This is a genomic window from Chryseobacterium luteum, assembly GCF_000737785.1.
GTDB classification, from domain to species: domain Bacteria; phylum Bacteroidota; class Bacteroidia; order Flavobacteriales; family Weeksellaceae; genus Chryseobacterium; species Chryseobacterium luteum.
On the sequence record NZ_JPRO01000004.1, the window covers coordinates 173,015 to 288,357 of the forward strand.

A 115,343-nucleotide genomic window follows, 5' to 3' on the forward strand; every position below is an offset into this window, starting at 1 on the left:
CTTTATATTGATTCGGTACAATAAATTTTCTTACATAATGTCTCAGCGTTGTATTTTCCAGGATGGTATTCGGGATATCCTCGGTGATTTCAACTTTCGTCAAATCTACTTTTTGGAAGACTCTTTCTGTAATATCATTCCAGAATGCATATTGTCCTACGTTCAGAACATCTTTTAAAGTACCGTTTTCATACATTAAAATGATTTCGCCATCTTTTACCTCTATGATTTTCAAAAGGTTTCTCAGGATTTCGTTTTTTAATAAAGCAGCTACATTTTCATGCGTTCCAAACTGGGATCTTATTTCATAGTTGGGATCGATTACCTTAACCTCAACTGAAATATCATTGTTCCAGAAGGAGTAAATACCGCTTTCCAATACCTGAGTCAGTTTTCCGTCAATTAACAATAATCCTTTATAGTGATGTTGCACAAGAAACTTTCTTACAAAGCTTTTCACCTTTATATTTTCCAGAATTGTTTTAGAAATTTCTTCCGGGATCTCAATCTTTGTTAAGTCTATTTTCTGAAATTCTCTGTTGACCATTCCCTTCCAGAATGCATATTGTCCAACGGTCAAAACATCTTTAAAAGTTCCGTTTTCATGAACTAAAATGATTTCTCCGTCTTTCACCTCTACCGTTTCCAAAAGGTTTTTCAGGGTTTCATTTTTCAACAGAATCGGTAAATCTTCACCAGCTTCAAACCGGGATTTCATCTCATAGACTGTTACCGATTTATTTCCAAAGACATAATGATTACCTTCTTTCAGAACTTCAATTAAGTTCCGGTTTTTGAAAACCAAACCCACTTGATAAGCTTTAATATGTACATTTTTTATCATTTTATTTTATTTTTAAGTGTTATTATTTTAATTAAAAAGAGAAAACCGAGTTTCTTTCTTCCAAAAAATGGCGGAAGCAAAGGAGTTTCAAAAAGCTCCGGTCATTTCAGAAAACCGTTCTTAAACTTATTTTTCCAATCCGTAAGATCTTGGGCGTGTCCCTGGCCACCGCTGAAAGCAGCAACCCGGGTCGCTACGTTCACTGCTATCTTTTTTGCTTACAAAAAAGGATATCCGTTACCATCGCTCACGCGGAAAACCGTCCTTATCAGAAAATTCCGTTCAATTGGAGTATTCATCAACTGAATTTCACTTTCAGAAAAAATCTTTCTCACTGGCTTTTTCAAAAATGCTGATTCAACAACTGAAAAAACTCAGATTTTCTCTATCAAGATGTTTTTAAAGAAAAACATTGAAAACTTTGTAAAAAATAGATTTTCAGTCTATCTTTAACTACATGTGAAGTGTAGTGCTCTAACCAACTGAGCTATCTCAATCTAATTGAGAGAAGGAGTCGAACCTTCGCAAAAAAACTATTTACTCTAACCTGACTGAGTTATATTTCCCTTAAGGAAACAGAAGGAGTCGAACCTTCGTACAATAGTTAATGGTAGAAGTTTTTTGGTTAACTCCTCAAACCTTCGGGCCAAGCTGAACAGAACGAAAACAATGTTTTTCAACAAATTCTTCTGCAATGGTGTTATACAGAAACACACAACCTGACTTGCCTGATATTGTAACTGAAACCTGTTTTTCAAAATTTCAGTGTTGTTTCATTTTGATAATGCAAAGTAAAAACTGTATTGCGCAATCATTCTGCGTAGAAAATAAAATTTGATAAAAAATAAAAAAAAGACAGTTTCAAAATATGAAACCGCCTCTGCGTTGTCTGATAAAGTTTATAATAGAAACTTCCTTAAAAAAGAGATCCCTCTTATATGTCCTCCTGTAAAATATCCAAAATTCCGGAAACCTGAGACTCTTTATCTGTGAAATATAATTTCAATTCCTGATAAACAAATTCTTTAATTTCAGTTTGAACTTTTGGAGTTCCCAACTTCCATCTTGTTGAACCTAAGAAAGTTAATTCACCTCTTACTGAAGCATAAAGACAAAGATGTTGTTGAAGTTTTACGGTTCTAATACTTAATTTCAGGCTTCTTTTTGAAGATTCTTCACTTAAAAATTTCTTAAGACCTTGAAAAATTCCATCTAGTAATGAGCCTCCTAAGACTGTTTCTTTATAGTTCGCATATATTTTTAATTTAGGTTTTACCCAATAGCTACTTACAAATGCCAGTGCCAATGAATAGGAAAACTCCGTCTTTTTCTCAAAGTTCAGTTTAAAAACTGATGAATAGTAAGAAAAACTTTTCTCCAATTCGTAATCAATTATTTCGGACAAACCTTTTGGATAATGGAAAATATTAATTTGTTTTTCAGTTTTGGACTGATCGATGCTTTTAATTTTTAATTGATTGTTTAAAAATGAAAATCGTCTCAATAAATTATTGAGTAAATCATAATTTAAAATTACATCTTGAAAAATTTCTTTATCTGGTATCAATTCAATTTTTATTCTATTGAAGTCAGTATTCTGAACATCTTCTAAAAATTCAGGATTTCCTTTTTCAGATCTAAAAGCATGTACACCATTAATTTCAATCCTTGTATATTTAGATAAAGCAACAATTCCTGCCAGTGATAAATAAAATTTTTCGTTTTTATAATCATGAAGATGTTTCAAAGCATCTAAAAAAGGGAGAAAAGTTTTGGTACCAGAACCTTCTATTACTAATTGATTCTTCTTTTTGAGTAAAAAAGTTATCTCATAGATACCAGATTTTATAAAATCTTCAATCAAATAACTTAGCAATTCCTGATAACCGTAGTGATTTAAAGCACCGATATACATTACCGGACGTTTTCTGATATGCTCTAAAATATTAAGTTTTTCAATCATAATTTAAATTCGAAATAAACTTAAATATACGATTTTAAAGCCAAATTATTCACTTCTAATTATGCCTTTTGAAGGCACCAATGCAAGATCTTCGCAATATTCTTCGCATCATCCACGCCTCTGTGGTGCGTACCTTCCAGCTTAAGATTCAGTTCGCCTAAAGCTCTGCTCATGCCTACACTTTTTCTTACCGTAGGATGCAGCTGCCCGAACAATGTTTTTACATTGATATGGTCATCGCTCAACGGATAATCCAAATTGAATCTTCTGGCCTGGTTCTGCAACATATTCAGATCATAATTGCCGTAGCTTGCCCAGGTTAGGTCTTCAGAACCGTATTCTGCCCTCAGTATATCCAACGCATCTTCGAGCATGATGCCTTCTTCATCCAGCATGTTCTGAGTGATGGAGGTCAGCTCCGTACAGAAAGGACTCACCTTTGAGTATTGCGGTTTCACTAAAATGCCTTCATTTTTTGAGATCTTACCCGTTGCTGCATTCATAATGCACACACCGATCTCGATGATCTCGCTTTCCTGGCCTCTGGGCGGTCTGTCGTCCCAGCAGGTGGCTTCCAGGTCTATAATTAATATATTTTCTGTTGTTTTCATTTGTTTAAAATTTAATGTTTGAGAAGGTGGGAACTGGAGTATGGAAGTTAATAATGGACGTTATTTACTTCCTGTTTCCTTCTTCATATTTCGTTCTTACTCTAAAATTTTCCGTAAAATTTTGGCGGCATTATAAGCATCGTCTGCTCCGCTGTGATGGTTTCCCTCAAAATCCATTTTCAGGTACTCAAGAGCTCTTTTTAGGCCTGTCATTTTATGGAGGCTGAAATGTTCTCTGAACTCTTCCATCACGTTCAGATATTGTCCGCCAAAAGGAATTTCTATCCCGAGCCAGTCGCACTGCTCAAAAATCTGCTCGCGGTCGAAGTTTCCGAAACCAGCCCAGGTAAGCGCTGACGAATCATATTCATCTAAAATTTTTTCGCAGGCTTCTTCGAAATAGATTCCTTTTTCTTCAATAAGCTGCGGTGTGATTCCGGTTAGTTTCGTACAGAATTCATTGATTTCTGATCTTTCCGGAATAACATAAATGCTCTGTTTTTGGGAAATGGCTTTTGATTTCAAATCCAGCTTGCATATCCCTATTTCTATAATATCGACTTTCTCGCCAATTGGAATTCTGTCATTTTCCCAACAGGTAGCTTCTAAGTCGATGATTAGTATTTCGTTTGTTGTGTTCATTGTTTTTTTAATGTATAAAGTATTGGAGTACAATGTAAAATGTACATTGTAAAAAGTATGAGGTCCGGTGGTATTACAATAGCCGCCACTCATTACTCATTACTCATTACTCATTACTCATTACTCATTACTCATTACTCATTACTCATTACTCATTACTCATTCTCTATTCCTCTCTTTTACCAAACGGTGGTGTCCATTTTTTCCGTTTCATAATTTCTTTGACTTCTTCGTAAGAAATCGGGTAGAAATCGTGGCAATCTACTCCTACATCGAAGCTTAAAGCCATCTCGTCGTCGGGCAAAGTTCCGTGTGAATGGCCGTAGAGCTGCCAAACTCCCCTGTGCGAGCCGTTCCAGCTGCGCATGGCGTAATGCAGGAGAATGATCTTCTGTTTGCCATTGGCATTTTCGGGCTCATCAATTCTTAATTCGTGATACTCTTTTATCGAATCAAATCGTTTGGGATACGTGAGTGCTGCACCCTCGTGGTTTCCTCTGATCAAATGGATTTTACCGTTCAATCTGTCAAGAATTTCCTTAGTGAAATCCGGTTTTCCTAAACTGATATCGCCAAGATGGTAGACGGTATCATTGATTGTTACCTTTTCGTTCCATCTTTTGATCAGCTCTTCATTCATTTGATCCAGGGACCCGAACGGCCGCTCTGAAAATTTTATAATATTGGCGTGACCGAAATGATGGTCCGCTGTAAAAAATATATTAGGTTTCATTTTTTTAATAATTGGTTTGTTTAATTTTCACCACAATTTTTTAACCACCGATTGCACATATTTTCACAGATGATTGTCCTTATTTGTAGTTTCAATTTTTAATTAATTTTCGCGAAATGCCTGATAAAAAACAGTTTCAATTTCAATAATGTCACTTTCCGTATATCTTCTCGAAAAGTGAATGGGAACGGTTTCTTTTACCTGACAATCCTTCATGATCTTTCCTGATGCAGACGCAAAACTGTGATAATTAAGCTTAGCGAATTCCTGATCTGAATCTTTATAAAAGCTCTCGATATACACCAGGTCTGCCTCGTTGAAAACAGCTTTTACCTTTTTATAGTTTTCTTCATCCACCGCGTGATCCATGATTACACCAAGCCTGTAACCGAGATTTCTTGTCAGTAAATAAAACAGATCGGCTGCTTTGCAGGCTGTTCCTTCAATCTCAATTTCCTGATCCTCATCATTATTTTCAAAGGCCGTTTTCAGCTCACTGATCCATTTTCCTTTTCTGAAGCCGGAAGCGTTTTCATTAAAAGTGATGGTATCTTTTTCTTTAAATAAATAAGCCACAGAATCTGTTTTGTGATCGAGAATTGCGAAATCAACATTCACATATTCATCTTCAAAAAGGAAATTCTGAGTTTTTACAAATTCAAGATTCCAGTGCGGAGGATGAATTTTATATATATTAATTTCTTCTTTTGAAACTATCTCGCGAATTTCATATTCAATGGCATTTTCATCGATCAGGTTCCAGGTGTAAGATTTTAATCTTGCTTCAATCTGGTGATGGATATTTTTCGGTCCGCAGATCACGATTTTTTCTCCGCTTCCGATCTGATGTCTGAAAATTCCGTCAAAATTTGAAAAGTGATCAATATGGGTATGACTGATGAATATCGCTGAAACCGACTGTATTTCTTTTACCGTCAGTAAGCTTGCTTCACCACAATCACACAAATAATGTTTTCCGGAATTGGATATTTTTATTAATATACTGATGTCTTCTCTTAAAAGACTTTTTATTTCTGCCTGTATCATTGTATTAGTTTTTAAACATAAAAAAGTTCCGGTAAAAATATACCGAAACTAAACTTTAAGAGTCATCAACTCTTCTTTTATAAAATCAATCACTAAAGTATTCAACTTTTTGTTGATTCTTTTCTGTTCGTCTTTTTCCACTGAAGTGAAAGCATCCGGGAAATCTTTTCCAAAATCTTCCAAAATATCCTGAGCAAAAAGACCTATGATCTTACCTATCATTTTGGGTTCAAATTCTCCAACTTTGCTCACCACGTTATGCAATCTGTTGACTGTAATGTACCTCTGAATTTCTTCCCAGATATTCTGAGCATTTTCTGAAAAATCGACTGGTTTCTGAGTTTCTTTACGGTCTTTTTTCACCATTTTAGATCTTTCAACCCACTTATCATTCTTGTTTTTAAGAATAACCCTGGCGCCGTTTCCAAAATATCTGGTTTTCAAAGTTTTGACAATCGTTCCTTCGCACATATTGTTCTCCATTTCGGGTAGGCCCAACCAGCCCGGAATTTTAGAGTCAAATACATTCGGGAATCTCAAAGCGTCTTCCAAGCTGCCCTGGAATATAATTTTAGCATAGAAAAATCCGGTTTCCTCAAAAATCTGACTCACCAAATCTGTATCTAAATAAGTAGTTCCGTTCAACTTAATATCGAATCCATAAAATTCGTTATAAGGTGCGTATTCAATGCCTTTTTGTACTTTAATAGCATCTTTTACAGGTTCTACTTCTTTATGTTTGTAGCCACCTCCGAACAGTTCACCGTAGATCACTACCGTTTCTAATTCCGGATGAATGGTTTTCACTTTTTCGAACAAATCAATTACATTTTTTCTGTAACGTTCTAAAATCTGGTGTGCGTTGTAGAATTTTTCATCCTTTTCAATGAAGGCGGTTCTCTTCGCGATTTTAATTTCCTTTCCGTCGGTCAAGAAAGAGAAATTAGCACCGTGAACCTTTTCCTGCACGATGAAAACCTCATCCCCAAAACCCTGCAACCTGATCTGATCGATCACGCGGGTTTGGTAAGCATTTTCTATAGAGTTATATGTTTTGAAAATCATTTTTTTAGTTTTTAATAGTTTCTGATTCATTTTTCTTCATTTGAGTAAGGTGTCTCTGAGCGTGAAGAGAAAGAAAATAAATGTATTCATATACATTAATTTTACCCAGTCCATTCACTGTCATGGTCGTCTTACAAAGGAGACCTTCGCCGTTTTTCATCAGGTCTAAATAATCTAAACACTGATGATACTGCCTGGCAATTAAATTCCTGATTTCATTCAGTCTTAATTCTCCTTTCGGCTCCATATGTTCCGGTCTTATCCATTCAAAAGCTCCGTGCTTCCCTACTTTCTCAAATTTTTTATTATCGAAACTGTAATTTTTTATTTCGGAATTCAGATCAAGTTCAAGATAATTCCGCATTGCTTTTTTTGAACCTTTTTCAATGAGAATGAGCAAATAAAAGTTGGTAAGATAAATATGTTCCAAAATCTGCTGAACCGTCCAGCCTCCATTTGAAGGCTGAAAGTTCAACGTTTCTTTATCTTTTTCAAACCATCTGTCGACCTCATCAAAACTGAGTTTCAAATGCGTTTTTATATCTTGAATTAATCTAAAAATATCCATCACAATTTTTTATAGTTTACCAAAAGGCTTAGAATATTTACCAGCCTTTAGATCAATCATCTTCAGCTTCTTGCTTTCCATCATCTTTGATATTATGATTGTGCAAAGTAAAAAAGTAATTACGCAATCTTTTTGCGCTGATCTGAAAATATTGATTATAATTGTTTAAAATTTTCTAATAGGCTTAGAATATTCTTCTTTCCCACCGGATTCATGGAATGACAATAGAATTTTGGTACGTCCAAATAGTTATCCATACAATATTCTATCAGCCATTTGGCACAATCGTAGCCTGTTTTTTCAGTGTATTCGTCAGCATTGGGCTTCAGATAATGGACATCTGCCAGGTCATGGTCAAAAGAAATCATTTCCGGAAGTCCTTTTTCCATAATTCTGTTGACAAACTGCTCGTAATTGCGAACAATATGCCATTCTTTTCTGAGGAAAATATCCTGTTTTGTATAATGATAAGCCTCAATAGGATATCTTATATCATCCAGAAATAATAATCTTTTGGTGAGTTCCATTGTTTTATTTTTTAATTGGAAAAGTAAATATTCAATGCTTTGATAATACTTTTCACATTGGTATTTGGATAAAATCCGGAACTGTTGATACAATTTATTTCAACGATTTTCCAGCCTTCATCCGTTAAACAAATATCCATAACAAAAGCTTCTTCAAGATTAAAAAGCTTAATCATTTCATTAGTGAAAGCAAATCCGTCTTCTGAAACTTTTTCTTCGAAAGGCGCATTATCATTAAATTTATAATATCCTGCATCGATAATCTGTCCGCCAACAATCCAAAGCCTTGCTTCTTTAATAGTTCGTTTTGCTTCTGAAATCAGTCTAATAGAATCTTTTGTAATTCTATTAGACTGATTTTCCAATGATTCAAAAACGAAATCTTTCCATTCAAACTCTGTGAAAATTCTTCCTGTAAAAATTTTCGCTTCATTATAAGGCTTAATGAATTTTATTTCATTTTTCTTCCAAACTAATTCTTCTGAAATTTTGTGAACAGCAATTTTGTGATTAAGGAGATTCTCACCATAGTATTTAGAATACACTTCATATAGATGATTGCCTCCATAAAAAGAACCGGGAAACCAATCTGAATTTTGTTTTGCCAATCTTGCAATCGTCACTGAACCATACACAAAAACATCTTTTCTTTCTGTTTTGAAGTCTATTTTTTCTGCTGTTGGTGGAATATTAATTACATGATAATCAATATTTAATTCTTCCAACACATCAAAAATTTTGTAATGATCCAGATCTAAATACACGTTAGCCTGAACTAAAAAATACATGGTTATTAGTTTTTAAGGTTCTTTTATTTACTTTTTACAATACTTGACAATTCGAGTTTTGCATCTTCAGGAAACCCTGAAAGACCGGGAATATCATTATACTCTAAAATCACTTTCTCTCCGTTTTCTGTTTCCAGGACATCAATGGCAACAATATCTGCTTTGATGTTTTCCTGTAGCAGTTTTACATTTTCTATCCATTCTTTTTCTGGTTCAATGATTTGATATTCCTGGGTTAAAGAATTGGCCTTCCAATATTTGCCTTTTCTTTTCATTGCCCAAACCTTATCATTGATGGCCAGATAACGAATGTCATATTTATAATTAATAAATTTTTCTGTTGTCACATAATCCTGATGGATAAACAATAAATCTTTCAGTTCTTCCCATTGTTCATCGGTTGAAACCAGACTTTTTCCATATCCACCGTGATGATTTCCAACTTTAACCACAAAAGGAAACTGCATTTCCAGATTTTTCAGTTGGGTTAAATTGGTTGCTGCATTAAAATCAATAACAGGTAATCCCAGTTTCTTCAATCCATTTAACATTGATAATCTTTCGTAACCCATTAATAGTGTTGAAACTGAATTCACACAAGGAACTCCTGAATATTCAATTAATTCTAAAATATTCCTGTGTTTTGCTTCAGGATTTACTGCTCCTAATCTCCAAAAAATTACATTCGGTTGGCAGACTCCATCTGCATCATGTACATACAGAGAAGAATCTTTTACGATAAATTCTGCTGTCTGAATTTTCTTTTGAACGACATTAAATCCAGCAAAATAATCTTTCCAGTATTTTTCTCCGTTAATGATTAAAATTGTTTTCATAGTTTATTTTTTTGAATGGAAACGGAAAGCCTGATGCTGGAAGTTAAATATCATACTGTTAAAAAAACTTCCAGCTCCCGGCATCCTGTTTCCAGCTTTATTACACCATCATATCAGCACAATTGGTGCTTGCGAATGCGTAAGGTTTTGCTTTAAACACATAGCCCATTCCCAGAATATAGCCCATAGCATCTTTCAATGCGGTATTTGACTTAAAATCAGGGTCGGTATTAATATCTGCGTGTACCTCCATTTCTACACCATAAGCATCCAGAACGGCACAGATAGCGTAAGCAATTTCTACGGATCTGTTGACCTCATTCAGCATTCGTTCTTTGATACTGATCTTCTGTATTTCTCTTTCTTTTCTGATAAAGGTAAACGCTCCTTTCCCCTCACGTACAAATACTACTGCCGTAGCATAGCTGATCGCTTCGCCGTAAACATGGGAATCTGAGCCCACACATACTTTCAGGCGGTGACCGTTAGCCTGTTCGCGGATAATGGCTTCTTCTACCAGCTGTGTGATAGGTTTTAGGAAAAAATTTCCTTTCATATTCTGCCATACTTCTTGTTGCGTTTCCATTTTTTTACATGTTTTAAATTCTGTTTTATATTAATTTGTGAATCTTGAATTGTCAATTTTAAAAATTCACTTGCGTAGCAAAATTCATCATTGACCATTCACTTTTTTGCACTCCGAACCGGACTCGAACCGATACCATCAGTTTTGGAGACTGAGATGCTGCCATTACACTATCAGAGTAGTTTTTTGCTGATTCATCAGGACTCGAACCTGAACAACAAGAGTCAGAGTCTTGTGTGCTAAACCATTACACTATGAATCATTTTTTGTGGATCAAAACCGAATTGAACGGTTCCCTTTTGCTTTTCAGACAAATGTGCAGACCTTCTACACCACTGATCCCTGTTTATAAGTAATGAGTAATTGGTAATGAGTAATCATACAATAGCCCTATTGGTATTCATCAATCATCATTTATGCTTTGTACAGAAAAAGGGATTCGAACCCTCAATATCTTGATCCTAAATCAAGCGCGTCTGCCAGTTCCGCCATTTCTGCAGGTTTTATTATTAATTTAAAAAATTGACTTATTGTCCATTCACAATTAATTACTCATTGCGTATTACTCATTATTTATAAATTTGTGAATGATCACGGATCAATTTTTTTCTCAATCTGAACTTTCATGGTATTCATAATTCACAATTGACTTCTGACCATTCACATATGTACTCCATAAGGGAATCGAACCCTTATCATCTGCTCGAAAGGCAGGCGTCCTAACCGTTAGACGAATGGAGCGTTTTAAACCAACTAACCAGGAATCGAACCTGAACAACAAGAGTACTTTTCCTGCATGCTGCCATTACATTATCAGCGGTTTTGTGGAAGCAGTAGGATTCGAACCTACTCAGCAATAAAGCAACAGATTTACAGTCTGCCCCGGCTCTCCAGCTCCGGCGTGCTTCCCAGTATAATGAGTAATAGGTAATAAGCAATTAGTAATGAGCAATTTCTAATTTCTAATTTCTAATTTCTAATTTCTAATTTCTTTTTTGAAGAAAAACAAAGCCTGTCTGTATTTTTAGTTTGATATAAGAACTTCTGCGCTCGACAAACTTTTACTTTTTCTCCGGAACTAATCTCATTTTAGTTATTTGAGATGGTTATGGGATTCAAACCCACTCAGCTAATGCAACGGTTTTGCAGACCGCCCCGACTCTTCCACTTCGGCGAACCATCAGATGTGATTTTAAATGATAATTGATAAAAGATCAATGATGAATGATTGTTACCGTTAAATTTCTACCACTTCTAACTTTCTACTTCCATCTTTCTAAAATCTAAATTCTAATATCTAACATCTCATTAAAAAAGAAAAAGGCTGTCGGTATTTTCCATATTTGGCGTAAAGATCTTCTGCTCTTGACACACCTTTTTTCTTCTCTTTGAAACAATTAACATTTAGTTATCTGCGATTTTGGAAAGACTCGAACTTTCAACTTCCGGTTTAACAGACCGGTGCTCTACCATTGAGCTACAAAATCTTTTTTTTGTGAATAGTCAATTGTCAATTAGCCTTGCTGTCAATTTTTAAATTCACTTGCGAAGCAAAATTCACAATTGACCATTCACTTTTTTAGTCTGGAAAGCAAGATTCGAACTTGCGACCTCCCGCGTCCAAGACGGGTAAACAACCACCGTTATCTTTCCAGTTTTTCAGGTTCAGTGTCCAATTTCTTTTCCGGGAGACAGCCGGAGCTAAAATTTTCCGTGAACCTTGCGGTCTATGCGGGAATCGAACCCGCAGTACCCAAGAGACAGTCGGGCAGGTTAGCCTTTACCTCAATAGACCTTTTTTTGTGACCTCGACAGGATTCGAACCTATAACCTACGGTTTAGAAAACCGATACTCTATCCAATTGAGTTACGAGACCGTTTGTAATCCCAGAAAGATTTGAACTTTCAACCCCCGGTTTAAAAGACCGGTGCTCTGACCCATTGAGCTATGAGATTTTTTTAATGTGAATGGTCAATTTGCTTTGCCTGTCAATTTTAAACTCATAATTCACCATTGACTTTTCACATTTAACAAGATTCATCATTTATAATTCATTGGGGTATCTTCGGGGATCGAACCCTGTTCTCCGGTTCCACAGACCGGCGCTTTACCAAATAAGCTAAAGAAACCATAAAAAAAGCACCTCTTTTCGGGAGGTGCTGTATATATTTTGACGTGTCAGATCACTGAGACCTACGTATATAAGCACCTTTTATCTATAAATTCACTATCCAGCATCCATGTACATCCTTTCGGCTCCTGTCTGTGTAGTCCTGAATACTGATTAGATATGTTATGTAATTGTTTCATTATATTCCTGTTATTTAAAAAGTTTTGAAATCCTGAAAACCTGTTGCTTTCAATTTTCGGTTGCAAAGTAAGGGTGAAATTTTTAAACCTGCAAATTTATTTTTAGTTTAAATATTTGATAATCAATAAGTTAAATTATATTTTCAGCATAAGAAATAACTGTCCGCAATATCCTGCGGATCTCTTAAATACCTAAATGACTGTCTCTCATCGGGTTACTTATCACTCTTATTTATCGTATTAAATTGACATTGTTAATTAAAAAAATTTTGATTTTATGGTTATTTTTTTTCATTCTAAATAATTTATGGCCTAAAACACAAGAAACGCCCCGATATCTCGAGGCGTTTCTGTGGTATTTTGTTTAAATTCTTACGGGTTTATTGTAAATAATTTTCAAAGCAAGCACATTTCGCCTCATTCCATATCATCCATTCGTATCCGAATAATCCTTTTATTGAAGGGCTATCGCATAGATTTACATTGATATGTGCTCTTTGTAGTGTCATAATTTTCTGGCGCAAAGATAGGAAAAATTGTTTTTCAGTCATGAAAATAATACTTTTGTTCACTGATCAGGGGGATAGTTTAACTGGAAAAACACTACACTGATAACGTGAAAATGAAGGTTCGAACCCTTCTCCCCCACAAAATTGTATTATGGACCCATATCCATTCAGTACCGAAGAATGGGAAGCCTGTTTAAAGGTTCTGGAAGCTCTTCAGGCAGATCCTCTGAATAATCCGGACAACCGGCGCTTCAAAACCCTGATTTCCTCTATCCGGAAAAAGGCCAGGAAGAATATCCAAAAGAATCTGGATGATTATCTCACTTCGTCTAAAAATGGTGAAGATTCAGATCTTAAAATTCTTAAAAAGTCTGTTATTGTACAGCAGGCTTTAGAAAACCGGACTTTATACTTTCATACTGAAGAGGAAACCTCATTTTCATCCATTCAGAAGCCTCAGCTATGTTATTGCTGCCATCAGCCTTACCACAATATGCATTTTTTCTATCATAAACTTTGTCCAACTTGTGCGGATGAGAATTATAAAAACAGAAATCTTGCATATGATCTCAGCGGACAAACGGTTATCATTACCGGCGGAAGGGTGAAAATAGGCTATGCCGCAGCTTTACAGTTTTTGAGAAACGGTGCGAAAGTCATTGCCACGTCGAGGTTTCCGGCGCTTGGATTTGAGCAGTTCAGGAAAGAAGCAGATTACGAACAGTGGAAGGACCGGCTTTTCCTGTATGGCCTTGATTTAAGAAACATCAGGTCGGTGCACGAATTTACAGAATACTGTTATCAAAATTTTGAAAGCATTGAAATCCTGGTGAATAATGCGGCTCAAACCATTAAATATCCTTCTGATTATTATGAACCTCTAAGGCTCAAAGAACAGCTTCTTTTATCATCATATTCTGAAAACAGGAACTTAATAGGAAATGAAACACCGATAAGTAATGACAAAAATGAGCTTTTAACATTATCTGACGAAAGTCTTGATATGGTTCCAGCGAACAGGTTTGGGCAGCCAAAAGATTTCAGGGATAAAAACAGCTGGAATTCTGTGATGGATGAAATTGGTACTGAAGAGCTTCTGGAAGTGAATCTTATTAACCATATTTCTCCCTACCTTCTAATTTCCACGTTAAAACCTTTAATGAAGAAAAGTCAAGTTGAAAGAAAACATATCATCAATGTTACGTCTACCGAGGGACAGTTCAGCTATAAAAGTAAAAATGAATTTCATCCGCACACCAATATGACGAAAGCAGCTTTGAATATGCTTACCAAAACCTCAGCACCGGATTTTGTGAAGGACAGCATATTTATGAATGCCGTGGATGTCGGCTGGATCTCTACCGGAGCCGCAGAAAACAAGAGAGAAAAGCTGTTTGAAAAGGCCAGAATACCACCGCTGGATCCAGTGGATGGTGCGATGCGGATTTTTCACCCTATTGTGCAGATCAATAACGGTAATTTGAATCTTTATGGAAAGCTTTTAAAGAATTACAAGGAGACCGGGTGGTAAAAAGAAGGTGGCTGAGGGATTTTCTATAATTTTTTAATACTTGAATTTTTAAATCTTTTAATTTTCTCAATTCCTCAACATCTTATTCCTTCCCGTCTTAAATCTCGAAATATCTTTCAGGATTATGCTGTCATCGGGATTAAAGTATTTCAGTTCATTAATGATCTCGGAGCGTGTGCTTACTTTTTCTGCGATGATTTCATAGGCTATCCGCCGGGTCAAAGGCTGTAGTTTCGGATCTTTTTTAAACTCATGCTTCATGGCTTCAAGATAGATCACCTTTTTATAGGAAGGCGTTTTCTGGTAAAGCTTTTGGATTTCCACCTCCAGTTTTTTAACATCAAAGACATTGGCAAAATAATTATTCAGACAGTTGAAGGCATCTTTATCTTCATCCCAACCTCTCAGCAGGATTTTCTGGGCTTCCTCAGGCTGTTCCATTTTTTTGCTGTACACCAGAGAAGCTTTTACCATCTGGCTGCCGGCTGCATAGTCATCTGCAACCATTTGGTAATAGTGGTAAGCATTATTGATATCGTTGAGTTCCTTATACAGATCCCCTACTTTTTCTTTCTGCTGCATTTCTTTGTAAAGATCGATGGCTTTTTTGTACTGTTTTGCTTTTTCATAACAGGAGGCCGCTTCTGACTTATTGTTTAATTTTTTAAGATAAACCGCTGCAGCTTCATTGTATAACTCCCCGTTTTCCAATGTTTTTGCTCCGCGGAAATTGTCCTGAAGTAAATTCATATATACTTTTGCTGCTTTTTTATAATTTTTTTCAGCGATATATTTTTCGGCAAGCTCTTCATATTTACTCCGTATCCGGTCAAAAAGTGATGATTCGAGATAAAAATTCCCGCCACCGGAACCTCGTTTGCCAGAATTATTCATGTTCTGCTCTTTATCTTTTAAAGCAGTGATCACAATCATAATAATAAAAGCTACTACAAGGAAAATGGCCAGCGTCCCTACAACGCTCCAAAAGCTTTCGTGGAAAAGCTGTGCGGCAATCCCTATGATCTTAAATACGGCCAAGATCATAAATGCGATCAGGAATTTGTCTATAAATTTTTGCTTATTCATCATCGCCGGGGTTTAAAATAGTTTTGTCTTCACTGAACAGGCGGTAAAGAAGAAGGATGACACAGATCACCAGAATCCACACAAACCAGTTGTACCCGAACATATTTATTAAAGGATAAAACAGATATACGAGCATGGAAACAAGGAATACCGACAAAATGATCTTCACCCAGAGCGGTACATTATCACCGCCAAGGTTTAATGATTTTCTTTTGAAGATGAAAGAGTAAATCCCCACAGCTCCAAACATAAAAATAACAAGATACAGAATATCTGAAACTTTTGTTTTTTCATGTGAACTGTTGTCGCTGGATTCGAGCTTTCCTATTTTTGAATCTTTAACCGGGGACGGAGGCAGCTGCATCATATCAATTGTTCCATATAGTCTCCCAAGGGAATCTGCCATGAGTACCTGCTTTTTCTTTAATACAAATTTTACAACTTCTCCGTTGACGGGCTTTCCTTTTGAATATTGTTTCAGGGAATCTGAAATACGGCGTTTCATGGTTTCTTCCTGCTGAACAAGATGTTTTGTTATTTTTTTCGAATAAATAATTTTCAGGGAATCCCGGCTGTTCTGTTCTCTGGTATTGAGTTTTTCTATATCATTTCCGACCTCGCCAAGGTTTCTGCCACCTGATTTTTTATACTGTTCTCTTTCATTTTCATCTTTTGACATAGCGGCTCCGGCAGCAGAATATTCACGGGAAAGCTTTTTCCTTGTTTTTCCGTAAATAGAATCAATTTTTATATCAATATCCGTGACTCCGGACTGATAAGCGATCATATCTGCCTGCTTTTTACCGGCACCATTCATAATTTTACCGGATGAAACCAGAAAATCTTCTTTCTGGGTCCTGTCTTTATCTGAAGGCATAAAAACCCTGAAAAGTATCGCTATTACGATAACAGCCCAGAATATTCTGCGGAAATTCCGGGTTCCTGCGGTTTCTTTTTTATCCCCTGAACCTCCGAACAGGGCGCTCAGCCAGTTGTCTCCAAAACTAAATTTTCCGAAGCCGTCACCGCGTGAGGTTCCCATAATATCCAGCGGTACTCCCAGCTCTACAGCCCTGTCAGGATATTTTTCTATATATTTTAAATATTTTTCAATTTCTTTTTTATTTCCGGCCATCACTTTTTTGAGGTCAAAAGGCAGGTTTTTCATCCACTCTTCTTCATTTTTCGGCTGCCTGAGGGATTCCAGAACTTTTTCATCATCCATCTCAACGGCAAAACTTTCGATATGCTGGGGCGTTTTTACTCCATTCGACGGTTTTCTTACTTTTCCCTCTGCTATTTCCGGTTCCTGCATAACCGAAAACCAGTCTATTTCTTCCGTCAGCTTCACCAATCCAAAATCGGGATGCATGGCTACATACCGAGAACCGGCAGACTGCCAGTCTTCCGGGTTGATTTTGGGATAAAAAATGGTGTTTTCAGGGATAAAAAGTTGATCATCTACACATTGGAAATAAGCATTTTTTCCAATTTCCTGAGGAGCTTCATCAAAAAACACCAGCAGACATCCGTACAGAACGTTGGGCCGGTCTGCCGGAACAGCATACGATTTTACTTTACCGAGATCTATCCCCAAATTCTCCATTTCCTGAAGCCATACCCGTGGTGAAGGGTCTTTGATCAAAAGCCCTTTTTTAGGATAGGTATTTTTCGGAAAAGGTTTTATTCTAAACTCCATAATTCAGGATCTGATCAATAAATGCGGTTAAATATTGGGAATACATTTCTTCCAGGGTCTTTACTTTCAGCAGGGTCTGTTGTGGAAGATAATATTCCGAACCTCCGTACTCTGTGCCCGTAGCCAGTGCCAGAAAACCATTTTCCGTGGAAGGGATATAAAACGCAGGAATCCCGGTGCTGCTGCTTTTAAAGGTAAGCATTCCGCGGGAGTCCGTAATAATCTCGCTGCCATCCTGGAATGTAAATTTATTTTTGTTCTGCTCTGCAAGGATCTTAATTGTAAACCTGTTTTTATAAAAATTCAGTGAGTTGTCATACAGGCTGCCTAATTCATTTCCCGAAACGACAAGATTATTATTCTCATTGATTCCTATCTTGCTGAAGTTGCTGATGATTTTCATCCCGCTGTGATTCAGTTTGTCCACTTCTGCTTCTGCTTTCGCTATATTCTTATCGATTTCAAGGTCATTATTCAAAACCGATTCTACAGATAGATTTCCTTCTAAATTGATTTTATAAAGAGAGGAATTCTTAGGCTGATGCAGATAAAAATTCTTTCCGAAATAGATCAGATCGTAGGAGTAGGGAATATTAAACCCGGTAAGATTCTGCTCAGAATATTCTTTAGTATTCAGGTTAAGCTTTGAAATCAGTTTTTTATCCGGCTGATAATGGCATAAAATAAAATGCTGCTGCCTGTTCCGGGCCAGAGCAAATTCTCCTTTGGGTTTCACGGAAATATCTTCTGCTAAAACTTCACAGCCGTGATAAATTTTATAGTAATCATAAGAGTTCCGGTCGTAATAATTATCGGAAAGGTAAGTCTTTAACAGCTGTTTTTTTGAGCTCAAAATATAAAATTCGCCTTCATACAGAAATTGGGCAATTTTATTGGAAGGAGTCGGAAAAAGGATCGGATAATTCTGGGGAAGATCCGTTTTCTTACCGTTAACGGTATTTGCTTTCAGTTTACGCTGTGGCGGATTGGCCCATAATTCCTGAAGCGGAAGTTTTATTTTCTGGATATGTTTCCGGGCTCCTTTATGGTGCTTATAAAAATTCAGCTCGCCGTCTGATGCTGTGGTGATAAGGAATTTCAAGCGGTCCCTGTTTTCGTGGATCACTTTCCGGATCTTTTCATCAGCCAGGTTTTCCTGATGGGTGATGAAGAAGACTTCAAGATCTTTTTCCGTATGCTCTTCATTAAAAAATTTACCCAGTGCTTCTGAAACTTCCAGAACCGGGCTTACCTGGTTCAGGTTTTCAATCACATTTTCCGGCTTGTCCAGACAAATTGGTATTCCAGCCTGGCCCAATGCAAAAACTTTACATTCGGAATGTGCTTTTGGATGCCTGATTACCGCAATAGCCGATGCAAATGCCAATACTTTAGGAGTTCCCCAATTTCTCAGGGAGGTATCAATTAAAATGATGCGTTCAAAAATATTTTCTTCCGGCGGGATCTCTCTCTGAATATACAAAACTTCGTTATTGGCCACACGGTTCATGAAAACGTCATCTTCGTTGGCAAATTCAGAAAGGAGCATTCTGTGGAGATCGCCTTTATTGGCCATATCGGAAATTCCTCCGATGGGCTGCTGACCGGGAGACAGATGCCGCATCGGAATTCTCAGTCCGCTCCATATTCTTTTGATCAGGCTTCCTACCTGAAAGGTTTTCGGCTCTTCAATCAGCTGCCGGATGAAATCTTTATCGGTTTCTACGGTAGTTTCTTGCTCTACTACTTCATCGTCCAGTTCAGGCTCTTCTATGTGATCGCGTATGGCATCAACGATAGACTGGGTAGTGGGGAACTTTTCATTCAGCAGGTTAAGTGTGCTTAAATCTCTGTTAATCGCTGATGGCCCTGCATATTTTTTTTCGGCACTTGCAGCCAGCATATGAGGTCTCTTGTAGTAGGTGGTCAGGATCATTTCTGCTCTTCCGGGCGCTATTCTGTTGTGGGCATTCTGAAAAAGTGTCTGAAGGAGTACAATTCTGTTCTGTCCCTGTTTATAGGTTTTATTTAATGATTTCAATTTTTCAAGGAACTCAATGCTCTTGTCGGCTGTGAAATCAAAATTTCCAATGCTGTGAAAATTGGCGGCATGTTTCAGAGGACCGGCAAAATCCGTGTACCCATCATGCATTGCATATAAAACCATCAGTAATGCTCCAAAAGGAGGCCATCCCTGCGGCTGAAGTTCTTTCAGGATCTCCATGACGTAAGCTCTGTAGGCTATAGCCCCAACACCCGGTATTGAGATAAGGTTATGATCATGGTAGCCGGAATCCCCGGCGATATCCTCGTCGGTCTCCCACTGCCAAAAGTAGTTTTCGTATGACTGGAAATATTCAGTTAAATCCATTCTTTTGTTTTTTCAGTAAGGCGGAATGAGCTTACAGACAGCTGCCGGAAATCTTCTCTTTTAATGGGAAGATAAGTTCCGTCTTCTTTCCACAGCAGCCATTTGTCCGACTCTTTATTATATTGCTGCTGCAAAAGAGAGCTTAAATTTTTAAATTCAAAATCAAAACCTGCTGGCAGAAGGTGTCCGTTTTTCGTCCAGTATGTTTTTCCGGGCAGGCTCAACAAGGGTGTTCCTAAAAACAGAGCCTGATCACCAATGACCGTCCATTCTATCTTTTCCAGCTTAAAATTCGGCTGTGCCGGAATATAGTCTTTAATTTCTGCCATTGTACTTACCAATGCCACGGCAGGATGTTCTTCATTGCCAGGTTTTAACCTGACCTCCACTTTTTCACTGATTCCGAAATAATTATTGTTAGAAGCAGGAAAAGTAAGACGAAGTGCTTTATATATCGGCGACCAAAGCAAAGCTGTTCTCATTTTTTTGCTTGGTACCAGGGCTTCTTTTTTAAACAAAAGTCCTTTACGCAATTCGTACATCACAAAATCCGGCAGCTGCCGTATATCTGCGGATACAGCCTGTTCTTCGGTGAAGCCTTTCAGCCATATTGTATCATCATCTGCTGCAATCTGCACATTTTTCCAGTCCCGGATGGCACCCACAAAGTCTTCACCGGCGCGGGGAAGTTCTGCCCAGAATTCTTTTATACACTTTGAAGGATCTTCTGCCATAAGCTTTCAATTTCTTGCTGGATATACTGTTTCTGTTCCGGATTCCTGACCCAGTCGCAACGGGTCTGCAGATATCTCAATTTATCTTTGATTACATTCTGTTCTTCAAAGCTAAGCATTCCGCTGTTCCATTTTTCCACAAGGATTTTCACATCTTTCATGACTTCTTCCGGATTTGGAGTTTTGTTCTGCATGGCCTGCGGATGGGATTTGGGGTGATCATCTTTTTCAATGGTTCTGTTGATGATGCCTTCCAGGATTTCAATCTGCTCTTCTGTATCCCAGATATGTTTCAGTACCCAGAGATCGGAAAGCACGGCTTCATTTCTTCCGCAGATCAGGGCACTTGCTGCAATCAGGTTCTGTAGTTTTACCGCTCTACGGTCGGAAATAGCAATTCCTGTATTTCTTAAACTGATAATGGTGTTTAAATAGACTTCGTAGACGGGTCTCAGGTCTACTGCTTTACACAGGTTCTGAAGTTCTCTGATTTCATCGGCCAGAATTCCGGGAATATCTGCTGCTGTTTCATTTTCGAGCTTTCTTCCGGCCAGAAGCACCTGCTGAAGCAGCTCAGGGTTTACATAACTTACATTAATTCTAACCAGAAAACGGTCGAATAGTGCGTTTAAAGATTCATCTTCAGGAAGGACATTACTTGCTCCTACGAACATAAGGGCGGGTAAATGTTTGGTTTCTTTTCCTCTTTTAAAGATCTTTTCGTTGAGAGCGGTCAGCAGTGAATTCAGGATTGCGGAATTGGCATTGAAGATCTCGTCCAGAAAAACCAATGACGCTTCCGGCATCATGCCTTCCGTATTGGTGAGAAGTTCCCCTTCCTTTAGTTTCCTGATATCAAACGGACCGAAAATCTCGTTCGGCTCTGTAAATCTGGTTAGTAAATATTCAAAGTTTTTGCCGTCTTTGACTGTTTTTGACAATGTTCTTACGATGGCTGATTTTGCAGTACCCGGAGGTCCATACAGAAATGCGTTTTCTTTAGCCAGAAGACATATTCCCAGCAAGTCTACAACATCATTTTTTCCTACAAAAGTATCTTTTACGTAGTTGAGAACGGTATTAAGTTTTGTAATATTTTGAGTCATTAGTATTTATTTAATGAAAAATCTTAATAATAAAAAAATATATAATTCACTTATGATAATAAAACAAGGTCGATATAAAAAGTAAACGGGAGTTCCGGAAAAAAGGTATGTATTCAAGCTTCTGCTGCATTAATCTTCATGGGCAACCGTTTTTAAATCTCTCCAGTACGAATCCTTGTGGAGTCCAAAATCTGCCATCAGCAATTTGTTGATATACGGAATTTCCGCCAGTGCATAAGCTTTATTTTCAACAATCCTTTCGAGATATAATTTCCTGTAAGTTTTGTTCTGCAGCTCTTTTTCCCAGTTGATTTTCTCCAGGTTAAGATGATATCCTATCCCTGAATAATGAAACTGTGTGAGAATATCTTCCAGCATTTTAACCAACGGATCATAAGGATCTGCGGTCCGCAGTACTGAAATAATCTGTGGTAAAAATCTCAGTGATAAATCCGCAGATAACATGGAAGAAATATCAGAGGCTATTTTTATCTTCGGAATCAGCTTATCCAGATCCTTTGATGTATCTTTCCTGATAAGATAGAGCTGAGCACTGTGGTACAGAACTTTCGCGCCCCAAACTGCTGCTTCTTTATCACAATTGATATCAGTGGATAAAAATTCCAGTCTCTCTTTTTCGAATTCTGTTTCAAAATAATCCCCGGCTTCCTGTTCTTCTTTTTTTGAAATCTCCTGCAAGCTTGAAAAAACAGTAATACAGCCGCTTTTCCGAAGCAGAAAAATAGTGTCTAAAAACGGGGACCTGGTTTCCATCATCTAACAAAAATAAAACTATTTCGCAGAGAACAAAATTTTTCTTTGAATGATTGAACGTTAAATAATATTTGTGGTGAATTATTCATAAATGTGCTGATTAAATTCATGGTAAAATGGTTTTTACCTAATTAAACCTCATAGGTTTTGGAAACCTATGAGGTTTGTCCGGGGATTTTTTTCTTTTTTGACCACCCCGTCAGATCAAAGATCTGACATCCCTCCGGAAGAAGGGGAATTTATGCTTAGAAAACTTAGTTTATTGAGAGACAAATCTTTAGATGTTTCAATCTAAAAGTTGTTATCTTTGTCCTTCAAAATAACATTATGAGTATTCACATCAGTGCAAAAAAAGGAGAAATTGCTAAAGTAGTATTGCAGCCGGGAGATCCGCTCCGTGCACAATATATTGCTGAAAATTATTTGGAAAATGCTAAACTGGTAAGCAAAACAAGAGGAATCTTTTATTATACAGGTCTTTATAAAGGAAAAGAGATTACTGTAGGAGCCAGCGGAATGGGCTTTCCGAGCATCGGAATCTATTCTTTTGAATTATTTACGGAGTATGAGGTAGATACCATCATCAGGATCGGAACCTGCGGAGCCTACACGACAGATCTTAAACTTTTTGATATTTTAAATATTGAAAATGCAGCCAGTGAAAGCACCTATGCCAAATATGCATGGGAAATTGAAGATGATATCCTTCCACATCAGGGAAATATTTTTGGAACGATCAATGAAACGGCTCAGGAACTTTCTTTAGCCGCAAAATCAATCAATGTACACAGCAGCGATATTTTCTACAGAAAAGACCCGAATATTCCTGCGATTGCCACCAAATATAACTGTCCAGCTGTGGAAATGGAAGCTTTCGGATTATTTGCGAATGCCCAGCATTTAGGAAAAAATGCAGCTACGATCCTTACGGTAACCGATATTATTCCTACCCACGAAAAAATTTCTGCTGACGAAAGAGAAAAAGCCCTTAAACCCATGATGGAACTGGCTTTGGAATCAGCGATAAAAAGTCTTTAACAGAAAAGAAAGTTAGCAGTTTCGCCATAAAAAAAGAGCTTTACTTCATCAGTAGAGCTCTTTTTTATAGTTTGAAGAAATTCCTGGCAGTTTCTGTGGTCTCCTCTGCGACTTCGGAAATGCTTATTTTCTTCCAGTGAGCGATTGTCTGCGCCACGTAAGGAAGGAAAGACGGTTCGTTGCGGCGGTTCTGCATTCTCGGCATATTTTTCGGAAGCATGAAAGGGGCATCCGTTTCGATCATCATCCGGTCCAGCGGGGTATATTTTATGACATCTTCCAGCTGTTTAAATCTTTTATCATCACTTATAGCGCCCGTAAATCCCAAATAAAACCCTTTATCAAGATAAATTTTCGCTTCCTCCAAAGTTCCGGTGAAACAATGCACAACTGCTTTCGGCAATCCGGAAAGGTATTCGTCAGTAATTTCGTTAAATCTTTTAAAGGCTGATCTTTCATGAAGGAAAAGGGGTTTATTCACCTCAACGGCTAATTTCAACTGGGCTCTGTAGCATTTTTCCTGAATAGGTCTTGGGGAAAAATCCCGGTCGAAGTCCAGTCCGCATTCTCCTACTGATACTACCTGATCTGACTTCAAAAGGTTTCTAAGTTCCCTGATACTTTCCAGGTTAAAAGATTTGGCATCATGGGGATGAATTCCTGCTGTAGAAAATAAAATCTCAGGATATTCTTCTGCTATTTCAGCAGATTCTTTGCTTCCACGTATGCTTGTTCCGGTCAGGATCATTTGTTCTACCCCGTTATCCAGGGCGCGGTTGATGATTTCTTCGTGTTCGTTATAGAACTGTTTATTGGTCAGATTAATGCCAATATCAATGTATGTATTCATTTGTTTTTGTTTTGTTTTTCATTAAAAAGGGAAGCAAGCGGGATTCGAACCCGCATATCACATTTGCAGTGTGCGTTTTTCCATTAAACTATTGCCTCCGTTTATTTGAAAATTTAAGAGTTTACTATTTCTTCGTTGTTTAGTTTTAAAATAGAAACAGGCAGGGCCCGAACCTGCAACCTTCCGTATAGTCGAATGTTTTTCCAGTTAAACTACTGTTTCTTTATTTATGCTTCCACTTCCAGCAGACTGAAATATTCTGAAGCAGTGAGCGCTCTGGGAAAGCCGCGTGGTGTAATTTCCCTTTCCAGCTCACAGATCAGAAGATCGCCCTGCCTTTTCAGACATTTGATGTGTGGAATAATGTTTTCATGTACCCTGAAAGTAGATGCGATGGCAGTGAGTGCATTTCCTTTATACTCCTGCTCTATCCAAAGCCAGTGTTCCTTTTCTGTGGAAGGACACCAGCATTTTACGGCGTAGGAATACTGATCTGTTTCGCGCCACGTATTAATTCCTAATTTTTTATTTTCAATTTTATACAGCTCATAACGGTTAATTCTCCTGATCTGGGTTTTATTTCCGTTTTGATCGTATTCGTTATAATTCAGCTCCGCTTCTTCTTCATTGATCTTTTCCACTTCCAGACGCTTCATCAGGTTTCCTACTCCCACATAATTAAAACAGAAAAGACGCAGATTTCTGTCCTCAGATTCAAAGAATTCTTCAAACTTTATGGGTTCCACCACATTCCAGAGCTTTTCTATTTTTTCAAGAATTTTGGTAAAAAACAGTGTTTCAAACTGGGTCCACTGGCGTTCGTATTCTCTTGTCATAAAGTTCTGAAAACTGCTGTGACGCAGCTTCAGAATAGCAACCAGTTTCCGGATGCTGTAATTCTGCTGGTGAACCACATAGTTGAAAGGCATTCCGGAAAGAATCAGTTTATTTTTTGAAAGATACATTCTGTCATTGATCTTAAAATAAATATTTTTAGCCAGATGTTCAAAATGATCATCTTTCTGATACAGATAAAAATTAATTTCCTTCAGTGCGGGTAGTCGTGATCCGTTCTGTTTTTCATCACCGAAAAAATTAATATACTCCAGGGATTTAAAATTAACTTTAAATGCATTATTCAGCCTTCCGTTGATTCTCTTAAGATGTTCAAATTCCAAAGAAGTATGCATCTCCAGATCCCCTACTTCCTGAAGTTTGGGAGCAATCGTCTGATAGGTTTTATACGTTCCTTTTACTTTTTCCAGAGAGATAAAATGACAGGTTTCACCCTGATTATGGATATTTCCTGTTACATTTTTCAACATTGGAAATCTTGCACCAGCGCCATAATTTATAGAAATACTTCCTGAAGTTTCCAATAACGGAAAATCGACATAGCAGCCCGTTCCCAATTGAATATTTCCTGTGATTTCCTGAAGCACCGAAAAAGAAGCTTTTGTCTTTTCAAATCTGATGTGTCCGACTATTTTCTTCAGTTCCGGAAAATCGTGCGTAAAATAGTGGCCGGTTTTGTCCCTGCATTCCATATTGATCTGCCCCTGAAGAAATTCAAGATAGGGAAAAGATACATTTTTACCGTAAACATTGATCTTCCCACGGATTTCATAGTGCGGAATAATAATATCATCCCCGAAAATATCTGCATTGAAAATACCTTCTTTCGGTAGAAATTCCACTTCATACTGATGATTGATCGGGATGACATTTTTCGCCTGCACCAGCTTTTTGCCTCTTGCGATGACATTGGCTTTTTTCAGGGAAATCGCTCCTCCCACTGTTGCCAGGTTTTTAAAATCAAAATCAATGATGCATTTGAAATGCCCTTTTACCGTTTCCAGCTTCTCTATTTCTGCCGGACAGTGAAGGGTAAAATTTTCTTCTACTGTTTTAAGGTTGGGAAGGGAGCAATCTGTTGCATCTACAGACAGAGATCCATTGACCTTTGTCAGATTCGGAAAGTGACATCCGTCTCCCCGAAGAAGCAGGTTTCCGTTCAGTTCTTCAATGTCCCATGTGATGTTTTTAGCATATATTTCTACAGTCACATGATCATCAAAAGCCATCCCCGGAAGGTCTTCCGCGGAGAATATTTTATATCTTGTGATGGGATCAGTCGTATGCATTTTCTATCAGTTTTGTTATGGGATTGTATTCCTGCTGGATGTATTTCACAAAACAGTCACTTTCTATGCGGAGGATTTTGTGTTCACCATGAAAAATAAAGGCATCACCGGAAATAGTGAAGGTTTCCGTACTGCCATCCTTTTCCATGATCTTATATCCGGGTGCTTTCATCGTATGCTGATTACCTGTCTTTTCCAGACAGTATTCTTTATACGTTTGGGTATATTCTTCTAAGTTATTTATTTTTTCTCTTGCCTCAGATTCTTTTCTCTTGTATAATAGATTCTCAGATAGTTCAGGGATATCCTGATTTTCTGTAAAAGACAGTTTTCTTTCCTCTGTGGCAGGAAAAACAGTTATTTCTTCAACAGGACCGTTATTTCTAAAAAAATCAAATATCTTTTTCAGCATGGCTTTTATTTTTTGATGATAAAAAAACGAAAGAAAATCGGATTCGAACCGATAATTCGCTTCTTAGAAGCTGGTTTTTTCCGGGTTAAACTATTTCTTTCTTTATTATTCTCTGTGAAACGGCAGGATTCGAACCTGCGCCTCTGACTTGCCGAATCAGCGCTCTTCCATTGAGCTAACGTTTCTCCTTTTACCAGGTATTTATTTTATAATTTTTCAGCAATACTCCGCTGTAATAATTCCCTTTTATTCCCTCAACGATAGGATGCAGTATTCTCGCAGCTCCGTCTACGGAATCGAGCGGCGGAATATATCCCTGCTCAAACTGTTTTTTTCGAAGGCTTTCTTTGGCTCCTGTAGAAATCCATCCTACATCTACGGCACTCATATAAATCTGATCGTTTTCAAATTCTCTTGCAGAGGTAAGCGTCATCATATTCAGCGCTGCCTTTGTCATATTGGTATGCGGATGAAATACCGTTTTATTATCGTAGCTGAAAATACCCTCCGAAGACGTCACATTGATGATAAATTTCTCTTTAAATACCGAGTTTTTCATCAAAGGTTTCAGTTCTTTGATCAGAAAATAAGGAGCGATATGATTGATCAGATTCACTTCTACCAATTCATACATAGAAACTTCTTCCAATGTGGAATTCCAGCTCGTTTTTTCTCTGTTATCCACAGGCTGTCCGAAACGGGTAAGAGCAACCGGAGTTTCATCGTTCTGAGCATATTCAAGCTTTGAGATTTCGCTTGAAATTTCCGTCCGATTGGGAAAAAGATTCCGGATATTTTTAAATTCAACTAACTTTTGTCTTTCATGGTTGATGACCGGAAGATAATATTCATCGGGATATTTTATAGTTTGGGCTGCGTTGTTGATCAGGATATCCAGCGTATCAAAACGGGTTTTATAAAAATCTATAAAATCCTGTATGGCCTTGAGATTTCTCAGGTCCAAACCATATACCCAAAGTCTTTCTTTCCAGTCTTCGTAATCTGCTTCCTGCTGCATCATTTCCAGCGCCAGTGCAGGAAAACGGGTTGTCAAAACCAAATTGGCCCCGTTTCTTAACAATTTCAATGCTGTTGCCCATCCTACTTTCACTCTTCCTCCTGTCAGGATAACATTTCTTCCTTTGAAATCTGCCGTTTCAAAACGTTTTTCATAGTTTTCTGCGGCACATTCCGGACAGAGTCTTGTGTAAAAAGAATGAGCATACTGATAGCTACGGTTACAGCAGTAGCAGTTTTTTGGGATCTGAAGCGGAGTGAGTTTCGTCTCCTCTTTTTCTTCATCATAGAAAGCTGAAGCTCCTGCCAATGCCTTTTGCATCAATACAGCATCAGCACTCACCGCAAGATCATGAGATTTCATCCTGGAATAATTTTCCTGGCGGTTCTGCTTTTTAGCGTTCTTATGAATTTTCGTGATCAACCCTGAAAATATCTTATTGTCAGGATTAAGAAATGGCTCGTCTTTCAAAGCATTCAGAACCCTGAGACATGTTTCCCATTCGTTTTTCGAAAATTTTTGATCTGAAAAATCCATAGCTTCAGTTGATGTCTGCAAAATTATGTGCGCAGTACGCAATCTTTTTACGCACTGAAATTTTATTTATCAATCGTTGATAAATTTTTCAAGAAAACCGATCAGCTGTTTCCCGCCATGACTCCACCGGATTCCGTGGCCTTCTTTTTCCCTGACTTCGAAAACAAGTTCATGCTTGTAATGATAGAAAACATTCCACCAGGTTCTGTTGTCCAGAATATAGCTGATCTTTTCCATGACTTTTTCCTGTTTCTGTAAATTATTTCCTTTGATTTCGCCCCAGAATTGATCATCCATTCTTCCGATATGCTTTTCCCAGGCTCTCTGTGCAATGGTAATTTCGTTATTAAAGGGTTTTATGCAGGCTTCAATTAACATCTCTTTTAAAGGTGGAACCGCATTTTCATCGCGGATGCTGGCAGAAGTAAGGCGCTGTCCCAAAATATTCAGCCAATGTTCAAAAGGAAGCTTTTCGAGCTGCTCAGCTTTCATCTGATCATTATTGTTACTTTGAAATATATTGATAAACACATCAAAACTTTCTTTTCTGTCTGTTTTAATTTCTTCATTAAAATATGGAAGCTTCCATTCCAGGATATTGCCACGAAACTTAACCATGTTATTTTCCATGGTCTGCAAATGTTCTTCAGCAAGAACAGCCTGGTATTTTTCTTTCCAGGAATGGGAAATCAGCGGGATATAAGGTTTAAACAAATACATTTTAAAACATTTTAACCAGATTAACATCCAGTTTTTCTTCTGTGATTAAATATCCTATGAGATTGAACCAGTTTTTGCAGTTATCCAGTATCCATGCATCTGAAGACGCTGAAATGTCTGAATTTTCCGCTAAAAATTTATCCGGATTATACTCCAGTCCGGCTTCCCAGTTGAGATTATTTTCCCGGGCAAAATCAAGAATGATCTGTTTGATCCTGCCGCTATTGGAAACCGGTTGATCAAAGATCCAAAACAGCTTATGTATTTCAGATTTTTGGAAAAACAGGGCAACAAGCTCCACTGCCCTCAAAGTCTGATTCACTTTTTTATAAGTTCCGTGGACTCCGGAAAGATCGCGGAAACACCCATCCATCCCTTCAAAGATGTAAGCTCCTGAAAGCAGGCTTTCCATAAGGATCAACACATTGAACCCGTCCAGATAAAGGGTTTTATCTTTCAGTTCCGATGCCCGGAGCTGTCTCATTTTTCTGCTCCCAACCTGCTTTTCCGATGCTGAGGCACCGCGCAATGCCTGGATCTGGCGGGTCTTGAGCCTGTATCGGTTCCCAACCAGTTCGGAGGCTGCTTTTTCAGGATAATCCCGGCTCAATAAGTACAGCATATCCTGAACTGCCGTTTTCAGCTTATCAACCTGTTTTTCTGAACCGAACAGTGCATCATCTTCTGTATTTTTTCCGCGGTTTCTGTTATTCATGGTCAAAAATAGTTTTTTAAGCGGATATAATTAATATGTCTCCGGCTCTTCGCTGTCTGTTCATCAATATGATCTAAAAATGAATAAAGCCAGCCAAGAATTTGGGCCGGCTCATTGTTTGCTTTAGATATAGAAATATTAAATAAATTCTTCCCACCATTTTTTCCATGTTACCTTTTCCAGCTGATCAAGGTCTGCTTTTTCACCGATCAGAGGAAGTGTAATGGGCACCTTGTTTTCTTCGGCATATTCTGAAACAAGCTCCAGGGGCTCATACCAGGGATGCTGGGCTAATTTAAATTTAGAATTATGGACAGGGATAAAGTTTTTAGCCTTCAATTCCTGCACTTCTTTAATAATCTGCACGGGAAGGCTGTGGATATAAGGCCATTTTTCATTGTACTGACCACATTCCATAACAGCAAGATCAAACGGTCCGTACTTCTCACCAATCTCTGAAAAATGATTTCCGTAACCGCTGTCGCCACCCAGGAATAATTTTTTAGAAGGAGTCTGTAATACGAAGGATGTCCAGAGTGAGATATTGCGGTTCAGAAGTCTGCCTGAAAAGTGTCTGGCCGGGGTTAGAGTGATTCTAAAACCGTCAGTTAAATCAATACTTTCCCACCAGTTTTTCTCAATAATTTTTCCCGTTTCCCAACCCCAGTATTCAAAATGCTGTCCCGTCCCTAATCCGCAGATTATTTTGCCAACTTTATCTTTCAGAACCTGAACGGTTAAGTAATCCAGGTGGTCCCAGTGATCATGTGAAATCAGAAGGAAGTCTATGTCCGGCATATCTTCCGGCTTATAATGATCTGATCCGGGAAAAGCCTTTATGGAACCCGGCATTGGGGAAGCATTCCCACTGAAAACAGGATCTACCAGAAATTTTTTACCGTCAACCTGGATAAAGTAAGAGCTGTGCCCGAACCATACAAGAACATTTTCTTCAGGCTTAAGGTTTTTAAGATCTGTGATCATAAACGGAAGAGGTGATTTCGGACTTACATTTTCTACTTTGCATAAGGTCTGAAAAAGTAATTTGGTCATGCTTTCTCCTTCCAGCAATGCGGGTGTGGGAAGGATATTCTGAAATTTCCCGTTGCTGTAATTGGGCAGTGAACTGAAATATGCTTTCCGTTTTTCGTTGGGAAACTGTCCCATTTGTTTCTTTAAATTCATTCGTTTTTGTTTGTGCTCTTAACCCTGACAATTAAGTCTCGGTCAGAAAAAATAAATATAAGAATAGATTTGTTATTTATATAATCAACGAACAAGAAAACATTTTACTTTATACGACTGGGGATATTCTTCATGTATACTCCCATAACACGAATCAGTGATCACGCATTGACGAAGCACTGTTACAGTTTTTAATGAAAATCTATTTATTTGTGAATTTTTTATTTATTTTTCAATTTGATGTAACAAACCTCATTCAATAAATGTCTTATAGGTGAAATGTCATTTTAAATGAAAATAATTATATGCTCGGTTTCTTTATTAATGGGTTCTTTGGTTTTCGGACAGGCAAAAAATGACACCATCAAACAGAAGGAAAATCAGATTGAAGGAGTTACCTTAACTGCAAGAAAACCGACTGTAGAATCTAAAGCAGACAGAACGGTGTTTAATGTATCCAACAGCTCTATTCTTGCCGGAAATACAACATGGGATGTCCTTAGAATGACCCCTTTGGTAAGTATTGATAATAATGATGCCGTGAAAGCGGAAGGTGAATCTGTGACGGTTTACATCAATGACAGAAAATCGGTTTTTACCGGTAAAGAGCTAAAGGAATACCTGAAAACCATTCCAGCCGACAATTTAATGAAGATTGAGGTAATCACAAGTCCGTCATCCCGTTATGAAACAGCCGGATCCGTCATCAATATCGTACTCAAAAAGAGGGATGATGAAGGAATGAAAGGCAGTGTAACTTTTAATAACAGACAGAATACTAAAAATTCACAGTATACCAACCTTAATCTTAATTATCATAAGAAAAATTTCACGCAGACCCTGATCGGAAGCTACAGTGATAATACCTATTTCCAGAAAAACACGAGTGTAAACAGTTTATACAAGGATAATGACGTTACCTATATCAATAATGAAACTCTGGGCAGAGGCAAAAGCCCTTCGTTATCCTCTACATCTGAATATGAATTGAATGATAAAAACAATATAGGGTTTATCCTGGAATATTACCAGAGCAAAAACACTTCTACTTCCAATGCAGACCTCAGCAGGACAAAAAATGATGCGTTATTCGAATCTTATCACCAGGATCAGGATATGACAGGGCTTAACCGTACGCTGGGGACCAATGTCTTCTATAAATACTACGACAAGGAGAAAAACAGGATCCTTGATGTAAATTTAGGTACCAATTACAATTCTCAGGACAATACAAATGAGTTTTTAAAGACATATGATACTAAGCCAGGAGCGGATAATCTTAACATCAATTCACATGAACAGACCCGGAACTATTACATCAAAGTAGATTATACCCAATCTCTCGGAAAAGGTGGAAGTTTTGAAGTGGGTGGAAAAATGGATTTCAACAACAACATTATTCCAAACAATTTGTCCGGGAAAAATGCGGATGGTCTCCGTCCCAGCGATGTTTTCCGTTATGAAGACAACATCAATTCCCTGTACGTGAACTACAGTAAAACGTTCTTTGAAAAGCTGGAAACCAGAATCGGGGTACGCTACGAACACATTGATTATAAAATGAGGCAGGACGTAGCCGGAACTGGAAGAAAAGATTCTTACGGCAGCATACTTCCCAATTTATTGCTGAAATATTCTTTTTCAGATAAGTATGACCTGAGTTTAACCTACAACCGTAATCTCTGGCGTCCGTGGTATTCGGAATTCAATCCTTTCCTTGTTCCTACGAATGACGGAACATTTTCCCGCGGGAATATGGACCTGGAGCCGAATCCCAGCCACAGACTGTATATGAAATTAGGAATCCTGAAAAAATATTTCCTGTCTGCAAGGTATATGTATACAGATCAGGATTACTGGACTACGTTTACTGAAGAAGAAGGCAGAACCGTTACTCTGCCTGCCAATTTTAAAGGAAAGGTTGAAAAGTATTATTTGTTTGCGAATACGAATCAAAATTTCCTGAAAAATAAACTGAATGTGAATGTGGGTATCGGATGGTATTATATTGACAACCATGATTTTAACCGGGTGAATGATCTTGACGGTAAAAATTACATCAGTTATATGGGGGCTTCAGCCAATCTGTCGTATACGAATTTGTTTAATAAAAACATCAACCTGAGTGCCTGGGTAGAGCTTTCCAACCAAAATAACGGGAATTCATACGCGAATAAAACAAATGTGTTCCATAACATCTCCGCAACAAAAATATTTCCTAAGACCCAGATGGAGGTGAGTCTTCAGCTGATGAATATTTTCAGCAGGCCCAATTTTGATGCCACCACTTACAGTCAGTACGGGACCTTCAGGTCTGCTTTAAAATCAGACTGGTACGGATTTTCACTTTCTTTCGTAAAACGCTTCGGAAATCAGAAAGTAAAAGGAAATACGAAGACAGATGTGGAAAAAAACAGCGGCGGAAAATAGAAGAAGATGAACTTTTGTTGGTATTGAGGCTCGCTGCAGACAAACAAACAGATTTTTACATTTAAAGCGACACATGTTATTTTGTTTTCTCCAAGAAATTACCTCCAGACTTTTACAACTCCAACAACGATTTTTTTTGAATTTTCAGATATAAAAAAGTTTATTGAAACAAAGTTCAATAAACTTTCTATATCATCAATATTAATCGGCGTTACAAAGAATTTTACCAACTATTTTTGACTATTAAACTGCATTTAAAAATCTTCTTAATAAAGGGACATAGAATCTATCATTCATTTGTATGATGCCTACATCTTCAAAATGCTTGATTATAGAAATTGATAATTTTTTTTATATTATACCAATAAAAAACTCTGCTATATTCATCATTTGATTTTATAAAAGATAACAATGTATACGTTAAATTGCCAAAATATTCAGTTTCTTTCTTGTCGTTTATATACTGATTATCACTATTTATTAATTCTTGACCATCATAGACGTAAACTGATGTTGTATTATAATCCTCATTTTTATAGAGAGTATATAATAACGTATTTTTCTTCAGTTTGGTTTTAAAATATAAATCACTAATGTCTTTTTTTTGAAGTAAATTTAAAGGAATATAAGCTTTAAAGCTCTCTTTTTCAATATTAGTAGTATCGATAAAAGTATTCCTATCATAAAAAATCTCCTCATAAATACGTGTCAATTGGGGTTTTTAGTAATTTGTTGAAATCAATACTTTTCCAGATTTATTATTGAAAACCGGATAGAATCTCTCCAAATATTTCTCATTTAGATGTTATACATCAGGTTTTTAGTAAATTTTCCCATGCATCAAAGTGCCTCTGCTCAAGTTTATTAAAGGGTATAAAGATGCTCGTATCATCTAGAGTTAATTGTAAGAATAACCAAGTTCTTTTAAAACTACTATACAATTTATGTTTTTTAATTTAGCTCCTTTTTTCAGATAAAATAAGACATAATTCTTTTCTCCCTCATTTAATTTATTAAAAATGGAAACATCATATTTTTGAGACTTTGGTGCCTGTTTTAAACCGATCAATTGCACAAATATATCATGACAGGCATCTCCGTGATTATATTTATCAGCCATTAGAATTGAGTAAGGTAGAAGTTCATTATGAAATGTTGATTTCAGATAATATATACATAATTTATTATATGCATTAACATTACCATTTATTAGAATTTCTTTTTTGAATCTTTCTATTGTAACATTTTCAGACTTTTTTTGCTCTTTTCCCTTTGAGCAGCAGATTAGTAATGAAAATAAAAATAGCACTATGACTTTCTTTAAAGATATAGTTTTCATAATTTTAATTTTTAAGGTATAGGATGATTACTGTATTTACCTCTAACTAATTTTCCATTCAATATGATATTATATTGTCCACCTCGATTTATCCATGATTTAATTCCATCTGACATATAGTAATCACTTGGTGCAATTATAACAACATTTTTAAAAATAGGGCTACTTGATATACGTGTAGCGAATCCTTTGTTGTCATGACCAGCATTACAAGCTTTAATATCTAAAGACTTTTTTGCCAAAAATGCTGCGGCACTGTAAAAACAAATACCCCGAATATTTTCGGTGTGTGTGTGGGGGGGGGGGTTATTATTTAGTAATATCTATTTCTTCTAAAGATTTTTCTTTTATAATATTTTGTAGATCTATGTAAGATATTCGTTTTATGGTATTATCTTTTTTAAAATCTTGTATAAAATATTTCAGATTTTTTTTATTTATTTTTTCTGGATTCATTGAGTAAGTTGTATCAACGGAAACTAATAAATAATCATTTTTAAATTTACATTCTACTAATCCGCTGTCGATTATTAGTTCATTATCTTTCAACAATCTATTTTGGCTACCTCCTTCGTAAAAAACTTCATAACCCGAAGGTAATTTCTCAATTCTATCAGAATTATTACAAGAATAGATTATAGAAACACTAATTGCTATAATTATTATTTTTTTCATAATTATTATTTAAGATCTTTGGTGAAATCATATCCCTTAGGTCGTATAATTGTATTTATTCCCTTGAAATTAATTTGATATTGTTGCCCTTCTCCTGCAGCCCATTTACCAAGCACTGTTGCAGCATTTCTAAATGGACTGTCAGTAAACTTCCCGTGTTGTTCAAAATTATAAGTATCGGCTAAAATACTAACTTGATTATTTCCTAAATATTTTACTGTAATATTTCCTAGAACTCTTCCATCACTTGAGTTTACTAAAGTTTGGACATTATAAGTTTTTCCCTTAACCCAACCTTTTGTATTAACGTTATTTAAATCTATCTTACTTGCATCTAAAGTAACAGCTTTCCCATCTCCAGTTCTATACCAATTATTAGCCTCACTCAAACTCATTTTTCCATCTCCATTTGTATCCCAAGGATTTTTTTGTTGCTGATTTTTCTGCATTGGACCATCCATTCTATGCATCGTGTGATTCAATCCTGCAACAAATCCCCCAATTACAGCACCTTGCCAGAAGTTTCCTCCTGTAAGTTCTGCTTCTATACCTCCTGATACTGCTCCAAAAGCAATAGTTCCAACTGCAGAACTAAACGAAGATGCTCCTAAGCTTCCTAGAAAATCTGAAGTAAAAACACTTCTAAAATTTTTGTAAATAGTACTTACTTTAGTCTAGTAAAGTTTTGATATTTTATAAAACACTAAAGTGTTTAATTCTTAGTATTTCAAAGAATATTGTTATTCATCCGAGTAATTAGTTTTGATAAAAATTAATTTTACTTTATTACTACAAGTCTCTTGATAATAAATACCTTTTCTTTTTAAGTAATTTCTGATTTGAGAATTGATATTATCATTAATGCATATTTTTAATTCGTATGTTTTGTTTTTTTTTAAAATATAGCCTTCTTGTTCATTTAAATCGTAAAATCTCGATTCTCCTTCAAAATTGACACTTGTAGAAAATTTAACTGAATCATGCTTTTTAATTGTTATGACGTAATCCTTTAAGGTCTCATCATATAATTTATAAGGGTTTGTAATATTAACTTCTTGGTAATCTTTCCTTTTATGGCGAATAGCTTTTAAACTGTCACGTACTTTTTCAAAATAATCAACAGAATGTGTTTGTGGTAATATTGTAACATCATTATTCAAAATTGTTATTTGTGGACTAAACCATGTGTCCATAATTATGGTATCTTTTTCTCTTTTAAAAAACTCTGGATTATAAAAAAGATTAATATCATTGTTACTTTCATTTATCAGATAATAGTTTATTGTATCACTATTATAACTTACAGTTTTATTTAATATTTTGATACTTAAATTGTTGTTTGAAAGCTTCGCATTATTGCAGCCCATCAAAGATGATATCAAAAAGAAAATTATTAATATGTTTTTATAATTACCAGCCATATGTTTTATGTAAATCTTTTAAGTTAGTTCCGGTTCTGAAAGTTCCAGTACCATTCAATAAAATATTATTGATTTCTTTATATATCAAAAAGTGTTCATAATCTTTCCTCTTTTGTCCAGAATATTTCAATAAATTTCTAAAATCTGGATTCCAATAGTAGACAATATGTTTTAATTCATGAAAAAGTCTGACGCCCATAGCCATATTACTTTTAAATGTATCACTATTTTGATGGTTAGATAAATAGATATGTCCATTTGCAGGGGTTGTAGACGCATGATAATCAGGTGAATTAGTTATGCCTACTACTTTAGCTCTATTTCCGCCTAAACTTTTTTGATTTTTTAATATTGCTACTTTATCTATCATTTCTTGTGCGTATTCTTTTGAAACTACTGGTTTACCCCAAGGATCATAATCAGCTCTTTCAAGTTGATCTTGCAGTATTAGTTTACCTTCAGCGTCTAATTCTGTCTCGTTTGAAGAGTGCATCAAATGATTAAATCCAGCAACAAATCCTCCAATCAAAGCACCTTGCCAGAAATTTCCACCTGTAAGCTCAGAGCCTACACCTCCTAAAACAGCTCCTGATAATACTGTTCCTGTAGCACTGCTTGCAAACTTACCTGCTGCTGCAGTGAAAGCTGAAGCACCCATGCTTCCTAAAAATCCTGAGGCAAAAGCACTACCAAAGCCCTGTCCCTGCACTAAAGATAATACTCCTTGTGCCAAAGCATGTGCAGTTCCTTGTACAATAATAGTTCCGAACTTGCCCAGTTCCTTCGCAATTTCTGTAGCAGTACCAGCAGAGGAGAAGAATATACTTCCTATTCCATACGTAACAACAGCTGAAGCAGCAGCAAATAAGTTAGCTTTCAAAAACTGTCCTAAATCCCAATTCTGCCCGCTAATTGAGGTCATAACCGTATAGCTGAATGACACCACCATGGTTGCAATAACCACAGCAGATAAAAGAACTCCCATTCCCAAAAACTCACCAGTAGGGTCATTAAACATCAGAGGATTATTCAATACATACCCATACTTATTATAATTCTGGGTGTTTGCAGGGTCCTGAATATTTTCATCGGCATTTAAGAATCATCTTAACAAAGGGACATACAATCCATCATTCATGATGCCTAAATCTTCAAAATTCTTGATTATAGAAATTGATTATTTTTTTATATTATACCAATAAAAAACTCTATTATATTCGTCACTTGATTTTATAAAAGATAGTAATGTATGCGTTAAATTTCCAAAATATTCAGTTTCTTTCTTGTCTTTTATATATTGATTATCACTATTTATTAATTCTTGATCATCATAGATGTAAACTGATGTTGTATTATAATCCTCATTTTTATAGAGAGAATATAATAACGTATTTTTCTTCAGTTTGGTTTTAAAATATAAATCACTAATCTCTTTTTTTTGAATAAAATTTAAAGGAATATAAGCTTTAAAACTCTCTTTTTCAATATTAGTAGTATCGATAAAAGTATTCCTATCATAAAAAATTTCCTCATAAATGCCTGTTTTACTATTATATAATCGCTCCTCAACCAGCTTCGATTGATAACAAACTCTATATTCATACTTAAACTCTATGTTTTGTGAATATGTCAAATTCCAGCAAATTAAAAATAGCCATATAATTTTTTTCATAGCTTTTATGTTATTATTTAATAGTCCTATTAAAGATAGGTGAAAGTTTTTGATATGTACGGTTAAAAAAATTCATTTGCGTCTGAGTTAATTTTTTCAAAGTTTCATCCAAAGTATATTGACTAGAAAAATAAGAACGAGGTCTAAAACTAAGCCCATTAATATTTGCTATATCATGTTCTGAAAATGCTAAAGCAAGATGTTCCGTAGTATCACTATACACACCTTTTATATCAATTTTCATATCCGGTAGAAAAAAAGCGTTGCTATATGCATGTCCTGTTTCATGTAACATGATAAATTTCAATAAATATTTATCAGCTGCGGCTCTAGGTGAATACATAATATTAGATGCGCCGGTCCAAAAATCTCTTTCACCAGTATAAGCTAGGAATTGCTTTGCTCCATTCTCTCCCATATCTAAATAACCATTTGAAGCTGTTTTACCTATCGTTTGCTCACCAACTCCAAAATCTTCATTGGGTTTGAATAATTTATTTTGAGTTTCAGAAATATTACGTGTCAATTGGTCATTAGTGAGTGAAGAATCATAATTTGTATTTCCTTTTATGTCCTTACTTGTAGTTCCTTTATTTGTATAATTTTTATTGTAAATAGAATGTTGTATTATATAGCTGATACCTCCCATTGCTCCTCCTATTGTAGCTCCCATTAAAATGCCCTTAATAAAATCTGTGCCATTTACTATAGAGGTAATTGCTCCACTCACTGCGCCAGATACTGCACCATTGCCTACAGCTGCCCAAAAACCGGCTCCCGAAAATACGGGGCCTATTCCATAAGTTACTGCTGCTACAGCAGCACTCAATAGAGTTGTTTTAAGGGATTTGCCTAAATCCCAGTTCTGTCCGCTAATAGAAACTCCAACAGTATAACTGAACGATGCTACCATAGCTCCAATAATTACAGCTGATAAGAATGCAGATTCAACGATCCACTCTCCGTTAGGATCATTAAACATCAGAGGATTATTCAATACATACCCATATTTATTATAATTCTGGGTATTGGTAGGATCCTGGATGTTCTCATCAGCATTTAAGAATCTTCTCAGTAACGGATCGTACAGTCTTCCGTTCATGTGGATGATGCCTACTTCTGCAAAATGCTCATGGCTTGTGTAGCCTCTTTCCAATAATAATGAAGTAGTATCGATTATATTTTTATCTGTGATAATTGGACCGTTTCCTATTTGCAGATGGGTGAAATTACCCCAGGCATCAAAATGTCTCTGTTCCAGTTTATTTCCTGCTTCATCACTGATGGCTAAAATACTTCCTATATAATCTTTATGCAAGAATTTATAAGAACCAGCTGTTTCATCATAATTTTTAAGATAAATAATATTACTCTCGTAAGGAGTTCCTCCAATATAAAGGACGTGTTTTTCCTTTCCGGTGGTGTTGTCTTTTACGACTTCAAAGCTTCCATCTTCATTGTAAAATTTCGTGAATTTACCATCTCCATCAATACTGAAATTACCTCGATATGTTACCTTTTGCCTCATACTGGTTAAGCCATATTGGAAAGCTACATCCCCTTTCATCCCGTCTATGAATACAGGGTCGTTATTTTCGTTATAGACAATACTTTGGATCAGATCATTATTATAATTTTGAGTTCCTGCTGCATTTAAAGTCATTCCGGTCGGTTGGTAGATCTTGGCAGAATTTTCATACTTCATCGTTCCTACCTGATCATTTTCCAGGATTCTACCTTTAACGTCATAAGTATTTTGCGAAAGTTGTCCCGTTTTAGGATTTGTCCAGCTAATTAATCTATTATTATCATCATAATTAAATGATTCAATAATATTGAAATTTCCTAATGTTTTTCTAAGATTCAATTCATTTTTTACAGCATTGAAAGTATATTGTATATTTAAAATACTTTGCTGCGAAGGAGACAGGTGTTTAATTTCTTTTAGAAAACCTGTAGTATCATCATATAAATTAGTAATATTCGATGCACCAAGCTTTGCTGATAATACCTGACCTTTGACATTGGTTCCTTGCAGCTCCCACAGGCTTTTACCTGTTACTTTGTCTTTTACCTGATAAAGTTCTCCGTTCCACGTACTATATACATTTTCTATCTGAACTTTAGTAAGAACTCCTGAAGAGTATAATTGCTTTTCATAAGAAATTATTCTTGCTTTATCATCATAGGTTATGCCTTTTTGTATAAAGTATCTTCCGTTGCTGTTTTCTGAAGAAGAGAGTAGTCTTCCCTGTGGATCATAAACCACATTAGAGCTGTATGCCTTTCCTTTAGATGTTCCGGATTTAGAAATGATTCTTCCTTTATCGTCATATGAATAAGAAATTATTTTATTGGTTGCCTGTCCGCCATCAGTGGTAGAAAGTTCTTTTTGGGAAATGAGCTGCCCTAAGCTGTTATACGTAAATTCCTTTGTCCCTTTCGGACTGATGATCTTTTTAGGTTGTCCGAATCCATCATATTCGTATTTATACAATCCGTTGGAAGGGTCATTGAACTCTGATTTTCTTCCCCAGGAATCATATTTGGTAGTGACCATGTTTTCAGCATACTGTGCCTTGATCTGCTCTCCCGCTGCATTGTATGAGAATTGGATCGTTCCTCCTTTATCAGTTGTAGAAACTACGTTTCCTAAAGCATCGGTCGTTTTTGAGTTTGTTCTGCCATAATCCTCAAGATTTACTTCTTTAATAGTAGTAGTATTTCCTGAAACAGTCGTTTCCATTTTCTTGCCATTAAATGAAGTTGTGGTCACTTTAGCAGGGAAAAAATTATCATCGTAGGCAATTGTATTCCATTGATTAGTACTCTGTCCTTCAAAATAAGGCTCTGATTCTTTCAGTTTTCTTCCCAGAATATCATATTGAATTTCTTTGGATATATACTGCCCTTGACCGAATGCTTTGATAGAGGTTTTGTAATTCTGTCCTAATTTATTAGTAAATTTCTTAGAAACCTCACCATCGGAATCATATTGGGTAACAATGATATTAGATTGATTGTCTTTTTCGTATGTATATGTTGTTATTCCCGCTAAATTGGTCTTAGAAGTTTCCAGCTTACCCCAATTATCATAGGTATTGGTTAAAGTATTGCCTAAAGGATCGGTTTGTTTTTTAATCTGTCCCCAATCATTATATTCAATACTTGTTTCTAATCCTAAATTATCAGTTTTCTTTACAACAAATCTTCCTTTTGGATCATATTGTGCTGTTGTTGTTTGTGTCTGAGAATCTATACTGTTACTAATGGTTTTCTGTGTGATATTTCCCAAACCATCATAGTTATAAGTTTCATGTAAGTATCCGGTATTATCCCTGTTCCAGGTTTTCTGTGTTTTTAAAAGATTGTTTTCATAAGTATATTCTTCTTTTGCAGACTTTGTATCTCCATAAACTTGGATAGCATCTATTTTCGTCTTTGGACGACCAATATAATAATCCGGACCCGCTCCCGAAGGATTGTGAATATATTCAAAATTAGACGTAGTTATGGCATATCCATTATTGACATTGGATATACTTTGAGCCGGAAGGTAATAATCTCCATAAGTAATGCTTCCTGTTGTAAGCGTTCCTGTTAAAAAGTCTTTTGTTTTTGTACTTGTAGGAATAAATGCTGTAACGACCTTAGGCCTGTCAGCATCTGTAACAGTAGGTACGACCTGACCATTCAACAGCTTATCAGCTTGATAAATGATAGATTTGAAACTTAATAATTGGGTATTATTCTCAGAAATATCCGTTGGGAAAATTAGATTTTCGTTATTGGTTTTAATTGACCATTCCTTTAGTGGAACTCCATCATTGAGAGGGTCAATCTCTGCTCCTGACCAGATTTTGGTATTTTCAAGCCCTTCGGAATACCATGAAGAATGGGCAGACTGACGGAGACCGATCATCCCTTTCCCAGTAAGATGAATTATAAAACCTCTGTATCTGAAATCCTGAATTAATGTTCCATTAGGAATATTTTGCTTAAGCCTTGATACAGCTACTGATAATGGAATTTGTTCTAGTTCAAAATAAGGAAATAATTCCTTTTTGATAGGTTTGTAAAAATTAGTATCAGCTATAGAATTAAGGTCTTGATAAGAAACTTCTGTTGTAATACCACCTTGTTTAATAAATTTAGCTCTTGCTAAAGTAGGAACATAGGAATAATCATATTGAGTAACATAGTTGTAAGCACAACCAATTACTCCCGAACAATCATCAGGTCTGCCAATAGATATGATCTGTTGATTAGTTCGGTTTAAACTCAGAGTCCCGAAAGGAATCACTTTTTCAGCATATTCCCTTCTCCAATCTCTTACTCTGTAAAAGTGTAAATCTCCGTTTGTTTGGATAGGTGAATCTAATAAACTCACATTATAATCTCCACCTGCGCTTGATAAAAATTTCTTAGCAAAATTTGCGGAATTGTCTGTTGTTGTTTTATTAACTGAATAAACAAAAGTTCGCAAGACTGTTTTCTCCTGATCATGATGCGCACTCCATTCATGATTGTTGATAAATACATAGCTAACAACAATATCTGATTTGCCATCTGCATCCAGATCTGCAACATTGTATTGAAAATATCTACTTTCCGAATATGAGCAGCCTCCTCCTGCTTCCCATACATTATGACTGCTTTCCATCAACACTTCACCTCCGGAGCTATAATAAATAAAATTATTTATCGTGGATTGATTGAATTTTTTTCCATCAGAAATATATAAATTCCAGTTATAAGATTTATTAGTCTGGGGAACTAAAACATCTACCTTGCTGTCTCCGTTGAAGTCTCCAAATAAAGCCCCAGCGAAAATTCCCTCAAACTTTTGTCCTGAAAAGTCCCCAATATTTATTTTTACATAATTCCCGGCAGGCTGTTTATGATAATTATAAGCATCAGTGATCGTTCCGTCAGATTTTATCCGGATAATATCCTGTATACCATCCCCATTTAAATCAGCAAAACGGTTATTTTTATTGTTATCCAATGAATTATTCATATTTACTCCCTCATCATATTTATAGATACTGTTATTAATATCTATATTTTCATCAATATCTACCAAAAATGATGAATAGTATGTGAAAAGATCTATTGTACCACCAGGTGGTATTATGTTTATAATATCATCTCCATATTCTACATTAGAGGAATTAATTTGAGGTTGCAGGAGAGTTAGCTGGGAATCGGTAGGTTCTGCTATCCCATTATTCTCAATATTAGAGACTTGATCAGCATAAGGTGCACTCGTACATCTGTTTCTTCTGTTAAATCCTATCATCAGCTCTGAGATACCATCTCCATCATAGTCATAACTCTCCAAATAGCTTACATTGAGTGGCACTGATGCAGTACATTCAGACCCGCCGCTCAACTCACCACCTGGGGTATATATGCTGTAAGGAATTACTTTTGAATATTCCAGTTTAAATTTAAAATTAGAAGTATCAGCAGAATATATCAATAATTCATAGTTTGGCTTGTTAGGATCTGAAGTTGCAACTTTATGCGGTATTACTATTCCTATCTTATTTTTTACATAGCCATCTTTTTTAAAAGTTACAGCTGTAGCTTTTGCAAATTCTTCTGCAGTAAATCTTGAAAGCTCATATTGCATTGGTATAACAGGAGAGTCTTTGTAAACCGAATTTTTAAAGTGTATAGATCCTACCGGCCCAGATGGAGAACTGCCGGGATTAGGTATAAATTCAAGATAATCGGTAATACCATCCATATCAAAATCTCCATACTTTTTTGTATTATTAGTAGCGATATTGTTTTCTTTAGTAGTTTCTTCATTACCTGATTGATATGGCTCGTACCCTATTGTAATAGGATTAGCAGCTTGATCATTGGAATTATATTCTATTATTTTATTTGCAAATTGATAACTGGCTCCATTATTAATATATTCCACAGCATATCTTTTAAATTGATTGCCATTCGTTTTTACAATAATTTCTTTTAACTGTTTATTTTGTACAAATTTAATTCCACTTAAATAATTAATTTCATTTAAAATTCTCTCATTAAAGTAGTTCAGCTCAATCTTATTAAAATGGGGTTTGCCTGCACCTTCATTTCCTCCCCATTCTATGCTAGATATAACAGCCACGTTAGTAGAAGTAGTCTGTGTATAATTATACGAAATATAATTCCCCTGTGCATCTTTCCATTTGACAATATTGTATTCCAATGGTGTTCTTGCTGTACTATTTCCCGAGACTGCTGCTCCATACCAGGCCTGAGACCCGTCTTCAAAAGTCAATTCCCAATATTCAGGACCCTGCCATAGCTGTCCTGTAACTGCTCCTATAGATTTAATTTTAACATTAGAATATTTTTCAGTCACGTATTCCGCACCATCCTTGCCATATTCTCCAGATTTTAGAATTAACCTTTGGCCGTTAAAGTTGTAATAATCGGAATAGTCTAATTGGATTCCTTTAATTCCCCCATCTTTCTCAATGTTTTTACCAATCCTTGAGATTGAAGTAATTCCTGATAAATTCCAGCCATATCCTGCAATTCCATTTCCTGAACTACTGTTATAGGTGAGATTGATCTGTGGAGCAACAGACTTCACTCCCGGAGGTAGAGCAATGGGTAAAGTAAACTGTAATTGTCCTACTCCATTGACTTCAATATTTCCTTTAGTATCATGAAACTTATTATCAGTTGTTTCAATAGTTCCAGTTGGATTACCTACACCAGCTCCAGAATCAATAGGCCCTCCTCCCGGATTTTCTGTACCAGGACCTATTTTAGCAATAAACGGGTTTGATACATCTGACTTAGCATGAAATCCCTCTGTAAGAATCACAGTCTGCGGATCCTGAACAGTACGCGAAGTACTTTCAGATTGGTATAATATAGTTTGTGAATATCCTAATATTGAGATACAAGATATAATGAATGAATAGAAAATTTTCATATTCTTTGTGCTTAAATTAATGGATAACGAATGAAACGAAGCTTATCGTTTTGTAATATTTTTACTGAAAATTCTACCGTCTTTTAACGTGAAACGTACAACATACACCCCCCATTCATATCCGGACATATTGATCTTCAACTGGCGGTTCAATCCCGGAATATTCTGTTGCTGGAATTTCCAATGAACCGTACTGTGTTGATAAAGTGAAACAGATTCTATTAGTCCATCTACTTCTTCTGTCCAGTCTATGGTAAGGACATCATTTACTGGAACTGGATAGAGTCTTATCTGCTTCCAAAAAGTTGCTTCATCTATGGCTGGCGCTTGAGGATCAGGCTGAACTTGGATTATAGAAGTTGTTTTAGTTTCTGTTTTTGTAGGTTCTTGTGCTGTCTTTGCTGCTGAGTTGGTTCCTCTGTATCTTTGGTTTCCTGCTTCATCATATTTGAAATAAACCTCAGTTTGGGAAAAGCCTAGAAAGCCTATAAATAATGAGAATATCGAAAGTAATTTTGTTTTCATCTGTATGTTTATTTTTTCGTGGAAAGAATTTGTTGAACTTGCTTTTTCAACTCTTTTATATCTTCTGATTGGGTTTTCAAAGTTTTGTTTTCTTCCTGAAGGTACTTTATCTGTTTATTCTGTTCAATGGAATACAAAGTCAATTCTTCTATCTTTTCCATAAGTTTGGCATTCATTTCAGCTACATTAATACCTTTTTTGAGAATCTCTTCTTCTGATGGAATATTAGGAAGGTGTCCATTCTTTTGAATATGCTTTTCTACTTCTTCCAAAGTATTCAGTTTATAGTCTTTTTTGAATACATAATCTGCCCATACATTTGCTTTTACTTCAACTTCTTTCGCAAAAATTTTGCCATCGAATCTTGCAATGGCGTTATTGAAGAATTTTATCCAGGTCCCATTGGCATGGTCTTGAACGCCGATATAATATTTTCCGTCATTGTTATTATTGGGCATTGAAAGAATAATGTTATGTGTATTTCCTTTATTTCTAAGGACTGTATCTCCGGTTTGTCCACCGAAGCATCCGTCACAGGTGGATTTTATGATTTGAAATGATCCCAGTGAACTGGCTACTTCTAAAACCGGCCCCTCAGCTTTGTATATTCTGAAAAATGCTTCACCGCTTCCTACGGGATCACCTGTTCCTACTTTTATTTTCCCATCAGGAAGTATACGCATGACCTCTGTACTGTTGGTTTTTAAAACCAGAGGTTGGCTATCCGTTGTTCCAAGAAAGTTATTGGAAGGATTGATTCCGGAATTACCTGTAAGATTCCATGATTGGGCAAAAGTGAAAGATGATGCCAATAAGGCCAATGATAATAATTTTTGTTTCATCATAATATGTAAAAATGTTTTGTCTTAATATTTTTGCAAAAGTATTCTTTTTTTAGCTCACAGTGAAAAGATTTATTTAACAAATTCAAATGTTAAGATTCTTACCTATAGCCTTTTGTGTCCGATCTCAATAATTTATACTGCAAAAGTATTCTGTCAAAACGACAAAACTCGTCGTATTAAAACAAGTTTTGAAAGATATAATTTTAGCTTATCTTCGTATTCTTAAAAGTATAAATAAAAACTACCCATCTTGGATCAAGTTCAAAATTTGGGAACTAGATAAAGAGCTTGATATTAATCCTATGCCTTTTTGATGACTAAGGCGAGTCTTTTTATATGCCTTTTAGACATCAGCAGGAACTTTAGAAACTAGAATTATTTGAAAAGGTGTAAATATGCCTCCCCTTATAATAGTCTGAATACAGTATATAAATAAAAAAAGCACTCAAAAGAGTGCTTTTCTGTGGTCCCACCTGGGCTCGAACCAGGGACCACCTGATTATGAGTCAGGTGCTCTAACCAACTGAGCTATAGGACCTCAAAACTTGGTTAAATTTTGTGATTGCAAAAATAGCAAAATTTCTTTCACTACAAAACTTTTTATTGCTTTTCTTGACAAAGTTCTACCAGCACTCCATTCGTGGATTTCGGGTGCAGGAAGACAACTAATTTGTTATCAGCACCTTCTTTCGGTTCTTCGGAGATAAACTGGAATCCTTCTTTTTTTAATCTTTCAACCTCCTCAAGGATATTTTCTACACCAAATGCCAAATGATGGATGCCCTCCCCCTTCTTATCTATAAATTTTGTGATAGGACTTTCAGTATTACTGGCTTCCAATAACTCAATTTTACTTTCTCCTGTTCCGTAAAAAGAAGTGATAACCCCTTCCCTTTCCACACTTTCTTTTTTATAGGATTCTTTTCCTAATAATTTGGCAAAAAGCTCATCAGAAACTCCCAAAGATTTTACGGCAATACCGATATGTTCTAGCTTCATAAATTATAATTAAATCGTAAATTTGATACCGGAGCTCAATTTCAAAGGTATCAATTCAAACAAAAGTACTAAATTTGCATAACTTATGGAAAGTAACAGACAAAGAAAAGTAGCACAGATCATTCAGGAAGACTTCGCAGAGCTTTTCCGCAAACAGGCTTCAGAAAGTAAGCAAAGTATATTGGTATCCGTTTCAGATGTAAAAGTATCGGCAGATCTGGGTATTGCTAAAATTTATTTAAGTATTTTTCCCCAGGAATTCCGTTCTGCGGTGATGAAGGAAATTGAAGAAAACAAAGCTTCGTACAGAAATTTTATCGGCCAGAAAATGGCAAAACAGGTACGTATCATACCCCAGCTTAACTTTTATCTGGACACAGCTCTTGATGATGTTGAGAAGTTGGAAAGAGAACTAAGAGGCGAAGGCGACAATCCGGTTTTATAAATCTTGAAAAATATTGCATTTTACATAGCATCCAGGTACCTTTTGGCTAAAAAAGGCAGTACCGCCGTTACGTTCATTACGTGGCTTTCGGTAGGTGCCATGATGGTTGCTGTGACTGCAATGTTCGTAATCATTTCCGTATTCTCCGGCCTTGAAACCCTGAACAATGATCTTATATCGAACCTTCATGCTGATCTGACCCTGAAAAGCGTTTCAGGAAAAACAGTAAAAGATCTGGATAAGGTTACGGCAGTTTTAAAAAACAACAAAGCAATCAGCAGTTTTTCCCGTGTAATTGAGGAAAAAGTCTATGTGAACTACAAAGGTAAAGGCGACATTGCTTATTTAAGAGGAGTTGATTCCGCTTATATAAAGGTCAATCCTATTGACAAAGATGTATTCTACGGAACCTATCCAAGTTTCAAATACTCCAATGAAGTATTAATGGAAACCAACCTGCACAACAGGCTTTCCATTCCCATAGATTCAGCCGGCAATTACGCCACGATCTTCATGCCTAAGCCGGGAACCGGCATCATCAACAAAGAAGAAGACATATATAATAAAAGAGATTTTCTTGTAACAGGAGTTTTTCCGGGAAAAGAACAGTTGGACAGCTACATTATTGCCCCCATAGAACTTACAGAAGAACTGCTTAACCTCCCCAATAAATCCGCATACCAGATTGTCATTAAATTAAAAAATCCGGAAAATGCTGACGCTGTAAAGCAGAGCCTTCTTACCTCACTGGGGAAAAATATTGAGATAAAAACCAAAGAAGAGGAAAATGCAGCCTTCTGGAAGATGATCAATACAGAAAAAATGTTCATTTATCTGATCTTTGCACTTGTAATCTTCATCACAACCTTCAACCTGGCCGGAGCAATTATTATTCTTCAGCTTGACAAAAAAGAACAGTCAAGATCCCTTATTTCCATGGGCTTTCCGATTAGCCATTTAAGGATGACCTACTTCTACACCGGGCTTCTTATAGTGATTTCCGGGGTGATTTCCGGTTTGATCGTAGGAACTTTACTCTGCTATTTCCAACTTTATACGGAATTCTTCAGAGCCAATGAAATTCTTCCTTTTCCTGTAAAAATCGTCGGGAAAAATTACCTTATCGTGGCCTTTACCGCTTCCCTGTTCGGGATTATTATTTCATGGTTCTTTTCCAAAATCAGCAAAGACTATATTACCAAAAGTTAATATGCCTGGTTAAAAATAAAGCAGCTTCACTTTCAATTTTTTGTACCTTTACGGCCCAATTTTTTTTGAAATGAAACGAATTTTATCTTTTTTTTTACTGAGCTCTGCAATTATTTTTGCATCAGCACAGGCACCTGCTGGTTATTACAATACAGCTGCAGGACTTACAGGTGCTTCCCTTAAAACTGCACTTAAATCCATCATTGAACAGGGCCATCAGGACCATGGCTATAGCGGCTTATGGACAGGCTATGCAACCACCGACCGTGACTATTTTTACGAAAATGACGGCACTATTTTGGATATTTATTCTGAAAAGCCAAACGGTGCGGATCCTTACACATACACTCTAGGTACAAACCAGTGTGGCAGTAGTGGTTATAGCGGTGAAGGTGACTGCTACAACAGAGAACATATCGTACCCCAAAGCTTATTCGATGAACAAAGCCCGATGGTATCGGATATTCACTTCATCCGCCCAACCGATGGAAAAGTAAATGGTGTGAGATCCAATTATCCTTTCGGTAAAGTAGCAACTGCATCTTTTACATCAGAAAATGGATCTAAGCTTGGAAATTCAGCATCAGCAGGATATGGAGGAACAGTATTTGAGCCGATCGATGCCTTTAAAGGTGATGTAGCCAGAATGATCTTCTATTTTGTGACAAGATATGAAGCTAAACTTTCAAGCTTCGAGACAGGAAATATGCTGGGAGGATCTTCTTTTCCCGGATTACAGCAATGGGAACTTAATCAGCTTTTAGCATGGCATACCGCAGATCCTGTATCTGCTGAGGAAGTTGCAAGAAACAATGCAACTTACGCGTATCAGGGAAACAGAAACCCGTTTATAGATAACCCGGCTTATGCCAACCTAATCTGGGGAACACCGGTTATAGACACACAGGCTCCTACTGCTGCTACCAATCTGACCACTCAAAACCCTACTTCCAATACCATATCTCTGAGCTGGACAGCAGCTACGGATAATATTGGCGTTATAGGTTATGACGTATATGCTAACGGAGTATTGAAAACAACAGTTTCAGGAACTACGGCAACCGTTCAGGGACTGACACCGTCTACAACTTATACATTCTATGTAATTGCGAAGGACGCTTCAGGAAACGCTTCTCCGCAGAGTAACAATGCAGAGGGAACAACGCTGGCAGGACAGCCTGGCGGAAATACAAGCTGTGGAACTGAAGATTTTGAAACCATTACCGGTGCACCAAACACTTATGCAACAATAACATGGACCAATAATAATATTACCTGGATTGCAACAGACGCAAGAGCTGACCAAGCAATAACTTCAGGGAAAGCAATTACAATCAGAAACGGAAGCCTTACAAGCAGTACACTTTCCGGAGGCATTAAAAACCTATCTGTAAAAGCTCAGCTAAAATTTGGTGGAAACCCGGGTAATCTTAACGTTCAGGTTAATGGGGTAACAGTAGGAACAATAGCTTACACTGGAACAGCTCCAACAGCTCCAGTGACAATTAATAACATTAACGTAAGCGGAGATGTTGTAATTAAAATAATCAACCCTGTGACCTCAAATAGAGTGGCTATTGATGACCTTTCATGGACATGCTTCAATACATTGGGAACTTCTGACGTTAAAAAAGATAAGTCTGAATTCACCATCTACCCTAATCCGGTAAAAAACAACGAATTATTTGTAAAAGGCGAAAACTTAAGCAAAATTTCAAAAGCAGAGATCTATGATCTTTCCGGAAAATTAATTGAAGTGATTGCAAATCCATTCAAAAACTCCAATAAAATTAATCTTAAAGGACTTACTAAAGGAAATTATATTCTAAAAGCCGACAGTTTCTCCACAAAATTCATGGTAGACTAGACCCTAAAAAATATTTGTTAACAAAGACCGATTTATTCGGTCTTTTTTTTATTTTTGATATTATGGATTCAAACAAAAAATTAGGGCTGATAGGAAGGAATATTTCCTATTCCTTTTCCAAAAAATTCTTTGAAGATAAGTTTCACAAGCTTATGCTGAAAGATTTTACCTATGATATTTTTGATCTGAATGAAATTAATGAAATTGAAAACCTCCTTACCGACCCGGAACTTTTAGGATTCAATGTTACCATTCCTTACAAGGAAAAAATTGTTGATTACCTGGACGAACTCAGTGACGAGGCAGAAAAGATCGGTGCCGTCAACTGTGTTCTGATCAGAGACGGTAAAAAAACAGGCTACAATACCGATGCTTTCGGTTTTGAAAAAACACTTCTGCTCCACAGGAAAACACATCAGGACAAAGCTCTGATCCTTGGGAACGGCGGGGCGGCAAAAGCCGTGAAATACGTTATGGATAAACATGGAATCCCGTCGGTATCCATTTCCAGAAACTCCGGAATCAATTTTAAAAATCTGGACCCTGAGACGGTTAGGGACCATAAGCTGATTATCCAGTGTACCCCGGTAGGTACATTTCCAAATGTTGAAGACTGCCTGGAATTCCCTTTTGAAGGAATCACTGCAGAACACCTGATTATTGACCTGATCTACAACCCGAACTATACCCGGTTCATCATTAAAGCCTCCGAAAAAGGAGCCAAAACTGTAAACGGATATTACATGCTTGAACAGCAAGCAGAAAAAGCTTGGGAAATTTGGAATTTTAAAAAAAAATAACCTAAATTAGTACCTTAATTGGCTTTACAGCTATACAAAAAAGGATATTAACGCCATTCACATAAAAGATTTGCTATGATTACAGAAAACAATCTTTCTGAAAACGAAGAAAATAAAAATTCTAACGAAGTATCTCAAGAAAAAACACCCGAAACACCCGTACCTCATGGTGAAAATGCTCATGAAGACGAAGCAGAACATCCGGAAGAGGACCATGCTGATGACATTTCCCTGCCTGATGCTTTGAAAGAAATGGAAACCATTATCAACTCGGCCAATGCCGGTGAAAATTTCAAAAGATTCAATCAGTTAAAAGAAAAAGCAAGTCATTACATTCATGATGAAGTGGAGGATAAAAAGCATGAGTACGCAGAAGGCGGGAATCCTCCCGAAAATTTCAGCTATGAACATCCTTTACAGTCCAGACTTTCTGCCTTGATCAATATTTTCAGAGAAAAGCATGACAGCTACCAGAAATCACAGGATGAAGAGCAGAAGAAAAATCTTGATCACCGCCAGAATATCATAGAAAGGCTTAAAAATCTTTACACCAACTCCGAACCGGGAACCAATCTTTTCAAATCCATCCGTGAAATCAAGGAAGAATGGTCAAAAGCAGGCCAAGTGGCAAAATCTGAATTCAAGATCCTTAACAATAACTATTTCCACCATCTGAACCAGTTTTACCAGATGCTGGACCTGAATAAAGAATTTCTGGAGCAGGAATTCAGTCATAATTTAGAGAAAAGACAGCATATCATTGCCCGTGCGAAAGAACTGGAAAATGAGCCTGTGATTCAGAAAGCCCTGAACGAGCTTCAGTATCTTCATAAGCTTTGGAAAGAAGAAGCTGAGCCTGTAGCAGAAGAATTCCGTGAAAAAACATGGGAGGAGTTCAAAGAAATTTCCAACAAGATTCACGAAAGAAAATCTGAACTTTCTGCCGCTATTGAAGGTGAACAGAATGACAATCTGGAAAAGAAAAACCAGATCATCGCAGAAATCAAAAAACTGTCTGAACCGTCTGAAACACCCAACCACAGCTACTGGCAGAATTCGATCAAAAGAGTGGAAGACCTTCGTACTGAATTCTTAAAAACAGGAAGTGTTCCAAGAAAACTTTCCAACCAGAACTGGAATGATTTCAAAACCACACTCAGACACTTCAATACAACAAAGAATAACTATTATAAATCTCTGAAAGGTTCCCAGCAGGCCAATCTGGAAGAAAAATTAAAACTGATCCAGACGGCCCAGGACAATATGAATAACGAAGAATGGGACATTTCCGTTCCTTTATTCAAAAAGCTTCAGGAAGACTGGAAAAAAATAGGGCACGTTCCAAAGAGCATGACCAATAAGATCTGGGACGAATTCCGCGATGCCTGTAACACCTTCTTCAACAATTACAGGGAGAAAAACAATGCATCTAACGACAACTGGAAAGAGAATTACAAACACAAAAAGGAAATTCTCGAAGACCTGAAAACCGTTTCCAACGACGAAGGCAGCATCGAAAGAATTGAAGCTATAAAGACAGCCTGGAACAATATAGGAAAAGTACCAAGAGACAAAATCTCAATCAATACCGAATTCAACAGAGCATTAAGAGAAAAATTGAAGCTGAATAAGATCAATGAACTTGAGCTTAAGGAAGAAGGATTAACTGAAAACCAACTTACAGACAAAGCAAGAAAGATCAAGAGCCAGATTTCTGACCTTGAAGGTGAAATTGTGAAACTGGAAAACAACCTGGCATTCTTCAACAAGCCGTCAAGAGAAAATCCTCTTCTCAGAGATACTTTTAATACGATTGACGATAAGAAAGCTCATCTGGAAACCTTAAAACAGAATCTTCACAATATCATTACAGGAGATTAATTTATTTAAAAATATAAAAAAGGCGGAGCAAAGAAATTTGTCTTCGCTTTTTTTTTCACCTTATGAACAACGACGAATTATACATAAAAAGATGCATTGAACTGGCTCAAAAAGCTTTGGGCAGAACCTACCCCAACCCTCTTGTAGGAAGCGTAATTGTTCACAACGGAAAAATTATCGGGGAAGGATATCATCACAAAGCCGGAGAAAATCACGCCGAGATCAACGCGATTAATTCTGTGGAAAATAAAGATCTTATACCGGAATCTACGATCTATGTTTCACTGGAACCCTGTGCACATTATGGAAAAACACCTCCGTGTGCTTTAAAAATTAAAGAACTGGGTTTCAAAAAGGTAGTAATAGGTGCTATGGATTCCCATGACAAAGTGAATGGAAAGGGAAAAAAAATTATCCAGGACGCAGGCATTGAAGCCGTTTCCGGAATATTGGAAAAAGAATGCATTGAACTGAATAAAAGGTTTTTCACCTATCACGAAAAGAAAAGACCTTATATCATCCTGAAATGGGCAGAATCAGGGGATGGATTTTTAGATAAGGACTTTAAGCCGGCAGCCATCTCAAACTCCCTGGTCAACCAGTTCGTGCATCAGTTAAGAGCCGACGAACATGCTATCTTAGTAGGAACTCAGACTGCCTTAAATGATAATCCAAGCCTGACTGTAAGAAATACTGAAGGCATAAATCCCGTGAGAATCCTCATTGATTTTGATCTGAAAGTCCCGGAAAACTTTAAAATTTATAATGATGAAGCCCCAACTCTGGTGATAAACAGTAAAAAAGAAGAGACTGGGCTTACTACCAGATTTATTAAAATCGGAAAAGAAAATTTCCTGCAGGATTTGATGAATTCCCTTTATAAAGAACAGATACAATCTATCATCATAGAAGGCGGAAGCTACACCTTACAGCAGTTTATCAATGAAGGACTTTGGGATGAAGCTGTCGTGATCAGAAACGAAGAACTGAAACTGGAAAATGGCACCCGGGCACCTGAACTGGATTTAAAACCTTATGACATTAAAACATTCAGGGACAATACAATTTCATTTTACCAACCTGGCAATTAGATCATATCTTATATAATGATTGTAATGATCCTTCATCATCAGTTAAAATGTTATTAGAAACATAATAATAAAATTCTCCTTAAATTATGTTTTAAGTTAAAATAATTAATTAACTTCATGGTGAATTAAAATCCAAATTATAATCAAAATGAAAAATCTAAAGAAAATTTCAAGAATCGGGCTAAAGAGTATTAACGGCGGGGCATTTGTAACATGCACATTGCCTAACGGACAACCAACCAGATGCAGAGACAGATGTCCCGAGGATTTCTGCGGACCTACAAACTATTTATGCTTAATTCCTGCAGACTTGTGCGAATAACACATGAACAATTTACTATAAGATACAGGAAGCCGTTAAAAATTTTAACGGCTTCTTTTTATTGATTATTATGTAACTTATCAGGCATTTTATACTTTTGCATTTATAAAGCCGGTGTAATGACGTTTGAATACAAAACCATAGAAAAACCCATAGAAAACACTTTACTGAAAGAAAAAGGGAGCAAATTCATCGGATTTGCCTTTCCTGTCAATAATGAAAAGCAGCTGAAAGAGGCGTTGGAGAAAATCCGGGCAGAACATCCGAAGGCCACCCATCACTGCTATGCTTTCAGAATGGGATTAGAAGGAGAGAATTACAGGGCAAATGATGACGGAGAACCATCCGGAAGCGCAGGACTTCCCATCTACAATCAGCTTTTAGCCCATGAGATTACCAATGTCCTAGTTATATCAGTCCGTTATTATGGAGGCACAAAACTGGGAGTTTCAGGTCTTGTAAAAGCCTATAAAGAATGTGCAAAAATCACCCTGGAAGAAGCCAATATCATCACCAGAGAACTTGAAACGGAAATTGAAATCCGCTTCAGCTTTAATCAGCAGAATATCATCTTTACTTTACTTTCCAAATTTGATGCAAAGGTTTTGAATTTTGATGCCAATGAAAACTGCATTCTTACCGCTTCTTTAAAATTAGCCCAAAAAGAAAGCATCTCAGACAAATTATCCGAGATGCAGTATGTTTCATTTGAATTTAAAGATTAATTTCTTCTTCCGCCAAGCAGTAAAGAACCCCAGTAAATAAGCTGGACCAGCGATCCGATAGCCGCTACAACATAAGTTCTTGCTGCCCATTTCAGACTGTCCTGTACTCCTACAAACTCTTCCTGGGTAACCGTTCCCGTATCTTTGATCCACTTCATCGCTCTGTTACTTGCGTCATATTCCACCGGAAGCGTTACAAAAGCAAAAAGTGTAGTCAATGCAAACATGGCCACTCCTATCGCCAGAATTGCCGTATTCCCGTTCGGATCATCAATTGATCTCGTTGCTACCATAATCCCGATACCGGCGATAAGGACAAACTGCATCAGATTGGAACTTATATTGACAACAGGAACCAGCTTTGAACGCAGATTCAGCATAGAATATCCTACAGCATGTTGTACCGCATGTCCGCATTCATGTGCTGCCACTGCAGCTGCAGCCGCATTTCTCTGCATATAGACTCCTTCTGAAAGATTAACTGTTTTATCTGTCGGGTTATAGTGGTCCGTCAGCTGACCGGGAACAGAAATTACCTGTACATCATTAATCCCGTTATCTCTCAACATTTTTTCTGCAATTTCTTTTCCCGAAAGACCATTTCTGAGATGTACATTGGAATAGTATTCGAATTTCGATTTTAATCTGGACGAAACCCACCAGCTTACCAGCATTGAAATACCGATAATAATATAATAACCCATCATTTTATATAGATTTTTGTGTTTAAATTTTAACCATAATGATGTAAAAACTGTGCCAAAGTATTACATTTTATTATCTATATTTGTTCTCTAATTACCCTTTAAACTATGTCTAAAGTTTCAATTATTGAAGTGAAAAACCTGGATGAATTAAAAAAATTCGTAAGGTTTCCAATGGATCTTTATAAAAACAACCCGTATTATGTTCCTTCCTTTATCAAAGACGAATTTAAAATCTGGGACAAAAAAGAAAATCCGGCTTTAAACTATTCGGAAGCCAGGCAGTATCTTGCCCTGAAAGACAATAAAGTAGTTGGAAGAATTGCTGTGATCATCAATCATAAAGAAGAACAGGAGCTGGGCATCAGAAAAGTACGTTTTGGCTGGATTGATTTCATGGACGATAAAGAAGTTTCCACAGCTTTGATTCAGAAAGCAATTGATTACGCCAAAGAAAACAATATAGACAAGATCGAAGGACCAATGGGCTTCACCAACCTTGATAAAGCAGGTATGCTGACAATGGGATTCGATAAGCTGGCAACCATGATCGGGATCTATAACCACGAATACTACCCTAAACACCTGGAAGAACTGGGACTCACCAAAGAAAAGGAATGGGTGGAATACGAGATGAACTTCCCTAAGGTTTTACCCGAAAAAGTAGAAAAATTCAGTGGGCTGATTGCACAGAAATACAAGCTTAAAGTTCTTAATTTCAAATCGAAACAGGAGATCTTACCGTTTGTAGAACCTATGTTTAAGCTTCTTGACGAAACCTATAAGCACCTTTCCACCTACACTCCTATTTCGGACGAACAGATACAGACTTACAGGGAAAAGTACTTCCCTTTCATAGATAAAAATTACGTCATCTGTGTTGTGGACGAAAATAACGAGCTGGTTTCATTTGCCATCACCATGCCTTCTTATTCAAAAGCGCTGCAGAAATCAAAAGGAAAGCTGTTCCCTTTCGGATGGTGGCACTTTTTACAGGCAGGCAAGAAAAACGACCGTGCCAATTTTTACCTGATAGGAATTCATCCTGAATATCAAAGACGTGGAGTCACTGCCATTATATTTAAAGAAATCTTTGTCCGGTTTACCAGTATGGGAATCGATTTTGCCGAGACCAATCCGGAACTGGAAGAAAATAAAAGCGTTCAGGTCCTCTGGCAGGATTACAATCCGGTAAACCACAAGAGAAGAAGAACCTATTCATTAATGATAAATTAAGAATAAAAATATGAGCTGTTAGTGGAATTATTTCAAATACAACACTAATAACTCATATTTTACCACCTGAAACCCTTAACTCAGATTTCTAACCCGCAACACACATCCAATCCATGAAGCCACATCTCATTGTTTTTGCCATTCTGATCGCAGCATTTATCGTTTACAACTTCTTTTTCAAGATCGAAGACGACCGGCTGAATACGATAGTTAACATAATACTGGCCAGTATTCTTTTTGGATACATATCATTCATGGCCTATTCTCTCCTCAAAAAAATGAAGAAATAAATACTATTTTTATTGATTCTAAATTACCGCTTTTCCCTATTTTCATCCCACTTTTAAGCTTATTAATTTCATGCTTTATTCTTTATTCGCTAAATTTGCAAATTGAGATAATAATGCAAAAATGAATTTACCTGAAAGTTATATTCCAATCCTAATTCAAGCTGGTGTTGCTATGGCATTCGTAGCGGTTTCTTTGCTTGGAGCCCATTTTCTGGGACCGAAACAGAAAAAAGGAAATTCTGTGAAAAACCAAAGCTGGGAATGTGGCGTTCCTGTAGAAGGAAATGCGAGAACACCGTTTTCCATTAAATACTTCCTGACTGCGGTATTATTCGTGCTATTCGATATTGAAATCGTATTTTTCTATCCCTATGCGGTTAACTTCAGAGAATTCGGAATGGAAGGATTCCTGGCTGTTCTAACGTTCGTCGCAATTTTCTTCATGGCATTTTTCTATGTATGGAAGCGCGGCGCATTAGATTGGGATAAATAAAGAATAGAAATTTTAAATGACAATTTTAGATCAGAAAAATTAGAGTTAAGTTAACATTAACACCAATTTAGAATCTAAACTAAAATCTTAAATCAATCAAATGTCAGATAACAAACCAATAATAAGAACAGATGCACCTGCTCCCGAAGGATTTGAAGGAGAAGGTTTTTTCGCAACGAAACTGAGCAGTGTAATCGGGATGGCCAGAAAGTTCTCTCTTTGGCCGCTACCATTTGCAACCTCTTGTTGTGGTATCGAGTTTATGGCTACCCTGAACCCAACGTATGACGCTTCAAGATTTGGTATGGAAAGAAACTCTTTCTCGCCAAGACAGGCGGATATGCTGATGGTTTGCGGGACTATATCTAAAAAATTAGGACCTGTCCTGAAAGAAGTGTACACTCAGATGGCAGAGCCAAAATGGGTGGTTGCTGTTGGAGCCTGTGCTTCCAGCGGTGGTATTTTTGATACCTACTCTGTTTTACAGGGAATTGATAAAATTATTCCGGTTGACGTTTATGTTCCCGGATGCCCTCCAAGACCGGAGCAGATTATTGAAGGCGTAATGCAGGTTCAGGCTTTGGCGGAAAGCGAAAGCATCAGAAGAAGAGATATGCCGGAATATCAGAAATTACTAGATTCTTACAACATAAGCAACTAAGGGAAATGACAAACGAATTTGTATTAGAAGCCATCACAAGAGAATTTCCGGAATCTGTGGTTTCAAGTTCAGAACCTTACGGAATGCTGACAGTTGAAGTGAAGAAAGAAGACATCAAAAAAATCATTCATTACCTGAGAGATTCATCGTTGGAATTCAATTTCCTTACCGATATCTGCGGGATTCACTACCCTGAATTTCCGGACAAGGAGATCGGTGTAGTGTACCACCTTCACAATATGATGGCCAATTTCAGATTACGTCTGAAGATCTTTATGTCCAGAGAAAATATTGAAGTGGATTCTCTTGTAGACTTGTTTGCCGGAGCCAACTGGATGGAAAGAGAAACGTTTGATTTCTACGGAATTAAATTTAAAGGACATCCTGACCTGAGACCTATCCTGAACATGGAAGATCTCGGATACCACCCTATGCTGAAGGAATACCGTCTGGAAGATGGTACCAGAACAGACAAGGACGATAATATGTTCGGAAGATAAAAATAATGCAATAAGCAATAAGCAATAAGCAACAAGCTTAAAGCCTAAAGCCTAGAGCCTAAAGCATTTAAATTATGAAAGATAACTCATTATCTAATATACTTAACCAGTACGAAAGTAAGGAGCAGATTGACGGGCAGCTTTATACCCTCAATTTAGGACCTACCCACCCTGCCACCCATGGGATCTTCCAGAATATCTTAACGATGGACGGAGAAAGAATCCTTCACGCGGAGCAAACGGTAGGATATATCCACAGAGCTTTTGAGAAAATTTCTGAAAGAAGGAATTATGCTCAGATCACTACCCTTACCGACCGTATGAATTACTGTTCTGCCCCAATTAACAATTTAGGCTGGCACATGACAGTAGAAAAGCTGATCGGCGTACAAGTTCCGAAACGTGTAGATTATATGCGTGTTATTTTAATGGAATTAGCCAGAATCGGTGACCACCTGATCTGTAATGGGGTAACAGGAATGGATGCAGGAGCGATCACAGGACTTACCTATATGTTCATCGAAAGAGAGCGTATTTATGATATGTACGAGCAGATCTGCGGAGCGAGAATGACAACGAATATGGGAAGAATCGGAGGATTTGAAAGAGATTTCACCCCGAAATTCCATGAATTATTACAGGATTTCTTAAAAACCTTCCCGGCAAGATTCAAAGAATTCGGAACCTTACTGGAAAGAAACAGGATCTTTATGGACAGAACCATCGGAGCAGGAGCCATTACTGCCGAAAGAGCATTAAGCTATGGTTTTACAGGTCCGAATTTGCGTGCAGCAGGAGTTGATTATGACGTGAGAGTGGCACAGCCTTATTCTTCTTACGAAGATTTCGATTTCATTATCCCTGTAGGAACTGCGGGTGACACATACGACCGTTTCATGGTTCGTCAGCAGGAAATCTGGGAATCACTTAAAATTATCAATCAGGCATATGACAATCTTCCTGAAGGACCATTCCATGCGGATGTTCCTGATTTCTATCTTCCTGAAAAGGCAGATGTTTACAGTAAAATGGAAGCGTTAATTTACCATTTCAAAATCGTAATGGGAGAAACTGACGTACCGAAAGGGGAAGTTTACCATGCAGTAGAAGGCGGAAACGGAGAATTAGGATTCTATCTGGTGAGCGACGGGGGAAGAAGCCCGTACAGACTTCACTTCAGAAGACCATGCTTCATCTATTACCAGGCATATCCTGAAATGATCACAGGTTCTGTAATTTCAGACGCGATCGTTACAATGTGTAGTATGAATATTATTGCGGGAGAATTAGACGCATAATCAGACAAAAAGATAAAAGGAGAAAGATAAAATACTTTCTTCAACCCAATATAAATACGAATTTAGAATAACGGACTTCAGAATCTTTTTCTTTGTTCTTTACTCTTTAATCTTAGATAAAAAATGAGCGAAACAATAGCTTTTAAACCGGAAAGTTTAGAACAGGTACACAAAATTATCGCAAGATATCCTGAGGGAAGACAAAAGTCTGCTCTTCTTCCTGTACTTCACTTAGCACAGAAAGAATTCGGAGGATGGTTAGACGTTCCTGTGATGGATTATGTTGCTGAATTATTAAGTATTAAGCCAATTGAAGTATACGAAGTAGCTACTTTTTATACCATGTTCAATATGAAGCCGGTTGGTAAATATGTTTTGGAAGTATGCAGAACCGGACCCTGTATGGTGTGCGGAAGCGAAAAAATTCTTGATCATATCAGAACCAAACTCAATATTAAGGACGGAGAAACTACCGAAGATGGTATGTTTACCCTAAAGCCTGCCGAATGTCTTGGAGCTTGCGGATACGCACCAATGCTTCAGCTGGGAAAATTCTTTCATGAAAATTTAACGATAGAAAAAGTAGACGAAATCCTTGATCTTTGCAGACAGGGACAGGTTGCTTTAGATTAATTAAAATATACGATGAGTAAAAAACTTTTACTTAAAGATGCACATATAGAAGGTATTCGCTACTTTGAAACTTACCGTAAACAAGGAGGTTACACCGCAGCTGAAAAAGCCTTGAAAATGACACCCGACGAAATTCTTGAAGAAGTAAAAGCTTCAGGACTTCGCGGACGTGGTGGAGCTGGATTCCCGACAGGGATGAAATGGAGCTTTCTGGCAAAACCGGAAGGCGTGCCAAGACACCTGGTCGTGAATGCCGATGAATCCGAGCCCGGAACTTTCAAAGACAGATATTTAATGGAATTTCTTCCTCATTTACTGATCGAAGGAATGCTTATATCGTCTTACTGTTTAGGCTCCAATGTTTCTTACATCTACATCCGTGGAGAATATTCATGGATCCCTGATATTTTGGAAGAAGCTATTGAAGAAGCCAAAGCTGCAGGATTTTTGGGTAAAAACATCATGGGAACTGGTTTCGACTGTGAAATTTACGTTCAGAGAGGTGGAGGAGCATATATCTGTGGTGAAGAAACCGCATTGCTTGAATCCCTTGAAGGTAAAAGAGGAAATCCAAGATTAAAACCGCCATTCCCGGCTGTAAAAGGACTTTGGGAAAGACCAACGGTAGTAAACAATGTTGAATCTATTGCAGCAATCGTTCCAATCATTGATATTACAGGTGCTGAATACACTAAAATCGGGGTGGGAAGATCTACAGGTACGAAATTAATTTCTGCCTGCGGAAACATCAACAAACCTGGAGTTTATGAAATAGATATGACCATTACGGTTGAAGAATTTATTTATTCTGATGAATATTGTGGAGGTATTAAAGATGGGAAAAAGCTAAAAGCCTGTATTCCCGGAGGAAGTTCTGTTCCGATTGTGCCTGCCAACTTATTACTGAGAACCGTAAACGGAGAACCAAGATACATGAACTATGAATCATTGGCAGACGGTGGATTTGCTACCGGAACCATGATGGGTTCAGGAGGTTTCATTGTTTTGGATGAAGATCAGTGTATCGTAGAACATACCATGACTTTAGCGAGATTTTACAATCACGAAAGTTGCGGACAGTGTACTCCTTGCCGTGAAGGAACGGGATGGATGTACAAAATTTTGAAAAAAATTGAGAAAGGAGAAGGAAAAATGGAAGATATCGACCTTCTTTGGGACATCCAGAGAAAAATCGAAGGAAATACTATTTGTCCGTTAGGTGATGCAGCGGCCTGGCCTGTTGCAGCAGCGATTCGTCACTTCAGAGATGAATTCGAATGGCACATTAAAAATCCTGAATTGTCTCAGACACAAAATTACGGATTAGCACATTATGCAGACCCAATCCCTGCAGTTGAGAATAATGCTTAGAATGAAAAATTTATTGGTTGTCGGCTTAATGATTATGTCGGGGTTTGTTTTTGGACAAAATATAAATGATACTTTGAGGCAACTTAATCAGGAGCCTCTTATAAGTGGAAAAAAGATAAAACCTTATCCATTAAGCAAGAAAGGTCAGATATTCGTTTTTTATGGATGGAACAGAGATGCTTTCAGTAATTCTGACATCCATTTTACCGGAAATGGCTATGATTTTCAGCTGAATAATGTACAGGCAAGAGATAAACCTACCAAGTTCGGAATCGTTTATATCGATCCAAGCTGGTTTACCGTAACGCAGTATAATTTCAGAATAGGATATTTTATAAAAGATAACCTGGCACTTGTTTTAGGAATTGACCATATGAAATATGTGATGAAGCAGGAACAGACCGCTGATTTTTCAGGAACAATTTCAGATCCTAAATATGCAGCGATGGTACAGAACGGACAGGTCAATTTAGCAGATACCGAGTTCCTTACTTTCGAGCATACAGATGGACTTAATTATGAAAATTTAGGTCTTGAAAAATATAAAAATCTTATTCATAAGAGAAATATAGATTTAGTATGGTCTTATGGAGCAGGAATCGGGGTAATGTTCCCGAAAAGTAATATCAAACTTTTCGGAAATGAAAGAAGCGACCGTTTTCACGTTGCAGGTATGGGAACCGATCTTAGATCCAGTCTTAACCTGGTTTTCTGGAAAAACTGGATGATCAGGGCAGAGGCAAAAGCAGGATATATTAATATGTGGGATATTAAAACTACATTGAATAATAAGCCGGATAAAGCCCGTCAGGATTTTGTTTTCGTACAGGCCCTTGCCGGAATCGGGTATACATTTAACACGAAGAAGTATAATTAAAATAGAGCTTACCGCCTGAAAAGCATAAGCGAAAGCATAGAATATGAGCGAAGAGGTTAAAAAATTCAAAATAACTATAGACGGACAGACTACTGAAGTTTTGCCTGGAACTTCTATTTTGGAAGCTGCCAGACAAATCGGTGGAAGATCTGTACCTCCTGCGATGTGCTACTACAGCAAATTGGAAACCAGCGGAGGGAGATGTAGAACTTGCTTGGTCGAAGTTTCCAAAGGATCCGAAGCAGATCCCCGCCCTATGCCTAAATTAGTCGCTAGTTGCAGAACTAACGTCATGGACGGTATGGAAGTGAAAAATCTTTCTTCTGAAAAAGCTCAGGAAGGCAGAAAAGCCGTTACCGAATTCTTACTGGTGAACCACCCTCTGGACTGCCCTGTTTGCGACCAGGCCGGTGAATGCCACCTTCAGGATCTTGGTTACGAGCACGGAAACCTTGAGACCAGAACTGAATTTGAAAGAAATACTTACGAAGCAGACGATCTTGGTCCGAATATCAAGTTGAATATGAACCGTTGTATTTTGTGTGCAAGATGTGTTTTAACAGCAAATCAGCTTACAGATACAAGAGAACACGGAATTCTTTTCAGAGGAGATCACGCTGAAATTTCCACCTATTTAAATAAAGCTTTGGATAATGATTTCATCGGAAACATTATTGATGTTTGCCCGGTAGGAGCATTAACAGACAGGACTTCCCGTTTTGCAAGCAGAGTTTGGTTTACAAAACCAATGAACGCTACCTGTAAATGTGATAAATGTTCAGGAAAAGCCCTAGTTTGGATGAAAGGTGATGAAATCGTAAGAGTTACTGCAAGAAAAGACCAGTGGGGTGAAGTGGAAGAATTTATCTGCGATACCTGCCGTTTCGAAAGAAAAGAACTGTCCGACTGGAATATTGAAGGTCCAAGACATATCGACAGACACTCGGTAATTTCATTGAACCACTACGAAAAGCCTAAGGATGAGCTGAGAGTTCTGGACAATCCTATGGCAAAAGAAATCAGTGAAAAAGACGAAAAATAATTTTAATAAGATTGCAGATTTCAGAAACAGATTTAATCTAATTTCTAACTTCTACTATCTAACATCTATAAAAATAAAATGGATTTACTAACATTTAAACTTATACTTGTACTGGCACTTTTCCTGCTGTCTCTTACGATAGCCGCCTACTCTACCTGGGCAGAAAGAAAAGTTGCCTCTATCATGCAGGATAGAATTGGTCCCAACAGAGCCGGACCTTTCGGATTACTGCAGCCACTTGCCGACGGTGGGAAGTTTTTCTTTAAGGAAGATTTTACCCCTGCCAATGCTGAAAAGTTTCTTTTCGTATTAGGACCGGCTTTGGTCATGTTTATTTCATTAATCACAGGAGCGGTTATTCCTTGGGGTAAAACCTTGAATTTTGGTGGAGTTTCTTACGATTTACAAGTAGCAAATATCGATGTTGGTGTACTTTTCATCATTGGAATGGCTTCCATCGGTGTATACGGAATCATGATCGGAGGTTGGGCTTCTAATAACAAATATTCATTATTAGGTGCAATCCGTGCTTCTTCTCAGATGATTTCTTACGAATTGGCGATGGGATTGGCTTTGCTTTCTATCATTATGATGACGGGAAGTTTAGATTTAAAAGAAATTACGGAAAGCCAGACCACAGGAAAACTTTGGGGAGTTATTCCCTGGGTTTCCGGACTGAACTGGAATATTTTCTACCAGCCGATTGCTTTCCTTGTTTTCTTCGTGGCAGCTTTGGCAGAAACCAACAGACACCCTTTCGATTTACCTGAATGTGAATCTGAACTGGTAACTGGATATTCTACGGAATATTCTTCCATGAAGCTGGGATTATATATGTTTGGTGAATATGTGAACATGTTTATCTCCAATGCTTTCATGGTCGTTCTTTTCTTCGGTGGCTACAACTATCCGGGAATCGAATGGGTAACTCACCACTGGGGCGAAAACGTTGCAGGAATCCTGAGTATCGTAGCATTTTTAACGAAAACGGTAATCGGAATTCTGATTTTTATGTGGATCAGATGGACGCTTCCGAGATTCAGATATGACCAGTTAATGCACTTAGGATGGAAAACTCTGATCCCGATGGCATTAGTAAACCTATTGATTACAGGTGCTGTGATTTTAGCATTTGCCAACTAGAGATAAGAATATATTTTTAATGCTGAATAAAACTTCAGCCTAAAAAAATTAAATAAATGAAACTTACGAACAGATCAAAAGTTGTTTCCAACAAAGAAATGACCCTTGCTGAAAAAATCTACCTTCCTGCTATTTTTACCGGGATGGGGATTACATTTAAGCATGCTGTAAGAACCGTGATAAAAGGTGCTCCCGCAGTATATTCATATCCGGAAGTACAGAAACCCAGAACCACCATCTGGAGAGGTCAGCACGTTCTGAAAAGAGACGAAGAAGGCAGAGAAAGATGTACAGCCTGTGGACTTTGTGCCGTAGCCTGTCCTGCAGAAGCCATTACGATGACCGCTTCAGAAAGAACGAAGGAGGAAAAAGGTCTTTACAGAGAAGAAAAATATGCTTCGGTATATGAAATCAATATGCTGAGATGTATTTTCTGCGGGATGTGTGAAGAAGCCTGTCCGAAATCTGCTATTTATCTTACAGACAGATTAGTGGATGTAGAAACCAACAGAGGATCTTTCATCTACGGAAAAGATAAATTGGTTGAAAAAATAAATGAAAGGATTGACATTACGACAAGACAGTCCGAGAAACAAAAAAATGCGGTAAAATAATGGATCAGTTTTTATTTTTCTTGGTGGCGTTTTTAGCAGTGGCTAGTGCAGTGTATTTTGTATTTGCAAGAAATCCTCTCTATGCTATTTTGTCATTAATTGTTACGATGTTTTCAATTGCGGGAATGTACATTCTTCTGAATGCCCAATTCCTTGCCATCATTCAGATTATAGTGTATGCCGGAGCCATCATGGTATTATTCCTTTATATCCTGATGATGCTTAACCTTAATAAACAAGACGAAAGTAAGAAGAACAATACTTTAAAATTTGTTGGAGTTTTTACAGCCGGTCTTTTATTAATTGGAGTTTTAGGCGTATTCAGAGGCGTTCAGGACAATCACATTGTTGTTGAAAATGTAGACAAAGGTGTGGGTCTTACGAAAAACCTGGGGAGACTTTTGTTTAATCAATATGTTTTACCGTTTGAGCTTGCTTCTATCCTGATTTTGGCAGGTATTGTAGGTGCGGTATTAATCGGTAAAAAAGATTTATAAAATTATGGGAGAAGTAAATACATTTATACAAAGCGTCCCTCTTAACTATTTCATCATACTTTCTTCAGTATTGTTCTGTCTGGGAGTATTGGGAGTATTGCTGAGAAAGAACGCTATTGTTATTTTGGGCTGTGTAGAGCTTATGCTGAATTCTGTAAACCTTTTGCTGGCTGCTTTTTCAGCCTATAAAGGAAACGGAGACGGACAGCTTTTAGTTTTCTTCATTATGGTGGTAGCCGCCGCTGAAGTAGCGGTAGGTCTGGCAATTATTGCTATGCTGTATAGAAATACCCGTTCTGTGGATGTAAGTATATTTAATAAATTAAGAGGATAAGGAATGGAAAATTTAGTGTATGCAATAATACTTTTACCACTTTTAGGCTTTCTTATTAACGGTTTATTCGGGAAAAATCTTCCAAAAATATTTGTAGGCTCTCTGGCTACGGCAATGGTTTTCGGGTCATTCTGTATCGCGGTAAGTCTTTTCATGAAATTTGATTCTGAAAGTCAGCCGATTATCGTAAAGGCTTTTGAGTGGTTTACAGTAAACGGGATCCAGATCAATGTAGGATTCCAGATCGATCAGCTTTCGTTAATGATGGTTATGATCATTACCGGGATCGGTTCACTGATCCATTTATATTCCATCGGATATATGAGCCATGATAAAGGTTTCTATAAGTTTTTTACTTATCTGAATCTTTTCATCTTCTCGATGTTACTTTTAGTGATGGGAAGCAACTACCTGATCTTGTTTATCGGATGGGAAGGTGTAGGACTTTGCTCTTACCTGCTGATCGGATTCTGGTATACCAACGAAGAATATGGTAAAGCAGCAAGAAAAGCTTTCATCATGAACAGAATTGGTGACCTTGCCTTGCTGATCGGGATCTTCATGATCGCTGCTCAGACCAATGCAGTGGATTTCCTTACCGTAGCACAGAACTCTTCAAAATTTGAATTAGACGGAACAGTAATTATCTTTATTACGGCCAGTTTATTTATCGGGGCTACCGGTAAATCAGCTCAGGTTCCTTTATATACATGGCTGCCGGATGCGATGGCCGGTCCTACTCCTGTATCAGCGTTGATCCACGCGGCAACAATGGTAACGGCAGGGATCTATCTGGTAGTAAGATCCAACTTCTTATTTACTTTGGCACCTACGGTTCAGGGAGGAATTTTATTCATCGGATTCTTAACAGCTGCTTTGGCAGGATTCTATGCACTTCGTCAGAACGACATCAAAAAAGTATTGGCCTACTCTACCGTTTCACAGCTTGGATTTATGTTCATTGCTTTAGGACTGGGAGCTTATACAACAGCGATGTTCCACGTAATGACACACGCATTCTTCAAAGCACTATTATTCCTGGGAGCAGGTTCTGTGATCCACGCGATGAGCAACGAGCAGGATATGCGTTTCATGGGAGGTCTTAAAAAATACATTCCCATTACACACGCTACTTTCCTGATCGGAACATTAGCGATCTCAGGTTTCCCCCTATTATCAGGGATGATCTCGAAAGACGAAATTTTAGTAGCAGCTTTCGCTAAAAATCCAATTTACTGGGTATTCTTATTTATTTTAGCAGCTATTACAGCAACCTATATGTTCAGACTGTATTATCTGACGTTCCACGGAGAGTTCAGAGGTACGGAAGATCAGAAGCACCATTTACACGAAAGTCCGTCCAATATGACGCTTCCATTGATCGTACTGGCTGTCCTTTCAGTGCTTGGAGGTTTCATTAACCTTCCTCACTTCATCGGACACGGTCATTATGCAAAATTAATGGAATGGCTTAAACCTGTTCTTACCGAGCAGAGTTTCAATCAGATGGAAGCTACTCTTTCGGGAGTTCCGTTTGGTACCGAGATGATATTATTAGGAGCTACTGTACTGATGTTCTTCACTGTTTGGTTCGTTGTAAGAAACACCTACGTGAAAAAGAAAAAAATGGCTCTGGCGGAAGAAAGCTATACCGGATGGGAAAAGCTTTCTGCTAAGAAATTATATGTAGACGAACTTTACAACGCATTGATTGTAAAAACTGTTGAAGGATTAGGACGCGGAGGAAAGATGTTCGATAAAGGGATCTTAGACCGTTTTGTAGACTTCGTGGGCGAAGGCGCTGAAGACAGCGGAAAAGCGATGAAGCGTATCCAAAACGGAAATGTAGAGACTTATATTCTTATCATGTCTTTAGCAGTGGGAATTATACTGATTGTTAACTTTATATTACAATAATGTCTGGTTTATTATTAACACTATTACTATTACCTCTAGTAGGTTCGGGATTAGTTTTTGCATGGAAAAATAAATCCAGCAAATATTTGGCGCTGGGAATTGCATTGATCCAGATGCTTATTACATTCTATATCGCAGCGGATTTTAATTTTAATCCGACGGTAGACAGTGTATTACAGCACGAGATCAATTATCCCTGGTCACAGTTCATTAAAAGTTCCCTTCATTTCGGGATTGACGGGATGAGTCTGTTGCTTTTGCTGCTGACCAATATTTTAACGCCAATCATTATTTTGTCTTCTTTTAATGAAAATGTAAGCTACAGAAATACATTCTACGGTCTGATTCTGCTGATGCAGTTCGGTCTTGTAGGAGTTTTCACATCACTTGACGGATTATTGTTCTACATTTTCTGGGAAGTAACTTTGATCCCTATCTGGTTTATCGCCGGACTTTGGGGCCAGGAAAATAAAAGGCTTGAATTCACGACGAAATTTTTCGTTTATACATTCGTTGGGTCATTATTTATGTTAGCCGGATTGATCTATGTGTACAACCACTCTGCATCATTCGCTTTAACAGATTTATATAATGCCCAGCTTAATGAAGTACAGCAGACGGTGGTATTCTGGTTTATCTTCTTTGCATTTGCAGTGAAATTACCGGTATTCCCTTTCCATACATGGCAACCGGATACCTATACCTACTCTCCTACTCAGGGATCCATGCTTTTATCAGGGATCATGCTGAAGATGGCCGTATACGGTGTTATCCGTTATTTACTTCCGATCACTCCGCTTCCTATTGCAGGAATTTCAGGACAGATCGTCATTATCCTAGCTATTGTGGGAATTGTTCACGGTGCACTTATCGCAATCATCCAGACCGATATGAAGAGAATCATTGCCTATTCTTCTTTCTCTCACGTAGGATTAATGGTGGCAGGGATTTTCTCTTCCGCTGTGATTACTTTAAGAGGAACATTCAATATCGAAGGTGCTGAAGGTGCATTGGTACAGACTTTTGCTCACGGTATCAACGTTGTGGGATTATTCTACGGCTGTGATATTTTATACAAGAGATTTAAATCGAGAGACATCAGACAAATGGGAGGTTTAGCGAAAGTGGCCCCTAAGTTTGCCGTGTTATTCCTGATCATTATATTAGGTTCAATGGGAGTTCCATTAACCAATGGATTCATCGGAGAATTTATTCTGTTGAAATCTGTATATGATTTTAACGGACTGGCAGCAGTAATTGCCGGTCTTACGATTATTCTTGCGGCAGTTTATTTATTGAGATTCTACGGAAAAGCAATGTTTGGTCAGGGTGATGAAGCAGTTTTAAGTACGGCAAAAGATTTATCTGCAGTAGAATTCTCTGTTTTGGCAAGTTTGGCCGTTTTCGTGATCCTGCTGGGTATTTTCCCGCAGCCGGTAATCGATATGGTGAATAGTTCGCTGATGTTTATCTACACATCGATGGCTAATTAGAAGATTAAAAGATTTAAAAATTAAAAAATTAAGAGATTAGAGGAGAAAAAAGAATAAAGAGAAAAGAATAAAGATTTGAAAACCGGATATCGGATATGACACAAACTTTAAACTCTAAACCTTAAACTTTAAAACCTCACCTTAAAATCTCACCTCTCAAATCTATATTATGAGTGTTTTAATTATTGTTTTCCTAACGGCAGTTATTGCGTTATTTTCAGGAGTTTTCGAACAGGGAAAATTCGCAAGGTACATTGGGATTTTAGGATTGATCATCGCTTTATATGTAAGCTTCTTACCGGAATGTGCTTTCTTCGAAAAGTACAGACACATGTATGAATACACTGCAAATACTGCGTTATTCACCAAGATATCTATTGTAACAACCTTATTGTTATTCTTCCTGGGAGGTTTTGCATTCAGCAATCACAGAAGCCACCAGTCGGAATTATATGCACTGATGCTTTTTGCATTATGCGGAGGAATCATTCTTTTCGGATTCCAGAATTTGGTTACCCTTTTCCTGGGAGTAGAAATTCTTTCCATTCCGTTGTATGTAATGGCGGGTGCCAACAAAACTGATTTAAGATCAAACGAAGCTTCTATCAAATATTTCCTGATGGGTGCTTTCGCGACGGGTTTCTTACTTTTCGGGATTGCATTTATTTACGGAAGCACAGGAAGCTTTGACCTCTATAAAATCCACGATTTCGGATTGGCCAACTCTAAAGATGTAATGTTCATTTTAGGAGTCTTGCTGATTCTTTGTGCACTGGCATTCAAAGTGGCTTTAGCTCCTTTCCATATGTGGAGTCCTGATGTATATGCAGGATCACCTTCATTAATTACGGCATTCATGGCGAGTGTCGTAAAGATCTCAGGATTCTATGCTTTATTCAGGCTGATGACAATAGGTTTTGCCGGAGTTACCCACGAATGGATCAATGTTTTGGGCGTATTCTTAATCATCACCTTACTTTTGGCCAACGTGATGGGACTTGCACAAACCAACGCCAAAAGAATGCTTGCTTATTCTTCCGTATCCCACGCAGGATATATAGGATTGGTGTTCTTCGGAATGACAAGCCTTTCTACTTATAACCTGGCATTTTACCTGTTCGCTTACTCATTATCTACAGTAGGAGTTTTCATGTGCCTGATCTGGGTAGAGAAATTAAAGAGAGAGACTTCTTTCGGGGCTTTCAAAGGATTGGCTAAAACTGAACCTTTATTGGCTACGGTAGCAACAATCTCTATGCTTTCAATGGCGGGAGTTCCGTTAACGGCGGGTTTCATGGGTAAATTTGCTTTATTCTCCCAGGCTATGAACGGTGCAGCCTTCTTAGTATTAATAGCTGTTTTAGGTTCTGCCCTTTCTATCGCTTACTACTTAAGGCTGATCATTGCTATGTTCTTCTTTAAGGAATCTACATTCAAATCTTCTGAGAAGGTAACGCTTACTTACAATATCGTAGCAGTGTTTGTAATCGCATCTATTATTCTGTTGGGTATTTTCCCTGATCTGTTTGCAAGACAGTTCGGATTATAAAATCTCAATACAAAAATATACAGAAGCACAACTTTTTCAGTTGTGCTTTTTCTTTGTGATCAATGGAGTTTTTTTTAAATCAGTCTTAAGCAAGCCTACCAAAATTTTAATCATAAAGTTTTCACTTAAAAACTGTTGAATTTAAATGGTGCAAAGAAATAGGACTTCCGTCAATGATAAAGTTGAGTGTAAAACGTTCATACAATCAAAGATTGATTCTATTTTTATGAGCAGGATATAAATGACATAAAATATTTTATGTGTCAAGTTTTGTCGCCACAGTACTTTTTCTTTGTAGTAAAAGCAATAAGATAAAAACAGTTTAAAAACATAAAAAATGAATAACATTTATAACGGCTTCACCTTTGTGAAAGCTTTATCACTTAATAACCCAACAGGAACATTAAATAATGGTGATACAGAAGAAAACCAAACAGAAGAAAAACCTTTTTTGCATGCTGTTGCAGAATTTAGAACAGTGCATAAAACGTACGATGGAAGTTTTGGTTTTGATTGGTACCGGAAAAAAGATAATGGTCAATCTTATGGCATAACGTATAAAAATTTTATTAAAAGCGGGTACAAAGATGGAAGAACAAACTTAAAACCTGATGAAGCGATCAATCGTTTTTTAGATATGTATGAAGAGATACCAATTAATTTACCATCCAGAAAAAGCCAAAAAGAGAGGGAATTAAGAAACTATCAGGTTCCATATCTTTCAATGTTTTCTAAAGAGACGGTTGAAAGTATGAAACTTCCAAAAGATATTGAGCAGCCACAGTTTAGTATTACATTGTGTGCCATAGTAGAAATTGCAAGAAATTCTGTTTTAGAGTTTGAATATGATACTGCTCTTTTTGATATTACTCCGAAAACACTTGCTGATAAATCCGCAGAAAAAGGAATACGCCAGTCTAAAACGGAAGAAATTACCATTACCTGCAAAAAAGATTTGGACAGCAACAAAGAAATTAAAATCTATGCCTATCCACAGGATAAGAAATACAAAAGATCACTGGCAGGAAAAATTACCGTATTGCAAAACGATGAAAAAGTAAGGAAAAACGTAAATTTCGCATTGGTAAATGTGAAAACAAAAATAAGAGAAGAAGAATTTACAGGCAAAATAGAACCTGAAGAAATTGATACTTTAAGAAAAGCAATGTATCAGTGTTTGATTGTACCTAATATCTTTGAAGTTCCATTATTAGATTTAACTGATAATGAGAACTTCAAAATCATAAAAGACAATTTCGGACATGATAAATATGGAAAGTATATTTGTCATAATACTGCAGCAACTGTCAAATGGACAGACGGAGGGATATTTCACACCCATGGCTACACCGATTGTCAGGATTATGTAAAAAAACTTTATATATCAAAAAATAGGGATTTTTTAAAGAATACCCTCTACAAGAATTCCAAAGAAAAGATTGATGAGCAATATCTCAATAATAATATTTTTACGGTATTTGCCTTCCAGGAAGATTCATTTCTTACCTATCGTTCAACCACTTTTCGTGACAATAAAGCTACAGAAGGAGAAGTAAAAGATATAGGAGAAAATACGGCAATGCTCTTCAATAGCCTGCACAGTACCAAAAGACAGGATGAGACCTCTTTAGCTCATGAAGTTCTGCATGGATTGGGAGTTTACCACACCCATATAGATGAAGACCCAATTCCTACACCTAGAATTTTGTGTACTTTTGAAGAAAAATCAACGGACAATTATCTGTCTTACAGAGCAGTGGAACCGGACGGAATGGTACAGGGAGAAGAAAGGGAAACACTCTGGAGATGGCAGTGGAAAATAGCCAATATAAATATTCCGGAGATAGAAAATGATCCAAAATAACCATTTTAGGAACATGCTTTAATGAAGTCAGCATAGCAAAAAAGTATTATTTTGTCATGCTGAACTCATAAGATTCGACGTTCTTCGGAATTAAAATTTTCAGAAACTGAAGGACAATAATATGCATAGTTTTAACTACTTTTGAGAATACCAAAATATATCCAATATGAAAATAACACTCTCCTTTTCGTTAATTATTTATAGTTTCTTATTCTTCTCCTGTATTGCAAAAACAGCAGTAAACCAAAATACAATAATAACAATTGAGGAAAAATCTCAATTGGATAGTTCCCGTTTTGATATCAAAATGTTTGAAACAAATTCATACAAGCAAAAATTATTTAAACAAAATTTTAAAAAACCAGGATTTGATACTCAATATGAAGAAAAAAGGACTGATGGCACAGTCATTAGACAATGGACAGTTTTTCCCGAACAAGAAAAAGCAGACACTCAAGAATATGTAGAAGAAATCTCAAAAGAATGGAGTCCTTTTGTAATCAGAAAAAAATATGATTATATGGGAAGATTAAGAAGATGGTCTACGACTTTTCGGTTAGAATCTATAAATAAAAGTTATGAATACGATGAAAACGGAAAGGCTATTAAAATAACGAATTATGAAGAGAAATTTAAACATAGCTTTGCTGACATCAGAGAGCTTCTACTAAAAGCCAAAGGAATTGATATCTACGATACGAGACAGGCCATTGCAAGAAGAGTAAACCATAGATACGAAGATCCGATACAAGTTTATTACAACATCTATGTTATGGACAAAAAAGATGAAAAGAATGATTATAGCATTGTTATTTTTGATGATACATTGGAAATTAAGGAATATAGAAATGAAAATGATCCGAAAAATAAATAATGAAAAATAGTTTAATAGCAATAGTTTTCTGTAGTACAGGAATCATTTCCAAAACCATGGAGAATCTTAATATATAAAAAAGCATTTTTTGAGATAAAGCTAAAAAAAATTATAGCACCAACATTCTGATATCGTTTTTGGCATAGCTTTGTAAATACTTCGCAAGTTTTCTGTAATTTTATAAAAACTGCAAATGAAATATATTTTAGCATTAACATTTTTATTTCCACTTATTTTAAATGCACAGCAATTTGTGGCAAATGATGCCTTTTATATTGATAGAATAGTTGGACTGGATTCTATTAACATTTATCAGTATAGATTGATTAAATATGATCAAAAAAATAAGCAAAAAACAAATTATCTGTATTATTTAAATTTTGCCGATAATGGTAAATTCGAGTCATCTGAGTTGGGTTCAACTTGCGGTTTAGATGTAAATGAGTCTATATCTGGAAACTATCAATTAATTGACAATTCGCATATTTTATTACGACCAGAATTATATCATAACACAAAGAAGTTATATCCAGATTCAATTTCTTCAAAATCTCATCTATTTTTCATCTTAAAAGAGAGTGAATATAATATTAAACTAATCCAGAGTAATGGAAATATTGAAGATGATCATAAAAATGCAATATTATCCAAAAAGTTAGATGGAAAAATCAAGATGTACAATGATACTGAAAGAACTTTTTATGAGTTAATCAAATATACACCACAATCAAAAGATAATATTTCCAGAATAAATGAATATGTAAAAAATGTTTTGAAAAAAAATCCGAGAGATTATCATATTCTCTTTACAACTTGGTATCCAGATGATTATTTAGTAAATATGGTTTACAACAAAAAAACAAAAAAGACAATATTCATTGTAAATTATATTGCTAAACATGTAGAAAATGGAATGGGGCAAATTAGTATTAAATAAACTTTCATAATAAGGTAGAAGGAAGGGTATAAAATACCACACAGTCCATTACGAGAGGAGGAATCAATCAAAGATTGATTCCTCCTCTCGTAATGGACTGTTAGTCTATGACATAAACTTTGTATTAAAATAAAATTCTGTACCAGTATTTACAACATCTCAACAATTACATTAGGAAGAAACCGCATTTTTTATCTTAAATATCCATGAAAACAACTAAATTTGGATAACATTCATCACCATGAAAAAAATCATCGTCACCTTATTTGCAGCTTTATTTATTTCGACAATTGTTTTTTATATAAGCAAAAACAAAACAGATATAACGAATTACGGTATGCTTTTCGGAGCGTTGGCCACCATAATTGCTGTTCCTCTTATAAAATTTCTTTTTCCGGTGACCAAAGAATTAAAGATCGGGACATCAGAATTTTACCCAAATCTTTTTCACAAAACTGCGGAATTTTTAAAAAAGAAAAGAAATAACAGGTAATTTATCTATATCCGGTGTTTGTGCAGGAAAAATAAACAATGCTCTTATCAAGATGGATTTCACCAATTGCCAGTGCATGCAGAAATGGTGTTTTTTTCATAACTTTACTTTAAATTTCAGCTCTTGGCTCATCTTTATAAAAAAGACGCTCCTTTTCAGATTCTCATATCATTCAAAAAATATTTGGATGTGCTGGAGCATATCCGCTATAACGACCGTCTGGAATACCGTGCCAGCTACGCGGAATCAATTATTGACAGAACCAAAAAAATTAAGGAACTGAGAGATGGTTTCCAGGATATTTCGCTGCTGGAAAAACACGAAGACCTCATCAGGCTGCTGCTTGCAGACCTCTTCCCTACCGGGCTTACCCATAATGAGATTAAAGCGGCAAGTATTCCCCTTTCCAATATTACATTTAATTATACCGAAAGATTTAAGAATATCCTTAAAGATGCAGGAAAAGACTTTGAAATAGAGCTCAGAAACATTGATGATGATGAATTTTATGTCTTCTGCTGCTGTCTTATCCTTCAGACTTATTTCAAAAAAGGCATCAAAAGCAATATTCCGCTTTACTATGATATCCCGAACAGGCTGGGAATCATGAAACATTATAAGATCATAATCAATTCAGATTTTACAGATATTTATCCTACTGAAAATGCTAAAATCCCGTCTGATGATATAGTGGATATGCTGCTTGAAAACCTGGACGATTACCAGCTGTGGAAAAAATATTTCCCTTCAAAATCCTGGATCTTAAAAGGTTTCGCTATTATTTCGCTGGTAGACTGTACCTCAGAAGTCGCATTGTCTGACCTGAAATCCAGTATGATAGAGATCGATCCTGAAGACCTGAGCCCGGATGAAAACCTTGTAGAAATTTTCAAGTCTTATTTCGATGTACCTCAGCTTAATTTCGGTTTAATGCTGTTTGACAAAAAAGATCAGAAACTCGGCAGACTGCCGATCTACGAAAATGTTTTCACCCATCATGTTCTGGATTTCTGGATCAATGCATTTGATGAGGAAACCCGTAAGAATACATTCAACAATTTAAATCATAATCCCAAATCGATTGTCATCTCCAATGTCAGCAAGATGGATGACCAGATTAAAAATCTTCCTTCTTTTAATATTTTAAGGGATAACAATATCAACAGCTTCATGGTAATTCCCATCATGAAGGACAATGAGCTTCTGGCGATCATGGAGTTTACCTCTACGGAAGCCAACAGTTTCAACGGATTAAAGCTGAAAAAGATGGAGTTTTTCACAGACATGATTCTCTTCTCCCTGAACAGGTTCAGCTTTGAAAAAAACTACCAGATAGAAGCCATTATTCAGCGTGAATACACTTCCATCCACGACAGTGTAGTCTGGAAATTCAGAAATGAAGCCGAGAAATATTTCAATGCTTCGCTGGGGAAAAAAATGTACACGCTGAAACAGATCTCTTTCAAAAACCTGACACCGCTGTTTGGCTTCTCGGACATCCGTTCTTCTTCAGATAAACGTTTCAATCTGATGCTTGAAGATCTCAACCAGCAGCTTGAAAGCCTTCACGATATTTTTACACTGATCAATTCCGATTCGGAAAAATATCTTCTGGCCCTTGATATTTTTGAAAATGAGCTGAACAACGAGATCAAAGCTGATACGGAGCAACGTTTCCAGAGACTTTTGAGAGAGGATATCCACCCTTATCTACAGGGAAAACTGGAAATGAAAACCGACAGGGATATAAAAAACAAGATCAAAGATTATTTTGTACAGGTTTTCACCCAAACCGATCTGTTTTATGCCAACAGGAAAAATTTAGATGATTCTATAACGCTGGTCAACAGAAAACTCGCTGATATACTGGATGAAAGCCAGAGCAAAGCCCAGGAGATTTTCCCGCACTATTATGAGAGGTTTAAATCCGATGGTGTGGAACATAATCTCTACATCGGACATAATATCGCTCCGGACCTTAATTATACTTCAAAAGTGGTCCATAAGCTAAGATATTGGCAGCTGAAAACGATCTGTAACATGGAACACGAATTCCGGACTTTTAAAAACAGCCTTCCCATACATCTGGATATTGCATCACTGCTTTTTGTCTACAATGAAAAAATAGACATCCGCTTCAGAATGGACGAGAAACGTTTCGATGTAGACGGCGCCTACAATTCGTATTATGAAATTATAAAAAAACGTCTGGATAAAGCCCATATCAAAGATTCTTCAGAAAGGATAACCTGTCCCGGAAAAATTACCATCGTGTATTTCGGCATGGAAAACCAGAAAGAATACCTGGAATACATCAATAAGCTTCAGAAAAAAGGAATTCTTCAGAATGATGTGGAGTTTTTAAAAGTAGAAGATCTGCAGGGTATTACGGGATTACTGGCGTTGAGGATCTCTTTGGTTTAATAACACTATTCTGTAATTTTATAATTTTATGCCTATTACAAATAAAAAAACCGCTTTTCAGCGGTTTATATCGTTATTGTTTTGTGAAGATTTAAAGCGAAAGAAAAGCATAGGCAAAAGAAAGCACGGAAATAATAATTCCGGCCATAAAGATCTTATATGTTATGGACAAAAGCTTATACTTTCTGTCTAACACTTTTCCCAGGAAGTAAAGGTCTTTCACCATAGAATCATAGATATAATCCCTGTCCTTGATGAGATCTTTCATTGCATCGTGAAAATCATTGAACAGCATTTGGTGAAAGTTCCCGAAGAACAGAAGATTCACTTTTCTGTCCGCGATATCCTGAGCCGTAAAATGGGTTTTCGTTACATTCGGTTTTGTAGACAGGATCGCAAATATAATAGTCAGAACACTTGAAATAAGCAGCACAAAACTCGGAATGATAAGATGCGCATTCTTAGGGGTGTCCAGTTTAGGAACCAACACGGAAAGACAAACTGAAATAATAATGGCATTAACCGAAAGAAGAATATTCGCCTTACTGTCAGCAATATCACTCAGCCTTGTATGATTGTTCAGCGTTACCCTGAACAGGGTATCTACGCTGCGGTCGGATTTTGAATCTTTTGGATCTTTCGCTTCCTTCTTATGATCTGAATTTTCCTTTTTATCCTCTTCCTTTTCAAGCTTTTTTTCTATTTTTTTGATGTTTTTCTTTTTCAGCGGTTCCCAGTTTTCTTTAGCATATTCCGTATAATAATGATGCTTGTTTTTAAGCATCTCAAGATTTCCGGCATTCCACTCATCATTGGAAAAGCACCTTACATTGGTAAGTTCCCATTCCTTTCTGAGTGCATCGGAAATATCATTATAGTCGTGACTGGCAAAATGACTGCAGTCAGCATCTTTTACGATCTTTTCCAGAAGGTTCTGCGGTTCATACGTGATTTTAGTTGCCAGAATTAGTTGAGAAACGTCCCCGATATAATTTTCGGGGTAATTTTCCTGTTTCAGAAAACCGGTAAGGATCTCGACTCCTTTTTCCTCATGATTCTGTGCACATTCCACATAACCTGTGTCGTGGAACCACAGCGCAAGAAGTACCTTTTCCTGGTCCTCTTTGGCAACAGGTGTATTCCGCATGATCTCTTCGGCCTTGTTTACCGTATAGGTCGTGTGAATAAAATTATGATAAAAGTATACAGAAGATAACTTATCTTTGAATAAGTTTTCTACATAATCTTTAGCTTTGTGTAAAATATTCATCCCTGAATTTTTGTTAATGTAAATTTATGAATTTATCCTTTAAAACTCATTTAAAAAAAACTTCTATTGCCTTTCGAGCAGTATTGTCTGCCGGAGTTCTGTACTCGTGCGCAACATATAACGTGAAAAAGGGTAAAAACTTATTTGAAGTGAAAAATTCTGACGTGAAATCTGAAAACGATTTTAAAATTTTCCTGATCGGAGATGCCGGAAATGCAGATGAGCCTCAGGCAAAGAATACCTTAAATTTACTCAAAAACAAACTGGATTCGGCAGACAGCAACTCTATGCTGCTCTTCTTGGGTGATAATATTTATCCCAACGGACTGCCGAAAGAAACAGACAAAGATTATGCACTGGCGAAGCAGAAGTTGGAAAACCAGCTTGCCATTACCAAAAATTTCAAAGGAAAAACACTCGTTATCCCCGGAAATCATGACTGGAACAGCGGCCTGGACGGATTAAAAGCACAGGAAGATCTTGTAAAAACCTATTTCAACGACAAAAAAGCTTTTCTTCCAAAAAATTCCTGTGGAATTGATGATATCAGTTTATCCAAAGACATCAAGCTTATCGTCATAGATACCGAATGGGCATTGGTGAACTGGGATAAGTATCCTGGTGTCAATAAAAACTGTACGATCAAAACGCGTGAGGATTTCTTCACGGAATTTAAAGATCTTATTACCAAAAACCAGGATAAAAGGATTATCGTTGCCCTGCACCATCCCGTGATCAGCAGTGGAACACATGCAGGGTTCAATTCTGCAAAAGCCAATCTTTATCCGCTGAAAAGCAAGATTCCTGTTCCGGTTGTATCAAGTGTGATCAATATATTGAGAAGTTCTTCAGGGGCAAGTCTGGAAGACATTAATAACCAACATTATGCGGATCTGGCCAACAGGTTAAAAAGCATCGTTCAGGATAAGGAAAATATCATTTTTGTTTCCGGGCATGATCATAACCTGCAGTATCATGAAGAAAGAAATATCAGGCAAATCATCAGCGGTGCAGGTTCTAAAACAGATCCCGCCACTATTGCTGAAAAGACCGATTTCTCTTATGGAGGCAGCGGATTTGCCGTGCTGAATATCAGAAAAGACCAGAGTACAGATGTTGAGTATTTCTCTACAAAAGACAACAACCTGAAAAAGCTTACCCATATTTCTGTGATCTCAAAACCGGATGTCTTTGTGAATAATTATCCTAAAAATTTTCCGGCCACTGCCACTTCAACTATCTATCCGGTGAAGCTTATCCAAAAAGGGGGCGTTTACAGGTGGCTATGGGGCGAGCATTACAGAAAATATTACGGAATTCCAATTGAGGCTCCTACGGCAGATCTTGCTTCACTGAATGGCGGCTTTACCCCTTTCAGAGAAGGCGGAGGCAACCAGTCGAACAGTTTGAGGCTGAAAGCGGCAGACGGACAGGAGTTTGTAATGCGTGGCGTAAAAAAGAGCGCAGTCCGTTTCCTGAATAATATGGCTTTCAAAAAAAGCACTTTCGGGAATGAGCTGAATAACACGTTTCCTGAAAAATTCCTGCTCGATTTTTATACCACCAATCATCCGTTTACACCTTTTTCAGTGGGAAATATGGCTGATAAGCTTGGGATTTTCCACAGCAATCCGAAACTGTATTATATTCCCAAACAGTATGCTTTAGGGGAGTATAATAAAAATTACGGCGATGAAATGTACATGATCGAGGAACGTTTTTCTTCTGATCCTAAAACTCTGGCTTCACTTGACAATGCCAAAGACATTGTTTCTACGGATGATGTCCTGAAAAATTTCACTAAAAATTATAAATATTCGGTAGACCGCGAATCGTATATAAGAGCAAGAATTTTTGATATGCTGATCGGCGATTGGGACAGGCATTCTGACCAATGGAAATGGGCTGAGTACCAGGATGGAGACCAAGTGGTTTACAAACCGATCCCGAAAGACAGGGACCAGGCCTTCAGCCGGTATGACGGCGCCGCTTTCAAGCTTATTATGAATGTTCCGGCTATCCGCCATATGAAGACTTTTAAGGAAGATATCAAAAATGTGAAGTGGCTGAATATGGAGCCGTATCCGCTGGACCTCATCTTTTTAAAAGGTGCTTCCCAGGAGGAATGGACTGCACAGGCAAAGTATATCCAGGAACACCTTACGGATGCTGATATTGATGATGCTTTCAGCAATCTTCCTAAAGAAGTAAAAGATGGGACCATTGCTGATATTCAACGTAAGTTAAAAATCAGAAAAACAAAACTCCAGGACTATGCTGCGAAATATTATGACGTACTGCAGGAAAAGGTTCCTCTTGCCGGAACTGTGAATCCTGATAAGTTCGTGATTACAAAAACAGCAAATTCCGTTAATGTAAAACAGTATAAATTAGATAAAAACAAAGAGAATCCTGAACTGGTTTTCGAGAAAACTTATGAAGATTCCAAAACGAAAGAGCTCTGGATCTACGGCCTTGAAGATGATGATATTTATGAAGTATCAGGGGATGGAAGACCTAAGACGAACATCAGGCTGATCGGCGGTTACAATCACGATGTCTATACTATTGCTGATGGGAAAAGTGTGAAGATTTATGATTTTAAAAGTCAGAAAAATACGTACAATGGCTCCGGAACGAAAAACATTTCTGATGATTACGATATCAACACCTACAATTATAAGCATCCGAAATATAATTTCTTTGCCGGCTACCCGAATGTAGATTACAATCCTGATGATGGTGTGATCCTAGGGGTTCTGGCAAATTACACGGTTAATAATTTCATCCGCGACCCTTATACTCAGAAGCACAGCCTTAAGGTTAATTTCTATACTGCGACCGGAGGATTTAACGCTGCCTATAAAGGAATTTTCAAAAAAGCCATATCTGGATGGGATTTCAATCTTGATGCGGCTTATACGACTCCCCGATTTGCAGAAAACTTCTTCGGGCTGTCTAATGAAAGTATATATGATAAAGAAAATACGGAAAGGGAATACAACAGGGCCAGAATTTCTAAATTCAATTTCGCCCCGTCTATCTCTAAAAAAAGCTGGATGAACCTTCGGCATCAGTTCCAGCTGACCTTTGAGGATAATAAGGTGCAGAGAAACGGCGACCGTTTTGTAGACCAGTCACCCGATGTGAGACCTGAAGTCTTCAAAAGCCAGCAGTTTGCAGGTGCCAACTATACATTCAGTTTCAAAAATTTAGATAATAATGCCTTCCCTACCTTAGGCCTTGAATTATTAATGAACGCAGACTGGAAAACCAATTTATCGAATACTGACAAAAATTTCTTCACTTTAAACGGAACTCTGACCATAGACCACAGGCTTGACAAAAGAGGAAATTTTGTTTTTGCGAATTCCAGCAATGCCATGTGGATCAGCAATAATAATTTTGAATTCTACCAGGCGGCAAGCATAGGCGGCAATAATGGGATGAGGGCTTTCCGGAATGACCGATTTTCAGGAAGGTCTTATTTTACCAATAATTCTGAGATCCGGTGGGATTTCGGAAGGGTAAGAAACAATATCATTCCCGCCAATATGGGTGTCCTGATTGGGTACGACCTGGGACGGGTATGGAATGACAATGAGGATTCCAGGAAGTGGCATCAGTCTGTAGGAGCAGGATTCTGGATGAGCGTTGTAGAAATGGTTTCCGCAAGGCTGAATTATTTCTACGGTTCCGACGGAGGAAGGATTTCTGCCGGGGTGGGAATGACTTTTTAAACTTCCATACTTTAAGTTCTAACTATACAAAAAGAAGGATTTTATTAAATATAAAAGAGGGACAAAAAAATGGTCCCTCTTTATTTTTTTAGGTAATGTTGTCAAAAATAGATTTTTAAGCCTTTTGCCATTATAATTATTTAGCTTGGTGACTCAATTCAAACCTATATACATTTCCACCGGTGTCCTTATCTTTTTCGTCAGCAATCAGAAGGGTTTTATCATCCAGGAAAACAACCGCTTCTTTCTGAGAATTGTGATTTAATGATACTTTTTCAATTTTAACTGTATTAAAGTTATCTGATGAGAATCCGGAAAGTACATGAATATTTTTATGGGTAAGCAAAACAATCTTATCATTGGTGCTGTTCACGGCCGCCGAGGTAATGGCAGCATCACTGTACTTCCCATCAAGCTTAAGTTTTCCTATTAATTTGGCTTCAAAATCGCCTTCTTTGTCAGGAACCTGGAATACAAGGAAAGTTCCGTTAAAACCTTTGCTCCTGTTTTTGGTGAAAAGATAGAAATTTCCGTTCATCTCTACGAAAGCTTCGCAGTCATACAGCCAGTTTGATTTCTTTGGTGGAAATTCGGTTTGCCCTTCGTAATGAAATTTCGTGGTTTGAACAGCCTTTGTTGTTTTTTGGGAGGCATCCTTCAGATCCAGCTTTAAAATAGCCAGATTCTGTCTGTTATTGTCATTATTTCCAAAATCGCCAAGGTAAATATTTCCCTGAGCATCTTTGGTAATATCTTCCCAATCGTTGTTTTCAGCATTTTCTACCACAACATCTGCCACCAGCTTGCCCTGCTTATCCAAACCGTAAACTACATTTTTATTTCCCTGGTCTTCTATAGCCCAGATGGTGTTTTTATCCTGAGACAATGCAATCCCGGAAACTTCTTTCAGCTTTTTCGGAAGGGAAAATTCAACCTTCAGTTCGTCGGTTTTAGGAGAATCCTGGGCTTTTGGATTACAGCTCCATAATAAGAAGGCGGATAGGATAAGAATACGCAACATAGCTATTTTTTTATTTTTTAAACTGAAAATACGGGGACCGTATATTTTTCTCTAAGGTATTAATAATCTACTGATGATGACGCCTGTAATAATAAGAATCAATTCTGTTTTGCAGGATCAAACAGCAGGATGAGCCATGCAAAACCTATTCCAATAAGAATTCCCGGAATATTGGTATGCCGGACCTTTATTTTATGACATCTGTTTCGCTTTCTCCCACAACACATCCATTTCTTCCAATGACAAGTCAGCGAGCTTCACACCCGATTCTTCTGCCAGTACTTCCATTTTCCGGAATCTTGAGATAAATTTTAAATTGGTTCTTTCCAGTGCAGAATCAGGATTCAGCCCTGAGATTCTTGCATAGTTGATGAGTGAGAAAAATACATCACCTAATTCCAGCTCTTTTTTACCCGGATCAGTTTCCGCATGAAATTCCTGAATTTCCTCATCCACTTTTTTCCAGGCATCTTCCGCATCATGAAATTCAAACCCGATACCTTTTACTTTATCCTGAATTCTATAGGCTTTTACCAAACTTGGAAGGCTTTTCGGAACACCGCCCAAAATAGATTTATTTCCTTCTTTCAGTTTCAGCTTTTCCCAGTTCTGTTTTACTTCTTCTTCATCTTTCACTTCTGTATCACCGTAAATATGGGGATGGCGGAAAATGAGTTTCTCGTTTAAAGAATTGATGACATCTGCCATATCGAAGCTTTCTTTTTCAGAGCCAATTTTAGCATAAAAAACCAAATGAAGCAGAACATCGCCCAGCTCTTTTTTGATTTCCTGTAAATCTTCCTGCAGGATGGCATCTGAAAGTTCATAGGTCTCTTCCAGAGTCAAATGACGAAGTGACTGTAGGGTCTGCTTCTGATCCCACGGGCATTTTTCACGCAGATCATCCATGATGTCTAATAATCTTCCGAAGGCTTCAAGTTTTTCTTGTCTGGTATTCATAAGTTGAGGATTCAAAGTGATACAAATTTAGGGTAAATCTTTAATTAATGGATCATTTTAATATTTGTCCCGCGCTTCAAACAGCAGAACTTTCTTAACGTTCACAGAATTTATTTTTTAATACTACAATTTCCCGGTCATTTTAAATCGGTTATAAAAAATCCCTGTCAGAAGTTCCTGACAGGGATTTATATTTTACAATTCGGAATGAATTATCCTTTCTTAGTATGGGTACTTTTCGGAGCTGCTTTCGCTGCAGAAGTAGCTTTTACTTTCGGAGCTGAAGGTTTTTCTGCTTTTGGAGCTGCTTTCTTGGGAGCATCTTTCTCAATGCTTACTTCTTCCTGTACACCGTCTAATGTTTCAGGTTCTGCTTTTACAAAGCTTTCAGGAGTAATATATCCTGCTTTGTGAAGAATATTGTACCACTGAGCCAGTTTCTTGATATCTGAAGCATATACTCTTTCTGTATCGTAATCAGGAAGAGAAGCCGTCATGAAGTCTTTCAGGACATCATCAGAAGATTTGTGGGAAAGGGCTTCCTTATACTCGTAATTCTTAGCAATATTTTCAAAAACCTCGAACAAAGGAACTTCTTTATCAAATGTAAACATGGCAATATTGTCCAGCAAACTCACCTGACTTGAGTTTCCAATGCTTACTTTTTTCTTGGTTGTAACATCTTCAATGATAAAACCGTTTCTTAATTGAGAAACTAATTTGAAAAGTCCTGGCTTTCCAGAAATTGAAATTATTTTTTCTAACAGCATAATTTTATTTTTTGTAAATTCTGCAATCAGCTTGGGGCTTTTTGCTTTTATTATTTATTTTTTTAATCCTTTGTTTAAATTACTTTGGAAATCTCATTTTATAACTGATGCTTACCTCACCCTGTGAGATTTTTGTAAGCTTGCCTTTTACGAGTTTTTTCTTCAAAGTGCTCAGATGGTCGGTAAACAGCACGCCTTCAATATGATCATATTCATGCTGAATTACGCGGGCTCTAATATCGGAAAAAGTTTCTGTATGTTTCACAAAATTTTCGTCATAATATTCGATAACGATAGTGTCTTTTCTTTTCACATCTTCTCTTACATCGGGAATAGAAAGGCATCCTTCGTTGAATTTCCATTCTTCTCCGGATTCTTCAAGAATCGTGGCATTGATGAAAACTCTCTTAAATTCGGCCAGTTCGTCTTTGATATCTTCATAATCTTCGTCATCTGCAAGTGGAGTCACATCGATCACGAACAGGCGCAGGTCTAGTCCGATCTGCGGTGCTGCAAGTCCTATGCCGTTTGCACTGTACATCGTTTCGAACATGTTATCTATAAGTTCCTGTAAACCGGGATAATCTTTGTCTATATCTTTCCCTACTTTTCTTAAAACAGGATCCCCAAAAGCTCTTATCGGTAAAATCATCTTATTCTTTGTTCTAAAAAATTCTGCAATATAATCGTTGCACTTACTTTATCTATTAATCCTTTTTCCTGTCTCTTTTTTTTACTTTTTCCACTTTGGGAGATAAAAAAAGAAGCCATTTTAGAGGTAAATCTTTCGTCTAAACGGTGAACAGTGATACCGGAAAATTCTTTCTGAAATTCTTCAATGAATTTTAAAATATCCGTCTCCACTTCGGAAACATTTCCTTTCAAATCTGTAGGAAGGCCTACTACTACACCCTCCACTTTATTTTCGGTGACATATTTTTTCAGGAATCCCATCAAAAACCGTGTTTCAACGGTATCCAGGCTGCTTGCAATAATCTGCATATCATCTGTTGCAGCGATACCGCAGCGTGCCTTTCCATAGTCTATTGCAAGGATCTGTCCCATAAGTGTGCAAATTTAGTAAAATTTAATGATTTTATTCATAACGCAGCTTTTTTATAAAAATCATGTTTTATTCCGCTATTTTTTTTATAATTTTAATCTTCCAAAAAACGAAAATATGAAGAAACTCATCCTCGTAAGACATGCGAAAAGCGACTGGCCGGAAGAAACGGAGGACTTCGACAGACCTTTGGCAGACAAGGGATTAAAAGATGCGATGAACATGTCCAGGTTCATGAAAAGCAATAATATTTCTATCGACCACTTTGTTTCAAGTCCAGCAGTGCGTGCCCTGAATACGTGTAAAATTTTCAACCAGACTTATCAGCTTAATTTCACTACGGAAGACCAACTTTATAACCCTTCTGAAAGAAATTTTGAATCTGTTATTTACGATTTGAATGACAGTGTAAACTCTGTGGCTTTTTTTTCCCATAATAACGGGATTTCAAACTTTGCCAACTCCATCTCCGAAGATATTTTTCATTTCCCCACCTGCGGAGTTGCCGGTTTTGAAATAGACTGTAACTCTTGGTCTGAATTTGACGGTGCCAGGAAGAAACTCCTGTTCTTTTATGAACCCGGGAAAATATAACTTTATCTGTTTTTACCTGTTTCTTATTCTGTTCTTTTTTTCATGTCAAAAAAAGGAGAATACGTATATTGAAACTATCAATGTAAACGATGCCAGGCTTTCCAAAGCAAAACCTGGTGACTGGAGATATTCCCGGGATGAAGAATTCCAGACTTTCGGGGATTTTCAAAGGCTGAAGAAAATAAAACCGGAGCCGGGGAGAAATATAATTTATCTTCAGCCTATCGGAGAATTTGATGAACTCCAGAAAAAAGAAATAGAACTTACGCAAGAATATTTAAATAAGTATTTTCAGCTGGAAACGAAGGTTCTTCCTGTTTTACCCGATAATATTGTTCCAAAAACAGCGAGAAGAATTTTCAGAGAAGGCCAGGAACAGATTCTGGCAGGCTATGTGCTGGACAACGTCCTGATCAAACGAAAGCCTAAAGATGCCGTAGTGGTAATGGGAATTACCGAAAAAGATCTTTTCCCAAAACCTGAATGGAATTATGTTTTTGGACAGGCATCTTATGAAGAAGGTGTAGGCGTAACTTCCATATACCGGTTCTCCGGCGGTCATGTGTCTGATGCTAATTTTAACGAAAGTCTTGAAAGACTGATCAAAATAAGTTCTCATGAGATCGGGCATATGTTCGGGATCAGTCATTGTCTGAATGCAAATTGTGTAATGAACGGAACCAACAGCCTTTCCGAAACCGATTATCATTTTGCAAGAGCATGTTCACTTTGCCAGCAGAAATTAAATTCAAGCCTCCATTATGATCATAAGAAACGACTTTTGGATCTGAAAGATTTCTTTGAGAAGCAGCATTTGAATTCTGAATATTTACTTGCGGAAAAGGATTTTAATCTATTCAAGTAATCTAATTAACCTGAATCAGGACAAGCAATACAAAGCAATATTTTTGTATTTCAGTAAATGAGATTTTGCTGGATGAAATGTCTTTTGCTTCCCTTTGCGATAAATAAAATTGGTTTTAAGTTTTGGCTAAAGCCAAATGTATTATTCATAAAAAAGCGGGCTAAAGCCCGCTCCTACTGATATTTTTAATTCATAATTTTATCTTTCAGCAATTTTATCTCATCAATATTTACTTTCTTTTCAGGTCCAGATCATCAAAATCAAAGCTGAAATCTGTAACATCCGAAATAGGTTTTAGTTTTGCAGATTCGGCTTTCCCACTTTCATCGTAATTGAAGATAATGTAAGCATCGGCATCATAACTTCGGTCGTCCCATTTTATAATAAAAGAATTATTGGAATAGGGAAGCAGTTCGCCTTTCAGTCTTGGAGAGTTCTGGCAGGAGATCCTGTACGTACTTCCCTGTTGGGAAATTTCTACATCTCCAAACCATTGGTCATTATACTTTCCAACGAACTGTCCGGCTTTCGGCTGAAGATTTTTTTCTTTTTTAAAGGCTTCTGATTTGGCGAAAGCTTCTTTTTTCTGCTTCTCATACTCAGCATTTACTTTTGTCATTCTTTCACCATAAGTTTTCAGCCAGTTTCTATCTGCCACTCCCAGGTAAGAATCTTTTACCGTATTGGTAACCGTATTAAAAGCTGCTCCGGACTGCTGGTTGGTTAATACTACAATCCCCAGTTTCAGATCCGGGATCAGTGTAAATTGGGTAACCGTTCCAATTAATCCTCCTGTATGCTGAATCTGCTTGTGTCCTTTAACATCGCTTAAGAACCATCCTAATCCATATCCGTAAAAGCTGGTATCATAAGGATTTTTTAAGGCAACTCTATCCGGGATCTGTAAGCTCCACAGCTGCTGTACATTTTTATCTGAAACCAGTTTTTTGCCGTCTTTCGTTGTGAAGTTATTTAAAAGAAAGTCAGCCCATGTAGTCATATCCTTAATATTACTCATAATTCCTCCTGCTGCATTTCCCGTTTCGTTCCAGTCATGTGGAACAGCAATGGCTTTCCCGTCTACAGGAGCGTGGGCATCGATTTTATTGGATACGGCTTTAGCTCTGTTGTAGCTTCCAAAGCTGGAAGTCATTCCCACAGGCTTCATAATTCTCTGCTCTATAAATTCTGCCCAGCTAAGACCAGATATCCTGTGAATCACTTCTCCGGCAACGATGAACATGATATTGTTATAATCCAATTTAGTTCTGAAAGGATTTTCAGGCTTTAAATATCTTACATTGTGAACGATATCATTCACCGTTAAATTTCCGCCTTCAGGAAAAAACATCAAATCACCTTGTCCTAAACCTAATCCAGCTCTGTGCGTTACAAGATCTTTAATCGTTACGTTTTGGGAAACATAGGGATCATACATTTGAAATTCCGGGATGTATTTTGAAACTTTATCATCCCAGTTCAGTTTTCCTTCGTCTGCTAAAATAGCCAGTGCGGTGCAGGTAAACCCTTTTGAATTAGATGCAATTCCTACCAATGTATTATCATCCATCGGCTGCCTGGTGGTTAAGGAACGTTGTCCGAACCCTTTGGAATAGATCACTTTTCCGTCTTTTATGATTCCTACTGACATTCCCGGAACGTCGAAGGTTTTTAAAGTACTCAGGATCAGCTCATCCAACTTTTTTTCTTCAACCTGACCATTGAAAAGCCCTATCGCTACAAGAAAAAGTAAAAGAGAAAATTTCTGCTTCATTTTTTTAATTTTTTCAAATGTAATAAATAATTAGAAGATGATTTTACCCATCAACAAAGTTTAGAAGTTTAAGGCAGGAATATGTTAGGTAAGAATTATGATGGGAAATAAAAATATTTTTTACAAAAGCTTCTTTATATTTGCATTTAAATTATCAAAATGACTGCAAAAAAATTATTACCGTTCTTCTTCCTGATCACAAGTGTCAATTTTTACTTTTCTCAGGAGGTAACAATCAAAGATGATAAAGTTCTTCTTGATGGAAAACAGATCCTGAGAGCAGAAAAAATTAATATGATAGAGTATTCCTTTTTCACTCTTAAAGATGATGAGGAAATTCTGATGTATAAAATGATGGACAGTGGAACCCCAAAATATTCGAATGACGATTATTACGTTTTGAATTTTCTGACCCAAAAAACGAAAGTAGAATCCAGCGACTTCACGAAGATTTTAAATTTTATGAATTCCAAAAAAGGGATTGAAAAGCTTATCAAATGGCTTCTTAAAGAAAAAGTGATTAACAGTGATGGTGAACTAAACCCTGACCGTCTGGAGATCTTTAAAGAAAAATACGACGAAAACATTACTGACAGAACTTTGAGATAATGACAAAAATTCTTCTCCTTTCCGATTCCCATTCCTATATAGACGACAGGATTTTAGAATATGCCCGTCAGGCCGATGAAATCTGGCATTGCGGAGATTTCGGAAGCATGGAAGTTATTGAAGAACTGGAAAAAATAAAACCTTTGAAGGGCGTTTACGGAAACATCGACAATGCAAAGATCCGTGCCGAATTTCCTGAAGTTAACCGTTTTTTCTGTGAAGATCTTGAAGTTTTGATGATCCATATCGGAGGATACCCCGGAAAATACACCCCTCTAACGAACAGGGAAATTTCCGCAAAAGCTCCAAAGTTGTTTATTTCAGGGCATTCACACATTTTAAAAGCTATGTTTGACCAAAAAAATAACCTCCTTCACCTGAATCCCGGAGCCTGTGGAAAACAGGGATGGCATAAAACGCGAACGATGATGCGCTTCGTAGTGGAAGGTGATGAGATCAAAGATCTGGAGATCATTGAACTGGGACCAAAAAATTAATTTTTAACAACAATAAAAGAAGGAGCACAGTACATGAAAATCGGAGACAAAGTTTCTGTAGTAGATGAGGATTTAAGCGGGATAATTACTTCCGTGAACGGCAATATTGCTGTTTTTAAAGATGAATATGGATTTACCTACCAATATCCGAAGGAGAAACTGGTTCCGAAAAATGCAGACCTCTATGAAAATATCCGGATAGTCAGAAAACCGGAGCCGAAGAAAGTGGTTTCCAAACGGCATCAGAAAAATCATATGGTCCTGGATCTTCACTTTGACAATCTGGTTAAAAATCCCAGTGATTATGACAGTTTTGAGCGGCTCTTTATCCAAAAAGCAAAGTTGACGGAAGTTCTTGATTTCTGCAGAAAGCACCATCTGAAGAGGCTGGAGATCGTTCACGGGATCGGGGACGGAACGCTGCAGAAAATGGTAACGGATGTTTTGGAAAGCCAGGCAGATATCGATTTTTATAATAAGGAAATACTTCATCATCAATCGGGTGCCGTTATGATAGAATTTCACTAAATTTGCAGCAATTGAAATATGAACGTACTTAATTTACTTTTTACCAAAGACGGATTAATCTACCAGATTGCAAAAAATAAAAGCATTCTGGAAGAAAAGTCTTATTTCGTTACTGAAGAAACTCCGGAGAATCTTATTGAAGAAAAACTGGATGAAGTTCTCCTTAAGCAGAGGTTTGACGAGATCCATGTGATCTCTGCGCTGAATCATTTCACTCTGATGCCTGAAGGATTTTCAGAGCATGAGGCAGGATTTGAGCTCATTGCGTTCAATGCTCCGGCGAACAGGGAAAAGGAAGAACTAATGCTTTCTGTCAATAAAAAATTCGGGGTACAATTTTATTATACATTCCCCAAAAACTTTTACAGGAAAATAAAAGAGCTGGCAGTTCCGGTTCATTTCAATTTTTCAGGAGAAAAGTTTTTGAATTCAATCAACAATAAGAATAATAAGGAGATTCACATTAATCTGTATCACAACCAATGTGAGTTTTTTGCCATCGATAACAAGAAGGTTATCTTATACAATAACCTGGATGTGAATTCTGAAGTAGATTTTCTGTATTTCGTGATGTTTACACTAAGTAAAATTGGCTTTGGGATCAATGAAACCAACTTTTACGCTTACGGTGAAACTACGGAAAACGAAACCTTCATTTCCGAACTTCAGAAATTCGTTAAAAATATGAGAATTGTTTTTGACAATGTTCCGAATAAGAATTTTATACTTAATTAGGTTGCAGGCTGCAGGTAATAGGGAACAGTTCCCAAATGAGATTACCTGCCGTCTGTAATCTGCGACCTAAACCCTAAACAACTATGTTCAGAATAATCTCAGGAAAGTGGAAAGCCAAAAAAATAGCCGCTCCTAAAAATTTTGATGTAAGACCGACGACGGATTTTGCCAAGGAAGCGCTTTTCAGCATCCTGGAAAACAAATATGATATGCAGTCGATTTCAGTGCTTGATCTTTTTGCAGGCATTGGTTCTATCACTTTCGAATTTGCTTCCAGAGGATGCCAGGATATCACTTCGGTAGAGCTGAATCCAAAACATACGAGTTTTATCAATTCTACCGCTTCAGAGCTTGATATGTCACTTCAGGTCAATGTTCAGAGAGGTGATGTTTTTGACTGGCTTAAAAAGTTCAGAAATAAGAAAAGTTTCGAAATCGTATTTTCTGATGCTCCTTTTGAAATGGAAGAGAAAAAGTATTATGAGCTATTATCTTTAGTTCTCAACAATAAATTTGTTAAGCAGAATGGTGTTCTGATCGTAGAACATCAGAGCAGAATGAAACTGGAGCATCCCAACTTAACAGATACCCGGAAATACGGAAATGTAAGTTTCAGTTTTTTCGAAGCGAATAAAGAAGATAATCAGGACATTTAACTCCTGATTTTTTTTACGGAAAAATCCGGCGGCGCAGTTCTCCAGTTGGTAAATGATCCTTATGAAATACTTTTTGTAGTAGCCATCGGAAAAAGAAGATGAAAACGAAAGTAACCATCCGAAAACAACTCCCAAAAGAGGACTAAAAGAGTGAAATGGTTATTTCAGAGCTTTAATATTCAAGGAATTTTATTAAAAAAGCTGTTTCAGGGGAAACAGCTTTTTGTATTATAATACTTTCAATTCCAGATCTATTGTCTTTCCAAAGAATTTCTTAGAGATCTTCTCGAAGTTTTTCGTCAGATCCGAAAGGTAGAAATGATAGTTCGGCTTTGGATTATGGTCATTCAGAAGATGGTACTTATCCAAGATAATCTTCAGGTGATTAGCCACAATATTGGGGGAATCTATTACACGAACCCTGTTTCCGTAATACTGCTTGATCTCGTCGATCAGCAAAGGATAATGCGTACAGCCCAGAATAAGGGTTTCAATATTCTTCAGCTTATTATTGCTTAAATAATTATAAATGATGGCATGCGTGATCGGATGGTTCTTGAATCCTTCTTCAATAGCAGGAACCAGCAACGGAGTAGCCAGCTCATCAACCTTGATCCATTTATTCTGCTTCCTGATGCTTTTCTTATACAGCCCGGAATTAACCGTTGCTTTCGTAGCAATAACTCCGACATTATTGTGGATTTCATACGCTACTTTTTCAGCAACGGGATTAATAACGTCTATGACAGGAACTTTCCCGTTCACAGACTGCATAACTTCGTTTAAAGCATTTGCCGTAGCCGTATTACAGGCAATAACAATAGCTTTACAGTTCTGCTGAAGCAGAAAATTGGTGATCTTGGTAGAATATTCTATAATCGCATCCTTCGACTTTTCACCGTACGGAAGGTGTTTGGTATCTCCGAAATAGATCAGGTCCTCGTGGGGAAGAAGTCTTTTGATCTCTTTGGCTACGGTAAGCCCTCCCACCCCGCTATCGAATATACCGATAGGCTGGCTTGGTGAAAGATGTGAATAATCTTGCTTTTTAGTTTTCAAGTGAACTGAAATTTTATACAAAAATAGTGAATAATCGGATATTTAATTAAGATTACCGATTGAAAAATCTTTCGGGTATCTTACTTTATAGCTCACCCTGAATTTTTTCGTTTCGGATGAAGAAATTTTAACGTTCCATAGTAAAAATCCTTTCTCTTTATCCAGTTCTGCATTGTCACTCTGGAGAAGCTCAATCTTTACAGCTTCATCCTTGCTCAAAGGAATCTGATCTCTTATCTCAATATTAATAGTCTCTTTTTTATTATTGCGGACAACAAGATCGTAAGTAATTGTTTTTTCCTGATAGGAAGAAAATAATTTTTCACTTGCCTTATCATTAACCATCTCTTTGCGTACACTAATTTTCTTGTCATCTCCAAGGGTAATGCTCATTTTATCATTCGTCTGATTGGGATTGATCCTTGTTTCGCCTACATACATATTTTCAAAGATGACACTCGCAGCACCTGAAATAAGATTGTATTTGTTAAAATCTTTAATATCTGCGACCAAATAGGCGGTAGTACTGTATTTCGGAACTGTATAATATTTATATTCAGCCGGGAGCTTTATCTGTTTCAGGTTGATAAAGTGATCTTCATCGTTTGACAAAATATCATAAGGAATATCGGTATCAAAACTGACATTCAATTGATTTTCATTAATTTTAGTTCCATAGCCCATCACTACCACTTCCTCAATCGCCATCGTTTTTAAAGTATCTCTTTTCCCAGAATATCCTGTGCTTGCTCTTTCTTCATTCTTATAAGAATTCAAAAACCAGGGATTCATAACCGGAGCCTCATTATTTCTTGAAGATTTTGCATTAACCAGTGAAAGCTTCACTCCTTTCCAGTCAAGTCCGGTATCCTGTCTTACCTTTGCTTTGAAAGTGACATCTAAAGGTTCAGTAAGCTTATTACCCTTCACTTCATAAAACGGTTCCCAGGAAACATTTTCTGCCAGATATCCCAGATCCATTTTTGCATTTCCTCCGGCACTGCTTGCAATTCTCAGAACAAGAACACCATCAGAAAAAGTTTCTTCAGCATCTGTATTGGCTTTCAGACGGTTTCTTAAGCTTTCAAGCTTCAACACATTTTGTGCATATTTTTTATTGATATCAAGCTGTTCTATGCTTATTTCATTTCTTTTCGTCTTATAATATTCTGTCAACTGCATCAGCTGGGCCACACTGGAAGTATTGCTACCAACCAAAAGTCCCTGATTCTTGTCTAAAAGTTCCAGTGTTTTCTCATTAGTCTGCCGCTCGATATTAATTTTCGTAGTGAGGTTCTCTAAAATAGCAATGCTATCCTTAATTCTTTTCCCGTTAGGATTATTATTCTCAAAATAATTCGAGCTATAGTTGCTTCTGTATTGCGCGGAAAGAATTGAAATATCTTTATTATTCGTATTAATCTGTATTGATTTCTCTACGATTTCATCCGAAATATTGGTCACAACCACCTCAGAAGTTCCTGCGGGGATCGGGACATTCACGGAATTCTGAAGCTCCGCAGAAGATCTGTAAACATTCACAGCATTAACTTTTGCTTTTGTAAAAATCGGTTTTTGAGAAAAATGTAAGGCGCTTAAAAAAAGAAAAAACAGGAATATTTTTTTTCTCATGGTTCATGGTTTTTATTTAAAGTATAGTTCCAAATATACATTAATAAACCTTATACCAAAAATAAATCCGAAGCAATTCCATCCGCCATAAACCAGTGCTTTTCCGGTATTTTCAAATGATTGTCTTCTGTGATTAAAATACCTTCTTCTATTTTGGATTTTATTTCATACTGGAAGTGTTCGATGATCTGATCATTGAATTTATTTTTCAGACTTTCAAGATCTACTCCCCAGATTGTCCTCAAGCCAATCATAATCATTTCATTGAACTGATCATACTGTGAAAGGATCTCTTCTTCTTTGGCCAGAATTCCGGTATGGAGTTTTTTAATATACTGCTGATTGTTGGCAACATTCCAGCTTCTGACATCAAATCCGTTATACGAATGAGCCGAAGGACCTATTCCAAGATACTCTTTATACTTCCAATAGGCAGAATTATGTCTTGAATAAAAGCCCGGTTTTGCAAAATTGGAGACTTCATAATGCTCAAATCCGTTATCTTTTAAGAAATCTGACAGGTAATAGAACTCTTTATTCTGGTCATCTTCTCTGGGACTGGCCACTTTTCCTTTAGAAATCCAGTTCTCCAAAGCAGTTTTCGGTTCAACAGTGAGCGCATAAGAAGAGATATGGGGCACTTCAAGGGCAATGGTTTTGTTTAAATTCTCTTTCCATATCTCCAGATTAGAAGTTGGTGAGCCATAAATCAAATCGATGCTTAAGTTTTCAAACCCGAAATCCTGTGCTCTTTTGATAGAACTTTCTGCTTCAGAAGCATTATGGGCACGGTTCATCAGTATCAGATCTTCCTCGAAAAAGCTCTGGGTCCCGATAGAAAGCCTGTTGACCGGAGACTGAGCCAGCTGTTTTAAAAAATTTTTGTCCAGATCATCGGGATTGGCTTCCAGCGTTACTTCAATATCATTATCGAAAGTAAAGTATTTCAGAACCTCATCAATCAGAGAATTGATCTCATCTGCCGAAAGAATAGATGGTGTTCCCCCACCAAAATACAGGGATTTTAAACTTTTATTCTGCAGTTCATCTTTTCTAAGCCTGATCTCGGTCTTCATCGCACGGATCATTTCATCTTTAAAATTTAAAGAAGTAGAAAAGTGAAAATTGCAGTAGCTGCATTTTTGCTTGCAGAAAGGAATGTGAATATATATCATAAAAAAAGCCCTGAAAATTTCAGAGCTCAAATTTATTTAAATTAAATCAGATTAATATCTATATCCTCTATGATTAATAAAGTTATCGAAATTATACCCTAAACTGATCATGAAGCTGTTTCCACCATACGTCTGGATATCAGACATTCCGATGTTGTAAGTTGCTCCGATCATTAATTTATTAACTCTTACTTTAACAACCGGTGCTACCTGTAACTGCTGGCTGTCAAATCTGTTCTGTACCGTTCTGTAGCTTACCCCGGCAGAGAATGAGTTGATGTCATTAAAGAATGTAGCCATTAGGTTGTAGTCGATCATTCTTGTTGAATTGGTATTCAGGTTGATCAACGCTGATGGCGTTACGAAGATATTGTCGGCAAAATGCCAGTCATATCCTAAGTTTAAGAAGAATTTAATTGGTGAAGGCTCAATTCCGTTTACGATAGCCTTGTCATTGCTTAGTGCAATATCATTTACAGATACCCCTGCAAAAATGTTTCTGTAGGTAGCCGCTGCACCAAAGTTGGCGTAAGCCATAAAAATATTCCCTTCTTTTCCGATCAACAATGGATCGTAACCATCTTCAACATTCACTGAAGTATAGTCGAAGTTCATATTATAAAATGAAACACTGGTACCGAAAGAGAACTGGTCTTTTCTGTCTCCCTCACTACTTAGTGGAATAAAGTATGAAGCTCCCGCTGTAATACCGCCTGCAGAAATAGGTCCATTGCTGTCTCTGAAAATAGAGAGTCCTGCTCCTACTCTGTCGAAAATGTTCCCGTTGATTCCTATAGACTGCGTATTTGGAGAATCGCTGAACTTGTCAAATTGTTTGTGGTAATTAGCATTAAGCTGCACGTAATCGGTCTTTCCGTACTGGGCCGGGTTGAACAGGAATTCACCATCCAAAAGATATTGCTGATAGTATGGTAGTGATTCTTGTGCTTTGTATGCATTTGACAAAAGAGCTAAACATACGATAGCATATAGTTTTCTCATAACAAATCTTGATTTCAATTCAACAAATATAAAAAAATTCTCAATATATTTTTAGTTTTCTAAATAATTTCTCCATTTTTTTACAGCATCCGCCATATCTTTCGGCATTGGGCTCTCAAAATATAATTCCTTTTTAGTGGTTGGATGTATAAACCCTAAAGTATGGGCATGAAGGGCATGTCTCGGGAGAATTTCAAAAACATTTTTTATAAACTGCTTATACTTAGGTAGATTGACTCCTCTGAGAGGCGTATGACCTTCATATCTTTCATCATTAAACAAAGTATGGCCGATATGTTTGAAATGGGCCCGGATCTGGTGTGTTCTTCCCGTTTCAAGTTTACATTCCACCCACGTCATATACCGGAAACGTTCCAATACCTTGTAATGCGTTACCGCATGCTTTCCGTGGCTTCCGTCCTCATAAACCGACATCTGCATCCTGTTTTTAGGATGCCTCCCTATATGGCCGCTTATGGTGCCTTCGTCTTCCTGAGGATTTCCCCAGACAAAAGCCCAGTATAATCTTTTCGTAGTTCTGTTGAAAAACTGTTTCGCTAAAAAGCTCAGAGCGTATTCATTTTTGGCGATCACCAGAAGCCCGGACGTATCTTTATCGATCCTGTGGACAAGTCCTACCCTGTCCAGATCAGATTTCTCACCGCTTTTTTCAAAATGGAAGGCCAATGCATTCACCAATGTTTTGTCCCAGTTTCCATGACCGGGATGTACTACCATTCCCGGTTCCTTATCTACTACGACCAAATCATCGTCTTCGTAAATGATATTAACAGGAATATCCTGAGGAATAATCACATTTTCCCTTGGCGGATGGGTCAGAAGCACCGAGATCTGGTCACCCGGCTTCACCCGGTAGTTCTGCTTGACCGGAATTCCATTTACAATAACGTTTCCTGCCCGGCAGGTCTGCGAAATTTTATTCCGGGAAGAGTTTTGCCTGTATGTCAATAGGAATTTGTCGATCCTTAATGGCTCCTGCTTTTTATCAACCTTGATATTAACATGCTCATATAATCCTTTATTTTCCTCATCAATATCAATATTCTCCAAACTGTCGGAATCTAATAATTCTTCATCCAAAAAATCTTCGTTATCTTCTGCCATTATTTTATTTTTTTACGCAAAAGGCCCCAACATTTTGCAGTTGAAGCCTATATTTTATATAATAAAGCGTGATTATTCCACCACTACTTTTTTAGCCTTTGGTTTTTGGGCCGGCTGCTGTGTCGTATTTCCATTCGTTGCCGGTTTATTTCCTGAACCTTGGCTGCCTGATGCAGTGGATTTAGGCTTTTCCGTTACTGTTACTGATGGCTTGGCTCCGGCAGCTGTACTTGTTTTGGCAGGCTCTGTCTTTACCGGTTCAGGTTTAGGAGTTTCTTTTTTGGGTACAGGTGGTGCTGCAGGTGGATCATAACTTGGTTCCTGATAGTTGGGAACTTCATCGTAATGTACCGGAGGCAGTGAAGTATCTACCTTCATCCGGTAGATAGAATTCAATTGTTCTACTTTAGCCCTAAGCTCGGCAGGTGTTCTCTTACTTGCCCAAAGGTCGATCTGCATTCCCTGGTCTCTTACATCTCCGGAAGCCGGATCCTGATAGTAGATGATATCAGATTCATCCTTACTTCCATCTTCATGCTCTACAAGGCCTATTTCAAACAAGCTTTTTGCGATAACCGCTCTGGCTTCTTTCACCGAAAGTCCTACCACACTAGGAATTGAAATATTTCTCATAGGTCCGGATCCTACTACCACATCAATCACAGAGAATCTCGGAAGACGCGATCCCGGATTGACGGCATTACCTTTATATAATACTCTTAAAAGAGCATCTTTCTGAATACTCGGCTCATAGATGGTATCGCCGATCTTCAGCCCAACCTGATCCAGTCTCTGGAAAGCCAGCCCGGTATATTTATTGATCACATCAGGAATTGTAATAGGAGCCCATGTTCTGGGATTCACCACAATTCTTACCAGCGATCCCGGTTTTACACGGGAACTGGATATAGGATGCATCTTTAAAACCTGAAAAGGCTTATATTTAGGGTTGTACTCGGCACTGTCTACCTCATATTCCAGTCCGGTATCCTCTAATATTTTCACGGCATCGTAGACCGATTTATTAATAACATTGGGTACAGGAATCTCCTGGCCGTGATTGGTATGATATTCCAGCCAGCGGAAAGTAAGCCACACCAACCCCACAAAAACACCGATGGCGACTACTAAATTCAGTAAAACTTTCCAATTGAAAAGTGATTTAAGCATACTTAAAAATCCTTTAATTATAACGGCAAATATAGCTAATAATTTTAAATGTGCTTTTATTTAACACAATTCATTTTCAATTTTAAAATTTCTGAATTTCCCTTATTGCATTACATAAAATGATTAAATTTGCCTTAATTGATACTATAATGGTTATGAGCAAAAAAAGTGTTGCCGTTGTCATGGGAGGCTATTCAGACGAATATGTGGTTTCCTTAAAAAGCGGTCAGTTGATCTATGATTCTCTGGACAGAAATCTATATGATGTATATAAAGTGGTTATCCTTAAAGATGAATGGTATTTTTTAGGAGAAAACGATGAAAAACATGAAATCAACCGCGGAGATTTTTCAGTGACTTTAGATCATAATGAAAAACTGAAATTCGATGCCTGTTTCAACATTATCCACGGAACTCCGGGCGAAAACGGGATTCTTCAGGCTTACTGGGACGCCATCGGACAGAAGTATACCGGCTGTGGTTTTTACCAAAGCGCTTTGACCTTCAATAAAAAAGACACATTGGCTGTCTTGTCGAAATACGGAATACCTTCTGCTAAAAGCATATATTTAAGAAAAGGAGAAGAGATCAATACAGATAAAATCATTGAAAGTCTCGGTCTTCCGGTTTTCGTTAAGCCGAACCAGTCCGGATCTTCTCTGGGAATTTCCAAAGTAAAGGAGAAGTCAGAATTAATTGCTGCCACAGAAATTGCCTTTAAAGAAGATGATGAGATCCTGATCGAGAGCTTCCTGGACGGAATGGAGGTTTCCGTAGGCGTTATAGATTTCAAAGGGGAAACCATCGTTTTAGGAATCACTGAAATTGTACCTACCAATGAATTCTTCGATTATGAGGCTAAATATGAAGGCGCTTCAGAAGAAATTACCCCGGCGAGAATTGACGATGCAACCAGAATCAGAGTGGAGGAAATTTCAAAAAGAGCCTACAATTCCCTGGGCATGAGCGGTTTTTCAAGAAGTGAATTTATCCTTATGGACGGTATTCCTTATATGCTTGAAATGAATACCAATCCGGGATTCTCCCCTGCCAGCATTCTTCCGCAACAGGCAAAAATTTACGGAATATCCATCACAGATCTTTGCGGGAACGAAGTAGAAAAAGCACTGAATAAATAATAGAAGTTAGAAATTAGGGGTTAAAAGTTAGACGATGGGAGGAAAGCAATACCAATAGAACCAAGCTCACCATTCAACTCAGAACTCGCAACACGTAACTCATCATAACACGTAAAACATGAAAATTGCTGTTTTCCCCGGATCTTTTGATCCTATTACCCTGGGACATTATGATATTATTGAAAGAGCGGCTCCGCTTTTTGACAAACTGATTATTGCGATCGGACAGAATTCCCAAAAAAAATATATGTTTCCGCTGGAAAAAAGAATGGAATTCATTCAAAATTCCGTATCCGAATTTCCTAATGTGGAAGTGGATTTTTTTGAAGGATTAACGGTAGATTACTGCTTTGAAAAGGATGCACAATACATTCTCAGAGGCTTAAGAAACCCTGCCGATTTTGAATTTGAGAAAGCAATAGCTCATACCAACAGAACTTTGGCTCATAAAAAACTGGAAACCGTATTCCTGTTAACCTCGTCCGGAAAATCTTTCATCAGCAGCAGCATCGTAAGAGAGATCATCAACCACGACGGAGAGTATGAATTGCTGGTTCCGGACTCTGTTAGGGTAAAATGATAAGTAATGAGTAATAGGTAATGAATAATTCCGGAGATATGGATTATAATCAAATGTTTCGAGAGAGAACTAAAAATTTCTCCATTCTTGTGATTAAATCTCTTTCATCATTACCTTATTCGGATGATGTTTCGGTCATAAGAAAACAAATTATAAGATCTTCTACTTCAGTGACAGCAAATTACAGAACTGTCTCACGGACAAGATCTGAAAAAGAAAGATTTGCTAAACTCTGCATTGTTGTAGAAGAAATTGATGAAACCCAACTTTGGCTTGAAATTATTGAAGAACTCAAATATCTAAGTTCTGACACAATGATCCTTTTAAAATCGGAATGTGAAGAGCTTGTAAAGGTTATGACTAGATATAAGTTTAAATTGTCCCAACCTTAAATGGCACAATTTTTATTACTCATTGCCCATTACTCATTACTCATAAATTATGCATGAACAGTTCAATTTTGCCATAGAGGTGCTCGGAACCATTTCCTTTGCGATGTCGGGGAGTTTTGCAGCGATGCAGAAACGTCTTGATCCGTTCGGGGTACTTATTATTGCATTCGTCACCTCTGTAGGCGGAGGAACTGTAAGGGATCTTTTACTGGATATTCCTGTTTTCTGGATGCACGACCTTTTAACATGCGCACTGATTTTGGGAACAAGCATTTTTGCCATGATCTTCAAGTCTATTGAAAAAAACTTCAAGGTAACCCTGTTTATTTTTGACAGTTTCGGGCTGGGATTATTTACCATTATCGGGGTTCAGAAAGGATTGAATGCCAATATACATCCTCTGATATGTATTGCGCTGGGAACCATTACGGGCTGTTTCGGAGGGATCATACGGGATATTCTCCTGAACCGAATTCCGCTGATCTTCAGGAAAGAGATTTATGCTACGGCATGCATCGTCGGAGGATCTGCATTTCTTCTGATGACGAAGCTGATCCCGCTTTCTTATACATTCATACAGATCTTCACCATTTTACTGATCGTTGCTATCAGAACTCTTGCCGTAAAATACCAATGGCAGATACCTAAATTTTATGGGTATGATCATCAGAACTCGGAAATGTAACACTTATCAGATTAAACTAAAAAAGCACCTGAATCAGGTGCTTTTTTAGTTTCGTATATTTTTCTTAGGAGAATTTTCCTCTCTGTCTCATATTAGGATTGTGCATGTGTTTCTGCATAGAAGGCATCTTCAGCTGATCTTTCATCATTTTGATCTGATCCGTCATCATTCCTGCCGTGTCTAATCTTTTAGCTTCATCCAGAAGTTTCTGTCCTTCCTGCTTTCTTCCCTTAGAAATGGCTGCTGCTGCAAGGTTCAATGTTGCCATTGCTCTGTCGTGCTTCATATTCAGACCGTATTCCAAAGCTTTTTTCATTAAAGGTTCCACCTTTGTGGGATGTTCCTGAGCCTGTGTAAGTCCTAATAGGTAATGGAAATATCCGTACTGGGATTTATGAAGCTGTGCCTGGTAATTTGTAATGCCATTTAACCAATGTGCCGCTTTTTCCATATTCTGTTTTCTCAGTTGCCAGAAAGCAAGGAGAATATATTCATTTTTGATGAAAAGTAAAATAGGCAGTGCTGCCAGAAGGAAAACCACGATCCCCCAGCCCAGATTTCTTGTGAAAATCATCATATAGAGTCCTAAAAGGATAAGAACTGCTGCAATTACAATTTTTATGTACTTATTCATTATTCAGTTTTAAGAAGTGCAAAGATAGAAAATTTACAGGTTAGAAGCTAGAGGTTGGAAGTTAGAATTTTTCACAACTATTCGCTCTTGATTCTTTCAAATGTCTGAAAACAAAAATCGTATTGATTCTTTTCATCTTTTTCATGACATACCTCTCCGGTCTTTTTCCAGATTTCCGGATTGATCTTTGGAAAGAACGTATCGGCCTCAAGATCGGCTTTCACCAGGGTAACTTCCAGTTTATCAACATTTTCTATAGTCTGTTCATAGATATTCCCGCCGCCGATAATAAACACATTTTCATCGATCTTTTTGGCGAATTTTACCGCTTCTTTGATGCTTCCTACGATCAGGATCCCTTCTTCAAACCAGTTTTTCTTTCTGGAAATAACAATATTGGTACGGTTTGGCAACGGTTTTCCAATGCTTTCATAGGTCTTTCTCCCCATAATTACAGGATGTCCGGAAGTCATATCTTTAAAGTGTTTCAGGTCTTTAGGAAGATGCCACAGCAGTTTGTTTTCAAAACCGATCCCGTTCTTCTCTCCCATGGCCACCACTATTGTTGTCATTCTAATAATTTTTTACAAAATTAGCACATAATTTGTATATTTGATCAGCACAAAAAATTAAAAAAAATAAACTATGAAAAATAAAGGCTGCCTGAGTGCAGGAACTATTGGTATTGCGCTGCTTATCATTGTAGGTGTGATATTCTTCTGGGGGAAAAACGGGTATAATAATTTTGTTTCGAAAGAACAGAATGTGAACTCGAAGTGGTCTAATATAGAAACTGTATATCAGAAAAGGGCCAACCTTATTCCCAATCTGGAAAGAACCGTTAAATCGTACTCAAAATTCGAGCAGGAAACATTGACAAAAGTTGTTGAAGCCCGTTCCAAAGCAACTTCCATCAACATAGACCCTACGAATATGACGGAAGCTGATATGGCGAAATTCCAGGCTGCACAGGGAGAACTGTCCGGAGCATTAAGCAGATTAATGGCGGTAGTGGAATCTTATCCGAATTTAAAAGCGGACCAGCAGTACATCAATTTCCAGAGAGAATTTACGGCGATAGAAAACAGCATCAGAACCGAAACGGTTTATTATAACGATGCTGCCAAAGATTACAATACAACGATCAAAACGTTCCCGAATAATATTCTGGCGAATTTTACCAACTTTAAAGAAAAACCTTTCTTCAAAGCTGAAGCCGGGGCAGAAAAAGCACCAGAAGTATTTAAATAATGAGCCGTTTTCTGACAAATCAGCAGATCAATTCCCTTGTGGAAGCGATACAGTCGGCGGAAGAACATTCTACAGGCGAGATCAGGGTCCATATTGACTCAAATACGGAAACAGAGAATGCACAAACTGCATTTGGAGTTTTCAAAGAACTTTGTATGAATACAACCACCGACAGGAATGCTGTGCTTTTTCACGTCAATTTCGAACGGAAATATCTGACCATTATTGGGGATATCGGAATTCATGAAAAAGTACACCAGTCGTATTGGGATCACCTGCACGATTACATCACTGCTGAATTTGCCAAAGGAAATTATTATAAAGCTCTGAAAAGCGGTATCCTGGAAACCGGTCTTGAATTAAAAAAACATTTTCCTGTTGAAGGAAAAAATCCCAATCAGCTGTCTAATGAAATTACGTTCTCTTAAACCGGTATTTTCATTTATACTCTTCTGCTTTTACACTTTTGTATCGGCACAATACACGATTCCGCCAAAGCCGGCGGTTCTGTACCCTGTGTTCGATGAAGCAGGACTGCTCACACAGCAGCAAAAAGATGAACTGAATAATAAGCTGATCAAATTTTCAGATTCTACTTCCACGGAAATTGAAGTGGTGATTATCCCATCTACCAAAGGAGAAGACGTCAACTTTCTCGCCACTATGTTCGGTGAAAAATGGGGAATCGGTAAAAAAGGTGTGGACAATGGCGTTGTTTTCCTGATCGCTACAGAAGACAAAACAATGTCTATCCAACAGGGAAGAGCCGTAGAACAGTATCTTACAGCTTCGGTTGCAGGACAGATTCTTGATTATATTGTCACCCCAAATTTCAGGCAGGGCCAATGGTATGAAGGCATCAATCGCGGAACCTCAGCGATTATGGAGGCCGTTCAGGGAAAATTCAAACCTGAGGAAACCTCAGCACCTTCCGGCAATGGAAGTGCTTTTAAGATCCTGATCATCGCATTTGTCATCTTTATACTTCTCGCCATTATCTTTGGTAACAGAGGCGGAGGACGTGGCGGCGGCAACAATGATGACGATGATGTAATTATCACCAGAAGAGGACGCAGAAATTACCCGGGCGGATTCTTTCCTTTCCCTGGCAGCTTCGGTGGAGGCGGCTTTGGCGGTGGAAGTTCCGGAGGCGGAGGTGGTGGATTCGGCGGTTTTGGAGGCGGAGGAAGCTTCGGAGGCGGTGGTGCTTCCGGTGGCTGGTAGTTTTAAATGATAACAAAATTCAATATAATCGGGCCGTGTGCCCGATTTTTTATTTAATATACTAAAATAAGATCATTTCTTTATCTTATTTAATATTAAATTCAGATTTACATACTGAAAAATTAACAAAACCATGTAAAAGTCATTTTTTATCCAATTTTTTTTCATTATATTTACTGAAAACAGGTTTATGAAGAAGACGCTGGTAGTTTTTGCACATCCCTATTTAGAGCACTCGAATTCCAATGTGGAGCTCATTAATTTCTATGTCCGTCACCAGCATTTTACCCTAAGAGATCTTTACGAAGAATATCCGGATTTTCATATTGCGGCATTCAGGGAAAGAAAAAGATTAAAAGACTATGACCGTTTTATTTTTCAGTTTCCACTTATCTGGTTTGGAATGCCTCCTTTATTAAGACTATGGATTGATGAAGTTTTCGACAGAGACTGGCTCCGGGAAGGCGAAACAAATCCGCTGGAAGGCAAAGAAATTTATATTCTCGTAACGACGGGAGGAAAAGAAAGATCTTTCAGCAAAAACGGAACATATCAGTATACGGTGGAAGAACTGATCAGCGGACTTATCGTATCTTTAAAGGTTTTCAAAGCCAAAATCAAACATATCAAGATCGTTTATGAAGCCAATAAACTGAGCAAAAAGGAGATTATCTTATATAAAAAAGAATTTGCAGAACTACTCAATCAATAACATATGGAGTCCAGCTTAGCAATGAATACTTTGATTTTCCTGGGTGTAGCCATTATTATGGTTCCGCTGGCCAGAAAATTAGGACTGAGTTCTGTGATCGGCTATATTTTAGGAGGGATCATTATTGGCCCCTATGTTTTACGGCTCACCGGAAAAGACGTCAATGATATTATGCATGCCAGTGAGTTTGGAGTTATTATGCTGCTTTTTTTGGTAGGGCTGGAACTTGAACCCCGGAAATTCTGGGAAATGCGGAAGAAGATTATGGGTCTTGGCCTTACGCAGATGCTGCTTTCTATTTCACTGCTTTTCCTGGTTTTCATCAGTGCAGGATGGAGGATAGACAAGGCTATTGCCATTGCGATGTGTTTTGCGCTTTCTTCTACAGCTATTGTACTTCAGACTCTTCAGGAAAAGAATAACCTTAAAACCATGGCCGGAGAAGCCTCTTTCTCTACCCTTCTGTTTCAGGATATTGCGGTGATTCCTATTCTGGCTATTCTTCCGATCATTGCCAATTACAAAGCAAGCCATCATGATAATGATATACAGATCCTCATTCAGAAACTGCCGGAATGGCTGCAGGCCGGAACGGTAATTTTAGGGGTTGCAGTTTTGATTCTTTTGGGAAGGTATGTCTTTGTCCCTTTTTTAAGGTATGTTTCAAAGTCGGGAATGACAGAATTGCTTACCGCTTCTTCATTATTCCTCGTGATCGGGGTTTCAGAGCTGATGGTGGCAATAGGGCTTTCGCCGGCTCTGGGAGCTTTTCTTGCAGGAGTAATGCTTGCCAACAGCGAATTTCGTCATGAGTTGGAAGCGCAGATCAATCCGTTTAAAGGGCTGCTATTGGCCGTATTCTTTGTAAGCGTAGGTTCCACCATCAATTTTAATATTATCCGGGAGGATCCTCTGTTTATTTTTTCTACTGTTTTTGCGGTACTGACTGTAAAATTCGTAGTTCTGTATGCGATTGGAAAGTTTTTTAAGATTGATACTCCACAGAGTTTATTTTATGCATTTGCCCTTTCTCAGGTAGGGGAATTTGCTTTTGTTCTGATCAATTACACCTCAGATCTTTATTTATTAAGCCCGGAACTTAATGCGCAGATGATGGCTGTCACTGCTATCACGATGTGTATTACGCCTATTCTTCTGATCATTAATGAAAAGTTCCTGATGCCCAAATTTATCCAAGAGATTCCTGATGCGGATAATGATTTTAATATCCTGGACAACAATATAAGCCAGAAAAAGATCATCATTGTGGGTTTCGGACATTTCGGAAGTACGGTTGGACGTCTTTTAAAGGCAAATAAAATTACGGCAACGGTTCTGGACAGGGATTCCGACCGTGTAAAACTATTGAGAAGCTATGGCTTTAAGGTATATTACGGAGATGCCACAAGGATTCCCACTTTAAGGGCTGCAGGCATTGAAGATGCCGAAATCCTGGTTCTCTGTCTTGATGATCCGGACGATAATAAATTCATTGCAGATCTTGTCCGGGAACATTATCCTAAAGTGCGGATTTTTGTAAGGGCAAAAAACAGGATTGATGCTTATAATTATCTTAACAACGGCATTGAAAACATTTACCGGGAAACATTGGGAACTGCCGTAGATATGGCGGTAGATGTCCTGCACGAAACCGGTATGAGGAAATATGCGGCCAGACGTCTCGGACAAAGATTCATGGCCATAGATAAAGCTTCTATCAGAAGGCTGGCCAAGGCAAAGGACGATGATGAAATCCTATTGTTCACCACAAAGGAAATCCTCCAGCGGGAGGAGGAATTACTGGCTTATGACAATCTTAATTTTGATAACAGGGATTGGGAAGGATCTTCGTCAGTTGGTGAAGATAATGATGAGGAAACTGAAGCTTGATTTTCAAAAAACTTATTCCGTCACAAAATTCTGTGCCGACTGAATGACAGAAATTTGACCTCCAGCAGAACACTGGCAGGTTAAACCGTCCAGCAATTCTTTTTTACCTTCAATTTCAAAATCAGAGGTATTTTCCCATTTAACAGGTAAGAGTGTACAGGAAGACCTTAAAACACTGCATACCCCAAAAGGTTTAATGTTGCTGTAGGCTGCTTGTCTTCTTCTGTAGCCTGAAATTTTCCTTCAATACTCATAAAGGATTGACTGGTTACTGTGATAGGAGTTGGAATTGTTCCTTTATCACATTTTAGCTGGGTTGTATCTGTGATGTGCCAGAGTATATTATCATTTTTTTGAAGTTTTCTTTTTATATGTTCCATCTATAATTTTCTTGATGTAACTATTAAACATATTGATATTTAATACAAAAACCCTTGACTGAAGTTGAAGTCAAAGGTTTTGTATTATCAAATAAAATATTGGGTCTATTGAATACTGACGCTTCCGCCACTGCTCTCCTGTTTGGTGATATTTTTGAGCTCTCCTTTTTTAGAAACACTGACACTTCCACCTGAAGAAGCTTCTGCATTTAAGGAAGAAACAGCACTGATCTGAATGCTGCCGCCACTGGATGCATCTGCTTTCACATTATCTGCAACAAGTTCATTGCCTGAAATACTGCTGCCTGATGAAGAGCTGATATCCGCATTTTTACTTTTTCCTGAAATATCAAGGCTTGCTGCCGAAGAAGCTTCAATATCAAGATCTACCGCCCATATTTTTCCGGTGAAGCTGCTGCTGCTTCCAGCTGAAATATCGAAATCATTGGCTTCCAGATCTCCGGAAACGCTTGCTGCACTGGATATATCAATATCCATTTTTTCCTGTGTAAATTTATCTTTTACAGTAATGCTTGCCGCAGAATTGGCTACAAGTTTTGTAAAATCTTTCGTGTAGATTTTAGCTTTTACATTATGGCTGTTCATCACCCTGATGCCGCGCTTATAATGGATATGAACTTTTCCGCCACTGTTGTCCACCAGAATTTCATTGATGATATTTTCCGGTGCGGAAATCACTACTTTTTCAGTTTCAGATTTGATTACTTCAGCACTGATAGCTTGGGAGACTTCAATTTCGTCAAAATCTCCGTTAAATACTTTCTCCTTAACCGGGCCGTTTTCCTTGTCGATCACTTTGTCTACCCAGCCATTATCATTATTATCATGGTTTCTCTTATCATGTCTTTCATTGCATGAGGCCATCAGCGCGAAGGCTGAAAAGATAAAAAGAGTTGTTGATTTCATGTTTACTGCTTTTATAAAATTAAGTTTTAATATCTTTATACTTTAATAACAACTAATTTATGAAAAATATTTCATCGGTATTGTTAATTTCTGCGCTGGCACTTAACCAATCTTGTACTACAATGAAGAAAACCGATACTCAACAGGAAATTCCTGTTACCGATCCATCTTTGTCTTCAAACCCTTTTATGAAGAAAAGCAAGCTTCAGTATGAGGCTCCGGAATTCGACAAAATTAAGAATGAACATTTCAAACCTGCTTTCGATTTCGGACTCAAACAGCATGATGCTGAGATCCTTAAGATCGCCAATAATCCGGAAGCTCCCACTTTTGAAAACACTATTGTAGCCCTTGAAAAAAGCGGCGAAGTTTTAAAAAGAGCCACTATTGTATTTTCCAATCTTACAAGCGCCAATACGAACCCTACCCTTCAGGCGTTGGATGAAGAATATGCTCCTGTTTTTGCAGCACATTCCGATAAAATGTACCTGAATGAAAATTTATATAAAAGAATCAAATCAATCAAAGAAGACGGTCTTGATGCTGAAGGTAAAAAACTTGTCCAATTCTACAAACAGAATTTTGAAATTGCAGGAGCTAACCTTTCTGCAGCGGACAAGGAGAAACTGAAGCAGATCAATCAGGAGCTGGCTTCACTTTCCACGCAATATGCCAATAAACTATTGGAAGCAAGAAAGCAGGGAGGTGTATTCTTTTCTGACGCCAAAGAGCTGGACGGGCTTTCTGCTGACGAGATTGAAGCAGCAGCAACGGATGCTAAAACGGCAGGACAACCTGAAAAATATCTTCTTGCCCTTCAGAATACAACCCAGCAGCCTCTTCTTCAGAATCTGAAGAACAGAGCCACAAGGGAAAAACTTTTCAAAGCATCATGGCTCAGAGCTGAAAAAGGTGATGGAAATGATACCCGTGAAACTATTGAAAAATTAGCTAAACTTAGACTTAAAAAAGCTCAGATCCTGGGTAAGAAAAGCTTCGCCGAATGGAAGCTTCAGGACCAGATGGCTAAAACGCCTGAGGCAGCTACAAAGCTAATGAACCAAATTGCTACTCCTGCAGTAGAAACAGCAAAACGTGAAGCAAAAGATATTCAGGATCTGATCGACCAACAGAAAGGAGGCTTCAAAGTGGAGCCGTGGGACTGGAATTTCTACGCAGAGCAGGTAAGAAAAGCAAAATATGATCTTGACGAAAACCAGATCAAACCGTATTTTGAAGTGACTACTGTTTTGGAAAAAGGAGTTTTTTATGCCGCTGAAAAGTTCTACGGACTTACTTTCAAAAAGAGAACGGATCTTCCTGTTTATCATCCGGATGTGGTGACCTACGAGGTTTTCGACCATGATGGAAAATCTATCGCCATTTATTATCTTGATTTCTATACCAGAGATTCTAAAAACGGGGGTGCCTGGATGAGCAATTTCGTTGAGCAGTCTTATCTTCTGGGAACAAAACCAGTCATTGTCAACTGTTATAATTATCAGAAACCGGCTCCGGGGAAACCTTCTCTGATCAGCTATGATGATGTTTCTACGATGTTCCATGAGTTTGGACATTCTATCCACGGTATGTTTGCCAGCCAGAAATACCCTTCACTTTCAGGAACAAGTGTTCCGAGAGACTTTGTGGAATTCCCGTCGCAGATCAATGAGCACTGGGCTTTAGATCCTGTGGTTCTTAAAAATTATGCGCTTCATTACGAAACAAAGCAGCCGATTCCTCAGGATTTAGTTGAAAAAATAAAAAAAGCAGCCACTTTCAATCAGGGGTATATGACGACAGAGCTTGTTTCTGCCGCTGCTCTGGATATGGACTGGCATACTGTGACCAATGAAAGCCAGTTAATTCCTGTTCTGGATTTTGAAAAGCAGTCATTGGCCAGCCACGGATTTACTTTAGCTACTGTGCCGCCAAGATACCATACTCCTTATTTTGCCCACATATGGGGCGGAGGATACTCGGCAGGATATTATGCTTATTTATGGTCTGAAACCCTTGACAACGATGCATGGGAGTGGATCAAAAGTAATGGTGGCCTGACGAGAGAAAATGGTGACCGTTTCAGAAAATATATTCTTTCTGTAGGAAATTCCGTAGATCTTAATCAGGCATTCAGAGATTTTACGGGACATGATCCGGATATTAAGCCTTTATTGAGAAACAGAGGTTTTATAAAATAAATTCTTAAAAGCATTCGTTTTCGGATGCTTTTTTTATTTAACCACAAATCACACGAATATTTTCACTAATAACACCATTATTCTCACGCAAATTTTGCTAATTATACAGATGTTTATATAATATTTTTTTCATTTTATTTTAAATCCGTGTGATCTGCAAAATCTGCATGAAGCAAGTAAAAAGTAAGAGCGTTAGTGTTTTAATGAAATAAAAAATCGTGTAAATTTGCGCTTTAAAATGTATAACATGAATTGTCCCTGCTGTTCTGGAAAATCTTATGAAGAATGCTGCCAACCTTACCACACCGGAGAAAAGCATGCTCCAACTGCGGAGGCTTTGATGCGTTCCCGGTTTTCTGCATTTGCGGTTCCGAACGGAGATTATTTAATGGAAACTACATTTCCGGCAAAAAGAAAATTTCACAATAAAGAAGATCTGCAGGAATGGGGAGAAATTAACGAATGGACAAAACTGGAAATTATAGATAAGCCTTCTGCCAGCAAAGTTGAATTTAAAGCCTTTTATACTGATGAGGAGGGACATAAGCAAATCCATCATGAATTATCAAAATTCAAAATGATTCAAAACCGTTGGTTTTATGTGAGCGGAGAGTTTTTAGAATAAAAAAATGTCCGAAAAACATCGGACATTTATTATAATTTAGTGAGCATCTGTTCCGTCAATTCCATGAGGATGACCGTGTGCCAATTCCTCTTCTGTAGCAGGACGTGTATTGATAATTTCCACCTGGAAATCTAAAACTTTCCCAGCCATTGGATGGTTAAGGTCAGCCACAACTCCTTCAGGTGTTACCTCTACTACAAATGCCTGGAAATTATTTCCCTGACCATCAGATAAAGGCAAAATAGCTCCTACAGGCGGAGTTCCTGATTCCTGGAACATATCGATAGGCAGCTGTACGATTGAATTAGGATCTTTATCTCCGTAAGCTTCTTCTGACTGAATGATAAAATCGGCTTTATCACCGGCTTTCAGGCCCAGAATATTTTCCTCAAACTTTGGAATCATCATTCCTAGACCATATAAAAATGTAAGTGGATTTTCTGCTGTTGTTTCTTCTACGAGAATTCGGCTTCCATCTTCTTCGATGGTGTGAAGTACATAACTTACTGCTACAACATGCTTGTTTTCAATTGTCATATTTTTTCTTTTTTTCGTGATTTTTTTCACGATTAACACCACAAATATACTATTTTTGAAATAATTGAATGTGGAAAATATGTTAAAACAAGAATCTTAAAACAGCATTCTTTTTCAATTTCCGTTCTTTGTTTCGTTTCGTTTTTTCTGTCTCAATACATAGAGGTACAAGCTTTCTACTTTCGTTCTTGCCCAATCTGTTTTTCTTAAAAATTTCAGAGAAGAGTTGATGCTGGGATTTTCTGTAAAGCATTTTATATTGATCTGCTCGCCAAGTTTCTCAAAGCCTTCGTAATATTCTACCAGCTCCTCAAGAATGGCATCGAGTCTTTTTCCGTGTAAAGGATCTTTTGATTTTTCTTCCATAACGCAGTAAAATTAAAATATTTTATCAGACTTAGCGACTAAAATTGTTTAAACCCGCAATCTTTAGTAATTTTGATGAGTGTATTTTTACCTAAAAACTATTCATTCCGAAAATAAATATGAGCAAAAATAACGAGGAAAACCGGAAAAAACATAAGAA

At 37.4% G+C, this 115,343-nt stretch carries 111 protein-coding genes and 18 tRNA genes (2 of these 129 running past the window's edge); 55 read left to right on the top strand and 74 right to left on the bottom strand.

Features of this window, described 5'->3' with window-relative positions; translation table 11 throughout:
• From IX38_RS07545 to IX38_RS07630, 17 genes are all read right to left on the bottom strand, one after another.
• Positions 1-844, bottom strand: the 5' portion of a protein-coding gene (locus IX38_RS07545; RefSeq protein WP_228377921.1) for a slipin family protein. The gene continues 668 nt to the left of window position 1, outside the view; only the first 844 of its 1,512 coding nucleotides appear in the window; its start codon is at positions 842-844; its stop codon lies off the left edge, out of view.
• Positions 845-1,778: 934 nt separating this feature from the next.
• Positions 1,779-2,807 carry a DNA topoisomerase IV subunit B family protein gene (locus tag IX38_RS07555; RefSeq protein WP_034703481.1) on the bottom strand — a complete coding sequence of 343 codons (1,029 nt, stop codon included), beginning with the start codon at positions 2,805-2,807 and terminating at the stop codon, positions 1,779-1,781.
• Between the two features lie 59 nt (positions 2,808-2,866).
• Positions 2,867-3,418 carry a 3'-5' exonuclease gene (locus IX38_RS07560; RefSeq protein ID WP_034703483.1) on the bottom strand — a complete coding sequence of 184 codons (552 nt, stop codon included), beginning with the start codon at positions 3,416-3,418 and terminating at the stop codon, positions 2,867-2,869.
• Positions 3,419-3,514: 96 nt separating this feature from the next.
• Positions 3,515-4,060, bottom strand: coding sequence for a 3'-5' exonuclease (locus tag IX38_RS07565; RefSeq protein WP_034703484.1), 546 nt, complete (start codon positions 4,058-4,060; stop codon positions 3,515-3,517).
• Between the two features lie 166 nt (positions 4,061-4,226).
• The gene (locus IX38_RS07570; RefSeq protein WP_034703485.1) at positions 4,227-4,793 is read right to left on the bottom strand and encodes a metallophosphoesterase family protein; all 567 of its coding nucleotides are present in this window, start codon (positions 4,791-4,793) and stop codon (positions 4,227-4,229) included.
• Between the two features lie 102 nt (positions 4,794-4,895).
• Complete coding sequence (locus tag IX38_RS07575) at positions 4,896-5,840, bottom strand: MBL fold metallo-hydrolase (protein WP_034703486.1); 945 nt, start codon at positions 5,838-5,840, stop codon at positions 4,896-4,898.
• 48 nt (positions 5,841-5,888) lie between these two features.
• Complete coding sequence (locus IX38_RS07580) at positions 5,889-6,905, bottom strand: RNA ligase, Rnl2 family (protein WP_165570713.1); 1,017 nt, start codon at positions 6,903-6,905, stop codon at positions 5,889-5,891.
• Positions 6,906-6,909: 4 nt separating this feature from the next.
• Positions 6,910-7,434: a DinB family protein gene (locus IX38_RS07585; protein WP_165570714.1), complete on the bottom strand. Its 525-nt coding sequence runs from the start codon at positions 7,432-7,434 to the stop codon at positions 6,910-6,912.
• Positions 7,435-7,628: 194 nt separating this feature from the next.
• Complete coding sequence (locus IX38_RS07590) at positions 7,629-8,000, bottom strand: cyclic-phosphate processing receiver domain-containing protein (RefSeq protein WP_034703491.1); 372 nt, start codon at positions 7,998-8,000, stop codon at positions 7,629-7,631.
• Positions 8,001-8,011: 11 nt separating this feature from the next.
• Complete coding sequence (locus tag IX38_RS07595) at positions 8,012-8,788, bottom strand: ATP-grasp domain-containing protein (protein ID WP_034703493.1); 777 nt, start codon at positions 8,786-8,788, stop codon at positions 8,012-8,014.
• Positions 8,789-8,811: 23 nt separating this feature from the next.
• Positions 8,812-9,624: an ATP-grasp domain-containing protein gene (locus IX38_RS07600; RefSeq protein ID WP_034703495.1), complete on the bottom strand. Its 813-nt coding sequence runs from the start codon at positions 9,622-9,624 to the stop codon at positions 8,812-8,814.
• Positions 9,625-9,724: 100 nt separating this feature from the next.
• A complete protein-coding gene (locus IX38_RS07605) occupies positions 9,725-10,210 on the bottom strand; it encodes a ribonuclease H-like YkuK family protein (protein ID WP_034703497.1) in 486 nt (161 codons plus the stop codon).
• A 109-nt stretch (positions 10,211-10,319) separates the two neighbouring features.
• Positions 10,320-10,390 (bottom strand) — tRNA-Trp (locus IX38_RS07610).
• Positions 10,391-10,399: 9 nt separating this feature from the next.
• Positions 10,400-10,472 (bottom strand) — tRNA-Gln (locus IX38_RS07615).
• Positions 10,473-10,479: 7 nt separating this feature from the next.
• A tRNA-Phe gene (locus IX38_RS07620) sits at positions 10,480-10,552 on the bottom strand.
• An 82-nt stretch (positions 10,553-10,634) separates the two neighbouring features.
• Positions 10,635-10,708 (bottom strand) — tRNA-Leu (locus tag IX38_RS07625).
• A 171-nt stretch (positions 10,709-10,879) separates the two neighbouring features.
• Positions 10,880-10,951, bottom strand: a tRNA-Glu gene (locus IX38_RS07630).
• Here IX38_RS07630 and IX38_RS23340 point away from each other — a divergent pair.
• A complete protein-coding gene (locus IX38_RS23340; protein WP_262483438.1) occupies positions 10,945-11,070 on the top strand; it encodes a hypothetical protein in 126 nt (41 codons plus the stop codon). The genes IX38_RS07630 and IX38_RS23340 overlap by 7 nt on opposite strands.
• Here IX38_RS23340 and IX38_RS22910 read toward each other — a convergent pair.
• The 8 genes from IX38_RS22910 to IX38_RS07650 all read right to left on the bottom strand — a co-directional run bounded on the left by IX38_RS22910 (position 11,036) and on the right by IX38_RS07650 (position 12,340).
• Positions 11,036-11,119, bottom strand: a tRNA-Tyr gene (locus IX38_RS22910). The genes IX38_RS23340 and IX38_RS22910 overlap by 35 nt on opposite strands.
• 191 nt (positions 11,120-11,310) lie before the next feature.
• Positions 11,311-11,392: transfer RNA gene (locus IX38_RS22915), tRNA-Cys, on the bottom strand.
• A gap of 233 nt (positions 11,393-11,625) precedes the next feature.
• Positions 11,626-11,697 (bottom strand) — tRNA-Asn (locus IX38_RS07635).
• 96 nt (positions 11,698-11,793) lie between these two features.
• Positions 11,794-11,865, bottom strand: a tRNA-Pro gene (locus IX38_RS22920).
• Between the two features lie 68 nt (positions 11,866-11,933).
• A tRNA-Asp gene (locus IX38_RS22925) sits at positions 11,934-12,005 on the bottom strand.
• A gap of 8 nt (positions 12,006-12,013) precedes the next feature.
• Positions 12,014-12,087, bottom strand: a tRNA-Arg gene (locus IX38_RS07640).
• A 5-nt stretch (positions 12,088-12,092) separates the two neighbouring features.
• Positions 12,093-12,166: transfer RNA gene (locus tag IX38_RS07645), tRNA-Lys, on the bottom strand.
• A 100-nt stretch (positions 12,167-12,266) separates the two neighbouring features.
• Positions 12,267-12,340: transfer RNA gene (locus tag IX38_RS07650), tRNA-His, on the bottom strand.
• A gap of 759 nt (positions 12,341-13,099) precedes the next feature.
• On the opposite strand from IX38_RS07650, the gene IX38_RS07655 reads away from it, so the two are divergent.
• Both IX38_RS07655 and IX38_RS07660 read left to right on the top strand, forming a co-directional pair.
• Positions 13,100-13,169: transfer RNA gene (locus IX38_RS07655), tRNA-Ile, on the top strand.
• A 12-nt stretch (positions 13,170-13,181) separates the two neighbouring features.
• On the top strand, positions 13,182-14,561 hold the full coding sequence (locus IX38_RS07660) for an SDR family NAD(P)-dependent oxidoreductase (protein ID WP_034703499.1): 1,380 nt from the start codon (positions 13,182-13,184) through the stop codon (positions 14,559-14,561).
• A 66-nt stretch (positions 14,562-14,627) separates the two neighbouring features.
• On the opposite strand, the gene IX38_RS07665 is transcribed toward IX38_RS07660, so the two are convergent.
• The 6 genes from IX38_RS07665 to IX38_RS07690 all read right to left on the bottom strand — a co-directional run bounded on the left by IX38_RS07665 (position 14,628) and on the right by IX38_RS07690 (position 22,334).
• Complete coding sequence (locus IX38_RS07665; protein ID WP_228377922.1) at positions 14,628-15,650, bottom strand: soluble NSF attachment family protein; 1,023 nt, start codon at positions 15,648-15,650, stop codon at positions 14,628-14,630.
• Complete coding sequence (locus IX38_RS07670; RefSeq protein ID WP_034703502.1) at positions 15,640-17,346, bottom strand: hypothetical protein; 1,707 nt, start codon at positions 17,344-17,346, stop codon at positions 15,640-15,642. Before IX38_RS07670 ends, IX38_RS07665 begins: the two co-directional genes overlap by 11 nt.
• Positions 17,336-19,717 carry a hypothetical protein gene (locus IX38_RS07675; protein WP_034703504.1) on the bottom strand — a complete coding sequence of 794 codons (2,382 nt, stop codon included), beginning with the start codon at positions 19,715-19,717 and terminating at the stop codon, positions 17,336-17,338. Before IX38_RS07675 ends, IX38_RS07670 begins: the two co-directional genes overlap by 11 nt.
• A complete protein-coding gene (locus IX38_RS07680) occupies positions 19,708-20,451 on the bottom strand; it encodes a hypothetical protein (RefSeq protein WP_034703506.1) in 744 nt (247 codons plus the stop codon). The genes IX38_RS07675 and IX38_RS07680 overlap by 10 nt, the downstream gene beginning before the upstream one ends.
• Positions 20,424-21,557 (bottom strand): AAA family ATPase, encoded by a 1,134-nt coding sequence (locus tag IX38_RS07685; protein WP_034703508.1) that lies wholly within the window; start codon positions 21,555-21,557, stop codon positions 20,424-20,426. Before IX38_RS07685 ends, IX38_RS07680 begins: the two co-directional genes overlap by 28 nt.
• Positions 21,558-21,686: 129 nt before the next feature.
• Positions 21,687-22,334 carry a hypothetical protein gene (locus IX38_RS07690; protein ID WP_228377923.1) on the bottom strand — a complete coding sequence of 216 codons (648 nt, stop codon included), beginning with the start codon at positions 22,332-22,334 and terminating at the stop codon, positions 21,687-21,689.
• 324 nt (positions 22,335-22,658) lie between these two features.
• Between IX38_RS07690 and deoD the strand changes: the two genes are divergently transcribed.
• Positions 22,659-23,369 carry a purine-nucleoside phosphorylase gene (gene deoD, locus IX38_RS07695; RefSeq protein WP_034703510.1) on the top strand — a complete coding sequence of 237 codons (711 nt, stop codon included), beginning with the start codon at positions 22,659-22,661 and terminating at the stop codon, positions 23,367-23,369.
• Between the two features lie 64 nt (positions 23,370-23,433).
• Here deoD and IX38_RS07700 read toward each other — a convergent pair whose 3' ends face one another.
• The 10 genes from IX38_RS07700 to IX38_RS07745 all read right to left on the bottom strand — a co-directional run bounded on the left by IX38_RS07700 (position 23,434) and on the right by IX38_RS07745 (position 30,950).
• Positions 23,434-24,219, bottom strand: a complete 786-nt coding sequence (locus tag IX38_RS07700; protein ID WP_034703512.1) for a TatD family hydrolase — start codon at positions 24,217-24,219, stop codon at positions 23,434-23,436.
• Between the two features lie 29 nt (positions 24,220-24,248).
• A tRNA-Cys gene (locus IX38_RS07705) sits at positions 24,249-24,317 on the bottom strand.
• A gap of 54 nt (positions 24,318-24,371) precedes the next feature.
• A tRNA-OTHER gene (locus tag IX38_RS07710) sits at positions 24,372-24,441 on the bottom strand.
• 5 nt (positions 24,442-24,446) lie between these two features.
• Positions 24,447-26,363, bottom strand: a complete 1,917-nt coding sequence (locus IX38_RS07715; RefSeq protein WP_034703514.1) for a hypothetical protein — start codon at positions 26,361-26,363, stop codon at positions 24,447-24,449.
• The gene (locus tag IX38_RS21890) at positions 26,350-26,775 is read right to left on the bottom strand and encodes a hypothetical protein (RefSeq protein ID WP_051884553.1); all 426 of its coding nucleotides are present in this window, start codon (positions 26,773-26,775) and stop codon (positions 26,350-26,352) included. The genes IX38_RS07715 and IX38_RS21890 overlap by 14 nt, the downstream gene beginning before the upstream one ends.
• A 115-nt stretch (positions 26,776-26,890) precedes the next feature.
• Positions 26,891-26,960: transfer RNA gene (locus tag IX38_RS07725), tRNA-Ala, on the bottom strand.
• 5 nt (positions 26,961-26,965) lie between these two features.
• Positions 26,966-28,351, bottom strand: a complete 1,386-nt coding sequence (locus IX38_RS07730; protein ID WP_228377924.1) for an SDR family NAD(P)-dependent oxidoreductase — start codon at positions 28,349-28,351, stop codon at positions 26,966-26,968.
• A 48-nt stretch (positions 28,352-28,399) separates the two neighbouring features.
• Positions 28,400-29,050: a hypothetical protein gene (locus IX38_RS07735; protein WP_034703700.1), complete on the bottom strand. Its 651-nt coding sequence runs from the start codon at positions 29,048-29,050 to the stop codon at positions 28,400-28,402.
• 1 nt (position 29,051) lies between these two features.
• Positions 29,052-29,765 carry a DUF434 domain-containing protein gene (locus IX38_RS07740; protein WP_034703517.1) on the bottom strand — a complete coding sequence of 238 codons (714 nt, stop codon included), beginning with the start codon at positions 29,763-29,765 and terminating at the stop codon, positions 29,052-29,054.
• Between the two features lie 138 nt (positions 29,766-29,903).
• Entirely contained in the window at positions 29,904-30,950 is a 1,047-nt protein-coding gene (locus IX38_RS07745; protein WP_034703519.1) for an MBL fold metallo-hydrolase, read from the bottom strand.
• A 291-nt stretch (positions 30,951-31,241) separates the two neighbouring features.
• Here IX38_RS07745 and IX38_RS07750 point away from each other — a divergent pair, with 291 nt between their 5' ends.
• Positions 31,242-33,380: a TonB-dependent receptor domain-containing protein gene (locus IX38_RS07750; RefSeq protein ID WP_034703521.1), complete on the top strand. Its 2,139-nt coding sequence runs from the start codon at positions 31,242-31,244 to the stop codon at positions 33,378-33,380.
• 316 nt (positions 33,381-33,696) lie between these two features.
• Here IX38_RS07750 and IX38_RS07755 read toward each other — a convergent pair whose 3' ends face one another.
• From IX38_RS07755 to mce, 12 genes are all read right to left on the bottom strand, one after another.
• On the bottom strand, positions 33,697-34,092 hold the full coding sequence (locus IX38_RS07755) for a hypothetical protein (RefSeq protein WP_034703524.1): 396 nt from the start codon (positions 34,090-34,092) through the stop codon (positions 33,697-33,699).
• Between the two features lie 186 nt (positions 34,093-34,278).
• The gene (locus IX38_RS07760) at positions 34,279-34,719 is read right to left on the bottom strand and encodes a hypothetical protein (protein WP_034703525.1); all 441 of its coding nucleotides are present in this window, start codon (positions 34,717-34,719) and stop codon (positions 34,279-34,281) included.
• A gap of 309 nt (positions 34,720-35,028) precedes the next feature.
• Positions 35,029-35,394 carry a hypothetical protein gene (locus tag IX38_RS07770; RefSeq protein WP_034703529.1) on the bottom strand — a complete coding sequence of 122 codons (366 nt, stop codon included), beginning with the start codon at positions 35,392-35,394 and terminating at the stop codon, positions 35,029-35,031.
• A 5-nt stretch (positions 35,395-35,399) separates the two neighbouring features.
• The gene (locus IX38_RS07775) at positions 35,400-35,843 is read right to left on the bottom strand and encodes a hypothetical protein (protein WP_131368647.1); all 444 of its coding nucleotides are present in this window, start codon (positions 35,841-35,843) and stop codon (positions 35,400-35,402) included.
• A gap of 291 nt (positions 35,844-36,134) precedes the next feature.
• Positions 36,135-36,815, bottom strand: a complete 681-nt coding sequence (locus tag IX38_RS07780) for a hypothetical protein (protein WP_034703531.1) — start codon at positions 36,813-36,815, stop codon at positions 36,135-36,137.
• Positions 36,805-37,833, bottom strand: a complete 1,029-nt coding sequence (locus IX38_RS07785) for a hypothetical protein (RefSeq protein ID WP_034703532.1) — start codon at positions 37,831-37,833, stop codon at positions 36,805-36,807. The genes IX38_RS07780 and IX38_RS07785 overlap by 11 nt, the downstream gene beginning before the upstream one ends.
• Before the next feature lie 159 nt (positions 37,834-37,992).
• Positions 37,993-38,487 (bottom strand): hypothetical protein, encoded by a 495-nt coding sequence (locus IX38_RS07790; protein WP_034703534.1) that lies wholly within the window; start codon positions 38,485-38,487, stop codon positions 37,993-37,995.
• A gap of 13 nt (positions 38,488-38,500) precedes the next feature.
• Entirely contained in the window at positions 38,501-45,442 is a 6,942-nt protein-coding gene (locus IX38_RS07795) for an RHS repeat-associated core domain-containing protein (RefSeq protein ID WP_051884555.1), read from the bottom strand.
• Positions 45,443-45,484: 42 nt separating this feature from the next.
• Positions 45,485-45,967: a T9SS type A sorting domain-containing protein gene (locus tag IX38_RS07800; RefSeq protein WP_034703535.1), complete on the bottom strand. Its 483-nt coding sequence runs from the start codon at positions 45,965-45,967 to the stop codon at positions 45,485-45,487.
• An 8-nt stretch (positions 45,968-45,975) separates the two neighbouring features.
• Entirely contained in the window at positions 45,976-46,812 is an 837-nt protein-coding gene (locus IX38_RS21895; protein ID WP_051884557.1) for a hypothetical protein, read from the bottom strand.
• 464 nt (positions 46,813-47,276) lie between these two features.
• Positions 47,277-47,350: transfer RNA gene (locus IX38_RS07810), tRNA-Ile, on the bottom strand.
• A gap of 62 nt (positions 47,351-47,412) precedes the next feature.
• Positions 47,413-47,811: a methylmalonyl-CoA epimerase gene (mce, locus tag IX38_RS07815; protein ID WP_034703536.1), complete on the bottom strand. Its 399-nt coding sequence runs from the start codon at positions 47,809-47,811 to the stop codon at positions 47,413-47,415.
• An 85-nt stretch (positions 47,812-47,896) separates the two neighbouring features.
• Here mce and rbfA point away from each other — a divergent pair, with 85 nt between their 5' ends.
• From rbfA to IX38_RS07850, 8 genes are all read left to right on the top strand, one after another.
• A complete protein-coding gene (gene rbfA / locus IX38_RS07820; RefSeq protein ID WP_034703538.1) occupies positions 47,897-48,256 on the top strand; it encodes a 30S ribosome-binding factor RbfA in 360 nt (119 codons plus the stop codon).
• A gap of 3 nt (positions 48,257-48,259) precedes the next feature.
• Positions 48,260-49,465, top strand: a complete 1,206-nt coding sequence (locus IX38_RS07825) for an ABC transporter permease (RefSeq protein WP_034703540.1) — start codon at positions 48,260-48,262, stop codon at positions 49,463-49,465.
• Between the two features lie 70 nt (positions 49,466-49,535).
• Positions 49,536-51,332, top strand: coding sequence for an endonuclease (locus IX38_RS07830; RefSeq protein WP_051884558.1), 1,797 nt, complete (start codon positions 49,536-49,538; stop codon positions 51,330-51,332).
• Between the two features lie 62 nt (positions 51,333-51,394).
• On the top strand, positions 51,395-52,132 hold the full coding sequence (locus IX38_RS07835; RefSeq protein ID WP_034703542.1) for a shikimate dehydrogenase family protein: 738 nt from the start codon (positions 51,395-51,397) through the stop codon (positions 52,130-52,132).
• Positions 52,133-52,207: 75 nt separating this feature from the next.
• Positions 52,208-54,013 carry a DUF349 domain-containing protein gene (locus IX38_RS07840; protein ID WP_034703544.1) on the top strand — a complete coding sequence of 602 codons (1,806 nt, stop codon included), beginning with the start codon at positions 52,208-52,210 and terminating at the stop codon, positions 54,011-54,013.
• Positions 54,014-54,075: 62 nt separating this feature from the next.
• Positions 54,076-55,104, top strand: coding sequence for a bifunctional diaminohydroxyphosphoribosylaminopyrimidine deaminase/5-amino-6-(5-phosphoribosylamino)uracil reductase RibD (ribD, locus tag IX38_RS07845; RefSeq protein WP_034703546.1), 1,029 nt, complete (start codon positions 54,076-54,078; stop codon positions 55,102-55,104).
• A 148-nt stretch (positions 55,105-55,252) separates the two neighbouring features.
• Complete coding sequence (locus tag IX38_RS23555; protein WP_449384745.1) at positions 55,253-55,426, top strand: bacteriocin-like protein; 174 nt, start codon at positions 55,253-55,255, stop codon at positions 55,424-55,426.
• 119 nt (positions 55,427-55,545) lie between these two features.
• Complete coding sequence (locus tag IX38_RS07850) at positions 55,546-56,151, top strand: IMPACT family protein (RefSeq protein WP_034703549.1); 606 nt, start codon at positions 55,546-55,548, stop codon at positions 56,149-56,151.
• On the opposite strand, the gene IX38_RS07855 is transcribed toward IX38_RS07850, so the two are convergent.
• The gene (locus tag IX38_RS07855) at positions 56,148-56,855 is read right to left on the bottom strand and encodes a zinc metallopeptidase (protein WP_034703709.1); all 708 of its coding nucleotides are present in this window, start codon (positions 56,853-56,855) and stop codon (positions 56,148-56,150) included. The two genes, IX38_RS07850 and IX38_RS07855, sit on opposite strands and share 4 nt — an antisense overlap.
• Positions 56,856-56,963: 108 nt before the next feature.
• On the opposite strand from IX38_RS07855, the gene IX38_RS07860 reads away from it, so the two are divergent.
• The 22 genes from IX38_RS07860 (at position 56,964) to IX38_RS07965 (ending at position 79,395) form a co-directional block, all read left to right on the top strand.
• Positions 56,964-58,091 carry a GTP cyclohydrolase gene (locus tag IX38_RS07860; RefSeq protein ID WP_034703550.1) on the top strand — a complete coding sequence of 376 codons (1,128 nt, stop codon included), beginning with the start codon at positions 56,964-56,966 and terminating at the stop codon, positions 58,089-58,091.
• A 113-nt stretch (positions 58,092-58,204) separates the two neighbouring features.
• Positions 58,205-58,381, top strand: a complete 177-nt coding sequence (locus IX38_RS22930) for a hypothetical protein (RefSeq protein ID WP_165570715.1) — start codon at positions 58,205-58,207, stop codon at positions 58,379-58,381.
• 121 nt (positions 58,382-58,502) lie between these two features.
• Entirely contained in the window at positions 58,503-58,874 is a 372-nt protein-coding gene (locus tag IX38_RS07865; protein ID WP_034703551.1) for an NADH-quinone oxidoreductase subunit A, read from the top strand.
• A gap of 100 nt (positions 58,875-58,974) precedes the next feature.
• Entirely contained in the window at positions 58,975-59,535 is a 561-nt protein-coding gene (locus tag IX38_RS07870) for an NADH-quinone oxidoreductase subunit B (protein WP_029298772.1), read from the top strand.
• A 5-nt stretch (positions 59,536-59,540) separates the two neighbouring features.
• On the top strand, positions 59,541-60,035 hold the full coding sequence (locus IX38_RS07875) for an NADH-quinone oxidoreductase subunit C (protein WP_034703552.1): 495 nt from the start codon (positions 59,541-59,543) through the stop codon (positions 60,033-60,035).
• A 74-nt stretch (positions 60,036-60,109) separates the two neighbouring features.
• Positions 60,110-61,333: an NADH-quinone oxidoreductase subunit D gene (locus tag IX38_RS07880; protein ID WP_034703553.1), complete on the top strand. Its 1,224-nt coding sequence runs from the start codon at positions 60,110-60,112 to the stop codon at positions 61,331-61,333.
• Positions 61,334-61,456: 123 nt separating this feature from the next.
• Positions 61,457-61,966: an NADH-quinone oxidoreductase subunit NuoE family protein gene (locus tag IX38_RS07885; protein WP_034703555.1), complete on the top strand. Its 510-nt coding sequence runs from the start codon at positions 61,457-61,459 to the stop codon at positions 61,964-61,966.
• Between the two features lie 12 nt (positions 61,967-61,978).
• A complete protein-coding gene (gene nuoF, locus IX38_RS07890; RefSeq protein ID WP_034703557.1) occupies positions 61,979-63,337 on the top strand; it encodes an NADH-quinone oxidoreductase subunit NuoF in 1,359 nt (452 codons plus the stop codon).
• Position 63,338: 1 nt separating this feature from the next.
• On the top strand, positions 63,339-64,214 hold the full coding sequence (locus tag IX38_RS07895) for a hypothetical protein (protein WP_034703559.1): 876 nt from the start codon (positions 63,339-63,341) through the stop codon (positions 64,212-64,214).
• Between the two features lie 43 nt (positions 64,215-64,257).
• Entirely contained in the window at positions 64,258-65,256 is a 999-nt protein-coding gene (locus IX38_RS07900) for a 2Fe-2S iron-sulfur cluster-binding protein (RefSeq protein ID WP_034703561.1), read from the top strand.
• Between the two features lie 78 nt (positions 65,257-65,334).
• A complete protein-coding gene (gene nuoH, locus IX38_RS07905) occupies positions 65,335-66,399 on the top strand; it encodes an NADH-quinone oxidoreductase subunit NuoH (RefSeq protein WP_034703564.1) in 1,065 nt (354 codons plus the stop codon).
• Between the two features lie 56 nt (positions 66,400-66,455).
• Entirely contained in the window at positions 66,456-67,013 is a 558-nt protein-coding gene (locus IX38_RS07910; RefSeq protein WP_034703566.1) for a NuoI/complex I 23 kDa subunit family protein, read from the top strand.
• Positions 67,013-67,510 (top strand): NADH-quinone oxidoreductase subunit J family protein, encoded by a 498-nt coding sequence (locus IX38_RS07915; RefSeq protein ID WP_034703568.1) that lies wholly within the window; start codon positions 67,013-67,015, stop codon positions 67,508-67,510. Before IX38_RS07910 ends, IX38_RS07915 begins: the two co-directional genes overlap by 1 nt.
• A 4-nt stretch (positions 67,511-67,514) precedes the next feature.
• Positions 67,515-67,844, top strand: a complete 330-nt coding sequence (nuoK, locus tag IX38_RS07920) for an NADH-quinone oxidoreductase subunit NuoK (RefSeq protein WP_034703571.1) — start codon at positions 67,515-67,517, stop codon at positions 67,842-67,844.
• A 3-nt stretch (positions 67,845-67,847) separates the two neighbouring features.
• Positions 67,848-69,761, top strand: a complete 1,914-nt coding sequence (gene nuoL / locus IX38_RS07925) for an NADH-quinone oxidoreductase subunit L (RefSeq protein ID WP_034703573.1) — start codon at positions 67,848-67,850, stop codon at positions 69,759-69,761.
• Positions 69,761-71,254: a complex I subunit 4 family protein gene (locus IX38_RS07930; RefSeq protein WP_034703575.1), complete on the top strand. Its 1,494-nt coding sequence runs from the start codon at positions 69,761-69,763 to the stop codon at positions 71,252-71,254. The genes nuoL and IX38_RS07930 overlap by 1 nt, the downstream gene beginning before the upstream one ends.
• Before the next feature lie 169 nt (positions 71,255-71,423).
• Complete coding sequence (locus IX38_RS07935) at positions 71,424-72,803, top strand: NADH-quinone oxidoreductase subunit N (protein ID WP_034703578.1); 1,380 nt, start codon at positions 71,424-71,426, stop codon at positions 72,801-72,803.
• 337 nt (positions 72,804-73,140) lie between these two features.
• Complete coding sequence (locus IX38_RS07940; RefSeq protein WP_034703580.1) at positions 73,141-74,667, top strand: hypothetical protein; 1,527 nt, start codon at positions 73,141-73,143, stop codon at positions 74,665-74,667.
• 166 nt (positions 74,668-74,833) lie between these two features.
• Positions 74,834-75,541 (top strand): hypothetical protein, encoded by a 708-nt coding sequence (locus tag IX38_RS07945; protein WP_131368648.1) that lies wholly within the window; start codon positions 74,834-74,836, stop codon positions 75,539-75,541.
• A gap of 193 nt (positions 75,542-75,734) precedes the next feature.
• Positions 75,735-76,478, top strand: coding sequence for a hypothetical protein (locus IX38_RS07955; protein ID WP_034703583.1), 744 nt, complete (start codon positions 75,735-75,737; stop codon positions 76,476-76,478).
• 241 nt (positions 76,479-76,719) lie between these two features.
• A complete protein-coding gene (locus IX38_RS07960; protein WP_034703584.1) occupies positions 76,720-76,971 on the top strand; it encodes a hypothetical protein in 252 nt (83 codons plus the stop codon).
• A gap of 123 nt (positions 76,972-77,094) precedes the next feature.
• Positions 77,095-79,395, top strand: coding sequence for a GAF domain-containing protein (locus tag IX38_RS07965; RefSeq protein ID WP_034703587.1), 2,301 nt, complete (start codon positions 77,095-77,097; stop codon positions 79,393-79,395).
• Positions 79,396-79,486: 91 nt separating this feature from the next.
• Here the strand turns inward: IX38_RS07965 and IX38_RS07970 are convergent, their stop codons facing one another.
• Positions 79,487-80,665, bottom strand: coding sequence for a Pycsar system effector family protein (locus IX38_RS07970; protein WP_034703589.1), 1,179 nt, complete (start codon positions 80,663-80,665; stop codon positions 79,487-79,489).
• A gap of 26 nt (positions 80,666-80,691) precedes the next feature.
• Between IX38_RS07970 and IX38_RS07975 the strand changes: the two genes are divergently transcribed.
• The gene (locus IX38_RS07975; RefSeq protein WP_034703591.1) at positions 80,692-84,405 is read left to right on the top strand and encodes a metallophosphoesterase; all 3,714 of its coding nucleotides are present in this window, start codon (positions 80,692-80,694) and stop codon (positions 84,403-84,405) included.
• Between the two features lie 136 nt (positions 84,406-84,541).
• On the opposite strand, the gene IX38_RS07980 is transcribed toward IX38_RS07975, so the two are convergent.
• From IX38_RS07980 to ruvX, 5 genes are all read right to left on the bottom strand, one after another.
• Positions 84,542-85,426: an NHL repeat-containing protein gene (locus IX38_RS07980; RefSeq protein WP_034703593.1), complete on the bottom strand. Its 885-nt coding sequence runs from the start codon at positions 85,424-85,426 to the stop codon at positions 84,542-84,544.
• A 192-nt stretch (positions 85,427-85,618) separates the two neighbouring features.
• Entirely contained in the window at positions 85,619-86,386 is a 768-nt protein-coding gene (gene mazG / locus IX38_RS07985; RefSeq protein ID WP_034703595.1) for a nucleoside triphosphate pyrophosphohydrolase, read from the bottom strand.
• 212 nt (positions 86,387-86,598) lie between these two features.
• Positions 86,599-87,156 (bottom strand): DUF5606 family protein, encoded by a 558-nt coding sequence (locus IX38_RS07990; RefSeq protein WP_034703598.1) that lies wholly within the window; start codon positions 87,154-87,156, stop codon positions 86,599-86,601.
• Between the two features lie 79 nt (positions 87,157-87,235).
• On the bottom strand, positions 87,236-87,808 hold the full coding sequence (gene def / locus IX38_RS07995; RefSeq protein WP_034703600.1) for a peptide deformylase: 573 nt from the start codon (positions 87,806-87,808) through the stop codon (positions 87,236-87,238).
• Complete coding sequence (ruvX, locus tag IX38_RS08000) at positions 87,805-88,221, bottom strand: Holliday junction resolvase RuvX (RefSeq protein WP_034703601.1); 417 nt, start codon at positions 88,219-88,221, stop codon at positions 87,805-87,807. Before ruvX ends, def begins: the two co-directional genes overlap by 4 nt.
• A gap of 115 nt (positions 88,222-88,336) precedes the next feature.
• Between ruvX and IX38_RS08005 the strand changes: the two genes are divergently transcribed.
• Entirely contained in the window at positions 88,337-88,813 is a 477-nt protein-coding gene (locus tag IX38_RS08005) for a SixA phosphatase family protein (RefSeq protein WP_034703711.1), read from the top strand.
• The gene (locus IX38_RS08010) at positions 88,794-89,678 is read left to right on the top strand and encodes an archaemetzincin (protein ID WP_034703602.1); all 885 of its coding nucleotides are present in this window, start codon (positions 88,794-88,796) and stop codon (positions 89,676-89,678) included. The genes IX38_RS08005 and IX38_RS08010 overlap by 20 nt, the downstream gene beginning before the upstream one ends.
• Before the next feature lie 229 nt (positions 89,679-89,907).
• Here the strand turns inward: IX38_RS08010 and IX38_RS08015 are convergent, their stop codons facing one another.
• Positions 89,908-91,452 (bottom strand): serine hydrolase, encoded by a 1,545-nt coding sequence (locus tag IX38_RS08015; protein ID WP_034703604.1) that lies wholly within the window; start codon positions 91,450-91,452, stop codon positions 89,908-89,910.
• Positions 91,453-91,611: 159 nt separating this feature from the next.
• Between IX38_RS08015 and IX38_RS08020 the strand changes: the two genes are divergently transcribed.
• The 5 genes from IX38_RS08020 to IX38_RS08040 all read left to right on the top strand — a co-directional run bounded on the left by IX38_RS08020 (position 91,612) and on the right by IX38_RS08040 (position 94,477).
• Positions 91,612-92,061 carry a hypothetical protein gene (locus tag IX38_RS08020; RefSeq protein WP_034703606.1) on the top strand — a complete coding sequence of 150 codons (450 nt, stop codon included), beginning with the start codon at positions 91,612-91,614 and terminating at the stop codon, positions 92,059-92,061.
• A complete protein-coding gene (locus IX38_RS08025) occupies positions 92,061-92,558 on the top strand; it encodes a metallophosphoesterase family protein (RefSeq protein WP_034703608.1) in 498 nt (165 codons plus the stop codon). Before IX38_RS08020 ends, IX38_RS08025 begins: the two co-directional genes overlap by 1 nt.
• Before the next feature lie 33 nt (positions 92,559-92,591).
• On the top strand, positions 92,592-93,086 hold the full coding sequence (locus tag IX38_RS08030; RefSeq protein WP_034703610.1) for a Smr/MutS family protein: 495 nt from the start codon (positions 92,592-92,594) through the stop codon (positions 93,084-93,086).
• An 18-nt stretch (positions 93,087-93,104) separates the two neighbouring features.
• Complete coding sequence (locus IX38_RS08035; RefSeq protein WP_034703612.1) at positions 93,105-93,821, top strand: DUF3822 family protein; 717 nt, start codon at positions 93,105-93,107, stop codon at positions 93,819-93,821.
• Between the two features lie 83 nt (positions 93,822-93,904).
• Positions 93,905-94,477, top strand: a complete 573-nt coding sequence (locus IX38_RS08040; RefSeq protein ID WP_034703613.1) for an RsmD family RNA methyltransferase — start codon at positions 93,905-93,907, stop codon at positions 94,475-94,477.
• A gap of 228 nt (positions 94,478-94,705) precedes the next feature.
• Here the strand turns inward: IX38_RS08040 and murI are convergent, their stop codons facing one another.
• From murI to IX38_RS08070, 6 genes are all read right to left on the bottom strand, one after another.
• Positions 94,706-95,536, bottom strand: a complete 831-nt coding sequence (gene murI / locus IX38_RS08045) for a glutamate racemase (RefSeq protein ID WP_034703615.1) — start codon at positions 95,534-95,536, stop codon at positions 94,706-94,708.
• A gap of 42 nt (positions 95,537-95,578) precedes the next feature.
• Entirely contained in the window at positions 95,579-97,168 is a 1,590-nt protein-coding gene (locus tag IX38_RS08050; protein ID WP_034703616.1) for a DUF4139 domain-containing protein, read from the bottom strand.
• A 50-nt stretch (positions 97,169-97,218) separates the two neighbouring features.
• A complete protein-coding gene (gene hemW / locus IX38_RS08055) occupies positions 97,219-98,343 on the bottom strand; it encodes a radical SAM family heme chaperone HemW (RefSeq protein ID WP_084680228.1) in 1,125 nt (374 codons plus the stop codon).
• Positions 98,344-98,394: 51 nt separating this feature from the next.
• Positions 98,395-99,345 carry a PorP/SprF family type IX secretion system membrane protein gene (locus IX38_RS08060; RefSeq protein ID WP_034703618.1) on the bottom strand — a complete coding sequence of 317 codons (951 nt, stop codon included), beginning with the start codon at positions 99,343-99,345 and terminating at the stop codon, positions 98,395-98,397.
• Between the two features lie 51 nt (positions 99,346-99,396).
• Positions 99,397-100,470: an RluA family pseudouridine synthase gene (locus tag IX38_RS08065; protein ID WP_034703619.1), complete on the bottom strand. Its 1,074-nt coding sequence runs from the start codon at positions 100,468-100,470 to the stop codon at positions 99,397-99,399.
• Between the two features lie 72 nt (positions 100,471-100,542).
• Entirely contained in the window at positions 100,543-101,640 is a 1,098-nt protein-coding gene (locus tag IX38_RS08070) for a PASTA domain-containing protein (RefSeq protein ID WP_034703621.1), read from the bottom strand.
• A 155-nt stretch (positions 101,641-101,795) separates the two neighbouring features.
• Between IX38_RS08070 and IX38_RS08075 the strand changes: the two genes are divergently transcribed.
• The 4 genes from IX38_RS08075 (at position 101,796) to IX38_RS08090 (ending at position 104,436) form a co-directional block, all read left to right on the top strand.
• The gene (locus IX38_RS08075; RefSeq protein ID WP_034703715.1) at positions 101,796-102,779 is read left to right on the top strand and encodes a D-alanine--D-alanine ligase; all 984 of its coding nucleotides are present in this window, start codon (positions 101,796-101,798) and stop codon (positions 102,777-102,779) included.
• Between the two features lie 118 nt (positions 102,780-102,897).
• Positions 102,898-103,359, top strand: a complete 462-nt coding sequence (gene coaD, locus IX38_RS08080; RefSeq protein ID WP_034703623.1) for a pantetheine-phosphate adenylyltransferase — start codon at positions 102,898-102,900, stop codon at positions 103,357-103,359.
• A gap of 20 nt (positions 103,360-103,379) precedes the next feature.
• Entirely contained in the window at positions 103,380-103,751 is a 372-nt protein-coding gene (locus IX38_RS08085) for a four helix bundle protein (protein ID WP_228377925.1), read from the top strand.
• 49 nt (positions 103,752-103,800) lie between these two features.
• Complete coding sequence (locus IX38_RS08090; protein ID WP_034703624.1) at positions 103,801-104,436, top strand: trimeric intracellular cation channel family protein; 636 nt, start codon at positions 103,801-103,803, stop codon at positions 104,434-104,436.
• Positions 104,437-104,500: 64 nt separating this feature from the next.
• Here the strand turns inward: IX38_RS08090 and IX38_RS08095 are convergent, their stop codons facing one another.
• Together IX38_RS08095 and IX38_RS08100 are read right to left on the bottom strand one after the other, a co-directional pair.
• On the bottom strand, positions 104,501-105,070 hold the full coding sequence (locus IX38_RS08095; RefSeq protein ID WP_034703625.1) for a membrane protein: 570 nt from the start codon (positions 105,068-105,070) through the stop codon (positions 104,501-104,503).
• Positions 105,071-105,147: 77 nt separating this feature from the next.
• Positions 105,148-105,642 carry a dihydrofolate reductase gene (locus tag IX38_RS08100; RefSeq protein WP_034703626.1) on the bottom strand — a complete coding sequence of 165 codons (495 nt, stop codon included), beginning with the start codon at positions 105,640-105,642 and terminating at the stop codon, positions 105,148-105,150.
• Positions 105,643-105,715: 73 nt separating this feature from the next.
• Between IX38_RS08100 and IX38_RS08105 the strand changes: the two genes are divergently transcribed.
• The 5 genes from IX38_RS08105 to IX38_RS08125 all read left to right on the top strand — a co-directional run bounded on the left by IX38_RS08105 (position 105,716) and on the right by IX38_RS08125 (position 110,147).
• Entirely contained in the window at positions 105,716-106,321 is a 606-nt protein-coding gene (locus tag IX38_RS08105) for a LemA family protein (protein WP_034703627.1), read from the top strand.
• The gene (locus IX38_RS08110; RefSeq protein ID WP_185097676.1) at positions 106,321-106,749 is read left to right on the top strand and encodes a TPM domain-containing protein; all 429 of its coding nucleotides are present in this window, start codon (positions 106,321-106,323) and stop codon (positions 106,747-106,749) included. Before IX38_RS08105 ends, IX38_RS08110 begins: the two co-directional genes overlap by 1 nt.
• A complete protein-coding gene (locus IX38_RS08115; RefSeq protein WP_034703630.1) occupies positions 106,730-107,545 on the top strand; it encodes a TPM domain-containing protein in 816 nt (271 codons plus the stop codon). The genes IX38_RS08110 and IX38_RS08115 overlap by 20 nt, the downstream gene beginning before the upstream one ends.
• A gap of 190 nt (positions 107,546-107,735) precedes the next feature.
• A complete protein-coding gene (locus IX38_RS08120; RefSeq protein WP_034703633.1) occupies positions 107,736-108,257 on the top strand; it encodes an NAD(P)H-dependent oxidoreductase in 522 nt (173 codons plus the stop codon).
• Between the two features lie 3 nt (positions 108,258-108,260).
• Entirely contained in the window at positions 108,261-110,147 is a 1,887-nt protein-coding gene (locus IX38_RS08125) for a monovalent cation:proton antiporter-2 (CPA2) family protein (protein WP_034703636.1), read from the top strand.
• Positions 110,148-110,159: 12 nt separating this feature from the next.
• On the opposite strand, the gene IX38_RS23175 is transcribed toward IX38_RS08125, so the two are convergent.
• The 3 genes from IX38_RS23175 to IX38_RS08135 all read right to left on the bottom strand — a co-directional run bounded on the left by IX38_RS23175 (position 110,160) and on the right by IX38_RS08135 (position 111,454).
• Positions 110,160-110,384 carry a PAAR-like protein gene (locus IX38_RS23175; protein WP_117585882.1) on the bottom strand — a complete coding sequence of 75 codons (225 nt, stop codon included), beginning with the start codon at positions 110,382-110,384 and terminating at the stop codon, positions 110,160-110,162.
• Positions 110,315-110,527, bottom strand: coding sequence for a hypothetical protein (locus tag IX38_RS23180; protein ID WP_051884560.1), 213 nt, complete (start codon positions 110,525-110,527; stop codon positions 110,315-110,317). The genes IX38_RS23175 and IX38_RS23180 overlap by 70 nt, the downstream gene beginning before the upstream one ends.
• A 105-nt stretch (positions 110,528-110,632) precedes the next feature.
• The gene (locus IX38_RS08135; RefSeq protein WP_034703639.1) at positions 110,633-111,454 is read right to left on the bottom strand and encodes a GIN domain-containing protein; all 822 of its coding nucleotides are present in this window, start codon (positions 111,452-111,454) and stop codon (positions 110,633-110,635) included.
• Positions 111,455-111,513: 59 nt separating this feature from the next.
• Here IX38_RS08135 and IX38_RS08140 point away from each other — a divergent pair, with 59 nt between their 5' ends.
• On the top strand, positions 111,514-113,655 hold the full coding sequence (locus IX38_RS08140) for a M3 family metallopeptidase (RefSeq protein WP_034703642.1): 2,142 nt from the start codon (positions 111,514-111,516) through the stop codon (positions 113,653-113,655).
• A gap of 247 nt (positions 113,656-113,902) precedes the next feature.
• A complete protein-coding gene (locus IX38_RS08145; RefSeq protein ID WP_034703644.1) occupies positions 113,903-114,280 on the top strand; it encodes a YchJ family protein in 378 nt (125 codons plus the stop codon).
• A 36-nt stretch (positions 114,281-114,316) separates the two neighbouring features.
• Here the strand turns inward: IX38_RS08145 and IX38_RS08150 are convergent, their stop codons facing one another.
• Both IX38_RS08150 and IX38_RS08155 read right to left on the bottom strand, forming a co-directional pair.
• Positions 114,317-114,817: an FKBP-type peptidyl-prolyl cis-trans isomerase gene (locus IX38_RS08150; RefSeq protein ID WP_034703717.1), complete on the bottom strand. Its 501-nt coding sequence runs from the start codon at positions 114,815-114,817 to the stop codon at positions 114,317-114,319.
• A 114-nt stretch (positions 114,818-114,931) separates the two neighbouring features.
• A complete protein-coding gene (locus IX38_RS08155; protein WP_034703647.1) occupies positions 114,932-115,183 on the bottom strand; it encodes a VF530 family protein in 252 nt (83 codons plus the stop codon).
• 119 nt (positions 115,184-115,302) lie between these two features.
• On the opposite strand from IX38_RS08155, the gene IX38_RS22935 reads away from it, so the two are divergent.
• A protein-coding gene (locus IX38_RS22935; protein ID WP_165570716.1) for a hypothetical protein crosses the window boundary here: on the top strand, positions 115,303-115,343 show its 5' portion. 112 nt of this gene lie beyond the right edge of the window; the window shows 41 of its 153 coding nt (coding positions 1-41); the start codon lies at positions 115,303-115,305; its stop codon lies beyond the right edge, outside the window.

Excerpts from the sequence above, each read along its gene's own strand:
- IX38_RS07555 (WP_034703481.1), bottom strand. The coding sequence starts at position 2,807 with ATGATTGAAAAACTTAATATTTTAGAGCATATCAGAAAACGTCCGGTA.
- IX38_RS07940 (WP_034703580.1), top strand. The coding sequence starts at position 73,141 with ATGAATAACATTTATAACGGCTTCACCTTTGTGAAAGCTTTATCACTT.
- IX38_RS07575 (WP_034703486.1), bottom strand. The coding sequence starts at position 5,840 with ATGATACAGGCAGAAATAAAAAGTCTTTTAAGAGAAGACATCAGTATA.
- IX38_RS07880 (WP_034703553.1), top strand. The coding sequence starts at position 60,110 with ATGAAAGATAACTCATTATCTAATATACTTAACCAGTACGAAAGTAAG.
- IX38_RS08005 (WP_034703711.1), top strand. The coding sequence starts at position 88,337 with ATGAAGAAACTCATCCTCGTAAGACATGCGAAAAGCGACTGGCCGGAA.
- IX38_RS07895 (WP_034703559.1), top strand. The coding sequence starts at position 63,339 with ATGAAAAATTTATTGGTTGTCGGCTTAATGATTATGTCGGGGTTTGTT.
- IX38_RS08020 (WP_034703606.1), top strand. The coding sequence starts at position 91,612 with ATGACTGCAAAAAAATTATTACCGTTCTTCTTCCTGATCACAAGTGTC.
- IX38_RS07900 (WP_034703561.1), top strand. The coding sequence starts at position 64,258 with ATGAGCGAAGAGGTTAAAAAATTCAAAATAACTATAGACGGACAGACT.
- IX38_RS07910 (WP_034703566.1), top strand. The coding sequence starts at position 66,456 with ATGAAACTTACGAACAGATCAAAAGTTGTTTCCAACAAAGAAATGACC.
- IX38_RS23340 (WP_262483438.1), top strand. The coding sequence starts at position 10,945 with ATGGAGCGTTTTAAACCAACTAACCAGGAATCGAACCTGAACAACAAG.
- IX38_RS07835 (WP_034703542.1), top strand. The coding sequence starts at position 51,395 with ATGGATTCAAACAAAAAATTAGGGCTGATAGGAAGGAATATTTCCTAT.
- IX38_RS07665 (WP_228377922.1), bottom strand. The coding sequence starts at position 15,650 with ATGATGAATAAGCAAAAATTTATAGACAAATTCCTGATCGCATTTATG.
- IX38_RS07970 (WP_034703589.1), bottom strand. The coding sequence starts at position 80,665 with ATGAATATTTTACACAAAGCTAAAGATTATGTAGAAAACTTATTCAAA.
- IX38_RS23555 (WP_449384745.1), top strand. The coding sequence starts at position 55,253 with ATGAAAAATCTAAAGAAAATTTCAAGAATCGGGCTAAAGAGTATTAAC.
- IX38_RS07680 (WP_034703506.1), bottom strand. The coding sequence starts at position 20,451 with ATGGCAGAAGATCCTTCAAAGTGTATAAAAGAATTCTGGGCAGAACTT.
- IX38_RS07675 (WP_034703504.1), bottom strand. The coding sequence starts at position 19,717 with ATGGATTTAACTGAATATTTCCAGTCATACGAAAACTACTTTTGGCAG.
- IX38_RS07955 (WP_034703583.1), top strand. The coding sequence starts at position 75,735 with ATGAAATATATTTTAGCATTAACATTTTTATTTCCACTTATTTTAAAT.
- def (WP_034703600.1), bottom strand. The coding sequence starts at position 87,808 with ATGATTTTACCGATAAGAGCTTTTGGGGATCCTGTTTTAAGAAAAGTA.
- IX38_RS22930 (WP_165570715.1), top strand. The coding sequence starts at position 58,205 with ATGAAGCCACATCTCATTGTTTTTGCCATTCTGATCGCAGCATTTATC.
- IX38_RS08110 (WP_185097676.1), top strand. The coding sequence starts at position 106,321 with ATGAGCCGTTTTCTGACAAATCAGCAGATCAATTCCCTTGTGGAAGCG.
- rbfA (WP_034703538.1), top strand. The coding sequence starts at position 47,897 with ATGGAAAGTAACAGACAAAGAAAAGTAGCACAGATCATTCAGGAAGAC.
- IX38_RS07800 (WP_034703535.1), bottom strand. The coding sequence starts at position 45,967 with ATGAAAACAAAATTACTTTCGATATTCTCATTATTTATAGGCTTTCTA.
- IX38_RS07915 (WP_034703568.1), top strand. The coding sequence starts at position 67,013 with ATGGATCAGTTTTTATTTTTCTTGGTGGCGTTTTTAGCAGTGGCTAGT.
- IX38_RS07935 (WP_034703578.1), top strand. The coding sequence starts at position 71,424 with ATGAGTGTTTTAATTATTGTTTTCCTAACGGCAGTTATTGCGTTATTT.
- IX38_RS07715 (WP_034703514.1), bottom strand. The coding sequence starts at position 26,363 with ATGCATACGACTGATCCCATCACAAGATATAAAATATTCTCCGCGGAA.
- IX38_RS08155 (WP_034703647.1), bottom strand. The coding sequence starts at position 115,183 with ATGGAAGAAAAATCAAAAGATCCTTTACACGGAAAAAGACTCGATGCC.
- IX38_RS08050 (WP_034703616.1), bottom strand. The coding sequence starts at position 97,168 with ATGAGAAAAAAAATATTCCTGTTTTTTCTTTTTTTAAGCGCCTTACAT.
- IX38_RS08120 (WP_034703633.1), top strand. The coding sequence starts at position 107,736 with ATGAAGAAGACGCTGGTAGTTTTTGCACATCCCTATTTAGAGCACTCG.
- IX38_RS07775 (WP_131368647.1), bottom strand. The coding sequence starts at position 35,843 with ATGCAGAAAAATCAGCAACAAAAAAATCCTTGGGATACAAATGGAGAT.
- IX38_RS08070 (WP_034703621.1), bottom strand. The coding sequence starts at position 101,640 with ATGCTTAAATCACTTTTCAATTGGAAAGTTTTACTGAATTTAGTAGTC.
- IX38_RS21895 (WP_051884557.1), bottom strand. The coding sequence starts at position 46,812 with ATGATGAAACAAAAATTATTATCATTGGCCTTATTGGCATCATCTTTC.
- IX38_RS07580 (WP_165570713.1), bottom strand. The coding sequence starts at position 6,905 with ATGATTTTCAAAACATATAACTCTATAGAAAATGCTTACCAAACCCGC.
- IX38_RS08030 (WP_034703610.1), top strand. The coding sequence starts at position 92,592 with ATGAAAATCGGAGACAAAGTTTCTGTAGTAGATGAGGATTTAAGCGGG.
- IX38_RS07860 (WP_034703550.1), top strand. The coding sequence starts at position 56,964 with ATGTCTAAAGTTTCAATTATTGAAGTGAAAAACCTGGATGAATTAAAA.
- nuoK (WP_034703571.1), top strand. The coding sequence starts at position 67,515 with ATGGGAGAAGTAAATACATTTATACAAAGCGTCCCTCTTAACTATTTC.
- IX38_RS07590 (WP_034703491.1), bottom strand. The coding sequence starts at position 8,000 with ATGGAACTCACCAAAAGATTATTATTTCTGGATGATATAAGATATCCT.
- mazG (WP_034703595.1), bottom strand. The coding sequence starts at position 86,386 with ATGAATACCAGACAAGAAAAACTTGAAGCCTTCGGAAGATTATTAGAC.
- IX38_RS07735 (WP_034703700.1), bottom strand. The coding sequence starts at position 29,050 with ATGTATTTGTTTAAACCTTATATCCCGCTGATTTCCCATTCCTGGAAA.
- IX38_RS07770 (WP_034703529.1), bottom strand. The coding sequence starts at position 35,394 with ATGAAAAAAATAATAATTATAGCAATTAGTGTTTCTATAATCTATTCT.
- IX38_RS07790 (WP_034703534.1), bottom strand. The coding sequence starts at position 38,487 with ATGAAAAAAATTATATGGCTATTTTTAATTTGCTGGAATTTGACATAT.
- IX38_RS07865 (WP_034703551.1), top strand. The coding sequence starts at position 58,503 with ATGAATTTACCTGAAAGTTATATTCCAATCCTAATTCAAGCTGGTGTT.
- IX38_RS07875 (WP_034703552.1), top strand. The coding sequence starts at position 59,541 with ATGACAAACGAATTTGTATTAGAAGCCATCACAAGAGAATTTCCGGAA.
- IX38_RS07930 (WP_034703575.1), top strand. The coding sequence starts at position 69,761 with ATGTCTGGTTTATTATTAACACTATTACTATTACCTCTAGTAGGTTCG.
- IX38_RS07750 (WP_034703521.1), top strand. The coding sequence starts at position 31,242 with ATGAAAATAATTATATGCTCGGTTTCTTTATTAATGGGTTCTTTGGTT.
- ribD (WP_034703546.1), top strand. The coding sequence starts at position 54,076 with ATGAACAACGACGAATTATACATAAAAAGATGCATTGAACTGGCTCAA.
- IX38_RS08095 (WP_034703625.1), bottom strand. The coding sequence starts at position 105,070 with ATGAATAAGTACATAAAAATTGTAATTGCAGCAGTTCTTATCCTTTTA.
- IX38_RS07840 (WP_034703544.1), top strand. The coding sequence starts at position 52,208 with ATGATTACAGAAAACAATCTTTCTGAAAACGAAGAAAATAAAAATTCT.
- IX38_RS07670 (WP_034703502.1), bottom strand. The coding sequence starts at position 17,346 with ATGGAGTTTAGAATAAAACCTTTTCCGAAAAATACCTATCCTAAAAAA.
- IX38_RS07975 (WP_034703591.1), top strand. The coding sequence starts at position 80,692 with ATGAATTTATCCTTTAAAACTCATTTAAAAAAAACTTCTATTGCCTTT.
- IX38_RS07850 (WP_034703549.1), top strand. The coding sequence starts at position 55,546 with ATGACGTTTGAATACAAAACCATAGAAAAACCCATAGAAAACACTTTA.
- IX38_RS08100 (WP_034703626.1), bottom strand. The coding sequence starts at position 105,642 with ATGACAACAATAGTGGTGGCCATGGGAGAGAAGAACGGGATCGGTTTT.
- IX38_RS07980 (WP_034703593.1), bottom strand. The coding sequence starts at position 85,426 with ATGTTGCGTATTCTTATCCTATCCGCCTTCTTATTATGGAGCTGTAAT.
- IX38_RS07595 (WP_034703493.1), bottom strand. The coding sequence starts at position 8,788 with ATGTATTTTTTAGTTCAGGCTAACGTGTATTTAGATCTGGATCATTAC.
- coaD (WP_034703623.1), top strand. The coding sequence starts at position 102,898 with ATGAAAATTGCTGTTTTCCCCGGATCTTTTGATCCTATTACCCTGGGA.
- IX38_RS07945 (WP_131368648.1), top strand. The coding sequence starts at position 74,834 with ATGAAAATAACACTCTCCTTTTCGTTAATTATTTATAGTTTCTTATTC.
- IX38_RS08075 (WP_034703715.1), top strand. The coding sequence starts at position 101,796 with ATGAGCAAAAAAAGTGTTGCCGTTGTCATGGGAGGCTATTCAGACGAA.
- IX38_RS08040 (WP_034703613.1), top strand. The coding sequence starts at position 93,905 with ATGTTCAGAATAATCTCAGGAAAGTGGAAAGCCAAAAAAATAGCCGCT.
- nuoH (WP_034703564.1), top strand. The coding sequence starts at position 65,335 with ATGGATTTACTAACATTTAAACTTATACTTGTACTGGCACTTTTCCTG.
- IX38_RS07605 (WP_034703497.1), bottom strand. The coding sequence starts at position 10,210 with ATGGAAACGCAACAAGAAGTATGGCAGAATATGAAAGGAAATTTTTTC.
- IX38_RS08010 (WP_034703602.1), top strand. The coding sequence starts at position 88,794 with ATGAACCCGGGAAAATATAACTTTATCTGTTTTTACCTGTTTCTTATT.
- IX38_RS07885 (WP_034703555.1), top strand. The coding sequence starts at position 61,457 with ATGAGCGAAACAATAGCTTTTAAACCGGAAAGTTTAGAACAGGTACAC.
- IX38_RS07785 (WP_034703532.1), bottom strand. The coding sequence starts at position 37,833 with ATGTTTAATGACCCTACTGGTGAGTTTTTGGGAATGGGAGTTCTTTTA.
- IX38_RS07565 (WP_034703484.1), bottom strand. The coding sequence starts at position 4,060 with ATGAACACAACAAACGAAATACTAATCATCGACTTAGAAGCTACCTGT.
- IX38_RS07560 (WP_034703483.1), bottom strand. The coding sequence starts at position 3,418 with ATGAAAACAACAGAAAATATATTAATTATAGACCTGGAAGCCACCTGC.
- nuoL (WP_034703573.1), top strand. The coding sequence starts at position 67,848 with ATGGAAAATTTAGTGTATGCAATAATACTTTTACCACTTTTAGGCTTT.
- IX38_RS07960 (WP_034703584.1), top strand. The coding sequence starts at position 76,720 with ATGAAAAAAATCATCGTCACCTTATTTGCAGCTTTATTTATTTCGACA.
- IX38_RS08090 (WP_034703624.1), top strand. The coding sequence starts at position 103,801 with ATGCATGAACAGTTCAATTTTGCCATAGAGGTGCTCGGAACCATTTCC.
- IX38_RS07780 (WP_034703531.1), bottom strand. The coding sequence starts at position 36,815 with ATGGCTGGTAATTATAAAAACATATTAATAATTTTCTTTTTGATATCA.
- IX38_RS07990 (WP_034703598.1), bottom strand. The coding sequence starts at position 87,156 with ATGCTGTTAGAAAAAATAATTTCAATTTCTGGAAAGCCAGGACTTTTC.
- nuoF (WP_034703557.1), top strand. The coding sequence starts at position 61,979 with ATGAGTAAAAAACTTTTACTTAAAGATGCACATATAGAAGGTATTCGC.
- IX38_RS07685 (WP_034703508.1), bottom strand. The coding sequence starts at position 21,557 with ATGACTCAAAATATTACAAAACTTAATACCGTTCTCAACTACGTAAAA.
- IX38_RS08145 (WP_034703644.1), top strand. The coding sequence starts at position 113,903 with ATGAATTGTCCCTGCTGTTCTGGAAAATCTTATGAAGAATGCTGCCAA.
- IX38_RS08035 (WP_034703612.1), top strand. The coding sequence starts at position 93,105 with ATGAACGTACTTAATTTACTTTTTACCAAAGACGGATTAATCTACCAG.
- IX38_RS08115 (WP_034703630.1), top strand. The coding sequence starts at position 106,730 with ATGAAATTACGTTCTCTTAAACCGGTATTTTCATTTATACTCTTCTGC.
- hemW (WP_084680228.1), bottom strand. The coding sequence starts at position 98,343 with ATGATATATATTCACATTCCTTTCTGCAAGCAAAAATGCAGCTACTGC.
- IX38_RS08105 (WP_034703627.1), top strand. The coding sequence starts at position 105,716 with ATGAAAAATAAAGGCTGCCTGAGTGCAGGAACTATTGGTATTGCGCTG.
- deoD (WP_034703510.1), top strand. The coding sequence starts at position 22,659 with ATGAGTATTCACATCAGTGCAAAAAAAGGAGAAATTGCTAAAGTAGTA.
- IX38_RS07660 (WP_034703499.1), top strand. The coding sequence starts at position 13,182 with ATGGACCCATATCCATTCAGTACCGAAGAATGGGAAGCCTGTTTAAAG.
- IX38_RS23180 (WP_051884560.1), bottom strand. The coding sequence starts at position 110,527 with ATGGAACATATAAAAAGAAAACTTCAAAAAAATGATAATATACTCTGG.
- IX38_RS08135 (WP_034703639.1), bottom strand. The coding sequence starts at position 111,454 with ATGAAATCAACAACTCTTTTTATCTTTTCAGCCTTCGCGCTGATGGCC.
- IX38_RS07570 (WP_034703485.1), bottom strand. The coding sequence starts at position 4,793 with ATGAAACCTAATATATTTTTTACAGCGGACCATCATTTCGGTCACGCC.
- mce (WP_034703536.1), bottom strand. The coding sequence starts at position 47,811 with ATGAAGCTAGAACATATCGGTATTGCCGTAAAATCTTTGGGAGTTTCT.
- IX38_RS07740 (WP_034703517.1), bottom strand. The coding sequence starts at position 29,765 with ATGAATAACAGAAACCGCGGAAAAAATACAGAAGATGATGCACTGTTC.
- IX38_RS21890 (WP_051884553.1), bottom strand. The coding sequence starts at position 26,775 with ATGCTGAAAAAGATATTTGATTTTTTTAGAAATAACGGTCCTGTTGAA.
- IX38_RS08150 (WP_034703717.1), bottom strand. The coding sequence starts at position 114,817 with ATGACAATTGAAAACAAGCATGTTGTAGCAGTAAGTTATGTACTTCAC.
- IX38_RS07830 (WP_051884558.1), top strand. The coding sequence starts at position 49,536 with ATGAAACGAATTTTATCTTTTTTTTTACTGAGCTCTGCAATTATTTTT.
- IX38_RS07745 (WP_034703519.1), bottom strand. The coding sequence starts at position 30,950 with ATGAATTTAAAGAAACAAATGGGACAGTTTCCCAACGAAAAACGGAAA.
- IX38_RS07760 (WP_034703525.1), bottom strand. The coding sequence starts at position 34,719 with ATGAAAACTATATCTTTAAAGAAAGTCATAGTGCTATTTTTATTTTCA.
- IX38_RS08025 (WP_034703608.1), top strand. The coding sequence starts at position 92,061 with ATGACAAAAATTCTTCTCCTTTCCGATTCCCATTCCTATATAGACGAC.
- IX38_RS08065 (WP_034703619.1), bottom strand. The coding sequence starts at position 100,470 with ATGGCAGAAGATAACGAAGATTTTTTGGATGAAGAATTATTAGATTCC.
- ruvX (WP_034703601.1), bottom strand. The coding sequence starts at position 88,221 with ATGGGACAGATCCTTGCAATAGACTATGGAAAGGCACGCTGCGGTATC.
- IX38_RS07870 (WP_029298772.1), top strand. The coding sequence starts at position 58,975 with ATGTCAGATAACAAACCAATAATAAGAACAGATGCACCTGCTCCCGAA.
- IX38_RS08140 (WP_034703642.1), top strand. The coding sequence starts at position 111,514 with ATGAAAAATATTTCATCGGTATTGTTAATTTCTGCGCTGGCACTTAAC.
- IX38_RS07700 (WP_034703512.1), bottom strand. The coding sequence starts at position 24,219 with ATGAATACATACATTGATATTGGCATTAATCTGACCAATAAACAGTTC.
- IX38_RS07795 (WP_051884555.1), bottom strand. The coding sequence starts at position 45,442 with ATGAAAATTTTCTATTCATTCATTATATCTTGTATCTCAATATTAGGA.
- IX38_RS08085 (WP_228377925.1), top strand. The coding sequence starts at position 103,380 with ATGAATAATTCCGGAGATATGGATTATAATCAAATGTTTCGAGAGAGA.
- IX38_RS08125 (WP_034703636.1), top strand. The coding sequence starts at position 108,261 with ATGGAGTCCAGCTTAGCAATGAATACTTTGATTTTCCTGGGTGTAGCC.
- IX38_RS07600 (WP_034703495.1), bottom strand. The coding sequence starts at position 9,624 with ATGAAAACAATTTTAATCATTAACGGAGAAAAATACTGGAAAGATTAT.
- IX38_RS07690 (WP_228377923.1), bottom strand. The coding sequence starts at position 22,334 with ATGATGGAAACCAGGTCCCCGTTTTTAGACACTATTTTTCTGCTTCGG.
- IX38_RS08015 (WP_034703604.1), bottom strand. The coding sequence starts at position 91,452 with ATGAAGCAGAAATTTTCTCTTTTACTTTTTCTTGTAGCGATAGGGCTT.
- IX38_RS07855 (WP_034703709.1), bottom strand. The coding sequence starts at position 56,855 with ATGGGTTATTATATTATTATCGGTATTTCAATGCTGGTAAGCTGGTGG.
- IX38_RS08060 (WP_034703618.1), bottom strand. The coding sequence starts at position 99,345 with ATGAGAAAACTATATGCTATCGTATGTTTAGCTCTTTTGTCAAATGCA.